We start from the raw sequence: 115343 nt of genomic DNA, 5'->3' as shown, positions 1-115343 counted from the left end.
CAGAATCAGGAACGGGACCGCCGAGAGCACCTGGCCGAGCTGGCCGAGCAGACCGGTCAGCTGCGAGACGATCGGCACTCGCCGCGGCGTGAACCACACCGGCACCAACCGCAGCACCGAGATGAAGGTGAGAGCATCGCCCACGCCGACGAACGCGCGGGCGACCACCGCGACCGGAAGCGACTCCGTCAACGCCAGCGTGATCTGTGCCGACGCCATGATCAGCGCGCCTGCGGCGATCATCTTGCGCGAACCGATGCGATCCAACAGCACCCCAGCCGGGATCTGCATCCCCGCGTAGACGATCACCTGCAGCACCACGAACGACGACAGCAGCGACGGCGACACCGAGAATCGATCCGCCGCACTCAGCCCGGCGACGCCGAACGACGTTCGATGCAGCACTCCGACGATGTAGGCGAAGACGCCGACGCCCCACACCACCCAGACTGCCTTGCCAGTACTCACCGGACGATTGTGTCAACCACGCTGTGGAATAGTCGTAGCCGGTAGTACTCGGAGCGGGCAGTAGTACCCGAAGCAAGAAATGGAGCGACGTCGTGGCCAAGCAGCTGTTGGTGCTCAACGGTCCGAATCTGAACATGCTCGGCACCAGGCAGCCGGAGGTGTACGGCCACGCCACCCTCGCCGACGTCGTCGCCCTGTGCGAGAAGACCGCCGCCGAGCACGGACTCACCGTCAAGGCAGAGCAGTCCAACCACGAGGGCCAACTCATCGACTGGATCCACGAGGCCCGCGGGGTGGCGTCGGGCATCGTCATCAACCCGGGCGGACTGACGCACACCTCGGTGGCGCTGCGCGACGCTCTCGTCATCCCCGAGGTGCCGATCATCGAGGTGCACATCTCCAACGTGCACGCCCGTGAGGAGTTCCGGCACCACTCCTTCGTCTCCCCCATCGCCAGCGGCGTCATCGCCGGACTCGGGATCGACGGATACCGCTTCGCCATCGAAAGACTGGCTGCGCTTATCTGACACAGCTCTCGTTCAACCCAGCTCTCATCTGACACTCAGGTTGTCCTGCATAAACTGGTCGCCGTGAACACGAGCAAGAACGTCTCGAAAGACATCAAGGCCATGCAGAACGGCGACAAGAATCGTCGGACTCTGATCCAGATCGTCGTCGCAGTCGTTCTGATCGCGCTCGTGGCGGCGATTGCCCTCTTCATCGTCAACAAGGATTCGACGTCTGGGGATGCATCTTCCGCCGCAGGCTCCGGCGAATCGACCGGGGCCCAGCTCACTCCCACGTCGGTGACGGAAGACGGTGCCATCCGCTTCGGCAACCCCGATGCCACCACCGTCGTCAGCGTCGTCGAGGACTTCCAGTGCCCGGCGTGCAAGAATTTCGAGGCCATCAGCGGATCGACGTTGCAGCAGCTGGCCGACGCGGGCAATGTCGCCGTCGACTACCGCCCCATCTCCATTCTCGACCGGTTCTCGAACGGAACCATGTACTCCACCCGCGCGGCAAGCGCCGCGATCTGCGTCGCCGAGAACGACCGCGACAACTGGATGTACTGGCACACCGCCATGTTCGAGCAGCAGCCGGCCGAGGGCGGAACCGGACTGACGAACGACGAGCTCGTCGCGATCGCCGCCTCTGCAGGGGCCGACTCCCCCGCCGTCGCGTCGTGCATCACCGACGGCAGCTACACCGATTGGGTCACCACCCAGACACAGTCGGTCCTCGGCGAAGGCATCAACGGAACGCCGAACGTGCGCGTCAACGGCACCGACATCTCCAACCCGACGCCGGAGAACATCCTCGCCGCCGCTGCCGGTAACTGAGCGGCAACCGGTCGCCATGAGGACACGCGCAGGCGCAGTTGTATTCACCGTCTTCAGCGCGCTCGGGTTACTCGCCGCGATGACGCTGACGATCGAGCGATTCAAACTACTCGAGGACGCGTCGTACGTCCCGTCGTGCAGCCTGAACCCGGTACTCTCGTGCGGCTCGGTGATGGTGACGAAACAGGCTGCGCTGTTCGGTTTTCCGAACCCCATCCTCGGCATCGTCGCCTTCTCCATTGCCCTCGTCGCCGGGGTGCTCTGGCTCGGCCGCGTCGAACTACCGCACTGGTTCTGGCTCGGACTGAGTGCAGGCCTGCTGCTCGGCGAGATCTTCGTGCACTGGCTGATCTTCGAGAGCCTGTACGTGATCAACGCCCTGTGCCCCTACTGCATGGTGGTGTGGGCGGTGACGATGCCGTTGTTCGTGCTGGCTCTGAGCCGATTGGTCGGCTCCGGCCCGAACAGCGGCGGTACCGTCGGCCGACTCTTCCTGGAATGGCGCTGGACGCTGCTCGCCGTGTGGTATGCAATCGTCGTCGCGCTCATCGGAATCCGGTTCTCGGACTACTGGGCAACTTTGGTTTGAAAATACTGCTCCGACAACCCTGCATTTCCTTTTGCGAATCTCATGAGTCGAACGTCTGCACCGTGCATGATGGGTGCAGCACCCGAGTGAGACTGATCACAGCTCCTGGCTCGGGGAAGATCGTTCGAGTAGCAGGAGTCGATACATGGCAGGCGATCCATTCGCAGTCATCGTTGCCGTCATCGTGTCCGCCGCCGGTGTAGTCGCCGGAACCGACGCCCCGGCTCCGATTCCCGATCAGGCGGTGCAGGACCAGGCGGCAGACATTGCCGCCAACGCCGAAGATCAGGCGAAGACGATGAGCGATCAGTGGACCGAACTACTGGGCACCATGCCCGAACCGGCCGCCGACATCGCCGACCGCACCCTCTCGGACGCCGCCGAGGGCCTGCACACCGCCGCCGAACCGATGCTCCCCGATCTGCCGACGGTGGAAGACATCGAAGCAGTGGACACAGAAGCAGCAGATACCGCTGACCCTGCCGGTGTCAGTGCCAGTGCCACCGATCCAGCTGCGGCAGCGACAGATGTTGTTGCCGCCGCTCCTGCCGCTCTCGCTGCGGCGGTACCCAGCGCGCCACTGCCGTTCAGTGTGTTCTCCTCGGGCGCTGGGTCGTCGAATGCGGTGTCCACCACCGCAGCCGCGCTCGGTGCCGGTGCCGTTCAATTCGCCGGCCGTACGTACACCGCCGCCGATATCGCCACCCAGACCGCGTTCATGGCGTCGGCCGAGGCCATCAGGCGTGCGCTGTTTCCCGGTCAACCCGCCACGTTCACCGGCATCAACGTGGGCGCGATCGGCTTGGGTGCCGTGGGAGCGATCACCGCCTTCGTGCCGTGGCTGCAGAAGGCGGGCAACATCTGCGGCGGCGTCAAAGCGACCACGATCGCGGCACTGTATGCCGCCGAGAACGGTTTTCGGCACGGCCCCACTGCTCCGGTCTCGAGCACCGGCGCGCAGGGGCCAGGGCAGTTCATGCCAGGAACCTGGGCGACCTACGGCAAGGACTACGACGGCAACGGTGTCACCGACGTCAACAGCATCGGTGATTCGGTGATGGCGTCGGGCACACTGCTGTGCGATATCTACGGGCAGGTCGACGGATGGAAGCGCGAGGGCAAGGTATCCGGTGACACCTTGGATCTGACCCTGGCCGGATACAACGCCGGCGCGGGAGCGGTGCTGCGATCGGGCGGTATGCCCTCTGGCACATTCGATTACGAGACGCAGACCAAGCCGTACGTCTCTCGCATCCGGGCGACCGAAACGCAGTTCGCCGCCATCCTGACCCCGTTCGCCGGACTCGACCTCACCGGAATCGGCGGCCGATCGGTGCAGTTGGCGATGGACTATCTAGGACTTCCGTACGTGTGGGGCGGCGGCAACATCAACGGACCGTCCGGCGGCGGATTCGACTGCTCGGGTCTGACGTCGTATGCCCTCTACAAGGCCTCGGGCGGAAAGGTGACACTGCCCCGAACCTCGGAAACTCAGTGGAACGTGGGCACCGAGATTCCGATGGAAATGGCGCAACCGGGCGATCTGCTGTTCGGTAACTTCGGGCCGGCCGGGCCGGGCCACGTGGCGATCTACATGGGCAACGGCCAGATGGTGCACGCTCCCACCACCGGCGACGTCGTGCGCGTGGCACCGGTGTTCGACGGTATGCGCGCCCGTCACATCGTGTAGGTGCGCGCGTACAGTGCGGACGTGACCAATGCACGTGTGGAACCGGCAGGATTCGACGACGAACTGGCACCGGAGCCGCCGCCCGGTGAGGGTTTCGAGACCGACTGGCCGGTGCGGACCGGCGACATCGATCCGAACAACCGACTACGGTTCGACGGCGTTGCCCGCTACCTGCAGGACATCGGTACGGACAACCTCGACGCCACTCCCCTGGGCAAGACGGATCCCATGTGGATCGTGCGGCGCACCGTCATCGACGTCTTCGAGCCGATCCATTTCCCGGACCGAGTACACATGCGGCGTTGGTGTTCGTCGATGTCGACGCGGTGGTCGAACATGCGCGTGGCACTGACGACACCGAAGGGTGGGCGCATCGAGACCGAGGGCTTCTGGATCAACATCAGCAAGGACACCGGGATGCCGACCCGCATCAGCGACGGTGCCCTGGAAATGCTGGCGCGAACCACCGATCAACACCGGTTGCGATGGAAGGCATGGCTGACCGAGCCGGTGCCGGCCGAATCGACCACGGATGTGCAGTTCCCCTTGCGCGCAACCGATATCGATCCGTTCGACCACCTCAACAATGCGGTCTACTGGCACGCGATCGAGGAGTTGCTGGTCGACGTGCCCGAGCTGGCCGCGTCGCCGCACCGCGCCGTCATCGAATACCTGAGCCCGGTGCTGGCGGGTGAACGCGTCACTCTGCGCCATCGCTACGAGGGCGGCGCGTTGACCGTCTGGTTCGTCGTCACCGGAGCATCGGGCGGGCCCACGGTCCGCACCGTGGCCAAGGTTGCCGCCAGAGCCTGACGGTCGAGCTTGCCGCGCGGCGTACGCGGAAGAGCGTCCACGACGGCGATCAGCACGGGCAGGCTGGGGCCCGGAAGCACGGTGCGCAGGTGGCGGCGAATCCGAGCTACGGATATCGAATCGGTCTGCGCCACAACGACTCCGGCAGCAGGTTCCTCACCGGTTCTGTCGTTGGGCAACCCGACCACGCCGGCCTCGAGCACACCGGGAACTGCGAGCAGGGCCGCCTCGATCGGGGTCAACTCCACCGTGAGCCCGGCCCGGACGATCGTCTCGCTGCCGCGGCCGTGCAAGGTCAGTCGGCCCTCTTCGACACTGCCGCGATCGCCGACGGTCATCCACCCGTCGACCGGCCCGTTCGTCAGGGTGGTGTGGCCTCCCACTCGGCTCAGGTAGCCGTCGAACAGCATGTCACTGCGGACGTGGAGCAGATCGTCCCTGATCTCGACCTCGACCCCGTCGAACAGCTGACCGCTGACCTCCGCGCCGTTGCTTTCGCTTCGGTCGTAGGAAACGAAACTGAGCTCCGACGCCCCGTAGAAATGTGTCAGCGCCGCATTCGGAAGTACCGCCGCCAGAGCGGCCCTCCCCGGCTCCGCCCACCGCGCCGCGGACGAGAGCACTTCACGGACACTGTTCGATCGCACTCCTGAGCGAGCGACGTCCCAGGCGATGGTCGGGACCGAATACAGATGTGTCGCAGCATCTTCGAGAGCTGCCGTGGGCTCCCGTAGGTCGACTGTCGCCCCGCGGGTGAGCCCGTGCAGTGCGCCGTAGAGAAAGTGCGTGTGATCGAGAGTGCCCGGTGCGGACACCCGATCTCCCGGACCGAGATCGAACAAGGCATCGGAGCGATCCAGCGTCGCCGCCCACGACGCCTGGTTGCGCACGAACAGCTTGGGCGGACCGGTGGTTCCCGAGGTGACGCCCACGAGCAACTCGGAATCCGGTGTGGGGGTGGGGACGGCGGTTGTCTTGGCAGCCATGTCCTCGGGTGCGAACACGTCCACCGCACCCCAACCGTGCACTCTCGCATGCTGACGCGGATGCGCGGCAATCAGCGAGGGCTCGCACACCGTTACGACATCGACGAATTCCTGAGCCAACAAATGCCGATGCAGCAGAACGACACTCACCCCGGCATGCATCGCCGCGACGACGACCACCAACGACCCGATGTCCGACGTCGGCAGTACCGCGATGCGACGCATCCCTGCCACTGCGGTCGCCGTGCGTGTCACCCGGTCCCAGAATTCGCGGTAGGTGACCTCCCCGGTCGCGTCGACCACGGCTGCCTCGGAGCGGTCGAAATGCCGCGCTATCCGGGCGGCGAGGAGTTCACTCGTCATCGTCACCGTCAAAATCGACACCGTCGTCATCTACGCCGCGCGCGACGAGGGCGTCTCCCATGGCGTCGGCGGTGCGGAGGGCCCGCACCAGGACCGGCGTTGCCAGCGCCGTCATCGACCACTGCAGTCCGCGTGCTTTGCGAGCCTGCGACACCTCTTGGACGATGGAGGCGAGTAGAGGGATGCAGCGGATGGCCAGTGCCAGGAGCAATCCGATGCGATCCGGGTCGACGCCGAAGCGGCGGACGGGGCCGAGCGCTCGGGTGACGGTATCGAGCATGTCGGTCACCCGGGTGGTGAGGGTGACGAGAGCTGCCAGCGCAACGGAGATCACCAGCACCCCACACACCACGACGGCGCGCTGCCAGGTGGTGATGATCACCTGGAAGACACCGATGATCAGCAGCATCCACAGCACTGGACGCAGTTGCGCCAGTGCGACTTTCGCTGGAATGCGAGCCACCGCGAACAATGCCGCGACCAGTACCGCTACCGCTGCGACCTCGAGCGGAGTGCGCGCGAAGATCACCGTCCCCAGGATCGCGAAGATCAGCGCCAGCAGCTTCGATCCCGGGCTCATCCGGTGCAGCAGCGAGGTACCGGGCCGGTAGAGACCGATCATCCGATCAGCTCCCGGTAGGCCGGGACCGCGGCGGCGGGGGTGCCGTCGAACGCGATGCGGCCGTCGTCGATGACGATGACGCGCTCGAAGCTGTCCAGCAGGGCCAGTTGGTGGGTCACGACGATGACTTGCTGGTCCATCGAATCCAGAGCCTGCGCGACGACGCGTCCGTTCCGCAGATCCAGCAGCGTGGTGGGTTCGTCCGCAACGACCACCTCCGGTCGTCGGATGAGGACGGCACCGATCGCCAGCAGTTGTTTCTGTCCTCCGGAGAGCAGGTGCGCCGGATGGTCGCGGTGCTGATCGAGACGGAAGCGGACGAGAATCTCCTCCACCCGCTCGGCCACCTGCTGCTTGTTCAGCCCGGACCTGCGCAGCGAGAACGCGAGATCCTCGGCGACAGTGGGCATCACGATCTGCGAGTCCGGGTCGGTGAACACGAAGCCGACCTTCTTGCGTACCTGCGCGCCCTTCTTGGCGGCGTCGATACCGTCGACCGTGACGCGGCCCGTATCGGGTTTGATCAGACCGTTGATCATCCGCGCGAGCGTCGACTTGCCGGAACCGTTGGAGCCGATGATGCCGATCCGGCGCTCGTCGAACTCGAGGTCGATGCTGTGCAGCACCTGCCGTTCTCCGAACGAGTGCGAAATGTTCTCGAACTTGATTGTGCTCATATGACCCTGCTCATGTCGCTCGTTCCACCAGCATCGCTATTCCCTGCCCGCCGCCGATGGCGCAGGCCGCCAGGCCCAGTGCCGGACCCCCGGGCTGCAGCATTCGAGAGACCAACCGTACCAGCAGAATTGCGCCCGAAGCTCCCCACGGATGCCCCATCGCGATGGCTCCACCTTCCGGGCAGATGCGGTCCTCGTCGAGGCCCAATTCATCCGAGACCGCGAGCACGACCGACGCGAAAGCCTCGGTGATTTCGATGGTGTCGAGGTCGGAGAGGCTCACCCCGGTGCGGGCGAGCAGCTTGTCGATCGCCGGCACCGGACCCAGCCCGGGAAGAGCCGGGTCGGACCCTGCGACCGCGCTGCCGAGGATGCGCAACGCCGGCATCCCGGCCGCCCGCTCGGCGGTGGTGATGGCCAGAACCGCTGCGCCGTCGGATATTCCGCACGAGTTGCCCGCGGTCACCGTGCCGGCTGGGGTGAACGTGCCGGCTGGGGTGAATGCGGGGCGCAGCCTGCCGAGCCGCTGGGCGGTCATGTTGGGGCGGATGCGCTCGTCGGTTGCGACATCGTTCACCGTGACGATCTCGGCCGAGAAGTCGCAAGCCGCCGCGCGCGCGAACGACCGTGCAGCGTAGGCATCTTGGCGTTCGCGCCCGATACCGCGGATTCGCGCGAGGTCGTCCGCTGCCACACCCATGTCCGGGTCCTCGAAGCCGGGCGGAGCGAACGGCGCTCGGGTGTAGCGGACGGGTTCTTCGCCGTCGACCGGTGGCCAGAACCGCCACGGACTGGTGCTGGCAGATTCGACGCCACCGGCCAGTATCAACGTCTCGTCGCCGCTGCGGATGCGCGACGCGGCCTGCGCGACGGCGTCGAGCCCGGATCCGCACTGCCGATCGACGGTGACTCCGGGAACTCCGACACCGAGGCCCGCGAGCAGCGACGAGACCCGTGCGACATCACCGCCGGGACCGAGGCAATTACCGAGAATCACGTCGTCGATCGGAATGTCGAGTGAGCTGATTTCTGCTGCAACAGCTTTCAGCACCGGCGCGGCAAGGTTCGGGGCGGTGACATCGGCGAAGCCGTGCCCGGCGATACCGATTGCCGAACGTTTGGCCGCAACGATGACGGGGATGTTCGAAGCAGACACATTCACAGCAGGGCCCTTCGGGCGATCTTGCCGCTCGCGGTGCGGGGCAACTGCTGCACCACCGTCCAGCGTCGCGGCAGCGCCTCCTTGGCCATGATTGCGCGAGCGTCGGCGCGCACCAGGTCGAGGTCGCGGGTTCCGTCGAGTTCGATGACGGCTGAGACCGTTTCGCCGAGAACCGCGTGCGGTGTACCGATCGCTGCCGCAGCTCGGACGCCGTCGAGCCCGGTCAGGATGTTTTCCACGTCCTCGGCGATGACGGTGGTTCCGCCCACGTTGATCGCTGCATCTCCGCGGCCGTGGACGAGGAGTTCTGAGCCGTTCAGTTCGGCCAGATCACCGACGCCGAACCAATCGCGCGCACCCAGCGCGGCGTACGGCGATCGAACGAACAGGTACCCGTCCTCGGTGCGTGCTTCGACATCGCGGAGCAGCCTCAGCGACGATTGTTCGCCCACCACCCTCGCCGCCACCAGCGACAACTCCGCCGAGCCGTAGTATTCGACCAGCCTGACGCCTTGCGCCGAGATCGTCTGCGCAGCAACATCATCGAGCCCGGCTCCGGCAGCGACGGCAATCCGCGCATGAGGCATCCGGCGGACGACGTCACGGAGTACCGCAGGCACCGCGTGGACAGCAGTGGCCTGCGCAGCGTCGTCGGTGACGCATGCCCCCAACCACAGTGCGTGCACCGCGGCGAACAGGTGCATCGTGGCGTGCAGCGGTCCGGTGATGAGCACGGTGTCGGTCGGTCGGATACCGGAGATGTCGGTGAACTCGGGGAAGCTGTCTACCCACGACGCGGCCGTGCGAGCGAGCGGTTTCGGCCGGCCGGTGGAGCCCGAGGTTGCCACCAGCAGGAACGCGTCGGGATCGATGTGCGCAGGGCGCTCGGGACGGGCGGCCGGGTCCTCCACTCGGACCGCACTGCCCTGCCTGGCCGCCGCGAAGACGCAGATCAAGGCCTCCGGCAGCTCGAGCGCTGACGCGTCGTGGGATCGAGCGCTGTGGGATTGAGCGTCGTGCACCGGGAGGTGAGGCCACCGCCCGACGGCTGCGTCGAGTTCGGCGTAGGTGAGTGTGCGACCCGCCCAGGAGATGGCGGTGTCGTTGTCGCGGCCTCGACCTCCCAGCGTGAGAGTCACGCCTTGATCAGGCCCGGGTACGCGCGATGGACGCTCTTGGCGACGACGGTGGCGACGACGACCTTCGCGATGTCGCCGGGAAGGAACGGTCCGTTGGAGGTGACGGCGGCCCAGAGTCCGACGTCGGTGCGCAGAACGAGTCCGATGATGCCGAATGCGTAGACGATCACGATTCCGCCGACGGCGTTGATCAGCAGGCCGAGCACGATCGAGTACTTGGGCAGGATGCGCGCTGTGAGCAGGCCGATCAGGAAAGCGGCTGGAATCCAGCCGATGAGGTACCCGACGGTGGGCCCGGCCATGGCGGCGAGACCGGTACGCCCGCCCGCCAGCAGCGGCAGGCCGATCATCGTCAGGGCGAGGAACACCAGAACCGAGGCCGTGCCCTTGCGGGGTCCGAGGATCGCGCCCGACAGGATGATGCCGAGGGTCTGCAGGGTGATGGGGACGCCCGAGAACCCGACCGTGATCGATCCCGGCAGGCCGAGCGCGGCGATGAGTGCTGCGAACACTGCGATCTGCGCCATGTCGCGGGCGGAGACGTTCATTCGGCTGACCTTACGGCTCGGCTGGCGGGTACTGCTGTCGACATCTGACACGGTGGCTCCTCGTGGAGTGGGGCGGTGACCTGCCCCAGAAACTTGAACGGCGTTCAAGGTAGCAGGCCAGCGGCCTGTGCCACACCGGCACGGGTGTGGTTCAGAAGGGCGGAGGGTCGTATCGGGTGCGGTCGTATCGGACGCGTGCATGGACGACGCGACAGTGTTCCAGGTAGGCCCGCCGCTTCTCCGCCAACTTCTTTCGGTCGATACCCGTTGTCGCAGAACGACAGTCGTCCAGAGTCGGCGATGCACACCCGCTGTATTCGAGCTCCCAGCGGGTCGGTTCGAGCAGGCTCGATCCCGGCCTGGACGAGACCCTTCGCCGTCGGCGGGATGAGCGGGGAGTCGCGACCGACAACTCCGGCAACGTGACTCTGCGCAGACCGAGCGAGTTCGACCACAGAATCGCGCCGCCTGCGAGCATCACCGCCGACCACGCCCCCGAGGTCTTGGCCTGATGATGGAACACGCACACCGGCTGAAGGTTGGTCACGATCGTCCAGCCGCCCCGCTCGGGATCGTCGTGATCGAACGGAACCAGATGATCGATCTGACACCGGGCCGCCGGCACATCGCAGTTCGGGAAAGTGCACGTGCGATAGGCAGCCCGAACGAACGCCGCGACGCGGGCACTGGGCCGATACGTCACCGCAGACCGCGACGGAGCGGACTCGCCGCCATGACCGTCGGGAAAGATGCCGCGAGCACGCTCGGGCCGTTCGGCAATCCATGCAAGCCACCGTGCGACGAGCCCATCGCGGACAGACTCCTCCCCCAGTAGCGGGACTGCAGGTGGGAGGCAGTGGGCATCCCCGAGACGCGCGGACGGAAGCTGGGCGGCACCTCGTACCCGACCAATGCCGACCACCCGACGCAACAACGACGGCACCGCCGTAGAGAACGGTCCGAACGAACTCGACTGCATACCCAACCCATCGCCGCTGCGGAAGCCGGTTTGGTCAGGGCCGGAGTGCGAGCGACTGCCGGGGCGTTCCGATGCCGGGCCGTCAGGGGTGCCCGTGGTGCCGCCGCTGCCGCCGTTGGGAGAACCGCGGCCGCCCGAACCACCGCCATCGGGGCCAATGTCGTCTGGACCACCGCTATCCGGGCCATCGCCATCCGGGCCGCCCCCGTCAGGACCGCCGTCGTCAGGGCCATCGCCATCCGGGCCGCCGCCGTCAGGACCGCCGTCGTCAGGGCCATCGCCATCCGGGCCGCCGCCGTCAGGACCGCAGTCGTCAGGGCCGCCGTCGTCAGGACCGCCATCGTCAGGGCCGCCTTCGGGGCCACCGGCCAGCCCATCGGTATCAGGGCTGTCACCGTTACGGCCGTCATCGTTCGATCCGTCGTCGCCCGTGTTTCCCTGTTCCGGCTTCAGCATCTCGACCAGCTCGGTCAGCAGTGCCTGCCACTTGGCATCCGTGGCAACGATGCGCGCCACTTCGGGGTCGATGGGCGTCCCGTCGGGGAGGGTCGCAGGCTCCGAGGACAGTCCCAGCAGCGTCTCCACAGCCACCACGATCTGGAGGAGATGCCCGCGCCGAGGAGGAATGTCGTCGACAGCGCCTGCCACCGGGCAGTCGTCGCCGCGATCGCACTGGCACGCCAGTGAATGCTCGCCGTGCAGCAACGCCATCAGACCCGCGGCCCGCAGTGTCCCCGTCGATCGTGGGTCGCGCTTGCAGACCGTCCCGACGATCTCGGTGATGAGCGCATCCGCCTCTGCCGCTTCGAGATCGGTGATCTTCGCAATGAGCGACGCGATCCCACCCGGACCGGTGCGGTCGATCCGCACGCCGACCTCCTCGGACTTCGCCGTCTCGCGGGCAGCTGCGGCACCGACCGGATCGGCCTTCATCCACAGCCGCCACATCCGATTGCGTAGCGCCTGCGGACGCATCCGGCCACCCGCCGCACACACCTCGTATTCGATCTTCGCGATCGTCTCGTCGCTGGCACGATGCAGCACCGAGGTGATCGTCACCACCGTCGACCAGTCGAAGCTGCCGGTGACGAAACGCAAGGCAGTCAACGGCATTCGATGCAGACGCTCCGCGACGTCGTGCACCACGGACGCATCGCGGCGCGTTCCTGTCATCGTCACGGCCAGATCGCACAGGGCACCGCGGACTGTCTCGCCCGGATCTCCACCGGCAGCTTCGGCTGCCTCGAGGCGCATCTCGAGCACGTCGCAGTAGGCGAGCACGGTCGCTGCCCGAGCGAGATTCTCGTTGACACGGTTGAGTGCGATGACGTCGAGAAACCCCGCGATACAGTCATCGACCGGCGGCGTCTCCGCCGCTCCCCACCCCCCGGTATCGAACATGAATTCGATGATACGAGAGGGGTACGACAAGAAAATCCGAGAACAATTCGAGTCGTATCGGTATAACTGCAACGGTGGCCAGCTACACGATCCGCGACATCCGCCCGGGCGACGAGGAACAACTGGGCGCAGCGCACGTGGCGATCTGGAAGGCGACGTACGCGGGAATGATGAACAGCGCCAAGCTCGATGCGATACGCCCTCGCGATCGCATCGAACGCTGGGAGCAGATCATCGCCCGCCTCGACGAGCAGTCGAGGCGCGGTGTGCGCACCCGATGCGCCGTCGACACCAGCGATTCACGCATCGTCGGTTTCGCCACCGGCGGCCCACCACGCGACGACAATCCGCCGGCACCGACCGAACTGTGGTCACTGAACGTTGTGCCCGAGCACCACGGCACGGGCGTCGCAACAGAACTAATGACCACCGTGATCGACCGGGAGGCATCCACATATCTGTGGGTGGCAGCGGCCAACCATCGTGCGGTGGCGTTCTACCGCAAGCATCGGTTCGAGCTGGACGGCACCGAGAAGTTCGACCCGCTCTGGGAGTGCCACGAAGCCCGGATGGTCAGGGCTTGACCGGCGGTTCTCGTCTGGACTCGTCGGGATCGAGTTTCTCGGGGTTCAGTACCACCTCGGCCACCATCGGAGTCGTCTCGACGGTCGAATCGCCGTACCGAACGGCCACCGTGTTCGGCAGGAAAGCTTCCAGCGCACGCGGAGTGATCCACCACAGCAGCGCCGAGAACAGGATCAGAATGTTGACCCACTGCAGAACTGTCGCCGCATTCTCGGACGGAATCACGCGATCGAACACCTGAATGTTCATCACCAATCCGTGGATGGCGATCAACACCCACAGCCGCCGGTAGCGGTAGAACACCCAGACCGCCGCGGCACCCCAGCACAGAGCCCACAGAAAACCGCCTCCGCCGAAGTACATGTAGAGGAGGCCCCGCATCGTGCCCGACAACGCCATGATCGCCCAGATCGGGACCCGGCCGACGAGCAGCAACACCGGCAACGCCACCAGGATCGGCTCCTCCCGTAGACCCACGACGAGAGCGGAAACCACTGCGAGCCAATCGGACTCGACCGAGGCCGGGATCGAGAAGCTGAATCGGACGATGTCCAACCGCGACAACACGAGCAGCGAAGCAGAAGCGGCACCGATCGCGGCACACCAGGTGAGCGCAGCCTCGAACGCGGTCCCACTGCGGGCCGGCCACACCGTAGGCAGCTTCCGACGCCGAACGAACCAGACGATGGCGATCGCGACGGCACCCACCAACACCTGCGCCGCGCCGACAGCGAGATCGGCCCACTGATCCCCTATCGACAGAATCGGGGCCGGCGCGTCGGGCTCACGGAAACGCCACAGCGCACCCATCAGGCCGACCAAGTAGACGACGACCCAACCGGCCACCAAACCCAGGACGATGACGGCGGTACCGGCAGCGGTCAGACCACGCCGAGGCGAGCGCTCGGCAAGCCCCGCGTCGACACCGGTCGTCACCAGGCCACCACCATTCCGCTCGATACAGCACCGCCGAACAGCTTGTCTATCACGCCCGGGCCGAGAATTCAGTACCGTCCTGGCGATACGAGCCGGCAGAGCCACTCACGGCCGAGGGTCACGCTCGGGTGTGTCGCCTGAATCCGCACCGCCGACGATGTCGTCTCGCAGTTCCGCAAGCAATCCCTTCCTCGGGATGCCGCGGCGCGATTCCCATACGTCGACCATCGCGAGTACCACCAGAACACAGCCGATCGGGCCGCCCTGGAACCAGAAGAACCGAAGGTCCCAGAAGAACAGCGCCAGCACAGCTCCGACGACAATCACGACGATGCTGCGCACATTCCTTGCTTTCATCGTTTCCCTTTCATCGATTCGGACCGCAATCGGGTCAGACCAGGTTCAGTTCGAGTGCCGCATCCGCGGCCAGTAGCGCGCCCACCACGAGCAACACCGTCGCCGACACGTCCCCACTCCAGTGATCCAGGCGCCGGAGCAGAGTTGGCGTGAGCGACGAAACATATTCCTGCGCAAACACTCTGGCGATGAGCAGGACGAGAGCGGGTGAGAGCGTCACGAGCACGTACCCCGCGAGCAGTAGCACCGAGAACCCCCACCCCAGGCCGGACTCGACGACCGCATCGATCGCCGCGAAGTAGGGCAGCATCGTCGCCACTTCCACCGCGCCCACAGCGACGGCGAGCAGGACCACACCGCGAACGCTTCTCGGGGGCCGCGCCCACCACGCACTGCTCGGGACTCGCCGCCGACGGTCACAGACCAGGCCCATGACGAGAACCACAAGACCCACCGCTAATCGAGTCCACGCGTCACCAGGAATCGCGACGCTCAGGCCATCGGTGGCCGCCCACAAGGCGACACCGACCCCGAAGTAGACCAGCCCCAACACACCCAGATGCAGCAGAACGACACGCACCCGAAACGACGGCCGCAGCATCATCCACAGCGGAACCGCAAGAGTCCCGACGCCGATGCTGTCCACCAGCGCGAGCCCGATCAGCTGAATTGACACAGCTGTACCGTAACAGGATTTCAGCACAGTTGTATCAACAAATCTGCACGTGCTAGAACAGACCGATGCCGAAGATCGTCGACCACGACGCACGCCGGGCGGAGATCGTCGCCGCCGTGTGGCGCGTCATCGAACGAGCAGGAATGGACGGGGCGACGGTACGCAGCGTCGCCGCCGAAGCCGGCGTCTCCCCCGGATCACTTCGGTACTACTTCTCCGACCAAGGAGAACTGGTGCTGTTCGCGGCCGAGACCATGACGCAACGCGTCGTACATCGGTTGGAGGCGCACCCGACCGATGGTGGCGGACCGACGCGAGCGATCCGCGTCCTCGAGGAGCTGCTACCCCTCGACGAGGATCGCCGCGCCGAGGCGTCGGTGTGGTTGGAAGCGATCGTGCGTGCCAGATTCGACGAGCAACTTGCCGCCCTCAAGACGGCCGGGTGGTTCGGCAGTCGGTACCTGTGCCGGCTCGCGTGGGCGCACCTGCACGATCTCGACCGCCCGAACTCTCCCGCATTCACATTCGACCGCGCAGAGGACGAACACGCAGCGGCCGAACTGCATACCTACATCGACGGCCTGACGCTGCAGGCGGTGACGTACCCCGAGCAACTCGCGACCGAGGAGGTACGTCGGTTGTTGCGCACTTATCTGGAGCCGCGGTCCTGAGTCGAGTCGACAGGAAATCTGCGGCCGTAGTACCACCCGATCACCGCGACGACGACGCCCGCCGCGGCAATGGCACCCAACACCGATCCGAAGCCCGACGCATCCACGACGCGACCGACGGCCAAGGGCGCCACGAGAAATCCGATCCGAGAGACCAGCGACACGATCGAAATAGCCGCTGCCGAGGACACACCGGGAAGCCGCCCGGCCAGGCTGAAGACGATGGGAAACAGTGGGCTCGCGCCCAGGCCCGCAACCGCGAACGCCCCGATGACCAGGACCGGTAGATCCGCGGTCAGAACCGACAGGCCCAGGATGACGAGAAACGCCACGGCCACCAGTGACGCGCCTCCGCTCAGCACCGTCGACGGGCCGAACCGGTCGACGACCCGGTCTCCGACCAACCGACCGATCAGCATCGCGGCCGAGAACGCAACGAACGCCATACCGGCCGAACCCGGGCCCGCGCCCTCTTCGGTCGTCATGTAGACCGCGCTCCACGACTGCGGAAAGTCCTCCATCAGCCCGGCGAGCAGCACCACGGCCCCCAGCAGGGCCAGTGCTGCGGTCGGGCGTACGAGAACGGGGCCGGATGCCGGGTCCTCGTGATCGTCGAGTGCCACCGATTCTGGACCCACCAGACCCCGTCCGACGGCAGCAAGAACGAGCACCAGCACTACCGCGACCAGACCGAAGTGCGCCGCCACCGGCATCCGGACGCCGGCCGCGGCCGCGCCGGTCACTCCCCCGACGACGGCACCGACGCTCCAGGCGGCATGGAAGCCGCTCAGCAGCGACTTCCCCGCTCGTTCCTCGACAAGGACGCCCTGCGCATTCATCGAAATGTCCATCACCGCATCGGCTCCGCCGAGCAGTACCAGCGCCGCCAGCAGCGTCCACCACGACACTGCAACCGCGGGCAGGACGAAGGCCGCGCACAACAGCAACCCCGAGGCGAGAATGGTCCATCGACTGCCGAACCGTCGGACCGAAGCAGCGGCGACGGGGGCTGCCGCCAGACCGCCGAGCCCGACACCGGTCAAGGCGAGGCCGAGCGTTGCGACGTCGATCGACAGTGAGTTCTGAATCTCCGGAATGCGGGGAGCCCAGTTCGCGAACACCGCGCCGTTGACGAAGAAGACGACGAGAACGGACAGCCTGGCACCAGTCATATCGATGCGAGCCTATCGTTCGTCGTCCGGCCGGATCCGTTACTCGAGGTAACGTCGATGGGATGCATGTGTCCGACCGCCTCACCGACCGCGTTCCCGAGCGCTGGCTCGAGCCCCTCGTCAAGCACGCCGAGGCCCTCAAGTTCCTCATCGTCGGAGCAATCACCTTCGTCGTCACCGTCGTACTGTTCTTCGGCCTGAAGTGGACGATCCTGCAGGACAAGCCGGTGACAGCGAACGTTCTGGCCGTGCTGATCGCGACGATCGTGTCGTACATCCTCAACCGGGAATGGTCGTTCACAGCGCGAGGCGGGCGACGTCGTCACCACGAGGCAGCGCTGTTCTTCGCCGTCGCCGGAACCGGCCTGGCAATCAACCAGCTACCGCTCTGGGTGTCGAGTTACATGCTGGATCTGCGGTCGCCGAACGTGTCCTTCCTCACCGAGAACATCGCCGACTTCGTCAGCGGCTCCATCATCGGCACGTTGCTGGCAACCGCATTCCGATGGTGGGCGATGCGCAAGTTCGTCTTCCCGGAACCGGTGAACGTTCTGGCCGACCCCGCCGCCCTGACCGTTTACGGTGGACGGCATGGCGACCACTAGGACCCTCGTGCTCATGCGGCACGGAAAATCTGGCTACCCCGACGGAGTGCCGGATCACGAACGACCCTTGGCGCCGCGCGGCCAACGCGAGGCGGCACTCGCCGGAGCCTGGATCACCGAACACGTCGGCCGCGTCGATGCAGTGCTCTGCTCGACGGCCCTGCGCACCCGCGAAACGCTGGCCGCTACCGGCCTGGGCGACGCTCCCACCCGATTCGAGCGAGACATCTACGGCGGATCCGCCGACGAGATCATCGACGAGATCCGCCTTGCGGACACGTACTTCGACGACGTGACCGTCTCGACACTGCTGGTCGTCGGACACGAACCCGGAATTCCCTGGACCGCACTCGAATTGGCGGCAGACGACGACACCGACGTGGCCCGCGAGGTTCGTCACCGCTTCCCCACCTCGGCGATCGCCGTGCTCACCACGGAGAAGTCGTGGGCAGAGGTCGCAGCAAGCTCGGCCACGATCACCGAGTTCTGCATCCCGCGCGCCGATCAGTGATCAGCGGTTCCTGAGGTACAGGTAGCCGGCACCGCCTGCTGCGATCAACAGGATCAGCGCTGCGGGAAACCCGAGCAGCCACCACACCAGCGCCAGTACCACCAACGCGGGCGCAGCGGCGATCAACGCGATGCCGGGATTCTCTCGAACCGTCTCCAGCGCGGACTGTGCATGCACTCTGTCGATCTTCTTGCCTGCCATGGCGGACTCCCTGTTTCGTATGTCCTGTATGCGTACTTCCACAGTAGCGCGATCAGCTACGACTTTCGGTGGAGCGCAGCGTCGTACCTTCGGCCGAACCACCAGCTACGACGCCTCCGCGGGGGTATCGGGTGCACGTCGACTGCGGTGAGATCGGGTCCATGGACAATCCGATTCTGCTCACCATCGCGATCTGCGAGATCGGCTTCTGGGCTCTGGTGATCGGCGGCCTGTGCCTTCGCTACCTGGCACTCATGCGACGCGCCAGCACCATCACGCTCGCCCTGCTCCCGGCCCTCGACCTCGTGTTGATTGGGGCGGTGGCGCTCGATCTGCACCGCGGCGGAGACGTCGAATTCGCTCACCGCCTCGCCGGCATCTACCTCGGCTGGACCGTCGTGTTCGCGCACTCCACTGTCGCCTGGCTCGACGTACGCTTCGCACACCGATTCGCCGGTGGACCCGCACCGGTCAAGGCCCCGAAGACCGGTCCGCAGGCCTACCGCAACGAGATCCGCGGATTCGTGAAGTGGTTGGTCGCCGCCACTATCGCACTGGTGATCACGTATGGCCTCGCGTACACCGTGGCAGACTCGGAGCAGGCAGCGGCACTGAAGACCGTGATCCAGCCACTCGGCGTCATCACGTTCTTCTGGTTCGTCACCGGACCGCTGTGGGTGGCCGGCAAGCACAACTCGAGCTCGAAAGATGCGGCAGGAGAACGGAGTCGACTCTGATGGTGGCTGGTTCCAGGACACTGCGCAGGTTTCGACCCGCATGGCGACCGCGAAATCCCGTGGTGCTGCCGCTCGAAATGCTCCTGGCCACGCTCGTCTACGCCGGATTCCAACTCTCCACCGGCATGGTCGGAGACACCAGAGACGAACTCGTCCGCAGCCCGACCCTGATCGCAGTGGGTATCGTCGCTCTGCTGGCGATGACCGCCGCGACGTGTGTGCGCCGATCGTTTCCCGTCGTGTCGTACCTGTCGGTGGTCGCGATCAGCGTCGCGCTGATTCTGGTTCTGCCGGACCGCACTCTCGGATTCACCCCGCTGTACTGGTTTGCGATCGCCGCCTTGGCAATTCGAGTGACCGGGCCACGCCTGTTCGCTCCCCTCGCCGTCGGCCTCATCCTCGAGATCGTCGTCAGCGTCGACACCCGGCTGTCCTTTCCCGATGCCGCAGCCGGACCCGGTGGCACGATCGGGGTGGTGGCCGAGCAGGTCGTGAACCTCGCCATCAACTACACGGTGCTCATCGCTCTGGGTAAGTACATCGCACGGAACAGAGCCCAGGAGCTCGAGAGCGAGGCCGCCCTCCGCCGAGCCGAGATCGAACACCGCCAGCAGCTCGACGCGGCGCTGGACAACGAGAGAAAAGCCATGGCACGCGAACTCCACGACGTCGCGGCTCACCACCTGACCGGCATGCTCATCCAAGCCAAAGCATCGAAGACCCTCATCCCGAGCAACCCCGAGCAGGCACGCGAACTACTCACCGGCGCAATCGGACACGGCCAGCGCACCCTCGACAGCCTGCGCCAGATCGTCGGCATCCTGCGACCGAGCGACACGGCCTACAGCTTCGACACCGACCTCAGCTTCGACACCGCCACTGCACCGCAACCGATGATCTCCGACATCGCCGAGCTGATCGAACAGTCTCGAATCTCGTTCGGGCGCGTCCAGACGAGCATCGTGGCAGACAGTGACGATACCGACAGCGCCGTGCAACTGACGTGCTACCGCGTCGTTCAGGAAGCGTTGTCCAATGCCCGAGTCCATGCGCCGAACTGCGTTGTGCGCGTGCAGGTGACCGTGGGTTCGTCGGCCGTCGAGGTAACCGTCACCAACACGATGCCGTCGGACGGGACACAGCGCGAGTCCACAGGACAGGGATTCGGTATTCCGGGAATGCGGGAGCGGGCCGCTCTACTCGGCGGGACCCTCGACGCCGGATTTTCCGACGACCGAACGACGTGGACCGTGCACGCTCGATTGCCCGTCGGCGGAAAGATCTCTCGGGCGCAGGAGGTGCCGGCATGATCACCGTTCTGATCGCGGACGATCAGCCCGTGGTTCGACAGGGGTTCGAGCTGTTCCTGGCGGGCCACCCCGACATCGAGGTTCTCGGGCACGCGCACTCGGGAAGACATGCTGTACAACAGGTATCGACCCTGAAACCGGACGTCGTACTGATGGACATCAGAATGCCGAACGGTGACGGACTGACCGCAACGCGAGAGATACTGGCGCAGTTCGACAGCGTTCGCGTCATCGTCGTCACCACGTTCGACCTCGACGAGTACGTGTTCGCCGCCCTCGACGCCGGGGCGTCGGGCTTCCTGCTCAAGGACACCGATCCCGACGAACTCGCCGACGCGGTGGTCACCGTCGCCGGCGGCGGGGCGGTACTCTCTCCTCGCCTGACCCCGCGCCTGATGACCGAGTTCGCCCGCCGCGGCGCGCCGAGTCGGCCCAACTCCGTTCCGCCGCAACACGACCTGAGTCTGCGAGAAATGGAAGTGGTGCAACTACTGGCGCAGGGCCTGGGCAACAACGAGATCGCGCGGGAACTGCAACTCGAACAGAGCACGGTGAAGACCCACATCGGTAACATCTGCCGCAAACTCGACGTCAACACCCGAGTGCACGTGGTGATCTGGGCCTACCGCAACGGCCTCGTGAGCAGCCGGTAGAGCTAAGCTGCCTTTCGCTCCTCGTCATCGGCAGTCTCATCGGCGCGCTCGACCAGCGAGGCAGAGTGGTCGGTGTATTGGAAGTGCGGTCGCTTGTCGCCGATGTACGACGTCATCCACGACACCACCGCGACGTAGCGGTTTCGGAAGCCGACCAGGTACATCAGGTGCACCGCGAGCCACATGAGCCAGGCGATCGGGCCCGACATGTCGACCTTGCCGAACAGTCGCGCCACCGCACTGAACCGGCCGACGATCGACATGCTGCCCTTGTCGGTGTACTCGAACGGCGTTCCCGCGTCGACCTTTCCGATGATCATCTTCGCCACGTGCCTGCCCTGCTGCATCGCCACCGGCGACTGTCCGGGGAGCTTGTGCAGCGACGTCACGTCGCCGATCGCGTAGATGTCCTTCGCCGAGCCGACCGTCAGATCGTCGTGCACGAGAAGGCGTCCGGCACGGTCGGTCTCGCACCCGGTGCGCTCGGCGATCGTGGCCGCGAGATCGCTGGCCTGAACACCGGCCGACCAGATAACAGTCTTGGCCGGGTAGGTACGCGAGGTCTTGGTGTCGACATCCTGCACCGTGACGACGTCGTCGGCGATGTCGGTGACCATGGCTCCGGCGACGACGTCGACGCCGGACTTCTCGAGCTTCGTGCGGGCATACGCGCTGAGCTTGCCGCCGAACGCGGGCAGAACTTCCTTGACCCCGTCGACGAGAGTGACCGTGACGTCGCTCGGGTCGATGTCGGGGAACGAGCTGGCGAAATAGCGGTGCGCGAGATCCCTGATCTGGCCGGCCAATTCGACACCCGTCGCGCCTGCACCGACAACGACGAAGCTCAGCAATTCCTTGCGAGCAGCCGAATCGGTTGTCAGGTGCGCAGTTTCGTAGCAACTCAGGATCTGCTCACGCAGAGCGATCGCGTCGTCGACGGTCTTGAGCGCGAACGTGCGGTCCTTGAACTCGTCGCGCCCGAAGTACGCCTGCGTGGCACCCGTGGCGACGATCAATCGACCGAAGCCGATGGTGTGGCTCTGTCCGGCACCGATGTAGGTGACCTGGTGATTCTCGGGATCGACATCGACGACGCGCCCGAGACGCACGTCCGCCGAGTCGTACTGCGCGAGGATGCGCCTGACCGGAGGGGCGATCTCACCCGTCGAGAGCATTCCGGTGGCGGCCTGGTAGAGCAGCGGCTGAAAGAGGTGTTCGGTGGTGCTGGAGATCAGCGAGAACGTCACACCGGCCTTGCCCAGAGACTTGGCGGCAGCCAATGCTCCGAATCCCGATCCCACGATGACGACGTCGTACGTTTGCACAGCACTTTCCTTTTCGGCTCGAGTCTTTTCCTCTACGAAGAACTACCTCCATGAAACTCCGACCGCGATGCTCTATCAACGCGGAAGTTGAAATAGCATCTATGAGCAGAACTCATGATTGGATGGCTACATGGAACTGCGGCAGCTGAAGTACTTCCTCGCGGTCGGCGAGGAACTGAACTTCTCGCGCGCTGCCGAACGCTGCTACGTCTCGCAATCGGCGATCAGTCTGCAGATCTCCAAGCTGGAACGAGAAATCGGTGAACCGCTGTTCGAGCGGACCTCTCGTACCGTTCGATTGACCGTTGTCGGAGCACAATTGGTCTCCATCGCCCGGCACATGGTGGAGCTCGAGCAGGCCGCGCTGGCGCTGACGACGCGCAAGCGGAATCAGCTGCGCCTGACCGGAAACATGACGTTCGCGGCCAACGCAATCTCCGCCATCGTCGCGGTCCGTGAGCGTCATCCCGACGCCGAGATCGACTTCGTCCTGAAACGATTCGCAGAACAGATCGAAGCGGTGACGTCCGGCGACTGCCAGGTGGCGCTGATCCGCGGCAGCGTCGAACGCTCCGGTCTCCATGTGACCGAACTGTGGACCGAGGACCTCGTCGTCGTTCTTCCCGAGGGTCATCCTCTGGCGGGTGAGGACAACCCGAGCCTGAGCCAGCTCGCCGGCTACCCCCTGCTACTTCCCAAACGGAGCGAGCAGATCCTGTTGCACCGGGTGATCGAACGCGAGATGAAGCGCAGCGGACTTCCGTTGAGCTTCGGCCCACCCGTGGCGTCGGATCACACCGCCAGCGCCGAACTCCTCAAGAACCCGCAGTGCTGGTCCATCCTGTATGCCAGCACCGCCGACAGCACCCCCAAGACCGGCCTGGTCTTCCGCACCGAGGCCGACCGCAGGCTGCGGCTCCCGGTCTCGGCCGTCGTCGACGCGACCGTGCCCGCCACCGACATTCAGCGCGACCTCGTGGCGGCCCTGGCTGCGACAGCACCTGTTCAGCCCGCCACCCCTGCGAGCTGAGCGAACGCGGCATCGGCGTCGAACAATTCGGCGCGATCGTACGTGGACGTCGAGGCCATGATCTCGTTCGCGCCGGTGCGCTCGATCACCTCCTCGAGCCTCGGGCGGACCTGCCCGGTCGTGCCGAGGATGCTCGACGCCAACGACGCCTCGATTCTGTCGCGCGTCTGCGGCGTCCACTGCGATTGATCGATCGCAGACGCTCGTTCCAGTGCCGGGAACTCGCCCTCACGCCTGGACCTGGCCATCGCCCACGCCTCCGGCACGGCCAACCTACGCGCGTCCTCGGCATCGGCTGCGATGGTCACATCGAGCGAGATGATCACGTACGGTTCGGGATTCGAGGGCGTGGGCCTAAAGTGCTTGCGATACAACGCCAACGGATCGTCCTTCTGCAGCACCGGTCCACCGACGACCACCGGAAGCCCGGCGCGAGCGGCCACCTCGAGACCGGCTCCGGTGGCGAGGACGAACACCGGTGGAGCAGCGGTGACAGGGCGCGCCGTCACCGCGGCCGAACCGTCCAGATACGAACGCAATTCGGCGATGTCGGACTCGAACGTGTCGGGCGCGTCACGGTCTCGGCGCAATGCTGCGCGGACCGGTTCGGTGAAACCGAGGGAGCGGCCGACACCGAGGTCGATTCGGTCGGGAAAGAGGGACTCCAACATCAGGAATTGCTCGGCCACGACCAGGGGCTGATGATTGGGCAGCATCACCCCGCCGGATCCGACGCGAATGCGCGAGGTGCGCGACGCCACCGCCGCAGCAAGTACCGCGGGCGCGCCCGACGCGATACCGGGAACACCGTGATGCTCGGCCACCCAGAAACGGTGCAGCCCGATCTTCTCCGCATGTACCGCTCGTTCGACGGTATGCCGCAGCGAGGAGGCGTCGTCCATTCCGGATCGAGTGCGGGATCTGTCGAGCAGTGAGAAGAACACGGATATGTCAACCGACGAGGCGTCGGGCATATTTCTCGAAGTGTTCGTTCATAGCGGACCGAATGTGTCCGCAAAGGCGCTCAGCATTGCTCCATGAACCTCACCATGAAGATCGAACTCGTCACCCTCGCCGTGACCGATGTGGACCGCGCCAAGGACTTCTACACCTCGATCGGCTTCGAGGCCGACCACGACGCCCGCCCCTGGGACGGCATCCGGTACGTCCAGCTCACTCCCCCGGGTTCGGCGTGCTCCATCGCGATCGGTGAGGGCATCACCGACGCCGAGCCGGGCAAGGGAGCCGGGATTCTGATGGTCGTGGACAACATCCAGGAGGCCTACGAGCACCTCACCTCGTCGGGTCTGACCATCGATCCGCCCAAGGACGAGGGCTGGGGCACGTTCGTGTACTTCGCCGACCCCGACCGAAACAAGTGGTCGGTGCAGCAGTTGCCCGCACAGCCCTAGTGGGGACCGAAGGCAAGCCGAGCCAGGATGCCGCGGTGGTCGGAACCGGTGATCGTCACCGCCTCGACCGATCGAACCGCCATGTCCGCCACCAGAACATGGTCGATGGCGATGACGGGTGGGTACCAGGTGTGCGCCGGATACGTCCTGAGCATCCCGGCCCCGGTGGCCACCGCGGCATCGACGAACCGGCCGTCCTGTAGATCTCGGTACCGCCGATGATCCTGCGTCGCGTTGAAGTCGCCGGCCACCACCACGGGACCGTCGTCGACGGGGATCTTGGCCAGCAGTTGACGCAGCAGCGCGAGCTCGCGAACCCATTCGGACGGCTCCCGCGGCCACGGCGGCACCGGGTGAACCGCGAACACCAGAGGCCGACCCGGCATCTCCACCCGTGCAGAGAGCAATTCGGTCACAAAACCGTCGTGCCGCTGCTCGTCGACGAGCGGGAAGCGGCTGTAGATGCCGGTACCTTCGCCGCCGGGGGCGGCGCTGACATACGCGTGCGGCAACGAGCCGGACAGTCTCGGGCGAAGACGGGCCTCTGCCTCGGGCGTCAGTTCTACGAGGGTGAGCACGTCCGGGCGGTGTTGCTCGACCAGCGCAACCAACGCGTCGAGATCGGCCTGTCCCAGCCAGATGTTGGCGTGCAGGACCGTCAGAGTCGGTGCCTCGGTCGTCGTCCGGGAGCGGTGCCTGTGTAGTGGACGGTGCCTCTGCAGCGGCAGCTGCGTTGCGATGGCACCCGTCAGTACAGCCGCCCCCGCAGCCAGCCCCCACCACCCGAACGCCACGGCCGCGAGTGCAGCGCCGGGCACCGCGGCGAGCATGAGGACATGTGCCAAAGACGCGGCAACGAGCATCGCCTGCCCCCGCGCGTCGACGAGGTGCGCCACGATGCCGAGTACCGCTGCGAAGAGCAGTAACAGGGCCAGCGATGCCGAAACCATGAGCGGAAGTCTTACAGGCAAACCTGAGGCCGAGCTGGGAAGCATCCTCGAGACCGACCGAACTGTTCGCTTTCTCGCCGCAAACACGACAGAATCGACAACGCTGTCCGTGAGTCAAGTAGGGGGACTTTCCGTGAACCGAAGGCAACTGCTGCGGTTGGCCGCTGCCGGAATGCTCGGCGCTGCCGCCGCTCCGGTCCTGAACTCGGCCGGAATGCCGGGCTCCGCCACAGCGGGCGCGCTGCCGATCGGTGCCGAACGCATCCGAGCACTGGTTCCCGAGCTGTTCGCCGCCCCCCCGCGCCCACCGGACCACTCACCCGTGATCGTCATCGGCTCCGGCTTCGGTGCCAGCGCCGCCGCCCTCCGCATGGCGCAGGCCGGCACCCAGGTCACAGTCCTCGAACGCGGACTGCGCTGGCCACGTGATCCGTGGCGCGAGATCTTCACCGCCGACATGACCGCCGACGGACGCGGACTGTGGCAGCAGAGCTCCTTCACCAACATCACCGGCATGCCCGTCGGGCCGGTCGACCTGTTCGGCGGCGTCCTCGACACCACCCGCTACGAGAACCTCTCCGTCTGGCGCGGCGCTGCCGTCGGCGGCGGCTCGATCGTCTACACCGGTGTCACCATCGCCCCGGACAAGAAGTTCTTCGACCTCTCCTTCGGCGGACGACTGAACTACGACGAGATGGCCGCCACCTGGTACCCCAAGGCGCGCTCGATGCTCCGGCCGTCGGCGATGCCCGAGGACGTCTACAACAGCCCGAACTTCGCACACTCACGCACCTGGGACGACCACGCCCGGCGGGCCGGCTTCACCCCGCAGGCAGTGGACGGCAACTGGAACTGGAATGTCGTCCGCGACGAGATCGGCGGCCGCTCGAGGCCGTCCGCGACCGTCGGCGCGAGCACCTTCGGCAACTCCAACGGTGCCAAGCACGACCTGACCCAGAACTACATCCCCCAGGCCGAGGCCACCGGCAACGCGACGGTATGTCACAGCCATCGCGTCGCGGCGATCGGCACCGAATCCGGCGGCCGCTACCGCGTCGAGATCGAACGCCTCGACCCGTTCGGCAACGTACTCGAGACACGCACACTCACCTGCGACACCCTCGTCCTCGGAGCGGGGTCCATCGGCACCACCGAGCTGCTGATGCGCGCCCGCAGCACCGGTGCGCTGGCGAACCTCAACGAATTCGTCGGCACCGGATGGGGCACCAACGGCGACGCGTCGATGACGCGGTCACTGGGGCCGATGTCGGCCGGACCGCAGGGTGCGCCGTGCGCGTCCCGCATCGTCGACGACTCAGGACTGCCACTGACCGTCGAGAACTGGTACGTGCCGGGCGTTCCGGTGAATCTCGGTTTCATCGGCTCCCTCGGTATGACCATCGATCCCCTGCGTGGAAACTTCGGATTCGATTCCGCCACAGACACGTTGACCCTGAACTGGCCGAAGGGTGGCAGCCGCGACACCGTGGAAGCCCTACGCGCAGTGCAGAATCGGATGGCTCAGGCCGGCGGTACCGTCGTCGCAGCCGAACCGTTCACCCGCGACGTCGACGACACCTTCACCGCCCACCCACTCGGCGGCGCGGTACTGGGCGACGCCACCGACAGCTACGGGCGGGTGAAGGGTCACCCCGGGCTCTACGTCGTCGACGGTGCCCTGATCCCCGGTAGCACCGGAGCCGCCAACCCGTCGCTCACCATCACCGCGTTGGCCGAACGCAACGTCGCGCAGATCATCGCCGACGGTCGCTGACCGTCCGAAGTGGGTAGACCCGCGCCGAACGGGTAGCCCACAGGTATGCCCGTCAACGACCCGACCGAACGCACCATCGCCGACCGCGACGTCGAAAAGCGCTGGAACGACCCCGGTGCCCTTCGTAAGGCTGCGGGATACTGCGCAGGTGTGGTGGCGGTGGCTGCCGCCCTGACCGCGGTGTTCCTGCTCGTCGACCGCTCCAGTCCTGTGTTGGCCGCGTCGGTGCCTGCGGTGTGCTTCCTCGGCGGGATCGGAGCTCTGACGTTGGGATACAAGTCGTACCGAGCCGGTGGCACGTGGCCGATCTGGCAGGGCGCGGCATGGTTCCTGTTCACCGTGATGCTGCTCGGCCTGGCGATGCCGATGTTCGCCATCCGTCAGTGACCGTCGGCGTCAACCCAGCTGAATCTCGGGGCGGCCTTCGGGGACGGTGACGGTTGCGGCGGTGCGCACCGGCTTGCCCGGCGTCGACACCGCATCGAGAACCCTCACTTCCGAATGCCATTCGGTGTTCGTCAGCGTGCTGCGGAGATAGCCGCGACGAGCATTGCCGTACCTGACGTGCGGTGAGGCCTCGGCGATAGCCGCCCCGGCGGCGTCGACATCGGCACCGTCCTTGCCCGACGCGATCGACGTGGCCGCGATCTCCACACCTTGGATCGGCGACACCTGATCCTGGTAGTCGCGTCGCAATTCCGACACGATCGTGCGATGAATGTCGCCGACGATCGACGCGACGTTCTTCGTGCCACGATCCCTGGCCCCGTCCAGAATTCGGTGCCGCGACGCCTCGTATCCGCTCCACGGATCCATCCCGACCTTGCGATCGCCGCCGAGCCCACGAGCCAAGTCCGAGATGACCGTCTGATGCGCCAGGAAGTTCCACGACGACGGCGATGCGAACCCGTCGAGAATCCACTTCTCCTGCGCTGCACCGGTTATGGTGCGCGACGGATCGGCCGTCTCCGCGTCCTGCGCATGCTCGCCGTCCCCGTGCGCCTGATCGCTGCGGTACTGCCGTGTGTCCAGCACCGAGAAGTCCACCAGATCGCCGAACGAGAACCGACGATAGACCGTCATGTCCGGTCCGACGGGCTTCAGATTCGCCCGAACCGGGGTGTTCTCCCACCACGCCTTGAACGCATCGGCTCTGCGCAACAGGAACTCTCGCGGATCGTCGTCGTCCTGACTGATCTGCGAGGCCCAGTTGTTGTCCACCTCGTGATCGTCGAACGTCGAGACGAACGGTGCCGACGCATGGGCCGCGGCGAGGTTCTCGTCCGCCTTGTACAAGGCATACCGGTCTCGATAGTCGCTGAGCACCATGGTTTCTCGGGCAGCCGACTCGGTACGCGGCTCACCCTTCCGAGCACCCTCGTCCTTGATCGCGTACTCGTAGATGTAGTCGCCCAGAAAGAACACCACATCGAGATTCGACGCCGCCAGGTCCTGGTATGCGCCGAAGTAGCCGTCCTCCCATTTCTGGCACGACGCCCAGGCGAAATCGAGCCTGCTCAACGGTTGGCCCAGCGCCGGTGCGGTTTTGGTGCGGCCGACCGAGCTGGAGTGCGGTCCGACGAGAAAGCGATAGAAGTATTCGCGAGCAGGCTCCAGCCCTCGGACGTCGACGTGAATCGACCAGCCGTCGAACTCGGTGGCAAGCTCGACACCCTCGCGGGTGATGTTCGCGAATCTCTCGTCCGCGGCGATCTGCCACCGCACCGGCACAACGCCAGGAGTCATTCCGCCCAGTGGCGCAAAGGGATCGGTGGCGAGTCTGGTCCACAACACCACCGAATCGGGCAGTGGATCGCCGGATGCCACGCCGAGGCGGAACGGGTAATCGGGCGTCACCACGGACTGGGCCTGCGCCGTGGTCCCTGCGAGTCCCGGAGTGAACGCCAACGCCCCCACCAGCGCACTCCACGTCAGAAACTGTCGACGTGTGGCGCCCGCTCGCATGGAGATGTCCTGACCGAACCGTATCTCGTTACCCCGTCTCACCATCCTTCGAGGCTGTCGCGCCCGAACGAACTGTGCGCGTCGTCGATCGAAAGGGCACATGAACACGAAATTTCCATTCGATTCAGGACCTGAGTCGTCCGCAATCACGGCAAAACTCGAACGCATGACGAACACCGACCGCACAGGCTCCCAAATCGACCACCTCAACATCGGCGTCGCCGATCTTGCCGCCAGCGCCGAGTTCTACGGTGCTGTACTGAAACCGCTGGGGATCAGCGAAATCATGCGGGTACCGCACACCCCCGAGGCCAACCAACTCGCCATGATCGCGTTCGGTTGGGCGCAGTTGAAGCCCTTCTTCTGGATCGTCGACGCACCGGGTTCGGCCATCGGACCGCACACCCATCTCGCCTTCAGCGCCCCGGATCGCGCCACCGTCGATGCCTTCCACGCGGCAGCACTCTCGGCAGGAGCGATCGAGCTCAGGGCTCCAGGGCTGCAGTCGGAATACCACGCCACGTACTACGGATCATTCGTCCGCGATCTCAACGGCATCGACCTCGAGGCCGTCTGCCATCACGGATGATTCGACGAACGCCTTCTCAGTCGGTCAGCTACTGCCGAACATCGGCGGCAGGGCGGGAATCGGCGAGACAGGATATGCAGCAACGTTCATGACGACAGTGCCGTCGCAGTATCCGCCGAAGATCGTGGTGGTCCACACGCCCTCGAAGCTGCCATCGGGCTGCGGGGTGTAGTAGGCCACCGAGTGCGCGTCGTTGTATTCCTTGGGATTTCCTTCACCCTTCCAGCAGTCCCACACCCAGTCGTAGGTGTGCACCCAACTCGTTCCGTCCCAGACGTAGTCGATCGGGCGGTTCTGGAGGGACTCGTTCGCCGGGGGTGGACCGGCGACGACGGAGGCAACACAGTCTCCGTCGACGCAATCGGTGGCAAAGGTGTAGACGTCGGAGAAATCCGGTTCTCGTTGCGACGCCGCCGCGCTGGTGCCGGTCTTGCTCGCCGCGAACCGCATCAGCGAATAATCACCCGACCACGAAGGATCGTCACCGGGTGCCGCTCCGGCCGGCAGCGCTCCCGCGAGAATCCACGCCATGACCATCACAAGCACAAGCACAGTCTTTCGCATAGGAGGACGGTAGCGGCTGAGACCCCGCAACGAGCCCGAGACGGCGAAAGTCCGCCCGCCCGGTGGGCCATTCAGGCCTGAACAACCCACACCAGATTGCCGTCGGGATCACGCAGCACGAACATCGGCGGCGCACCGTCCTCCGTCCCGGACAATGCGTCCATGTCGACACCGCCGATCGCGGCCAGTCGCGCGTGTTCCGCCTCGACGTCGGGAGTTTCGACACCGATCGACGACCCGCCGGGCGAGTCACCCATCGGCGGATTCAGGGCCAGGCGTGCCGTCGAACCGGGCGGTGCCACCTCGACCCACCGATACTCGCCCTCGGGGCCGAAACGCGTATCGTCGCGCAGCTCGAAACCGAGAACGCGTGAATAGAACTCGAGCGCGGCGTCCTGGTCTGCGACGGTGAACATGGCCACGCCGATGTTCACGATGGTGCTGGATGATTGATCGGTCATGCCGGTACCGACTCGAGGCGCATCGAAAACTCACCGCGCACCCCAGATATACAACAAAGCCCCGCACCGACCGAAGTCGATGCGGGGCTTTGTCTGCTGGCTCTGTCGTCGTGAGCGGAAACTCGTAGTGGGCTACGAGTTTCTGCTCACATGCGACGAAGTCGCTCTAGCGGTATTCGTTGGAGAAACCGTAGTCGTCGAGCGGCACTGCAGCGCCGGTTCCCTGGCCGAAGCCGTCCGGGCTGTAGTACTGATCGTCGTACGACGGCACCGCGTATGCGGCGGCACGCGCCTCTTCGGTCGGCTGCACCGTGATGTTCCGGTACCGGTTGATGCCGGTACCAGCCGGGATGAGCTTACCGATGATGACGTTCTCCTTGAGACCTATGAGCTTGTCGCTACGGCAGTTGATCGCCGCATCGGTGAGCACACGAGTGGTCTCCTGGAAGGACGCTGCCGACAGCCACGAGTCGGTGGCCAGCGACGCCTTGGTGATACCCATCAGGACCGGACGTCCGGCTGCGGGCTCGCCACCCTCGGAGACGACGCGACGGTTGCTCGACTCGAATTCGCTGCGCTCGGTGAGTGAACCGGGCAGGAACTCGGTGGAGCCGCTGTCGATGATCGTCACGCGACGGAGCATCTGGCGAACGATCGTCTCGATGTGCTTGTCGTGAATCGACACACCCTGCGACCGGTACACCTCCTGGACCTCGTTGACGAGGTGGATCTGCACCTGACGGGGACCCATCACACGCAGGACCTCGTGCGGATCGGCAGCACCTTCCATGAGCTGCTGGCCGACCTCGACGTGGTCACCGTCCGCCAAGAGGCGCTCGGTGCCGTCGTCGTGCTTGAAGACGCGCAGACGCTGACGCTTGGAGAGCTTGTCGTAGACAACCTCTTCGCCGCCGTCGTCCGGAACGATGGTGATCTTGTAGAAACGATCGCCGTCCTCGAGCTGGATGCGTCCCGACACGTCCGCGATCGGAGCCTTGCCCTTCGGCACACGTGCCTCGAACAGCTCCTGCACGCGAGGCAGACCACCGGTGATGTCATCTCCGGCGACACCACCCTGGTGGAAGGTACGCATGGTCAGCTGGGTTCCGGGCTCACCGATGGACTGTGCGGCAACGATACCGACGGCCTCACCGATGTCGACCAGCTTGCCGGTGGCCATCGAGCGGCCGTAGCAGGTGGCGCAGACGCCGGTTCCGGTGGTGCAGGTGAGCACCGAGCGAACCTTGACCGACGTGATGCCCGCAGCGAGCAGCGCGTCGATGGCCGGGTCACCGAGATCGTGTCCGCGAGCGACGATGACCGTGCCGTTCTCGTCGACAGCGTCGTTCGCCAACGTGCGGGCGTACGTGCTGGTCTCGACGTGAGCGTCGCGGATCATCTTGCCGTCGGCCGTCTTCTCGGCGATCGTCGTGACGATGCCGCGCTCGGTGCCACAGTCGGTTTCCCGAACGATGACATCCTGCGAGACGTCGACCAGACGACGCGTCAGGTAGCCCGAGTCGGCGGTACGAAGCGCCGTGTCGGCCAGACCCTTACGAGCACCGTGCGTGTTGATGAAGTACTCGAGAACCGTCAGGCCTTCCTTGAAGGAAGACTTGATCGGACGCGGGATGAACTCACCCTTCGGGTTCGTCACCAAGCCCTTCATGCCGGCGAGCGAGCGAACCTGAGTCATGTTTCCGGCTGCGCCGGACTTCACGATCATCGGGATCGGGTTGTCGTCGGGGAAGTGCGCCTCCATGGCCTTACCGACCTGCTCGGTCGCGTCCTGCCAGATCTTGACCAGTGCGGAGTTGCGCTCGACCTTGTCGAGTGCGCCACGCTGGTACTTCTTCTCGATCTGATCGGCCTGAGCCTCGAAGGTCTCCATGATCTGCGGCTTCTCCGGCGGCACGAGGACGTCGGAGATCGAGATGGTGACACCCGAACGCGTGGCCCAGTAGAAGCCTGCGTCCTTGAGCTTGTCGACGGTCTGCGCGACGACGATCATCGGGTAACGCTCGGCGAGATCGTTGATGATGGTCGACTGACGCTTCTTCGGCATCTGCTCGTTGACGAACGGGTAGTCCGCCGGAAGCAGCTCGTTGAAGAGCACGCGTCCCAGAGTGGTCTGCGCGGTCCATGCCTCGCCACGGTTCCAGCCGTTCGGGAACAGCTCGTTCTCGATGTCACGCGGCGGGCGCTGCGTGGTGAGACGAACCCGAATCTGCGACTGCACCGTGAGCGATCCACGATCGACGGCCATCTGAGCCTCGGCCGGGGAGGAGTACGCCCCGAACTCGGCCGTGTCGGTCTTGGCGTCGGCGCGCTCGCCGACAGCACCGGCATCGAGACGCGTCAGGTGGTACAGACCCGTCACCATGTCCAGACGCGGCATGGCGAGCGGACGGCCCGATGCCGGCGAGAGGATGTTGTTCGACGACAGCATCAGCACGCGTGCCTCGGCCTGAGCCTCGGCGGACAGCGGGAGGTGGACAGCCATCTGGTCACCGTCGAAGTCGGCGTTGAACGCCTCACACACGAGCGGGTGCAGCTGGATGGCCTTGCCCTCGACGAGCTGCGGCTCGAACGCCTGGATGCCCAACCGGTGCAGGGTGGGTGCACGGTTCAGCAGCACGGGGTGCTCTGCGATGACCTCTTCGAGAACGTCCCACACCTGCGGACGCTGACGCTCGACCATGCGCTTGGCCGACTTGATGTTCTGCGCGTGGTTCAGATCCACCAGACGCTTCATCACGAACGGCTTGAACAGCTCGAGAGCCATCAGCTTCGGCAGACCACACTGGTGCAGCTTGAGCTGCGGGCCGACGACGATGACCGAACGGCCCGAGTAGTCGACGCGCTTGCCGAGGAGGTTCTGACGGAAACGACCCTGCTTGCCCTTGAGCAAGTCGGACAGCGACTTGAGCGGACGGTTACCCGGTCCGGTGACCGGACGTCCACGACGGCCGTTGTCGAACAGGGCGTCGACCGACTCCTGCAGCATCCGCTTCTCGTTGTTGACGATGATCTCGGGAGCACCGAGATCGATCAGACGCTTGAGGCGGTTGTTGCGGTTGATGACGCGGCGGTACAGATCGTTGAGGTCGGACGTCGCGAAACGTCCACCGTCGAGCTGGACCATCGGACGAAGCTCCGGCGGGATGACCGGGACAGCGTCCAGGACCATGCCCATCGGGGAGTTACGGCCGGCCTGGAACGCAGCGACGACCTTCAGACGCTTGAGCGCACGCAGCTTCTTCTGACCCTTGCCACTGCGGATGGTCTCGCGAAGAGATTCCGCCTCGGCGTCGATGTCGAAGGTCTGCATGAGCTTCTGGATCGACTCGGCACCCATGGCACCGGTGAAGTACTCGCCGTACCGGTCGATGAGCTCGCGGTAGATGAGCTCGTCGACGATGAGCTGCTTGGGAGCGAGCTTGGTGAACGTGGTCCAGATCTCTTCGAGACGATCGAGCTCGCGCTGCGCGCGGTCACGGAGCTGACGCATCTCGCGCTCGCCGCCGTCCTTGACCTTGCGGCGCACGTCGGACTTGGCACCCTCGGCTTCGAGCTCGGCGATGTCGGCTTCGAGCTTCTGCGCACGAGCCTCGAGATCGGCGTCGCGCTGATCTGCGACGGCCTTCTTCTCGACCTCCATCTCGGCCTCGAGCGTCGAGAGCTCGTTGTGACGGAGCTCGTCGTCGACCGTGGTGATGACGTAGGCAGCGAAGTAGATGATCTTCTCGAGATCCTTCGGAGCCAGGTCGAGCAGGTAGCCCAGACGCGACGGCACACCCTTGAAGTACCAGATGTGCGTGACCGGAGCAGCCAGTTCGATGTGGCCCATGCGCTCACGACGCACCTTGGCGCGAGTGACCTCGACGCCACAACGCTCACAGATGATGCCCTTGAAGCGGACGCGCTTGTACTTGCCGCAGTAGCACTCCCAGTCCCGAGTGGGGCCGAAGATCTTCTCGCAGAAGAGGCCGTCCTTCTCGGGCTTGAGCGTGCGGTAGTTGATGGTCTCCGGCTTCTTGACCTCGCCGTAGGACCACTGACGGATGTCGTCCGCAGTGGCAAGGCCAATGCGAAGTTCATCGAAGAAGTTGACGTCGAGCACGTAACTTCCTTTCCCCGTTATGGGTGTTGTGCTGGAAGAGCAAATGAGAGAAACGCCTGCCGGATCCGCACTGGGCGGATCCGGCAGACCACAGAACTACTGAGCGAGGTCGTCGACCGTGGCAGCTTCGTTGCGGGAGAGGTTGATTCCCAGGTTGGCTGCGGCACGCTCGAGGTCTTCGTCGTCACCATCGGCCATCGTGATGGCAGCGCCGTCCGAGGACAGCACCTCCACGTTGAGGCACAGCGACTGGAGCTCCTTGAGGAGCACCTTGAAGGACTCGGGGATACCGGGCTCGGGAATGTTCTCGCCCTTGACGATCGCCTCGTACACCTTCACGCGGCCGACAACGTCGTCCGACTTGATGGTGAGAAGCTCCTGCAGCGTGTACGCAGCACCATAGGCCTGCATGGCCCAGCACTCCATCTCACCGAAGCGCTGTCCACCGAACTGGGCCTTACCACCGAGGGGCTGCTGCGTGATCATCGAGTACGGCCCGGTCGAACGAGCGTGGATCTTGTCGTCGACCAAGTGGTGCAGCTTGATGATGTACATGTAGCCCACCGACACCGGGTACGGGAACGGCTCGCCGGAGCGGCCGTCGAACAACGTGGCCTTTCCGTCGGATCCGACCATCTGCTCGCCGTCGCGGTTGGGAATCGTGCTCTCCAGCAGGCCGGCGAGCTGATTCTCCTTGGCACCGTCGAACACCGGGGTGGCGATGTTGCTGTCGGCCGGAGCCGCCAACATCTCCTCGGGCAGACGCTCGGCCCAATCGGGCTTCGTGCCGTCCGCGGCGATCTGAACGTTCCAACCGGTCTTGCCGATCCAACCCAGGTGGGTTTCGAGGACCTGACCGATGTTCATACGACGCGGCACACCGTGGGTGTTGAGGATGATGTCGATCGGGGTGCCGTCGGGCAGGAACGGCATGTCCTCCTGCGGGAGGATCTTGCCGATGACGCCCTTGTTGCCGTGACGGCCGGCGAGCTTGTCGCCGTCCTGGATCTTGCGCTTCTGAGCCACGTAGACGCGGACCAGCTCGTTGACGCCGGGAGGCAGATCGTCGTCGTCGTCGCGCGAGAAGACGCGGATGCCGATGACCTTTCCGTTCTCGCCGTGCGGAACCTTGAGCGAGGTGTCGCGAACTTCGCGGGCCTTCTCACCGAAGATGGCGCGCAGCAGGCGCTCTTCGGGGGTCAGCTCGGTCTCGCCCTTCGGCGTGACCTTTCCGACCAACACGTCGCCGTCACGAACCTCGGCACCGATACGGATGATGCCGCGCTCGTCGAGGTCTGCGAGGACCTCGTCGGAGACGTTCGGGATGTCGCGAGTGATCTCCTCGGCACCGAGCTTGGTGTCGCGAGCATCGATCTCGTGCTCCTCGATGTGGATCGAGGTGAGAACGTCCTCTTCCACGAGGCGCTGCGACAGGATGATCGCGTCCTCGTAGTTGTGGCCCTCCCACGGCATGATCGCCAGCAGCAGGTTCTTGCCGAGTGCCATCTCACCGTTCTCGGTGCAGGGGCCGTCGGCGAGGACCTGGCCGGTCTCGACGCGCTGTCCCTCGTCCACGATCGGACGCTGGTTGGCGCAGGTGCCCTGGTTGGAGCGCGCGAACTTACGCATCCGGTAGGTCTTGCGGGTTCCGTCGTCGGCCATGACCGTGACGTAGTCGGCGGAGACCTCTTCGACGACACCGGTCTTCTCGGTGATGACGACGTCACCGGCGTCGACAGCTGCACGCAGCTCCATGCCGGTTCCGACGATCGGCGACTCGCTGCGAACCAGCGGGACGGCCTGACGCTGCATGTTCGCGCCCATCAGGGCACGGTTGGCATCGTCGTGCTCGAGGAACGGGATCATCGCGGTTGCGACGGACACCATCTGGCGCGGCGAGACGTCCATGTAGTCGATGTCGTCGGACGAGACGAACTCGACCTCTCCACCCTTACGACGGACGAGAATCTTGTCCTCGATGAAGTGACCCGAGTCGTCGACCGGAGAGTTCGCCTGCGCGAGCGTGTGGCGATCCTCCTCGTCGGCGGTCAGGTAATCGACATCGTCGGTGACCTTGCCGTCGACGACCTTGCGGTACGGGGTCTCGATGAAGCCGAACGGGTTGACGCGTGCGTACACCGAGAGCGATCCGATCAGGCCGATGTTCGGGCCTTCCGGGGTCTCGATGGGGCACATGCGGCCGTAGTGCGAGGGGTGCACGTCGCGGACCTCTAGGCCGGCGCGCTCACGAGAGAGACCGCCGGGTCCCAGTGCCGACAGGCGACGCTTGTGCGTCAGACCCGACAGCGGGTTGTTCTGGTCCATGAACTGCGAGAGCTGGGACGTTCCGAAGAACTCCTTGATCGCAGCGACGACGGGACGGATGTTGATCAGGGTCTGCGGCGTGATCGCCTCGACGTCCTGAGTCGTCATACGTTCGCGCACGACGCGCTCCATGCGGGACAGGCCCACGCGGATCTGGTTCTGGATGAGCTCGCCGACGGTACGCAGACGACGGTTGCCGAAGTGGTCGATGTCGTCGACCTCGACCGGAACCTCGACGCCGTCGGGTGCGGTCATCGAGGTCTCACCTGCGTGCAGACGCACCAGGTACTCGATGGTCGCGACGATGTCTTCCTCGGTGAGGGTCGACGCCACGATGGGCTGACCCGAGTTGAGGCCGAGCTTCTTGTTGATCTTGTAGCGACCCACGCGAGCGAGGTCGTAGCGCTTGTCCTTGAAGAACAGGTTCTCCAGCAGGGTCTGCGCCGACTCCTTGGTCGGCGGCTCGCCCGGACGCAGCTTGCGGTAGATGTCGAGGAGTGCCTCGTCGGTACCGGCGGTGTTGTCCTTCTCCAGCGTGGCCATGAGGATCTCGGAGAAGCCGAAGCGCTCCGTGATCTGCTCGGTGGACCAGCCGAGAGCCTTCAGCAGCACCGTGACGGGCTGGCGACGCTTGCGGTCGATGCGGACACCGACGGTGTCGCGCTTGTCGACGTCGAACTCGAGCCATGCGCCGCGACCGGGGATCACCTTGACGCTGTGCAGGTCCTTCTCGGTGGTCTTGTCGATCGAGTGATCGAAGTAGACGCCCGGCGAACGCACCAGCTGCGACACGACGACACGCTCGGTGCCGTTGATGATGAAGGTGCCCTTGTCGGTCATCATCGGGAAATCACCCATGAAGACCGTCTGGCTCTTGATCTCACCGGTGTTGTTGTTGATGAACTCGGCCGTGACGAACAGCGGAGCCGCGTACGTCATGTCCTTGTCCTTGCACTCATCGGTCGAGGCCTTGACCTCGTCGAATCGTGGGTCGGAGAAGGAGAGAGACATCGAACCCGAGAAGTCCTCGATAGGAGAGAGCTCGGTCAGGATGTCCTCGAGTCCACCGGCGACACTGCTGTCTCCGCGGGCGGCGGCACGGTCACGCCAACTCTGCGCACCTACCAGCCATTCGAACGAATCCGTCTGTACATCGAGGAGACCGGGTACCTCCAACGGCTCGCGAATGTTCGCGAACGAAACCCTCCTCGGGGCTCCCGGTGTTCCGACAACTGCCTTGGTCTGGCTAGAGACTGCCAAGATGCGTCCTTCCAGCACCTCACGCGGGTCGCTCGTGCAGTGCGACCGCCGCTGTATCTGTTTGCTATATGTGGGGCGAATTTCGGCTGGTGCAACCAGACCGAATCCCCATCACAGCGGCCCGAAAACGTGCTTTCGGGTAACAGCGATCGAGAGGTGGACAGGAGGCAGCCAGCGCAACGTCCAAAGGTACCCCAAATGTGCGCACAGCGCAACGGGGGCATCAAAAGTAGCACCCGGGGTCCATTCACGCGCCGACTCGACGAAAGCGTGTCGCCTGCCGAACGCCCAGAACCACTGCGCTCATCGAACCACTGCGCTTCAGAAACCACTGGGGGTGCTCCTGACGACAAGAGTGAACCGTGCCGCCCCCTTCGTCAAGAGGTTCGGCCCGATCCGTTTTCCGAGAGACTGCTCTCGAACCGGCCGCGTCAATGAACCACTGCACCGCCGAGACGTGTGCAACGGTCCATTGACGCAGTCGAGGGCGGGCCACCCGGCGTGGACACCGACGCACCCGCCCCTGCCGACTACCGGTCGACCTTGCGCCACCGGGTGGCCTCGGCGAGCGCGAACCCGTGGACATCCGCCAACTCACCCAACCGCTCGACACTGTCGCCGTCGAGGGTGGTGCCGATGCTCCGCAGTCCGAACTCGCCCGACAACGCGATCAGCATCGTCTCGGCCATGCAGGCATACGTCAGACCCGGAGCCAACCCGTAGGTCAACCCGAAATCCGAACCCGACGGCACCCGCACGATGCCGCCGTCGAACACCGTCACGTCGGGCCGCTCACTGCGCACGTCCCGGCCGATGTTCGGCGGCTGCGCAACATCGCAGACGATGGCACCCTCCATCAGATCCGTCGGATCGATCAGCGCATGCGGGGCCGACGTCGCGGCGATGACTATCAACGAATCCCTCACCGCAGCAACAGGATCGGTGAAGAACTCGACATGTCGCGACCTGATCAGATCGTCCAGATCACCGTCGACCGCGTGCGCGGCACCGGCCAGATCTCCCGAACCCGTCCCGGCCCGAGCGCTCGCCACCATCTCCTGCGCGGCCGCCCACAGCTTGGGTGCGACGACCGAACTCTCCCCCTTCCTGCCGACCAACACGACGGCGCCGACCTCGCCGGCCAACTGCATGCCGATCGTTCGCCCGATCGCCCCGGCGGCACCGAGAATCGTCACCCGAGCCCGCGCGACATCGATACCGCGTTCACGGCACACGCGTCGAACAGCCCGAAGACTCGCCGCAGCGGTGAACGTGTTGCCGGTGGTGATCGGTCGCGTCGTCGCGCCGAGGCCCAACCCGTTCCCGGTGATCACCGACGAATAACCGCCCAACCCGACCACCGTCGCACCGCGTGAGATCGCCAGGTCGACGGCACTGCCGACCACCCGCAGAGCTTGCTCGATCGGCAGACGCAGCAACTGCTCGGAGGTGTACGGCAGCCCGATCAGATCGCCGTGCGCCGTCGCCTCCTCACCCCCGACGACTCGGCCGCTGCCGATGACGAACGACGCAGGTTCGAGCTCGGACGTCGATGCCGCGAACCGCTCGAGCAGGTCCTGCCGCTCGCCGTGGTCGAACACCTCCAGCGCCGGATCGAACGCAGCGAAGAATCCGAGATCGAGAGGATGCGCGATGAACGCGAAGCGCCGATCGGCCGGTCGCACAGGGATATCCGGCGTCCGACCCGGGCGCAACGCCTCGAGTGCGGGCGGAGTGGCGACGGTCGGTCGGCCCAGCAGATGCCCGAACAATCCGTCCAGGTCCCCCACCGCCGCATACCCCAATGCGCGATCCAATGCTGCGACCAGCCGCGAGCACTGCACCGCCGACACCGTCAACGGTGGTTCGATCCGAATCACCCTGTTACCGAACAGAGTCGGAGCCACACGTATCCCTTCGACATCGAGCAGGTACGAGCAGATCACCACGGCCAGATTGTGTTGATCGGCAATCGATCCCAGCAACGACTGTCGCCCGACGAAGTTCACGTCCGCGGTGAGTTCCAGGCCCAGCAACAGTCCGCGACCGCGCACTGCGGTGACCACCGATGGATACTTCTCGGTCAGCACGGCGAGATCGTTCTTCAGCTGCCGCCCGAGAACGGCCACGTTCTGCACCAGAGCGCAGTCGTCTCGAGTCAGCTCGTCGAGAACTGCGATACCGACCCGCGCGGCCAACGCGTTCCCCGCGAAGGTAGACGTGTGACGGAGCGCGAAACTTTCGTCCACCAACCTCGGCGCACACAACACCGCACCCACCGGCACGATCCCTCCCCCGAGCGCCTTGGCCACGGTGAGAATGTCCGGCACCACACCCTCGTGCTCGGCGGCGAACATCCTGCCGGTCCGGCCGAGCCCGGTCTGCACCTCGTCGAGAGCCATCAGCACCCCGTGCCGATCACAGATCTCCCGCACGCGGCGTAGGTACCCGTCGGGTGGACACACCACCCCGCCCTCACCCTGAATCGGCTCCACCAGAAACACCGCATAGTGCCCGGGTGCCGCCGCCAGGGCCGCGTCGAGCGCGTCCGAATCACCGAACTCGATGTGATCGAATCCCTCGACCGGTGCACCGAAACCGCTCTGGTACTTGATGTTTCCCGTCGCAGACAAAGCGCCGAGAGTCTTGCCGTGAAAACCGTTCCCGGTGGTCAGTACACCCAGCCGACCGGTGTGCGCTCGCGCGATCTTGAGCGCCACCTCGGTGGCCTCGGTACCACTGTTGACGAACGTCGTCCGCGTCAATCCGTCGGGTGCGATGCGCCCCAACCGATCTGCCAATTCGCCCGCTGCCGTCAGCACCGACGGCTGCACGAAGATCGCCTCCCCGCTGCAGCGAACATCGTTGATCGCCTGCCAGATCGGAGTGGGGCCGTGACCGAAGGGCAACGCCCCATATGCGCCCGCGAAGTCCAGATAGCGACGACCCGCGGCGTCGAACAGAACCGTCCCGTCGCCCCGCACGTACTCGCGATCCAAGTTCAGCGCAGACAACAGCCGGTACAGTTCGGGATTGACGTGCTCGGCAAAGCCCGAACGACCGGACCTGGATTCCAGCACGGAATAATCGATGGTTGTGTCAGTCATGACCAGCATGCTCCGTTTTCATCGGATCCACCCCTGGCTGTCGAGCGTCTATTGGTTGTCTCGAACAACCAGGGCTCGCCCCAAGCCAGGACGCAATCGCGATGGTAACTCGGTGGCCAGCCAGTGACAGACCGCCTAAGAGCGCACGAAAAAGCCCCGTCCGAGCAGGAATTCTGCGTCGAACGGGGCCGGATCGAGTGCTGTTGTGGCGCGCCTACTGATCGTCGATTGCCGACAGCTTCCAGGTGCCGTCGACCTTCTCCATGTTCACCGTCAACGGGCCCTCGGCACTGCCCGATGCGACACCGTTCTGCGTGGCACTGATGTTCACGTTGGCGATCAGTTCCGCCATGCCGTCCTCCAGCCGCGAGACGCCGATATCGGTGACCATGGCTTCGGTGCCCGTATCCGTCTGCACCACAGCAGATTTGGTGGTTTCGGCGGTGGAGTTGAACTCGTCGAGCATCGACTGATTGAGCACCGCACGAGCGGCATCGAAATCGGCGTCGATCGTGGCGGCCTTGTACGTGTACAGGGTTTGCAGCGCGTCGGTCGCGGCCGAAGTGACTTCCTGCGTCGCCGCGGAATCCACCCAGGCTGCGTTGTCGATCCTGGCGAACGGCTTGAACGCGGCAACGGCAGCGAACGCACCGAGCACAACGGCGATGACCGCAACGACGATGACGTGCTTGTAGCCGATCCCCGACGCCGACGCGGCGGCAGAGTCGGTCGACGCGGAATCGGCTGCGGGCTCAGCGGTTGCCGGCTTGTCGAGCACAGGCTTATCGGTTGCCGGCTTGTCGAGCACAGACTTGTCGGCAGCGGGCTTATCGGTCACCGGCTTCTCGACAGCAGGCTTGTCGAGCGCGGGCTTGTCGGCTGTGGGCTTGTCCGATACGGGCTCGGTGGGCGGTGTCGTGGTGATCGCCGAAGTCTCGGTCTCAGCGGACGTCTCGGCACCGGTCGAGTCCGTGGCGGAGTTGGCAGCAGTCGGCTTCCCGGTCCCGGCCACCTTCCGGCGAACTTTGCTGGTGGTGGTGGGTGGAACGATCTTGCGACGCTGGGGAGGCACTACAGAACTCCTTCGAAACTCACTTCGGTACAGACGGAAAACACCAATGCCGGGTCTCAGTTGCCGCCGGCGTCGGGCTGGGGAGCCGGCGTCGCTTCCGCATTGGGGTCGGCCGCATTCGGATCGACCGCATTCGGGTCGGCGGGGCCGCCCGGTTCGGTCGGAACAACGGGATTGGTGTTCGGGTTGTCGAGCGAGATCCGTGAACCGATGGGGTCGACCTTGTTGGTCTTCCACACCCCGTCGACCTCTTCCATGGCCAGACGCATTGTCAGCTTGCTGCGCTCGACGCGATCGGGCCAGGTGGTGGTCGTCGCTATGACCACGAGGGCGGTAGCGGTGTTCTCGTCCGTGCTCAGCTCGGTGAGCGTGCCGTGCAACACCTCGGCCTCGCTCTTGGCACCGGATTGGCGAACCTGATCGGTGATGCCCGAGCGAGTCTGCTCGAGGTCGTTGAGCATCAGGTCGCCGGTGATCGACGACTTCATATTGTCGAACGACTGATCGATGGCTGCTGCGTCGACCGTGTTCAGGTTGACGGCGGCCTGCTGAGCTCCGGTCAGCGCCGCGTCCCTGGTGTCCGCGGTGGGCTTCTGGCTCAGTAACGCATTGCCCCAGCCGTACCCGAAGAACACTGCCGCCGCGAGAGCGGCAACGGCGATCACCGTGACGACGGCCAACAGGATTTTCGCGGTCTTGGTGCGCCCTGGAGTCGCTGGGGACTCCAGGGCTTCGGTGCTCGAGTTCACACTTTCCACCCTACTACTCGGTAATATCCGGCCGAACCACTCTCGGCCCGACGATAGTGCTGAGCAGCAGTTCCACCGATTTCACTACTTCGGCGTGACGCCGATCAGCGGTGCCAACTGGGTGGCGATGGGGTTGAGGTTCAACTTCTCGGGATCGACCTTGGGCTTGAGGTCCCACGGCTGCGGCACATCCGGATCGGCGAACACGATGCGGTTCGCGCTACGCACACCCGTCACGCTGCCCTGCGGGGTAGCGCAGTTCGCGTCGAGGTTCAGGGGGTAGTTCTCCCGAGTCGGATCGAAGTTCGGATTCTTCCGCTTCTCCTCGTCGAGGATCGCCTGGGTTCCCTCGTAGCCCACGGTGCACGGGGGCGGGTTGTTCGTCTCGAGCAACAGGCCCTGATAGATCGTGCCGTCGTTCGGGACGACGGTGGAAATACCGGCACCGAGGGCGGGCAGGAACGTCAGGAACGGACGAAGCGCGACGTACCGCGGTTGGGCCTGAGCGGCAACCAGCGCGAGGTTGTTGATGTCGGTGGTCAGAGCCGGGCCGGCATCGGTGATGAGACCACCGAGTTGATCTCCCGCCGCGGTACCGGTATCGATCAGGCGGCGGATGTCGGGATCGCTGGACTTCAACTGAGCCGTCACCTGATCCAAGCTGGTGCTGAACTCACGAATCAGATTCGACTGTTCGGACTGCGTGTTGAGCACCGGCACCGCGTCACGTACCAGCGCGAGCGTCTCCGGCAGCGCCTCGTTGCCTGCCTCGGAGATGTTTCCGAGCGAATCGACGAGAGACGCAAGATCTGCGCCCTTACCGTCGAATGCCACGCCGAGCTCGTTGACGACGCGCGTCAGTGTGTCCAGAGGTACCGACCGGACCAACGTGTTCGTGTTGGCGAGGACGTCCTCCACCGGCACGGGCGTGGTGGTGTCGGCCTGCGCGATCTGCGAACCGTCGACCAGGAACGGGCCCTGATCGGTGTCGGGCTGCAAGTCGACGTACTGCTCACCGATCGCAGACCGGTTGGCCACGACGGCCTTCGTGTCGGCCGGGATGTCGGGGCCACCGTTGTCGAGCATGAGCGCGACTCGGATGCCGTCCTCGGTCAGTTCCAGATCTCCGACGGTTCCCACCGGGACACCTCGGTAGGTGACCTCGGCGTTGGAGAAGATGCCACCGGAATCGGCGAGGTTCAGATCGACCTGGTACTGCCCGAAACCGAGCATGTTGTCCAGGCGCACGTACTTGGCACCGACATAGACCAACCCCACTACGGCGACCACGACGAAGAGGACCAATTGAATGCGAACCAGTCTCGATCTCACTGTCCAACTCCGAATCGCTCGAGCAGATCGTTCAACGGTGCGAACGGATCGGCCGGTGCGGGCGCGGCGGCGGCCGCTGCCTGCTCGTTCGCGGGTGCACCAGGGCCGGGAACCGGTGACGGGATGATCGGCGGCAACGGCAGCAGCGAGATCGTCGGCCAACCCGGGCGCGGTCCGTTGCCGTTGTAGTACGGATTCGACGGGTCGACGACGGGCAGCGTGTTGCCGTACTTGGGCTGGACGTACACCGGATCGCCTTCGCCGACGCCGAAGTTGCGCAGCGCAGTTCCGATCGACAGGTCGAGCGAGAGGAACAGGTTGGCCGAGTTGCCCTCGATGATCTTCTCGGTACCGTCCGCGAACGGCAGCGTGGGAATGACCGCCAGCGAGCTCACCACGTCGTCCGCCGAATCGGCCAGCGCCTGGAGCGTCGGGCGCAGTGCCCGCAGGTCTGCGATCAGATCGTCCTTGGAACGGTCGATCACGTCGGTGCCGACGGCTCCGAGACGATCGAGAGCTCCGAGCATCTCGGTCAGCTGCGGACGCTGCTGCTCGAGCACCTCGGTGGCGATCGGTAGATCCTTCAGCACGGCGTCGATCTTGTCGGTCTGCGTGTTGACGCGGCCGCTGAGAGTGTCGAGACCATCGATGGCGCGGGTGATGTCGTCACGCTGCTGGTTGAGGCCGTCGATCAGCGTGTTCGCCTGCTGCAGAAGCTCTTTGGTCCTGCCTTCGCGACCGTCGAATGCCGTGCTCAGTTCCTTGACGATCGGCGAGAGCTGCCCCACGCCGCCACCGTTGAGCAGCAGCGAGAGCGCACCGAGTACCTGCTCGATGTCGGTCGCGTGGCGGGTTCGATCCAGCGGGATGGTGTCGCCGTCCTGCAGCCGCGCTGCGGACTCGTCCGCAGGAGGTGCCGAGAGCTGCACGAACTTCTCACCGAGCAGGTTGGTCTGTTGAACCGAGGCAATCGCGTTGGCCGGCAGATCGACGTCGGAGTTGAGGATGACGTCGACATCGGCCGTCCAGCCCTCGTTCGGAACGGTGATCGTGTCGACACGACCGACGGCAACACCGTCGACCTTGACCGTCGACTGAGGGACGAGGTCGAGAACGTCGTCGAACTGCACCGTCAGATTGAACGGATTGTCACCGACGTCGGCACCGCCGGGCAGCGGGATGGCGTAGATGCCGGCCGACGAGCACGCTCCGGCGGACAACGCCACCACACACATGCCTGCTCCGACGACCAAAGAACGCTTCACTCGAGCTCGATTCCGTTTCACAGAGGTTCTCACTGTCCCCCACCTCCGATGTACGACTGCTCGAGTCCGGGCATCGAGCTGTTTCCGAGCCTGGGCGAGACGACGCCAGGCACGGTGCCCGGCACGGATACGTTCTGCTCGATGTCGTTGGTGAGAACACCGAACGGCAGCACGATCCGATTCTGGTCGGCGATCGGGGCCTGAATCATGGTGGTGATATTGGCGCACTGATCGATGATCGGCTGAATCTGCGCACCGAGGGCTTCGAAGCGCGGATCGCCGGGAACGAGCGCGCCGAGATCGAGGAGCTTGCACACGGTGCCGAGCGGATCCTGCGTCTCGTTCTGGAGATTGGCGCGTGTGGCGAGCGTGCCGGACTCGGCGTCGTAGGCGTTGACCAAATTGCTGATGGCCAGCGGCAGCAACGTGAGCGTTTGCACCAGCTGCTCACGATTGTCGGCCAGCGTCTGCGTCGGAACCACGAGACCGTTTGCGGCATCGGTCAGTTCGGTCCGATTGTCCGCGACGAACGTCGCCACGTCGCCGAGCGAAACCGACAGCTGCTGGAGCGCAGCTCCCAGATCCTCTCGCTGACCCGACAGGAAACCGGTCAGGTCGGCCAACTGGGTGTTGAAGTTGCGGACCTGCTGATCGTTGACGGCCAGAGCACTGACGAACGTCTGCAGATTCTTGATCGTGTCGAAGACGTCGGTGCGCGAGTCGCTCAGAGTGCGGCCGGCGGCAGACAGCTGGGTGATGCTGTCGCCCAGGGCTTCACCGTTGCCGTCGAGGTTCGCGGCACCGGTGTTGACGAGGTCGGTGAAAGCGCCGTCCTTGTTCGCACCGTCGGGACCGAGCGCGGTCGACAGGTCGTTGATGGACTTGTACAGCTCGTCGACCTCGACGGGTGTGGCGGTGCGATCGCGACCGATCGTCGTGCCGTCCGCCATGGTGTCTCCGCCGGTGTAAACCGGTGAGAGCTGGACGTAGCGATCGGCGACGAGCGACGGACTGACCTGCACGGCCTTGGCGTCGGCCGGGATGTCGACACCGCGGTCGACGCGAAGGACGACCTCGACGTCGTCACCGAGTGGCGTGACGGAGTCGACCGTGCCGACCTTGACGCCCAACACTCGTACCTCGGAGCCGGAGTAGATGCCGATCGACTTGTCGAAGTACGCGGTGATCTTGGTCGTGCCGGCCCTGGTGAACAACCACCAACCGGCCACGGCCACGATCAGCGCAACGATCACGACGACGGCGATCAGCGCGAGCTTGTTCTTGTTTCTCGGTGCTGTCTGCGTGTCTGTCATCATTCCCCCGGCAACTTGTCGAGTGAGGGCTGGCGGTAGCCAGGTATCAACGGAACTCCGGGAGGTGTGAGGTTGGCCAGCGTGATGTCGAGCCATCGACCGTTGCCGGTCACGTTCGTGTACAGCCGGATGAACGGTTCGTACAGCTTCAGCGCACGGTCGAGGTTGTCGTTGTTGCGCTGCAGGATTTCGATGACGCCGTTGAGCTGCTGCAGCATCGGGTTGATGGTCGCCTCGTTGTCGCGGACCAGGCCGGTCAGCTCTTGCGAGACACGCTGAGTGCCGGTGAGCAGCTGCGAAATGGCCTGCTGGCGGTTGTTCAGCTCTTCGAGAAGCGGACCTGCGTCGGTGATCAGCTTGTTGAACTGCTCGTTGCGGTCGGCCAACACCTTCGACGTCTCACCGGTGGCCTCGAACAGCTTTTTGAGCTCCTCGTCGCGGCTGGCCACGGTCTGCGACAACCGGGTGACGCCGTCGAGCGAGGCGCGGATGTTCGCAGGCGTCTCCGAGAACGCCTCGGACAGGGTCCGCATACTCGTCGCGAGCTGATCGGTGTCGATGTCGTTGATGGTCGACGCCGCATCGGAGAACGCGTCGATGACGTCGTACGGGGACGTGGTGCGCTCGAGCGGGATCGGGTCCTTGGGGCTCAGCGTCTCCGGGCCACTCGGGTCGAGCGCCAGATACTTCTGTCCCAACAGCGTCTTGATCGCGATGGCGGCACGTGACTCGCTGCCGACCCAGGCGTCCTGCACCGTGAAGTCCACGAGTACCCGGTCGCCTTCGAGACGCACGTCGGTCACCTTGCCGACCTTCACTCCGGCGATACGAACCTCGTTGGAGGCCTTGAGACCTGCGGCCTCGCTGAACTCGGCGGTGTACACCGAGCCGGCACCGATGATCGGAAGACGGTCGAGAAAGAAGACCGACATCGTGGCGAGCAGGATGATGGCAATGCCCAGAGCACCGATGGTGGCCGGACTACGACGAGATTTCATTGTTGGATCCCCCCAGCTTTGCAACGCTCTGCCGAGTTCGTGTACAGCGGCTGGTTGACGGTCGGAAGCCCGGTGGGCAGATTCAGGTTCGGCGAGCTACCCGGTCCGGCGACGATGTCGATGCCGCAGAGGTAGAACGTGAACCAAGATCCCTGCTGGGCCGTACGAATGAGCTTGTCGAGTTTGTTCGGCAGGATCCCGAGAACCGTGTCCACGTCGTCACTGCGTCGATTGACGGTCTCCGACAGGGTGTTCAGCGCGGTCACCGATCCCTGGATGGACGGCCTCGTCGGTTCGAGCAGGTCTGCCGTCGCGTTGGTCAGTCCGGCCAGGGAGGTGACGGCCGAACCCACGACATCACGATCGGCGGACAACCCGGAGACCAACTGCTGAGTGTTGACGATGAGACTGTCGAGCTGACCGTCGTTCTGGTTGACCGTGGCCAGGACATTGTTGAGATTGGTGATGACCTGGCCGATGACCTGGTCCTTGTCGGCGACCGTGTTCGTCAGACTCGCAGTGTTGGTCACCAGATCGTTGATGGTGCCCGCCTCGCCCTGGAACACCTGGATGATCTGGAACGACAGCTTGTTCACATCGTCGGAACTGAGCGTGGTGAACAGCGGCCGGAAGCCGTCGAACAGCGTGGTCAGGTTCACCGCAGGCTTGGTCCGATCCAACGGGATGGTGGCACCTTCGGTGATCTTGCGGCCCTGGTCACCCGAGCCCTGCTCGATGGCGATGTAGCGCTGGCCCACCAGGTTCCTGAACCGGATGGTTGCCGTCGAACTTGCCGGCAGCCAATCACGACTGCTCAGGGTGAAGTCCACTTTCGCTTCGCGCTCGTTGGCGATCTCGATGCTGTCGACCTGGCCGACACGAACTCCGGCGATCCGGATTTCGTCGCCCTCGTTGAGAGACGTGACGTCGGTGAACACAGCCGAGAACTTGGTGCCGCCGCCGCCGCTCGAATTGGCGATGGTGAAGGCAAGGGTGGCCGTAGCGATGATCGTGATCACGGCGAACACGATCAACTTGATGATCGGCGCGAGAAGGCCTCTCATGGCACGGTCACCTCCGCTCCTCTCAGTGCCGGTGCGCCGATTGCGGCCGCCCACGACGGAATAGTGTCCGGTGCAACGCCACTCGCCTGCCCGTAGATCACGGAGAGAGTGTCGCGCTCGAAGTCCGAGCCCTCGTAGCTCGCAGGCTCCGCGGATGCAGCGATGGCCGGAACGATCGAACTCTGAGCCGACCTGGGTGGCCCCTGCCCCTCGATCACCTGAGGGCCGGGGTTACGAGTCGGCACCTGGTAGGAACCGTCGTTGATCGAACCTCCCGGGTACTGCGGGAAGAACTCTCCCGGTGCCGCGGGCTCGAAGCAGGTGGCTCCGCGATCATCGAACAAGCGCGGCTCGTCCTGGTTCGGCAAGTAACGACCCTTCGGGTTGACGAACGATGCGGACACGTTGATGCCGGGGTACTCGTCGCCCTCGCCGAGCACGATCTTGCCGCGCCTGGCTCCTTCGGCGAACTGGGTGAACGTGCAACCGAACGTCGGCGAGAACTCGGCCAGCAGTTCGAGGGCCTCACGGGAATTGGCCGCCAAACTGATCAGATTCTCGGAGTTCGTCTGCAGGAAGTCCGCGGTGACGTTGGACGCCGACGTGAGAGATCCGTACAGCGTTTCGAGACCGGACTGCCGCTCCACGACCGTGTTGCCCGTAGTCCGCAGATTGTCCAGCGCCGAGATCAGCTCCGGGGCAGCGTCTGCGTAGGTCTCGGAGAAGTCGGCGAGCCCCACGAGAGTCTGCTGGATGTTCGGCAGCTCCGTGTTCAGACCCGACACGACGTTCGTCAGATTCTCGATGGTCTGCCCCAGCTGCTCGCCACGGCCACTGAGGCCCTGCGCCAGCGAGCCGAGGGTACTGGCCAGGTCCTGCGGCGGAATCGCCTGCAGCAGTGGAAGCAAACCGTCGAGCAGTTGACCGACCTCGATGGCGTTTCCGCTGGTGTCCTGCCGAAGAACCGTGCCGTCGGTGATCGGCGACGCCGTGTCGTTCTCGGGCACGATCAGCGAGACGTAGCGCTCGCCGAACAGCGTCTTCGGAAGAAGTCGCGCCGTCGAATTCGACGGAATCAGCGGAGCCTTGTCCGGATCGATGGCCAGCTCCGACGTGACGACTCCATCGACGGTGGATGCGGACCGCACTTCTCCGACGATCATGCCGCGCACCTTGACGTCCGCGTTCATCGGCAGCGCGTTACCGACCGAATCGGTTTCGAGGCTGACGTTCACGACGGATTTGAACGTCTTGTTGTACGACGTGATGCTCCATCCGAGGAACAGGATGAGCACGAGGAAGAATGCAAGTCCGAGCAGTACTCGCTGCAGTCTCGACGGCGAGTCGATCATCCGGCAACCCTCACTGTGGTGGTCGTGCCCCAGATCGCGAGGCTGAGGAAGAAGTCCAGCACTGCGATCGTGACGATCGCCGTACGCACTGCGCGGCCCACTGCGACGCCGACGCCAGCCGGTCCGCCGGAGGCGTGATAGCCGTAGTAGCAGTGGATCATGATCAGCACGAACGCGAAGATGAGCACCTTGAGGAAGGAATACAGCACATCTTCCGGTGGCAAGAACAGATTGAAGTAGTGGTCGTACGACCCCGACGACTGCCCGTTGAAGAACACGCTGATCCCTCTGGACGCGGCGTAGGACGCGAGCAGACCGACTATGTAGAGCGGGATGACCGCAACGAAGCCGGCAATCATGCGGGTGGTGACGAGGAACGGCACGCTGGGCACGGCCATGACCTCGAGCGCGTCGATCTCCTCGGAGATACGCATGGCCCCGAGCTGGGCGGTGAAGCCACAGCCGACGGTGGCGGACAGAGCCAGTCCGGCGACGATCGGTGCGATCTCACGAGTGTTGACGTACGCGGACAGGAAGCCCGTCAGAACCGAGCTGCCGAGCTGCTCCAGTGCCGCGTAACCCTGCAGACCCACGACGATTCCGGTGAACCCCGACATCATCACGATCACGCCGATGGTGCCGCCGATGACGGCGAGCGCACCGCTACCGAAGGTGACCTCCGCCAACAGGCGAAGTACTTCCTTCTTGTAGTGCACCACAGTCTTGGGAATCCACCCGATGGCCCGCAGGTAGAACGACATCTGCTCGCCCGCGCGGTCGAGCACGTTGAGCGGGGCATTACCGACACGCTTGACGCGCATCAGCGTGCGGTCACCGCGACCTCTTGCGATCGTCATCGCGGTTACGCTCCCTTCGCTGGGACGACCTGGAGGTACACCAGGGTGAGAATGAGGTTGGCGAAGAAGAGCAGCAGGAACGTGATGACCACGGTCTGGTTCACTGCCTCGCCGACACCCTTGGGTCCGGGGTTGGGGTTGAGTCCCTTGTACGAGGCGATGATGCCTGCGATGAGCCCGAAGATCGCCGCTTTCGCCTCTGCGACATACAGATCCGGCAGCTGGGCCAGGGCCGAGAACGACGCCAGATAGGCACCGGGAGTTCCGCCCTGCAGGATCACGTTGAAGAAGTAGCCGCCCGCGATGCCGACGACCGAGACCAACCCGTTGAGCAGCAGAGCGATGAGGATCATCGCCAGTACGCGCGGGACGATCAGGCGGTGCACCGGGTCGATACCCAGGACGCGCATCGCATCGATCTCCTCGCGAATGGTTCGCGATCCCAAGTCGGCGGTGACCGCGGATCCAGCGGCACCGGCAACGAGCAGAGCTGTCACCAGAGGTGAACCCTGCTGGATGACCGCCAACACGCTGGCTGCGCCGGTGAACGATTCGGCACCGAGCTGCTTGATGAGCGATCCGGTCTGCAGCGACACGACTGCACCGAACGGAATTGCGACCAACGCCGTCGGCAGAATCGTCACGCTGGCGATGAACCAGGCCTGCTCGATGAACTCACGGAACTGGAACGGTCTGCGAAAGGTGTTCCGAACGACATCGACCAGTAGTTCGACGATATTGCCGGCCTGTGTCAGAGCGGCGTTCGCCGGAGCGAACGCGGACTTCTTCGATCCCCCCATGTCTGCTATTGACCCCGACCTTGAGTAGGAGCTTGGTAGCCCTGTTGATCATGACCGGAATAGCCCTGCTGGCCATAGCCTTGCTGGTCGTAACCTTGCTGGTCGTAACCCTGCTGGTCGTACTCCTGCTGGCCTGCGTAGGCGGGGTACTGCTGACCGGGGTCGGTGGTGTCGAGACTCTCCTGGATCGCGACCTGCGCGCTGTGCGGCAGCGTGTGCATGATTTCGCGGACTCGCTCCTGCCTGCGTCCGACGGCTTGGCGCACCGGAGTACCCGGGGTTGCCTTCATCTGCGGCACGATGCCTTCGACGTCGTCGACGCCACCGGCGTGGTGACCGGCGTCGACCATGGCCTGCTCCTGCGCCATCTGAGCCTCGTCCTTCTCCTCCGACATGCCGATCGGACCGATCATCGTTCCGTTGAGGAACTGCTTCACCACCGGCTCGTCACTCGTCAGCAGGACCTCACGCGGCCCGAACATGACCAGCTGGCGACGGAAGAGCATGCCGATGTTGTCGGGCACCGTCCGAGCGAGGTTGATGTTGTGCGAGACGATCAAGATCGTGGCGTCGATCTCGGCGTTGATGTCGATCAGGGTCTGCGAGATGTAGGTCGTACGAACGGGATCGAGGCCGGAGTCCGGCTCGTCGACGAGAATGATCTCTGGATCGAGCACCAGGGCGCGGGCGAGTCCGGCGCGCTTGCGCATACCTCCGGAAATCTCACCCGGAAGCTTGTCCTCCGCGCCGAGCAGACCGGTCAGTTCGAGCTTCTCCATGACGATCTTGCGGATGTCGGACTCGGACTTCTTGGTGTGCTCACGCAGCGGGAAGGCGACATTGTCGTAGAGGTTCATCGAGCCGAACAGCGCGCCGTCCTGGAACAGCACCCCGAAGAGCTTGCGGATCTCGTAGAGCTCGCGGGAGGAGCACTGCAGGATGTCGGTTCCGTCGATGAAGATCTCGCCCTGTTCCGGACGCAGGAGACCGATCAGAGACTTCAGAAAGACCGACTTGCCGGTACCGGACGGACCGAGCAGGGCACTCACTTCGCCCTTCGGCAGGGTCAACGTCACGTCCTGCCAAATCTTCTGTACACCGAAAGACTTGGTCAATCCTTCGACCGAAACCTCGACTCCCACGCTGACCTCCACAATTCGTACACATCCACCCTGATGTGGGTTGCGTCACTGTAACCCATGCACGTGTCCGCTCCGACACGGAGCTTACCGCCCAGTAAGAACTTCCCCGAGTCAGGCTGTAGAGCTTGCATCAGTGTGGCTCATCTCACGCGACATGGCCGCCGACTCGCCAGAACTGTGACAAGTCCCTGCGGTGAAAATCTGTGAGAAGCCACAAACAGTGACGGCCCAGTCCCTTCGACACGCTTCGGACTTCGGCGAAACCGAGCAAACAGGGGCACGAGCCGGCTGGCACGCGATTCGGTGGAGTCAGTGATCGGTCACAACGGCGAGCCCCGTGCGGCACCCGAGGAACAGAAAAGGGCCGTCCCCACCGAGGTGGGAACGGCCCTTCTTGCGCTCGTGCTGTCAGAGCACGAAGTACGACTGCAACGAAGCGGTATTACTTGACGGAGATCTTCGCGCCGGCAGCTTCCAGCTTCTCCTTGGCGGCGTCGGCTGCGTCCTTGGCCACCTTCTCCAGGATTGCCTTCGGAGCGCTCTCGACGAGATCCTTGGCTTCCTTCAGGCCCAGGCCGGAAACGACCTCACGGACGACCTTGATGACCTGGATCTTCTTGTCGCCGGCCGACTCGAGGACGACGTCGAACTCGTCCTGCTCTTCAGCAGCCTCGGCGGGGGCTGCGCCGCCGCCTGCAGCAGCAACGGCGACGGGGGCAGCTGCGGTGACCTCGAAGGTCTCCTCGAATGCCTTCACGAACTCGCTGAGCTCGAGGAGGGTGAGCTCCTTGAACTGGTCGAGCAATTCTTCGGTGCTGAGCTTCGCCATGGTGGCGGGTCCTTCCTGTAAGTACCTAACCGCTGATCCGCGGCATGGTGTTGATGGTGTGGAGCTGAGCTGTACGCCAATACCAGCGGATCAGCTTTCGGCGGGAGCTTCCGCCGGTGCTTCTGCTTCTGCAGGTGCCTCGGCTGCGGCGGGTTCGCCGGCAGCCTTCTTCTCCTGCAACGCGAACGCCAGACGCGCGAACTGCGATGCGGGAGCGTTGAACAGGCCTGCAGCCTTCGACAAGTTGCCCTTCATGGCGCCGGCGAGCTTGGCCAACAGGATTTCGCGCGACTCGAGGTCCGCGATCTTGTTGATCTCTTCCACGGACAGCGTTGCGCCGTCCATGTAGCCGCCCTTGACGATCAAGGCCTTGTTGTCCTTCGCGAAGGCCTTGATGGCCTTCGCTGCGTCGACCGGCTCGCCCTTGATGAATGCAATGGCGGTCGGTCCGACGAACAACTCGTCGAGGCCGGTAATGCCTGCCTCGGCCGCTGCGCGCTTGACCAGGGTGTTCTTGGCGACGGAGTACGTGGCACCTTCGCCGAGCGCACGCCGGAGCTGAGTCAGACCGGACACCGACAGGCCACGGTATTCCGTGACGACGGCAGCCGTCGAACCCTTGAACTGTTCGGTGATCTCCGATACTGCTGAGACCTTTTCGGGCTTTGCCATACTTCGCCTCCTCTCGTGGGAAGTTGTGTCGATCGCGAGAGGGCCGGAAAACGACGAACGCCCCGGCGCAAGAAGCACACGGGGCGTGAACGAGCGGGCAGCCACCAGGGCTGCATACAGGTTCCCTACCTCGTTCTCCTGCGTGGGCCGTCCGAAGCGATCTCGGACCTTCAACCGCGCAACTCCCGGAAGCGAATCCTTCGAGAAGGCGGTGACCAACGGTCTTGGGTAGAACTTGATTGGGCGGTCAGGGCACGAGTGCGAGCATTCGTGATCCGAACCGTCGACCAGGCTACAACACGTTCGGTGTCAACTCCAAAACGATCGGCGTTGCACTGTCAGCGGCGTTGCACTGTCATATGCGCACCCCGTAGAGAACGAGGTTGCGCTCGTAGCTGCCCACGGCTGCATCGAAGTCACCCGAACAGGTGATGAGCCGGATCTCGTCGGCAGGCACAGCCCCGAAGACCGACGCCGTCGGGAACTCGGCTTTGCCGTAATCACCGATCTCGTCGATGCGGTACTCGGCTCGGCCACCCGCCTCGTCGTCCACCGCAACGACATCGCCGACTCCGAGTTCCGACAGGCGATCGAACACGGCGGGACCGGTCGTCGAGTCGACGTGCCCGGCTATCACCGTCGGGCTACCGATCGCGCCGGGTCGGCCACCTCCGGTGAACCACCCGACGTCGTCGTAGTCGGTGGGCACCTGCATCTCACCCGATTCGGTGAGACCCAGGCCGATCAACGGCTCGTCGAGCGCGATGTCCGCGGCACTCACCCTCGTCGGGGCCGGTCTCACCGAATCCACTGCGGGCACTGACACGGCGGGCACTGGCACGGCGGGCGCAGGCACGGCGGTGCTCGACGACGGCTGCGAGGACACCGGCGTGGTCGCCGCCGGCGGCGGTGAGGGTGGCGAGGAACAGCCCACCACCACCGCCGCGGCAGCGACCGCGATCAGAACCGGATATCTCAGCTCCGCACCTCGCGTCGCGCAGCGACTGTCACGCCCGCGACGACCATCGCGCCCAGGGCGACCGCACCGACGACCGGCAGCACCGAACTCGACGCCGAATCGGACGCCGCGAGCGCCGACCCGCCGCCACCGGTCGCGACGGACCCGACCGGAATCTGGCTGAGCTGGCCACGCACCGCTCCGGCCGAGAAGTCGACGGTGTGGGTGTCGGCGGCGAAGGCGGCCGGGTCGGCTTCGATCTGGTCCAGGGTGAATCCGGTCCCGCTGTCCGCGTCGGCACCGGCAGGCGTGAGGCCGGTGGTGAACGGTCCCTGCATGCAGCCGCTGCTGGTGCGCGGGCCGTCGCCGATCGGGGTGGGGTTCGGGAATGCCAGACGCGGAGGACCTGCTGCGCCCGCCGCTGCCTGGTGGATGTGCGTGGCGGTCTTGGCCGGGCTCATGTAGTCGCCGGTCACGCCTTCGAGCGCGATGTCGTAGCAGATGATGTCGAGGTCGGAGTTGATGCGCAGAGTGAAGGTACCCATCGCACCGGGCTGACCCGGAGTGGCGACGCCCTCTCCGTTGAGCACCTGGTCGGGAGTGGCCATGGCCGTGAATGCACTGGTGAAGGAATCCGGTTCGGCGACAGGCGTATCGGCACCGGCCGGGGCGGCGGCGAACAGCATCATCGCCGCAGCGGTGGCGGTACCACCGACGAGCGCTGTGGCGGTGGATCGGATCGACGTTGCCGGGCGTGGGATCGAGCGTCTGGTCATCTCGTGTGCCTTCCGTGGGAGTATCGGGCAGGCGAGCCCGTGCAAGGTGTACGAGCGCCGATGCCAAAATGTTCAAAGCTCGGTAAAGAAATGTTTTCCGCCCTCGCCATGAACGTCCGAGGGTCCACCGACGTATCCACTGTCATGAGCATCGGGAGCGTGATCGAACTGCACTTCGACGTCGCTGCCGCGTACGACGAGCACGCGTCGGCCATGCTCGGGTTCGCCGTCAACGCTCTCCGCGACAGAACTCTGGCCGAGGATTGTGTTCAGGAGACCTTCCTGCGGGCTTGGCGAGCGCGGTCCCGATTCGAGCCCGGGCGCGGGTCCCTGCGAACGTGGCTGTTCGCCATCGAACGCAACGTGATCGTCGATGCTCAGCGGTCGCTGACGAGGATGCCGATGCCGGCCTCGGACCGGATCGACGACGTCGGGCGGGAGTCGGGCAGTGTCACGCGTGACACCAGCCCCGATATCGACGAGCGGCTCCGCATCATCGCCGCGCTCGCCCTGCTCTCCCCCGAGCATCGGCAGGTCGTCGTCGCAGTGCACCTGGGCGGCAGCTCCTACGCGGAGCTGTCGAGATCGACCGGGGTCGCCGTGCGAACACTGCGCACCCGCACCTTCTACGCACTGCGAGCCCTACGACAACATCTCGACGGAAAGGAGGAGACATGAGCGCAGCACCCGATCGCCGAGCCGAGTTGATCGCCGCTGCCGTCGGTGACGATCTCGACGACGCCGAAGCCGCCGAACTGCGTCGGCTCGCTGCATCCGATCCCACGATCGACGACGAGATCGCCGAATTGCGCTCGCTGACCATGACTCTCGGGAGCCGCGGCCCTACCGACGCGTGGCTCGAATCTTCGACGTCACCCGACCTCCGCGAGCGAATCCTCGGTGCGACAGGCAGCTCCGAGTGGTCGCCGCAGCAAAATCGGCGAACACAGCAGTTCGGAGGGCAGCGGTTCGGAGGGCAGCGGTTGGGAAGGCAGCGCAGATCGGCAGGACTGGCCGTTGCGGCCGCAATAGTAGGGGTGGTGGTCGGCAGTGGGGTGGTGCTCGGAGTCGACGCCTACCGCCAGGACACCACGAATCCACCCGCCGCGATCACCGGTCCACCCGGAACCCTCGGCGCGTACGAGCAGGTCGCCTTCACCACCGAGGTGCCGAGTGTGGACATAGAAGGAGGTCTGGTCGCCCACACGTGGGGCACCGAGACCGTCCTGGAGATGGACGGCATCTCCGATCGTGGCCCGTACGAGGTGGTTCTCGTCGACCGATCGGGTGTCGAACGTCCGTCCGGCACGTTCCTCGGTAGTGACATCACCATCGAGTGCCGAATGAACGCCGCGGTGCTGCGCCAGGACGTGACCGACATCGAGATCCGCACGTCCGGCGGTGCCGTCCTGGCGCGTGCTCAGCTGCCGACGGCCTCGTAGCGTTTCGAGCCGGGCCACCAGTTGCGCTCGCCGAAGAGCTTCATCATCGCCGGCACCATCATCATGCGCACCAGCACCGCGTCGAACAGCACGGCGATGGCGAGAGCGAAGCCGAACTGTTTGAGCTCGAGCACGTCGGCGGTGAGGAAGCTGGCGAACACGGCGATCATGATCGCGGCGGCGGCCGTGATGGGCCTGGCGGTGTGCTCGATGCCGTCGACCACGGCCACGTCGTTGCTCGCTCCCCGCACGAACACCTCACGCATGCGGCCGATGAGGAACACCTCGTAGTCCATCGACAGGCCGAAGACCACGGCGAACACCGTCACCGGTAGGTACACCTGGATATAGCCCGGGCTCTCGAAGCCGAGAATTCTCGACCCCCAACCCCATTGGAAGACGGCGACCGTCGCACCCAACGCTGCGCCGGTGACAAGCAGGTTCATGGCGACGGCCTTCAGCGGAATCACCACGCTGCGGAAGACGACGGCCAGGTAGAAGAGGGAGAAGGCCAGGACCGCGGCCACGACCCAGGCGAATTTGCCGGAGATCTCGTCGGAGGCGTCGACCACCAGTGCGGTGGTGCCACCGACGGAGACGCTCGTGCCGTCCGTGTCGCCGGCGGCAACCGCCTGCGCCCGCAGGGATCCCACCAGATCGGCGGCCTCGGTCGAGTCGATCGGCACCGACGGAACCACGATCAGCAACGACCGCCCGCCCTCCGGCTGAGCCAGCGCGTAGGCGACGCGATCGTCGTCGCGCACGGAGGCAGCGAACGCGTCGACGGTGGCCAGCTGCTGCGGTCCCAGCGGATTGTCGTCCTCACCTGTGAACACGATGGTGATGGGCGAGATGGTCCCGGGCGCGAACTTCTCGGTCAGTACCGTGTTGGCCCGTCCGGACGGTTCCGCGCTCAGCGCCTCGGCCCCGAGGTCGACACCGTACGAGATGGAACCGATGGGAATCAGGCACACGACGAGCACCGCGGCCGACGCGACCGTGTAGCGCCACGGTCGTTCGATGACATGCTGCGCCCACCGTGACCACCACGTGGGTACTGCGGCCTCGTGCTCGTCGACCGACGGAGGTTGGAATCTGTGAGGCAGCGACCACGCGCCGATTCGCGTTCCCAGTACCGCGAGAATCGCAGGCAGCAGGGTCCACGCGACCACGACGACCGTCGCGATGGTCAGCGCGACGACCAACGAAATACTGCGGACGGCAGGAACATCGACGATGGCGAGGGCTCCGAGTGCGATCAACACGACCAGACCGGAGATGACGATGGTGTGCCCGGCCGTACCCATGGCCGCCCCCACCGCGCGCTCGGTCCGGTGCGGATCGTCGGGTGGTCCGGCCCGCCCGATCTCTTCCCGGAATCGACTGACGATGAACAGTGCGTAGTCGATTCCAAGACCCAGGCCGAACATCGCCGCCACGGTGGTGACGAGAACGTCGAACGTCATGAAGTTGGACAACAGCGCGAACATTCCGAACGCCGCCAGCACACCGATTCCGGTGGAGACCAACGGCACGATTCCCGCGACCACGGACCCCAGCGCGAGAACCAGCACCACGAAGGCGATGGGCAGACCGATGCTCTCGGCCCGCACGGCGTCCTCGGATTCGACGCGGGTGAGATCGACCGTCATCGGGGAATACCCCGTCACCGCCACCTCGACGCCGTCGCCGGACGCCGCGCCGATCATCTCCTGCACGCGTTCGGCCACCGCGATCCGATCGCTGGCCTCTCCGCCGATACCGACGAACGCGAGCGCCGACGTGCCGTCCTGCGAGATCGTCGGGACGAAGCCCGCGGTCTCGTAGGGGTCGACGACCCGCAGCACATCCGGGGACTGCCGCAGCTGACCGACCACCTCCCCCACTCGCTCACGGAACGCCGGGTCCGACGTGTTCACCGACTCGGAGGTGAACGTGACGACGAGTTGTTCGGAGCCGAACGACTCGAAGTGACGCTCGATCAGGTCGTCGGCGCGGCTCGATTCGGTACCCGGTACCGAGAAGTTGGCTCCGACCAGCGAATTCTGCAGCGCCGGATACAGAATCGCCGATCCGACCGCGAGCAGCGTCCAGATCGCCAGCACCACCCAGCGCCGACGCGCGACGAGGCGGCCCCACCGGTCGCCGATGTTTCCACTGGTCACCTGCGGGTCGATGCGCGAAATCGTATCGGTCATCTACGTCAACTCCCGGCTGAAGATGCGGTACGTGCGGTGCGGAGCGAGTTTCGTCCTGGACAGGACCGACCCCTTCATCCACGGACTGTCGTCGAGAACGGGAGCGGCTTCGACGCGCGTGAACCCGAGGTCGCGCATGCGCACCGACATCTCCATGATCAGCAGGGAGGACACGGCCCGGTCGGGGCAATCGGGATCGACGAACAGCATGTCCACCCGCACGCCGTCGATGATCTCCGTCCGACCCGGACGCTTGACGTGCCACAGCGTCACCAGGTCTCGCGCCCACCGCGACTTCAGGTGCGACGCCTTGGCGGCGGCCTGATTGACGTCCGGGATGCCCATCAGGAAGCCGACGGGCTTGCCGTCGAGTTCGGCCAGCAGCGTGAGCCTGCGGTCGATGACCGGGAGCATCATCTTCAGCAGCTCGAACAGCTCCGTGTAGGACAGCGGCGAGAAGCCCCAGAAGTTGACGAACGTCTTGTTGTAGAGGTCTCGCACGATGCGCGCGTCACGGCGTAGCGTCCGATACTTCATCGACCGGAACGTCACCTCCGACCGCGCCTTGATCTTCTCGAAGATCTGCATGTGCCGCGCGTATTTGGGGTCGTTGTAGATGATGCACGGGTCGTCGAAGAGGTAACTGTAGAAGTCCTTGACCGCCATCAGACCCCACTTCTCGAAGTGGGCCGCGTAGTAGAGCGGATTGTGTGGCATCCCCACCAGCGGCAGCGCCGGGATCTCGTCGACTACGATGCCGGCGCTGTAGAACATCGACGGTCCGAACGGCCCGGATATCGTTGCGAGCCCGCGCGCCGAAAGCCATTGCGCCGCAGCGTCGAGCAACGCTGTCGCGACGTCGTGATCGTCGACGGCCTCGTAGAAGCCGAAGAAGCCGATCGACTCCCCCGTGAACTCGGTGAACGACAGATCGTGGATCGCCACGACGCGACCGACGGCAATTCCGTTCTCGCGGGCCAGGAATGCCTTGGTGATACGGGTGGCGGCGACCGCGGACGGCGGTGCGATGAGCACTCGACGCAGGTCCATCGACTCGTCGGGAAGGCGGTACGGATCGCCCTGGTAGACCAGGTCCGAGACGGCCTCGAACTCGCGCCAGCCTGCTTTGCCGTCGACCTCTTCGATCGTGATCATCGTTCCTCTTCGCTCCGTTGACTGCCGTCGACGAGGATGGGCGAACGGGCCACCGTCGTCTCCCCGGCGAACACGTAATTTCCTGGCCGAACGGTGATCTCGTCGACGAGTGCGTCCGGCACGAACACGTCGCACTGAGAACCGAAGCGGATCATCCCGTACTGCTCCCCGCGTTCGACGGTGTCGCCGACGGCGACGTGCGCGACGATGCGGTCCACCCAGAGATCGGCGATCTGCGTCACCGTCACCACGGCTCCGGACTCGTGCTCGATCGAGATGGTGAGCCGCTCGTTGGTGAGCAGGTAGTCGCAGCCCTCGTCGTAGGGAGTGCGTCGGGTCAACAGATTCGCGCCCACCCTGGCCATCGACTTGTTGAACGGTGCCGCGGACCGGTGGCGACGCATACCGACGGTGCCCGAGACGGGAATTCGATTGCGGTGCACCGAGTATTCGGACATGTAGATCCCGATCAGGTAGCCGCTGTCGGTGGACGCGACTCCGGCGATCTCGTCGAGGACGATCGTCCGTCCCTTCTTCACGGCGAACGCGGTACTGCCGGCCTCCACCCGTTTGACGTACGTGACGAAGCCGTCGGCCGGCGCGAGCACCGCCCGCGGATCGGCCGGCGGTTCGCGATGCGGATCACGGAAGAAGAACCGGGTCCGCCAGTACACGAACAGAGCGAACGGAGCTGCCAGCACCACACCGAGGACGAGTACCCCTCGAACCCACCACATCAGCTGTGCCGCTGTTCGTCGACGCTCTCCGACCAGGTCACGAAGGCATCGGCTGCCCGATTCCGCAGCGAGCCGGGCAGCAACCCGATCACCCCACACACCACGTAGAAGCCCAGCGAGAGAACGCCGTTGGTCACCTCGCGGCCGATCGGTACGTCCCGCAGGCGCACCGAGGTGGGTTCGAATCCGTCCGACACGTCAGTTGACGGCGGCGGGCGTGAGCGTCTTGAGCTGTGCTTTCTCGAAGTAGAGCTCGAAGAGTCGGCGGTGATCGCACCAGGAGATGTCGTGGTCGACGGGCAGGATCGCCTCGGGCTTGTGCACCAGCCGCATGAGCTGATCGATGTTGTCGGCCAGCATCGTCTCGGCGAACCGCGGCGAGATGCGCGCACTGACGCGCTCCTTGAACTCCTCCCAGCTCACCAGATCGAGCCCGAGGAGATCGGCGTACAGATCGTGACCGTAGCCGGTGGGATTGCTCGGCAACAGCCTCGTCAACGGATGGCTGCGCAACGAGTTGCTCGCCATGACGTCGCACATCACGTCGACAGGGACGTAGTTCATGCCCGGTCCGTCCCAGATGGCACCGGCCGCGATGGCCAGTTCGATGATGCGCCAGAAGCTGTAGACCCGGCCCGGATCACGCCCGAGTTCGGTGCTACCGAGGATGTAGGGCGCCTCGCACAGGGTGACGGAGTAGGTGTCCGACATCGACAGCCATCCGAGAAGCGTCGCGTTGACCCACTTCATCTGCGCGTACCCGGAGTACCACCACGAATCGGGACGACGGAAATCCTCGGGCTTCTGATAGAGGTGGGCACCGATACTGCCCACGTACGTCAGGTGCTTGCGAGTGGAGGTGATGCTGAATTCGAGGATGCGCAGGACGCTGACGAACCAGTCGTCGCGCAGCTCGGCGTAGCTCTCGGTGTAATCGGTGGAGCTGGCGCAGTTGAAGATCTGCCCCACTCCGGCAGCCAGGTCGTAGTAGGCGGCCTTGTCGAGACCGAACCGGAATTTCGTCGGAGTGCCCTCCACGATGCGGATCTTGTCTGCGTCCACCGCGATCTCGTACTGGTCGAACGTGCGCTGCAGGCGCTCGAGAGCCGTTTGCTCCTCGGTGGGACGAACCATCGCGTAGACGACCTCGACGGCGGCATCACGAGTGAGACGGCCGATCAGGTGAGCACCGAGAAAGCCGTTGGCCCCGAACACCAGCGCGGTGTCGGTACGCGGTGCTGCCATACCTGCCACGCGGCGGCGAGTGTCCTCGTCGATGAACGGGCGCAGCGCCGTCGGATCACCGTTGCTCAGCGCGACGACGTCGGCATACTTCCCGGCGAAACGAAGCCCCGGGCATTCGTTGGTGATCAGTGCATCTGCGTGCGGCCAGATCGGACGCAACGATCCGTCTCCGAACAGTGCTTCTACGTGCATTCGCGCTCCCCTGCAACGGTCGGTGTCCCACATCACTCGGACGGGCAGACGTTAGCAATGACGCGGGCTCATAACCGGGTGACCGGGAAAGTCTGGGAACCCCCACAGCGGCACTCAACCGGCGTTGAGAGTGTTCCCAATCGAAGTCGGCAAATCGCCCTGTGCCGGTCGGTGAAATCACCGGTGATGTGCGTTCCACGAGACAAACGAGGCCCTTCGACGGTCTAATCGTTTCCCATGACGGCAGTACACCCCCACCCCCTCCTGCAACCCGCACGCGACCCCAGCGGCGGCGACGCAGCGGCGGCATGGGCGGCAATCGTGCGTGCGGAACCGCGGTACCCACGAGTGTCCATCACGGCAAACGTGCGCATTCCGATGAGCGACGGAACTGCGCTGCGCGCATACGTCTTTCGCCCCGCGGACGCGTCGGGACGGGCAATCGACGACACGTTTCCTACCGTCCTGAACCTCACGCCCTACAACAAGCTGCTGATCAAAGGCATCGACACCATCCTCGAGACCCCGGTTCTGGGCCGTGCGATCAGAGCCTTCTCGTCCGCGTTCGACCTCACCGGAACCCGTTTCGACGGCATCACCGAAATCACCCGAGTGGTCGCCGGCGGAGCTGCGGACCTGCTGTCGGTCAACCGTCACCTCGTCCGCAGCGGCTACGTCCAGATGATCGTCGACGTCCGAGGGACCGGCAGCTCCTCGGGCACCTGGGACGTGCTGGGCCCGCGCGAACAGCTCGACTCGCTCGAAGTGATCGAGTGGGCGCGACGCCAGTACTGGTGCAACGGCAGGATCGGGATGGCCGGCATCTCGTACTCGGCGATCAACGCGCTGCAGGCCGCAGCCAAACGACCCGCCGGGCTCGACGCGATCTTCGCCGTCGAAGGCTCGGTGGACATCGTGCGTGAGATATTCGCTACCGGCGGGGCCACCTCGGCGTTCATCCCACTGTGGCTCACGGCCGTCAACGGGCTCAAATGGGCGCCCGCGGTCGGCGGAATCGACACGTTCGCCTGGCTTCGTGATCGCACTCGAACCCCCGCCACCAACCTGCTCGATCTCGCCAAAGGCTTTGTCACAGGCAATGATCCGCGCATCTACGACGACCCGTACTACGACACCATCGATGCCGTCATCGAAGACATCGCGGCACCGACATTCCTGTACGGCTGCTGGCACGACATCTTCGGCGGCTCCGCACCGGACATCTACAACCGGCTGCCCCTCGAACGCGGATTCAAGCAACTGCTCGTCGGCGACGGCTACCACGGCAACCCGGGAATCGGCTTCGGCGAACCAGGATTTCCGCCTCGGCTCGACGTACTGGAGCGCGCCTGGTTCGACAAATGGCTGCGCGACGTGGACAACGGAATCGAGAACTACGGCCCCGTCACCCTTCGTCAGCAGGGCGGCAATTGGACTGCGCACGGACGCTTTCCGGCTCCCCGGGCACAACCACGCAGGCTGTACCTGTCGGCAGCGGCGTCCGGCACCGCCCCTCATGCCGTCGCCGACGGCCGCCTCACCGGCGAGCCGGCCGCCGAATCCGACGTCCTGACCGTTCGCCCGTCACTGCGAGCCGTCGTATCTCGTGACACCACACAGGTTCTCGCCGGCGTGACGGCAGTCCTGGGCGGCGGCTTCACCTACGACAATCGATTCGCCGAGGGGGCCGCAGTCACCTTCACCACCGCACCCGCCGAGTCGGACACCGTGCTGTCCGGCCCCATGAACCTGCACCTGCGCGTCGTCTGCCATGCACCGGAAGCGATGTGGGCCATCATGATCTGCGACGTCGCCCCGAGCGGTCGATCGATCGTCCTGAGCAACGGAGCCCTGCTCGCCTCCCGCCGAGCCGTCGACGACGAGCGATCACTGTTCGCCCCGAACGGCGATTACACCCGCCCGTACCATCCACTCACCGAAGCAGCGCTGCTCCCGGTCCCCATGGGCGAACCCATCGCTCTCGACATCGACATCCTCACCACCGAGGCCGTCATCGCATCCGGCCATTGCCTGCGCGTGAGCGTATTCGCCACCGACACACCGCGGTTCATCCCGATCCTGCCGGATCTGGTGCGTACGCGACTGCGCAGACAGGACATCGACATCGATCCGCAGAATCCGAGTTACCTGGTGGTTCCGGTACTCGGTGAGCCCGGCTGGTAGGAACGAGAACATGAGAATCGAACAAGGTGTCGCGCCGACGAACTCCGTCGAGATCGCGTACGAGGACATGGGGTCGATCGACGACCCCGCAGTGTTGCTCATCATGGGCCTGTCCGCGCAATTGACGTTGTGGCCCATGGACTTCTGCACCCGTCTCGTCGACGCCGGCTACCGGGTCATCCGAATCGACAATCGCGATATCGGGTTGTCCACCAAGATGACCGGGCAGAAAGTGCGAGGGTCCCAGATTCTTCGCCTGATCCGGCACGAGTTCGGGATGTCCTCGGACGTGCCCTACACGATCACGGACATGGCGGCCGACGCCGTCGGAGTGCTCGACCACCTCGACATCGACTCGGTGCACGTCGTCGGTGCCTCCATGGGCGGAATGATCACCCAGGTCTTCGCCGGACGCTATCCCGAACGAACGAAGTCGGTCGGCATCCTCTTCTCGAGCACCAACGAACCGTTCCTGCCACCGCCCGATCCACGCGCGCTGCTGCCGCTCATCGGTGGCGTCGGGAAGGACGCCACCAAGGACGAGATCATCGCGCACTCGGCGAAGACGCTCGCCGCGATCGGTTCCCCCGGTTACCGCACTCCGCCCGAGGAGCAACTGGAGATCGCGCAGGTGATGTACGAGCGGAACTACAACCCGTCCGGTGTCGTCCGGCAGATGGCCGCCATCACCGGCACCGGCAGTCTGCGGCCCTACGCGAAGAAGATCACCGCTCCCACCACGGTCATCCACGGCACCGCCGACAAACTGGTCCGGCCGTCGGGTGGGAAGGCCATCGCCCGCGCTGTCCCCGACGCCGAACTGACGCTGATCGACGGTATGGCCCACGACCTGCCCGCCGCACTGATCGACCGCATCGCGGGCATCATCCTGGCGAACTTCGCTCGGACGCGGGCTGCGTAGGCACCTCCACGAACGACGAAGGCCGGCACCCGATCTATCGGGGCCGGCCTTCGTGGTAGTGCTGAGCTGACTTACGCGTTCGCGTCGTCCTCGAGGAGGTTGCGCGTGCGGTTCGGATCGACCTGGACGCCGGGTCCGGTGGTGGTCGAGACGGTGACCTTCTTGACGTAACGGCCCTTGGCCGACGACGGCTTCGCACGCAGGATCTCGTCCAGTGCTGCGCCGTAGTTCTCCACCAGCTTGGTCTCGTCGAACGAGGCCTTGCCGATGACGAAGTGCAGGTTGGCCTGCTTGTCGACGCGGAAGTTGATCTTGCCGCCCTTGATGTCGTTGACGGCCTTGGTCACGTCGTTGGTGACCGTGCCCGTCTTCGGGTTCGGCATCAGGCCACGCGGTCCGAGGACACGGGCGATACGGCCGACCTTGGCCATCTGATCCGGGGTGGCGATCGCGGCGTCGAAGTCCAGGAATCCGCCCTGGATGCGCTCGATCAGATCTTCTGCACCGACGACGTCGGCTCCTGCTGCCTCGGCCTCTGCAGCCTTCTCACCAGCGGCGAAAACAATAACCCGAGCGGTCTTGCCGGTGCCGTGGGGAAGGTTGACGGTGCCGCGCACCATCTGGTCGGCCTTGCGGGGATCCACGCCGAGTCGCACTGCGACCTCGACGGTGGGGTCGAACTTGCTCGACGCGGTCTCCTTGGCCAGCTTCGCGGCTTCGAGAGGCGAGTAGAGGTTGTCCTGGTCGATCTTCGCGGCCTGCTCGAGGTAGGCCTTGCTGCGCTTTGCCATGTCTTACTGTCCTTCGTTCGAGTTCAGTGTGGTTGACGAGCCTGGCCGGCTCTCCCACGTTCTGTGTCTTTGGTCGCTCCGCAGGCTCCGCTCCTACTGGAACGGTCGCTCTGCAGGCTCCGCTCCTGCTGGGCGGGTAAATCAGCCTTCGACGGTGATGCCCATCGAGCGAGCAGTGCCGGCGATGATCTTCGCGGCCTGATCGATGTCGTTGGCGTTGAGGTCTTCCTGCTTGGTCTTGGCGATCTCGCGCACCTGATCCATGGTCACCTTGGCGACCTTGGTCTTGTGCGGCTCGCCGGAGCCCTTCGCCACGCCTGCGGCCTTGAGCAGCAGCTTGGCAGCGGGAGGAGTCTTCAGCTTGAAGTCGAACGTACGGTCTTCGTAGACCGAGATCTCGACCGGCACGACGTTGCCGCGCTGCGACTCGGTCGCGGCGTTGTACGCCTTGCAGAACTCCATGATGTTGACGCCGTGCTGGCCCAGTGCGGGGCCGACGGGCGGTGCCGGGTTGGCGGCACCGGCCTGGATCTGAAGCTTGATGATCCCGGCTAGCTTCTTCTTCTTCGGGGGCATTTCTTTTTCCTTGTATTCGCTCGGGTTTCTTGCGGTTGCTACTGCAAGTCTGTGGTCGGCTTCTAGATCTTGGAGACCTGAGTGAAGCCGAGCTCGACCGGTGTTTCACGGCCGAAGATCGATACCAACACCTTGAGCTTCTGCTGCTCTGCGTTGACCTCGCTGATGCTGGCGGGAAGCGTGGCGAACGGGCCGTCCATGACGGTGACCGACTCGCCGACCTCGAAGTCGACCTCGATGGTCGGCTTCGACGTGGTGTCGCCGCCCTGCTCGGCTGCGCCTGCGGTCGCTTTCGCGTCCTTCTTGGCACCTTCCTGCGGCATGAGGAACTTGACGACCTCGTTGATGGTCAGCGGTGACGGCCGCGAGGTGGCACCGACGAAACCGGTGACGCCGGGAGTGTTGCGAACCGCTCCCCATGACTCGTCGTTGAGTTCCATGCGCACGAGGATGTAACCGGGCAGAACCTTGCGGTTGACCTGCTTGCGCTGGCCGTTCTTGATCTCGGTTACCTCTTCGGTGGGAACTTCCACCTGGAAGATGTAGTCGCCGACGTCGAGGTTCTGCACGCGAGTCTCTAGGTTGGCCTTGACCTTGTTCTCGTAGCCGGCGTACGAGTGAATGACGTACCAGTCACCGGGAGCGCGGCGCAGAGCCGCCTTCATCTCGGCGACGGGATCCTCGGGCTCGGCTGTCACGTCGGCGTCGGCTGCCTCGCCGTCTTCGGCGGGAACGTCCTCACCGGCGGCAGCGGCAACGTCGGCCTTGATGGCTTCGTCGGTTTCGCGGTCCTGAGCGGCCTGCTCCGCTTCGAGGCCCTGCTTGGTCGCCTCGACATCGGCGTCGAATGCGGCCACTTCGGTGGCGTCGTTGTGCGGCGTGCTCACGTCAGCACCCTTTCTCTAGTTTCCTGCTCGGTTCGATCGTCGATAAGTCACGCAGCTGCGATCGGTCAGCCGAACAGCCAGCCGACGCCCTGGATGAAGAGCAGGTCGAGGCCACTGATGTACGCGACCATGAACGTCAGGAAGACGAGCACGACGCTGGTGTAGGTGACCATCTGCTTCTTGTTCGGCCAGATGACCTTGCGAAGCTCGGCGACGACCTCACGGAAGAACTGCAGCAGACGCATGAACACGTTCGGCCGCTTGTCGGCTTTGACCTTGCCCGATCGAGTCCTGCCGGTCTTGGTCTTGGCCGGCGCGGTGGATGCGGCCGGAGCCTTGGACATCGACACGCCCGAAGCGCTACCGCGGGACCTGCTGGTGGATCGCTTGCCGGTGGGTACCACGGCGTCTGCAGCGGATTCACCGGCAGTGGTGTCAGCATCGGAAGGACGGCCCTCGGAGCCAGGTGCGACGTCGCCCGAAGCCGAGGAGTTCTCGAACTCCTCCTCCGATCGACCGTCGCGCTTACCGCGCTCCTCGCTCACGTCGTTCCTCTCAGTTGCTGACACCTTGGGCAGGGGCGACAGGACTTGAACCTGCAACCTACGGTTTTGGAGACCGTTGCTCTACCAATTGAGCTACGCCCCTTCGGCCGAAACTTCTCGGCCGCTCTGGTGTCCATCCGGCACTACACGGCCCACGCAACCTCCGGAGGAGGACGCGGGCAGCGCGGAGCGCCGAATTACCCCAGAAATCTCAGTGTACTGCACACCCTTCGGAACAGATAAATCCCGTCGTCCCGGCGGTGAACGACCTCCGCCGGATCGACCATGCTCAGGCCAAGCGCACCGTTGCGGTCGCTCGCCCGAAAATCTTCTTGCCCGCGGACTTCGCGACGATGGCGACGATCGCGGTTCGCTCGTCGGCGTCCACGGACTTGATCTTGCCGGTGAATTCCACCGACGCCGGGGCATCGGCCGGGACCAACACCGCACTGGTGAAGCGCACGTTGTACTCGGTGACCGCACCCGGGTCGCCGAGCCACGACGTGACGAAACCGGCACCGAGGCCCATCGTGAGCATCCCGTGCGCGATGACGTCGTCCAATCCGGCCAGCGCGACGACCTCGTCACTCCAGTGGATCGGGTTGGGATCGCCGGACACGCCTGCGTAGTTGACCAGGTCGCCGCGGGTCAGGGACACCACTCGCTCAGGCAGTTCGTCCCCGACCGATACGTCGTCGAAGTTACGAAGCGCCATGCCTGATCACTTCCTTCACCGCATGGGCGATGTTCTCGTCGATCTCCCCGCCGGTTCGCGCGACGATCGTCGTCCACGTGGTTTGCACGAGGTCGCCGTTCTGATCGGTGATGATGTTCTTGGTGGTCATGATGTCGCTGCCACCCATCTGCCGGAACGACTCGAGATACACGTCGCAGAAAATTCGATCGCCGACCTGGATCGGGCGATGGAACTCCAGTTTTTGATCGGTCTGCAGGATCTGACTCGGGTCGTAACCCGTGATGACCTCTTGCAACATCCGGGTCTGCGACATGATCCCGAGCAGGGAAACGAAGGTCAAGGGCGCGAGGAGACCGTCGTAACCGAGGCCCTTCGCTGCGTCCTCGTCGTGGTGCGCGGGATGAAAATCCTGGACGGCACGCGCATACTCACGAACCTTCTCGCGGCCGACCTCGTAGAAGTCGTCGACGCGGAAATGACAACCGACCATGGACGCCGCGTGAGCGGATGCATCCATGGCCGGTACGTCATGTGGAGCTTGTGACACGGTGGAGACCTTTTCTACCCTGGACGCAAGAGCCGTTAGGGAAGAAAATGCGACCTAACGCCGGGCGCCGACGAAAAATCGGAACTGCGAACCAGCGAGCCGAGCAGACTAGCGAGATTCGCGGTGCGCCCGATGCGTTCCGCAGTTGGAGCAGAACTTCTTCAGCTCGATGCGGTCGGGGTCGTTCCGACGGTTCTTCTTGGTGATGTAGTTGCGGTGCTTGCAAACCTCGCAGGCCAAGGTGATCTTGGGCCGCACATCGGTGGAGGAGGCCACTGGACGCCTACTTTCGGGTAAATCTGATCAGGGTCAATCAGGACTGTTCATGAGTGCTACTGGTCGTGCTTGCCTACTGTGTAGCGGTGACCGGACTTGAACCGGCGACGCAACGATTATGAGTCGTTTGCTCTACCAACTGAGCTACACCGCCTCAGGTGCTCACCGTCCACCATCCCACGCGGGGAACGCGACGTCGAGCCATCCAATCCAGCGAGCCCCCTAACGGAATCGAACCGTTGACCTTTTCCTTACCATGGAAACGCTCTACCGACTGAGCTAAGGGGGCGGGATCAGAACACATCGAGCCGTGCGCTGAAGCCTTCAAGAGGTTACACATTCGGAGCGCCGACTACCAAATTGCGTGGTCAGCGAGCCGTTCCTGTCCCTCTTCACATGGAAACCCCAGCGAGAAAAATCCTCGCCGGGGTTCCAGGTGTGGCAGATGTAGGATTCGAACCTACGTAGGCATAAGCCGACGGATTTACAGTCCGCTCCCATTGGCCGCTCGGGCAATCTGCCGTGATGCGATCGAAGCCCGTACTGCTCTTCGGCGCGGTGAGAAGAATACAACGAACGTCCCCCCGGAACGCAAACCGGGTGGATACGGTCGGTAGCGGGCCGATAAAGTCCCTGCGGGATGTGGACCGACACCACCGCCAAATCAAATTTTCGATTCGACTGGAGAGTGTGAGAAGTGGCTGATTCGTCCTTCGACGTAGTGAGCAAGGTCGACCGACAGGAAGTGGACAACGCCGTCGGACAGGCCGCGAAGGAGCTGGCGACCCGCTTCGACTTCCGCGGATCCGACACCAGCATCGAATGGTCCGGTAGCGGCGAGTCGGAGACGATCGTCATCACCTCCGAATCCGAGGAGAAGGTCAAGGCCGCCCTCGACGTGTTCAAGGAAAAGCTGATCCGACGGGACGTCTCTCTCAAGGCCTTCGAGACCAACGATCCGGCCGCGTCCGGCAAGGTCTACAAGGTCACCGGCAAGCTGGTGCAGGGCATCACGACCGAGAACGCCAAGAAGATCTCCAAGAAGATCCGCGACGACGGCCCCAAGGGCGTCAAGGCGCAGATCCAGGGCGACGAACTGCGCGTGAGCAGCAAGAAGCGCGACGATCTGCAGGCCATCCAGCAGTTGCTCAAGAACGAGGACTTCGGCATCGCGCTGCAGTTCGTCAACTACCGGTAGAGCGGCTTCTCACCTGGGTCGTTCCGCAGGCTCCACTCCTGCGCCGCACGTGAACGAAACCTCGTAGTGGGCTACGAGTTTCTGCTCACATGCGGCGCAGCCGCTCAGTACGGCCGGTGGCCGGCCATCCGCTCGAGTCGCTCGATGCGGTCGGCCATCGGCGGGTGGGTGGCGAACAGCTGTCCGGCCTTGTCGCCCATGCGGAACGGGTTCGCGATCATCAGATGCGACTCGGCCGCCAACCGCGGCTCGGGCGGCAGCGGTGCCAGCTGCACTCCCTGCTCGAGCTTGCGGAGCGCCGACGCCAGCGCCAACGGGTCACCGGTCAGCTCGGCCCCGGACTGGTCGGCCTGGTACTCACGCGACCGAGAGACCGCGAGGCGAACCAGGCTGGCCGCAACGGGCCCCAGCATCGACACCAGCAGCAACGCGAGCGGGTTCGGGCCCCCGTTGCCACGTCCGCCGAAAATGTTGGCGAAGAAGGCCAGGTTCGCCAGACCCGAGATGACCGACGCCATCGCACCGGCCACCGACGAGATCAGGATGTCGCGGTTGTAGACGTGCGAGAGCTCGTGCCCGAGCACCGCGCGCAGTTCCCGCTCGTCCAGGATCCGCAGAATGCCCTCGGTGCAGCACACCGCAGCGTTGCGGGGGTTGCGGCCGGTGGCGAACGCGTTGGGGTTGTTGGTGGGACTGACGTACAGCGCAGGCATCGGCTGATGAGCGGCCGTCGCCAACTCGCGCACGATGCGATACATCGCCGGCTGCTCGAGCTCGGTCACCGGGACCGCATGCATCGACCGCAGGGCCATCTTCGCGCTGTTGAAGTACGCATAGCCGTTGACGCCGACTGCCAACACGATGGAGCCGATGAGAATGGTTGCGTTACCGAACAGCGAACCGATGAACACGATGAGCGCCGACATCCCGACCAACAGGCCGAAAGTCTTCGCACCGTTCGCGTAACCGTTCATGACTGAAGATGCCTCCTCGTACCGGGTCTTCCTACCCGATTCAACGAAAACACCTGGACCGGCAGTTCCCGGCCCGAAGTCCGAGCCGACTACCCGACGCGCTCGACGGTGTAGTTCACCAGGCGGCCGAGGGCATCGTTGGCCGGCCCCTGCGGCAACAGGGCGAGTTCTGCGTGTGCCCGCGCGGCATATTCACCGAGTGTCTTCTTTGCCGAGACCATGCCGGGTGAGCGCTGCAGCAGCTCCAGAGCCTCGGTCACCAGCGCATCTTCGGTGACCGGACCGGCGAGGATCTCGCGCAGCCGATCGCCGTCGGCACCTTCCTCGCGCAGCGCGAAGAGCACCGGCAGAGTGTGTACACCCTCCCGCAGGTCGGTGCCGGGAGTCTTTCCGGACTGCTCGGTTGCCGAGGAGATGTCGATGATGTCGTCGGAGATCTGGAAGGCGGTACCGACGGCGTCACCGAGGCGCTCGAGGCGTCCCACATGTTCGGCGTCGCCGCCACTGAACGTTCCGCCGAAGCGTCCGCAGGAGGCGATGAGCGATCCGGTCTTCTCCCACACGACCTTCAGGTAGTGCGCGACGGGATCGTCGGTGCTCTTGGCCCCGATGGTTTCGCGCATCTGACCGGTGACGAGTTCTGCGAAGGTCTCGGCGATGATGCGGACGGCGTCGGGTCCGAGGGTGGACACCAGACGAGACGCATGCGCGAACAAGTAGTCGCCTGCGAGGATCGCCACACTGTTGCCCCAGCGTGAGTTCGCGCTCTCGGCACCTCGACGCATCGACGCCTCGTCCATGACGTCGTCGTGATAGAGCGTCGCCAGATGAACCAGCTCGACGACCGTGGCCGCGGTGACGATCGCCGGATCGGTCGGCGACGGTCCCAGCTGACCGGTCAGCACGGTGAACAGGGGTCGGAAGCGCTTTCCGCCGGCCTTGGCCAGGTGCAGAGCGGCCTCGGTGAGGAACTCCTCACCGTCGGAGAGCTCGCTGATCATCAGTTCTTCGACGCGTGCGAGGCCGTCGGCGACGGTTCGCGCGAGCTCCGGGTCACCCAGGTCGACTCCGGCAACGACCGTTGCTACGGCAGCGTCGTCTGTACTCACGATGTTGGTCCCTGTCCTGTCGTCGACATGCCGGCGGCAGCGGCGAAGCGCCACTGCTCGCCTTCTACCGTAGTGAACCTAGCGTGCACACCGGTGGGACGGTGTCACCGACCACAGGTGACGCTTCACACGGCGTCGACCGAAGGCCCTCGACGCACCCGTTCGTAGAAATCGGGATACTGGAACACGTGACCTCTTCCCACCCGGCCCCACCCACCGCGACCGACGTTCTGGTCGTGGGCGCGGGCCCCGCAGGATCGTCCGCTGCGGCATGGGCCGCGCGATCCGGCCGCGACGTCGTCCTGGCCGACGCGGCAGTGTTCCCCCGCGACAAGACGTGCGGCGACGGGTTGACTCCACGTGCCGTCGCCGAGCTCGATCAGCTGGGTCTGGGCGAGTGGGTGCGCGGCAAAGCACGCAACCGAGGACTGCGACTGAGCGGATTCGGGCAGGAACTGGAACTCGAATGGCCGAGCAAATCCCTTCCCACCGTCGGAAGTGCCGTTCCCCGAACCGAATTGGACGACAGGATTCGCGTCGCCGCAGTCGACTCCGGAGCCGTGATGGCCGAGGGAGCGAAGGCTGTCGCCGTCACCCGCGACGGCAATTCGGTCCGCTCGGTAACCCTGCAGACCGCCGCCGGCGCACACGAGATCTCCTGCCGCACAGTGATCGTCGCCGACGGTGTCCGCTCGAGCCTGGGCAAGCAACTCGGGCGGCAATGGCATCGCGACACCGCATTCGGCGTCGCTGCCCGCGCCTACATCGACTCGGGCCGCAGCGACGACGAATGGATCAGCTCGCACCTCGAATTACGCGACGCCGCAGGCACTCTGCAACCCGGCTACGGCTGGGTCTTCCCGCTGGGCGACGGAACCATCAACATCGGCGTCGGCACCTTGGCCACCGCCAAGAGGCCGGCACCCGGAGCGCTGCGGCCACTGCTCGACCTCTACACCCACCAGCGCCGCGGCGAATGGGACCTCGGCGGGGAGTTGCGCTCGGTGGCGTCGGCATTGCTGCCGATGGGCGGCGCGGTCTCGGGAATCGCAGGCACCAACTGGGCCATCATCGGCGACGCCGCAGCCTGCGTGAACCCACTCAACGGCGAGGGCATCGACTACGGACTCGAAGGCGGTCGCATGGTCGTCGACCTGCTCGATCACCCCGATCTCACCGACGCCTGGCCGACCCTGCTCCGCGAGCACTACGGGCAGTCCTTCTCCATCGCTCGACGCCTCGCCGGACTGTTGACGGTGCCTCGATTCCTGCCCGCAGCGGGACCGGTGGGCATGCGCTCGCGGGCACTGATGAAAGTCGCCGTCCGGTGCATGGGCAACCTCATCACCGAAGCCGACAGCGACCTCGTCGCCCGCACCTGGCGGGCATCGGGAAGCGGATCACTGAAAATCGATTCCCGACCGCCTTTTACCTGAATCGCGTCAGGGCCGAGTTGCCTTGTGCAGAGCCACAATTCCACCGGTGAGGTTGCGCCACTGCACGTCGGTCCAACCGGCGTCGGCGATGCGTTGCGCCAACTGCTCCTGCGTCGGCCACGCGCGGATGGACTCGGCCAGGTAGACGTAGGCGTCGGGGTTACTGCTCACGGCGCGAGCGACTTTCGGTAACGCCTTCATCAGGTATTCCATGTACACCGTGCGGAACGGTCCGAACACCGGCGTGGAGAACTCCGAGACGACGAGCCTGCCGCCGGGCTTGGTGACGCGGGCGATCTCGCGCAGACCTGCGTCGAAATCGGAGACGTTGCGGAGGCCGAAGGAGATGGTGGCGGCATCGAAGCTGGCGTCGGCGTAGGGCAGCGCCATTGCGTCGCCTGCGACCATCGGAACGCCTCGCTGCAGTCCTGCCTGCAGCATGCCCTTGGAGAAATCGGTGGCCACACACCAGGCTCCGCTGAGCCCGAGTTCGACGGTCGAGACGCCGGTGCCTGCGGCGAGGTCGAGTACCCGCTCGCCAGGTTTGAGATCGAGGGCGCGCCGAGTCAGTTTGCGCCAACTCCGGTCCTGTCCGAACGACAGAACCGTGTTGGTGATGTCGTATCGACGGGCGACGCCGTCGAACATCGACGCCACCTCGTGGGGCTCTTTTGCCAGGGTTGCACGTGATGTCTGGGCCACGAAGTCCAGACTACTCAAGCGATCTTCTGCACCCGCGACGCTGTGATGCCTTGCACGTCGTAGTAGTGCGAGATCAGCTCGTCGCAGATGGCAGGCCAGGTGCGGTGCAGTACCGATTTGCGGGCCGCGTCGCCGAAGCGGGCGCGGGTGGTGGGTTCGGCGAGCGCTCCGACGGCACTGGGCAGCAGTTCGGTGAACTTGTCGACCGGCAGCAGGTATCCGTTGCGGCAGTGCGAGACCAGATCGCGCGGGCCTCCCGCGTCCGGTCCGATGACGGGGACGCCGCTGGCAAGTGCCTCCTGCACTGCCTGGCAGAAGGTTTCGTGTTCGCCTGGATGCACGAAGATGTCGAAGCTGGCGTACGCCCGAGCGAGTTCGTCGCCGCCGAGTTGGCCGGTGAACACGGCGTTCGGCATCAGGGCCTGCAGTGTTGCTGTGTCGGGTCCGCCGCCGACGATCACCAGTTGGATCGACGGGTCTGCGGCCAGTACGGCGAGCCGCTCGACGTGTTTCTCCGGGGCGAGCCTGCCGACGAAGCCGACGATCAGCTTCTCGCCTGCTCCCCACTGATTTCTGAGCGTCTGCGATGCGGCCGAGGGTGCGAAGCGACCGGCGTCGACTCCCCTGGCCCACCGGTGCACGCGCGGAATGCCGTGTAACTCCAACGCGTCGACGGCCGAGGTGGACGGGGCCAGAGTGCGGGCCGCGCCTCTGTGCAGTCTCCTGGTCCAGCGCCACGCGGCCTTCGAGGTGAGGCCGAGGCCGTAGCTGGCGGCGAAACCGGCGACGTCGGTCTGATAAACGGCGACCGCGGGGACGTCCAGCCGGTTGGCTGCGGCCAGACCGCCCGCTCCGAGCAGGAACGGTGACGCCAGATGTACGACGTCGGGGGCGAAGGCGCGCATCGCCGAGACCATGCCGAGCCCGGGGACGCCGACGGGCAGCGAGCTCACTTTGGGGACCATGACGGACGGCACCCGGTGCACCGGAACGTTGTCGTGCCACGTCGCGGCTCTGGGACCGGACGGATTGTCCGGAGCGATGACGATGGCGTCGTGCCCCGTCTTGTCGAGGTGTTCGAGGACACGGATCACCGAGTGGGTGACGCCGTTCATGTTGGGCAAGAACGATTCCGCAACGATGGCTACTCGCACGATCCTCAGTGTGGGCGGCCCCGCCGTCGGCCAGGTATGGACAACGTTACGTGTGGGCCAACGTCACACGAATTGCGCGAGCACCCACGACGGATCCGGGTTGGTGCGATGTTCGGATCCCGCGAACACCGTGGGAACCGTCTCGTTGCCGTCGTTCACCGATCGCACTCGCGCGGCCGCAGCGGGGTCCTGGCGGATGCTCGCCCACACGGCTTTCTTTCCGCGCAGCAGCAGCGCCACCCGCAACCGCAAGCAGAAGATGCATCCCGGACGCCAGTAGATCAACGGCACCGATTTCTCCGTTGCCTGATTGCGCGACGCGTCGTCGGACAGAGATCGCGGATACAGCACCGGCGTCGTCAGGACCAGAACGAACACCACGGCGAGCACCATCACCACGATCGAGGACGCAATGTTTCCGAAGTTCACCAGCGCGAACCCGGCGACCGAACCGAGGGCAGCGAGGACGAAATGCTTTGCGTTACGCATTCTCGGCCTCCTTGCGACGTAACCAGAACAGCGCCGGACCGGCGATCAGCCACGTGACGACGATGACGGATCCGGCCGGAACGATCGCGACGGTGGCGTCGCGGCCCGCGACGCGAACCAACTCGACGTCCGGGTCGGCCTTGTAGTACTCGACCTCGATGCGCTGGCCCGCGACGAGATTGGTGGGGTACAGCACGCCGAGAGGGGGGTTGTGCGTCACACCGTCGGGGGTGATGAAGCTGACGGCCGAGCGCAACTTGCCCGCGGACAGCACCTCGGCGGTGGCGGTGCCCTTGTCGGAGTCGATGGTGACGTCGTTGCGCCAGGCCCCGATGACGAGAAGCACGGCGAGGACAGAAATCGCGACGGCGACCACCAGCACGACCAGCCGGGCCCTGTGCAGCGTTCGGCTGCCTCTGTCGGTATCGGTCACAGCGATCAGGTTACTTCGCAGCCGACGCGACTCGGCTCGGGTAGCGTCTGGACTCATGTCGCGCAGCTTCGAGTTCACCGTCGAATCGTCCAATCCCCCCGCTGACGTGCACGCAGCACTCACCAGCGAGGACCAGTGGATGGCGCGCTTCGCCAAAGCGAAGAAGACCGACGGGTACGAGCTGACCAAGCACGACGACGGTGGCCTGACCGTCGACATCTCCGAAGAGGTCGGCACGTCCGAACTCCCCGGCTTCGTCACGAAGGTGATCAAGGGAAAGCTGATCGTCTCGCGCACCGATCACTGGGGGCCACTCGAGGGCGACCGCGCCGAGGGGACGCTGATCGGCGGCACCACCGGTTTGCCCGCGAAGGTGAACGGCACCCTGTCGTTGCGCCCCAACGGCACCGGCGCGAAACTGATCGTCAAGGGTGACTCGACCGTGAAGATCCCCATCGTGGGCGGCAAGATCGAGGACCTGATCAACAAGATGATCAAGGACATGATCGACCAGGAAACCGGCCAGACCCTCGAATGGGTTGCAGCGCAGGAGAACTAGAGACGCGCCCGAATCGCCGCGTGTAGATCGCGCAGTCCCGATCGCTCCGTGGTCACTTCCAGCACCCTGATTCCCGTGGCATGCCCGGTGAGTTCGGTTGCCAGATCGGCCAAGTCGACCAGTCGATGCTCCACGCGGTAGGCACCGCACAGCGCGCCGAGGTCCATGCCGTGCGGCGTACCGAACACTCTCTCGAACACCCCCGCGTACTGCGGATCGCCCTGTTCGAGGAGCTCGAAGATGCCGCCGCCGTCGTCGTTGGCTACGACGATCGTCAGGTCTTCGGGACGCGGTTCTCCGGTGCCGATCAGCAAGCCTGCTGCGTCGTGCAGAAATGTCAGATCACCGAGAAGTGCCACGGTGCGCCGCTTTCCGGCCATCGCGGCACCGATGGCCGTCGAGACGGTGCCGTCGATACCGGCCACGCCGCGGTTGGAGAGAACCTTCACGTCCGGGTTCGGAGTCGCCACCAGGGCCGCGTCGCGCACGGGGTTGGACGCTCCGAGCACCAGTTGATCTCCGGACCGCAGCGCAGACATGACCACGTCCGCCACGTGCAGTCCCGTCGGCTTGGGGTGCTCTCGAAGTTGTTCGTGCACAGCCAGTTCGGCCCTCTCGGAGAGCGCGGCGCAGCGGGCGATCCAGGCGGGGTCGGGCGCACCGGTGGTGACTGCTCGGGTACCGGTGGCCAGCACGTTGCCCGAGACGTCGGGCCAGCGCGGACCGGTGGTGAGCGCAATGACGTCCACGGCCGGATCGGCCAGCAGCGCCGAGACCTGCCTGTGCAGCGTCGGCCGCCCGGTGATGACGGCCTGGCGCGGCTTCAACTGCGCAAGAGCCAAGGGATGCAACGGGATTCCGTGCAGGGGTGCGGTCGGCTCGGCGACGGTCGGCAACCCGGCCAGCTCCGGACGCACGGCACCGCCGTGACCGGAGACGACCACGGTGTCGATTGTCAGATCCAGTTCGACGGGGACGTCCAATGTCGCCTGCGTGGTCGAGGTCCACGGCAACCCGTCGGGCCGACCCTCCGGACGCGCGCCGGGGTCGCCGATCGCAGGCACCAGAGGCTCACGCAACGGGATGTCGAAGTGCACCGGACCGGCGTTGCCGGAGCGTGCGCCGCGCGCCGCGGCTATGACGCGGGAGACGGCGCTGCGCCACTGACTGTTCTGCTTGGGTCCTTCCTCGGCGAGTCCGAGGCTGATCGTCGCGCGTACCTGAGATCCGAACAGACCGAGCTGCTCGATGGTCTGGTTCGCGCCGGTGCCGAGCATCTCGTACGGGCGGTTGGCGCTGATGACGATCAGCGGGATGCGCGCGTAGTTCGCTTCGAGAACCGCAGGCCCCAGATTGGCGACCGCGGTTCCCGACGTCATGACCACGGGGACGGGCTGACCACTGCCCAGGCTCAGGCCGATGGCCAGAAAGCCCGCGGTTCGCTCGTCGATCCGCATGTGCAACCGCAGGCGGCCGGCGACATCCGCCTCCTGCAACGCGAACGCCAGCGGGGCGTTCCGCGAGCCGGGGCACAACACGACGTCTCGGATCCCGCTGCGCGCCAGTTCGTCGACGACTGCGGTGGCCTGTGCGGTGGACGGATTCACAGAATCCAGAGTGTCAGATGCGTCGGTCAGCCGCCGCAACCGGGCTTTGACAGTATTGACGTGTGCGTACAGTCTTCCGGCCCGATGAGGTCTCCCCCCGCCGCTTCTACCAGCTCCTGACCGCGTCGGTGGTCCCCAGGCCGATCGCATGGATCTCCACCGTCTCGGCCGACGGTGTGGCGAACCTCGCGCCGTACAGCTTCTTCACGGTGTCCTCGGTGGAACCACCGGTCGTGCAGTTCACCTCGGTGAGCCGCAAGGACAGTCTGCGCAACATCGAGGCCACCGGCGAGTTCGTCGTCAATCTGGCGACGGCTCCGTTGGTGGATCAGGTCAACGGCAGCTCGGCGAGCTTCGATCACGGCGTCAGCGAATTCGAGGAGCTCGGTATCGAGAGCGAACCCAGCACCGTCGTCACACCACCGCGCGTGGCAGCCGCTCCGATCGCCATCGAGGCGAGACTGCATCGCGTCGTCGAGGTGGGCAACTGCTTCGTCGTCATGGGCACCGTCGTTGCCCTGTCGGTGCGTCCCGAATATCTGGCCGAGGACGGACTGCCCGAGTTCGACGCCATCGCCCCGCTCAGCCGCCTCGGCCGTACCGAGTGGGGGTTGCCGCCCGAGGTTCGTGAGATCGAGCGCCCTTCTTGATTCGCTGGTCGCTGCTGATTCTCGTCACGGTCGGCCTGACCGTCGGCGCGGATGCTCTGGGGATTCCGTCGGCAGCACTGTTCGTTGCGCTGCTGGTGGCGGTGATCTTCGCGCTCGCCGGCTGGGCACCGACCACCGGAACCGAGCGCGCCCCGCTGCCGCGCCGACTCGGCATGGTGGCTCAGGCGGTGCTGGGTGTCGAGATCGGAACGCTGGTGCAGCGAGACACCCTCAGCTCACTGGGCGACGCCTGGTTGCCGGTGCTGCTGGCATGCGTCGGAACGCTCGTGTTGTCCATCGCTGCGGGCGCGCTGCTGGGACTGCGCAAGGACATCGATTCGCTGACCGGTGCGCTGGCACTGGTCGCGGGCGGCGCGTCGGGGCTGGTGGCCATTGCCCAGGAACTCGGCGGCGACGAACGCGTCGTGGCGGTGGTGCAGTACCTGCGGGTCGTTCTCGTCACCACCACCCTGCCGCTGGTGGCGACACTGGTGTTCCGCGCACAACCCGGTCAGTCGACGATGCTCGCCGATTCCGGCGCTCCGCTGTACGTGGACCTGGCCTTCGTTCTGGTCTGCGGCGGGGTGGGAGTCCTGCTCGCACTGGCACTCCGATTTCCCGCTCCGGCGCTGCTGGGCCCGCTGATCGTCGCCACGTGCGCCGACGTTCTCGGGTTCTCGTTCGACGCCAGTGTTCCCACGTTGCTGCTGTGGGCGGCGTACATCGTGATCGGGTGGCAAGCCGGTCTGCGATTCACCGTCGCGAGCCTGAAATCCATCTCGCGGGTGCTGCCGTCCGCGTTGCTGCTCATCATCGCCGTCACCGTCGGGTGCGCGATGTTGGGGCTGTGGTTGGCCTCGGCGACGGGCACCAGCGGATACGAGGGCTACCTCGCCACCACCCCGGGTGGGGTGTACGCAGTGTTGGCCATCGCGGCATCGACCGGTGCGAACGTGACGTTCGTCGTGGCCGCCCAGGTGATCCGAGTGTTCATGATGCTGTTCGCGGTGCCGATGGGAGCGAAGGTCGTCCAGCACTATCGGCGAGGGCGGCCCGAGTGAATCGACGCGACCCCATACGCACTCAGGTCCACCGATGTCGTCGGCACGGCCGAGGACCTCGAACCCGAGTTCGGTGAAGCCACCGGACAGCACTGGATTAGTGTCATCTCACATGTCCGGCTTGGGAAAAGGTCACACGGTCGTCACCGACTCGGTAGATGTCGACAGCGCATCGTTCGCCTCGCTGCGCGCCCGGCCTCTCCCCCGCGCCGAACGCTACGAACTGGGTCGACGCCTCCGCGAGAAGGTACCGGTCGCCTCCCTGGGTGACTGGACCCCACCGGCGGATCGACCCGACCCGGTCAAGCAGATCGAATACTCGCACCAGGGCCGCATCGAATGGCTGATACCGACGCGCCTGGAGCGGATGGTCGAATCCCCCTACGGATTCCTGCGCGGCACGGCCATCGTCATGGCCCGGGACGTGGCGATGTTGCCGTCGACCGGCATCAACCCGGTCATCAGCGGCGACGCCCACCTGGGCAACTTCGGGTTCTACGCCTCCCCCGAACGCGACCTCGTCATCGACCTCAACGACTTCGACGAGGCCCACCCGGGAGCCTGGGAATGGGATCTACGACGCCTCGCCGCAAGCATCTGGGTGGCCGGGCGGCAGAACGGCCGCACCGAGGACCAGTGCCGCGACGCCGTCACCGCCTGCGTGTCCGCGTACCGAATCGAGGTGGCCAGACTTGCCGACGAACCACTGATGTCGCGATCGTTCCAGCGCCTGACGGCCGAGAAACTGCAGCGCGACGCCACCGAGGGGTCGCTGCGCAAGGAGATCAAACGCGCCACCAAGAAGGCGCGTCGACGCACCAGTGACCGCGTTCTGCCGCGCTTCACCGAAAAGCACGAGGGCAAGCGCAGAATCGTCGAGGAGCCGCCGATCACCACCCGCATCTCGGCGCGGGACGAGGAACTTCTCGCCGTCGGATTGGACGAGTACCTGCTCACCCTCACCCCGCACTGGCGTCGAGTGCTCGGTGGATACACGTTGATCGACGTGGCGCACCGCGTCGTCGGCGTCGGCAGCGTCGGACTGCGGGCGTACGTGGCTCTGCTCGAGGGCACCAGCGAGGACGACGTGGTGTTTCTGCAGCTCAAGCAGGCCAGACGCTCGGTGCTCGCGCCGTACGTGCACGGCGAATCGGCCTGGCACGATCATCAGGGCCAGCGGGTCGTGGAGTATCAGCAGGATCTGCAGACCGTCAGCGATCCGCTGCTGGGCTGGACGACCATCGCCGGACGGCAGTACTACGTGCGCCAGTTCCGCAACATGAAGGGAACGATCGACCTGTCGTCGATCGACGCACCCGCTCTGGTCGACTACGCACGGGTGGTGGGCCGACTGCTGGCCAAAGGACATGCGCGCACCAGTGGCGCGTCGATGATCTCGGGTTACACCGGCGATTCCGACGCCCTCGAGGTGGCGCTGTGCCGCTTCGCGCAGCTGTACGCGGATCAGACGGAAGCCGACTGGGAGCGGTTGAGCGCTACGCGCATGTGAACGGAAACTCGTAGCCTGCTACGAGGTGGGAGTGGAGCCCGCGGAACGACCCGAGGGCTCCACACTCACATGCGGCGAAGCCGCTCAGGCGTGCTTGGCGACCAGGTCACCCACCCGAGGCAGTGCCTCGGTGACGTTCTTCTTCGCCGAACCACGCAGGCTGCCGTAGAACTTCTTCACGACGGACTTGTCGGTTTCCTCGATGCGGGCATCGGTGACCGAGAGCAGTGCGTCGGATGCGGCGTCGCCGTTGGCGGCCAGGTACTGACCGAACGTGCCCTGCGGGGCAGCGTTGTACGACTGCCAGAACGGGTCGAGCTTGTCGACGAAATCGGGCCACAGAGCCGAGACCGCGTTGTCGATGTACGACGGCCCGACCTTCTTCACCGCGCCGTATCCCCCCTTGACCGCGAGCCCGCTCGCACCCTTCTTGTCTGCGACCTCGGCGTCGATCAGTGCCAGGACATCGACGCGCAGCGCGTCGGCCTTGGACTCGTCGAGCAGTGAATCCTTTAGTGCAGCAACCACTTCGAAGTTCCTCCCAGATGTGTCAGCGGCCCCACGCGGACCGGGCGCAAGACTACCGCAGAAGGGCGTGGCAGCGCCGAACTCGATCGATCCACCACTGCGTGCGATCGGCGTCCGCATCGAGCTCGATCAGGGCCTCGGCGTCGGGTTCGAGGCTGCCGACCGGATACGTTCCGTCGATCACCTCGGGCGCGGGTGCGACGTCTCGAACGAACAGTGCGCCTGTCCCCAGACCGCAGGCGAATTCGAGATGCGGCAGCGCAGCAGCTGCGGCCAACCCGGCCGAGATACCGACGGCCGAATCGAGCGCACTCGACACCACCACCGGCACGCCGTACTCCCCCAGTTCACCTGCGAGCTCGAGCAGCGCCCGCATTCCACCGAGCGGAGCGACCTTGAGCACCGCGACGTCGGCTCCGCCTGCACGGACTACCTTCATCGGATCCTCCGCCCGGCGAATGCTCTCGTCGGCAGCGATCCGCACCCCGCGCACCCGACGCCTCACTTCGACCAACTCCGGCACGGACGCGCACGGTTGCTCGGCGTACTCGAGTGGACCGTCGGCGGTCAGGGCGGCCAGAGCCGCAACAGCCTCGTCGACGCTCCAACCCCCGTTGGCGTCGACCCGTACCCGCGGAACCAACTCGCGTACCGCGCGCACCCGGGCGACGTCGTCGGCGAGGGTCTGCCCCTTCTCGGCCACCTTGACCTTCGCCGTCTCGGCCCCGGGGAACCGGCTCAGCACCGACGCCACGTCCGAAGCCGCTACCGCCGGAACCGTCGCGTTCACCGGGATGCGTCGGCGCAGCGGACTCGGCGGGCCGTCCCACGCGGCTTCGATCGCCGACGCCAACCACGGGGCCGATTCCGCGTCGTCGTACTCGGGAAACGGTGAGAATTCACCCCAACCGGCGGGCCCGCGCATCAACATCACCTCACGGGTGGTGATGCCACGGAACTTGGTGCGCATCGGCAGCGAGAGCACGTGTGCACCGTCGAGCACATCGTCGATCGGGGGAATCATTGCTGCCCCGGGAGCAGCTGCACCATCAACGCCTCGCAGTCGGCCAACAGGTTGCCGTCCAGATCGGTCAGCCGGGCGTTGATGAACGTTTTGCGTCCCTCGACCCGATCCACCGCACCCTCCACGACCAGCTCGGTATCGAGCGGCGTCACCTTGCGGTAGTTGATGTGCAGGTACGCCGTCCGGCTGATGGGCCTGCCGTACGCGTGCTGGATGAGGCCGAAGAGGTCGTCGAACAGCAGCGGCAGCGTGCCGCCGTGCGCGGCGGAGTTTCCCCCGAGATGGAAACGACGGAACATGCCCCGACTACGGACACCGTCGGCGTCGATCTTCTCGATGATCCACGGCATCAACAGCAGCGAACCTCGACCCGGCAGACGCGGAACGCGCCCAGCGGTCTGGCGGCCCTCGGCCACCACGTGCGGGGTCAACAGCTCGATCAGTTCCCGGGCTTTGTCGGCCGCCGCCTGGGTGACCTCGGCCGGCAACGAAGTCGATACCGCGAGGTCCTGTACCGTGCGCAGCGCCTCGAGCAGCTGCCCGTACTCCGGCCCCACCTTCGCAGGCACGAAACGCGGGAAGCCCCCATGGTGGTCGTAATCGCGGTCCAGTTCGATCGGGTCGGTCATGACTGCACGCTAGCTGCACCGACCGGTCGGCACGGACCCAGCCCTGATCCGGCGTCGGCCCGCACTAAGCTGACGCCCGTGACCTTCACCCCAGCACTGTGGCGTCCCGTTCCCGGCTTCGAGGACCTGACCGACATCACGTATCACCGGCACGTGTCCGACGCGACCGTCCGGGTTGCGTTCGATCGTCCCGAGATTCGCAACGCGTTTCGGCCGCACACCGTCGACGAGCTCTACCGAGCGCTCGAACATGCTCGGGTGAGCTCCGATGTGGGGACCGTGCTGCTCACCGGCAACGGGCCGAGCAGCAAGGACGGCGGGTGGGCCTTCTGCTCCGGCGGTGACCAGCGTATTCGCGGGCGCAGCGGCTATCAGTATGCAGACGGAGAGACCGCCGACACCGTCGACAAGGCCCGCGCCGGGCGCCTGCACATCCTCGAGGTGCAGCGCCTCATTCGCTTCATGCCCAAGGTGGTCATCTGCTTGGTCAACGGCTGGGCAGCGGGCGGCGGCCACAGCCTGCACGTGGTGTGCGATCTGACCCTCGCGAGCCGCGAGCATGCCCGGTTCAAGCAGACCGACGCGGACGTCGGCAGCTTCGACGGTGGTTACGGCAGTGCGTATTTGGCCAAGATGGTCGGTCAGAAGTTCGCCCGGGAGATATTCTTTCTCGGCGAGACGTACTCGGCCGAGGAGATGCACCGTATGGGCGCAGTGAACAAGGTTGTCGATCACGCAGAGCTCGAGAACACGGCAATCGAGTGGGCTGCGAAGATCAACGCGAAATCACCTCAGGCACAACGAATGCTGAAGTACGCCTTCAACCTGCAGGACGACGGCCTGGTGGGTCAGCAACTGTTCGCCGGTGAAGCGACACGCCTGGCCTACATGACCGACGAGGCGGTGGAGGGTCGCGACGCCTTCCTCGACAAGCGCGAGCCCGACTGGTCTCCCTTCCCCCGATACTTCTGACCCACTGGTGATTTCGACGTCGCACCGCCGAAACCACCACAGTGCTGTGGGCGCTGTACGCGCCTGGTTCACCCAGCCCTACGACTACCGCTGGATGGCGGACTTCCAGAACTCCCGGCCCGCCGGAAAGATCGTCCGGTGGGTGATGGCATTCCTGACGCTCAACTTCGGCGTGCTGGCGGTGGTGTCGCTGTTCTCGGAGGACACCTCACGCAGCCCGGTCGCCGTCGCCTGGAAAGCATGTCTGGCAGTCATGGTCGTGGCCGTCAGCGCGGCGTGGATCACCAGACCGTTTCCCGGCCGACTCGGGGTGGTGGCGTTCGCAGTCTTCGCCGACCTCGGAACGGCGTCGGCGATAGCGATCAACCCACTCGCGGACGCGCTCATGACCTGCACGCTGTTCGCGGTGATCGGGACGTTCTGCACGTTCTGCCTCAGTCCACGCTGGCTGCTCGCGCACCTGGTGTTCGCGGTGGCGTGCACGCTCGTCGCCGCGGCGGCCACGCACTCCGGTGGGGAGATCGACACCGCCTCACTGATCTTCCGGACGCACGTCGTACTGCTCGCGATCGCCGGCGTTCCGCTGGTGTCGCATCTGCTCATCACCATGTTGACCGACGATGCCCGCAATTCGTTGCTCGATCCGCTCACCGGTCTGCGCAATCGTCGTGGTCTCGACGCGGCCATCGACGAGGTGTGGCCACTCGGCCGAGAGAAGGATCAGTGCTCGGCGGCGGTGATGATCGACATCGACCGCTTCAAATCCGTCAACGACATGTACGGCCACGAGGAAGGCGACGCGGTCATCGTGCGGGTCGCCGAGCGTCTGCGAGCACACCTGGGCGACTACGGCGTCATCGCGCGCACCGGCGGCGAGGAGTATCTCGCCGTCGTGTCGACGTCACGACTCCACATCGATGCTCTGGTCCACGGAGTACGCCGAGCGCTTCGCGATCCCGAGGATCCCATCGCGGTGACGGTCAGTGTTGGGGCCGCGATTCTGCACGCGGATTCGCCCGTGTGGGACCAGAACCTCGACATCGTGACGCGGGCAACGCGGGTCGCGGACTCGATGATGTACGAGGCGAAGGCCGCGGGCGGCAACCGAATCGCGACGACCGAACTGTGAGAGAGACAGGAGTGGAGCCTGCGGAAGGACCATCTGTGATCGTGGTATCCATGCGGGGTGGACATACTCGCTTCTCGGACAATTCTTCGGCCGGTCGACTACGAGAGGACTCTCGAGTTCTACCGTGACGGTCTCTCGTTGGCGGTGTGTCGCGAATACCCCGGTGGGACGGTGTTCTTCGCGGGGCAGGGCCTGATCGAGGTCGCAGCGCACCATCGCGGTGACGAATCGGGGTCGTTCTCCGGTGCCCTGTGGCTTCAGGTACGCGATATCGGTTCTGCTACAGAGGAATTGACCGCAGCCGGCATCGAGATCGTCCGTGAGGCGCGAACCGAGCCGTGGGGTCTGATCGAGCTGTGGATCGAGGATCCGGACGGGATTCCCATCGTGCTGGTGCAGATTCCACAGGATCACCCGTTGCGAAAGGACAACCGCTAACGGTCTTTCGCGCCGTCGGCGATCGTGCGAAGCACTGCCGTTGCCGACTGGGGCCGCGACCACAGATATCCCTGCGCCAGCGTGCAACCGAGTTCGAGGGCCGCGTCGGCTTGTTCACGACTTTCGATGCCTTCGACGATCATCGTCAGATCGAGATCCTTCGCCACTCCGGCCAACGACCTGATCATGGCTCGTCCGGCCACGGTGTCGACGAACCTCGTCAGGTGCCCGTCGATCTTGATGCCGTCGGGCTGCAGCGTCACCAGTCGTTCGAGCGAAGACCAGCCCGAGCCGAAATCGTCGAGCAACACCCGGAAGCCGAGCCGGTGCACGTCGTCGATATGCCTGCGCAGCAGCGGCCCCGGCGTCACGGCAGTGGTCTCGGTGAGCTCGAGCGAGATCGACGACGGCGACACCCCGGAGGACGCGATGGCACGCTGCAGCTGACTGACGCCGTCGGGATGGGCGAGGTGGCGTCCGGAAATGTTGACGGTCAGTCGCAGGTCCGGACGATGGACGTGCCACTTCTTCATTTCGGCAGCGGCCTGGGTGAGCACGCTGAGGTCGACGTCGATAATCAGTTCGCTGGCCTCGGCGAACGGTACGAAATCCGCCGGCACCACCATCCCCCTGGTGGGGTGGTGCCAACGCGCCAATGCCTCGAAGCCGACGATCTCCTCGGTGCGCAAGTCCACGATCGATTGGAACCAGGGGACGATGTGACCGTCGGCGATGGAGTCGGCGATGTCGTTGTCGCTGCCCAGCCGAATGACGCCGGATCCGACGCGGCGATGCAGATCGAGCTGCTCCTCGAGCACCGACGCGAACTGTTCGAGTTCCTGCATCTGCTCACCGGAGAGCGGACGGGGCGTGCGATCGAGCAGGCAGAGGGTGCCGATGACCAGGCCCTCTCGCCCACGCAGCGGAACCGACGCGTACGACGCGATGCCGTTCTCGTCGAGGATGGCGCGCTGCCGAGTGGTGGCGTGCACGCGACCGTGCGCCACGACTGCAGGTTCGCCGGAACGCACCACGTCGTCGCACAGGGTGTCGGCTCGCACGACGGTGGACACCGGCGGTCCACCGATGTTGACCAGCGTGTACTGAGTGTCTTCGTCGAGCACATTGAGCTGTGCGATGGCGAATCCGACGCTGCGTGCGGCGAATTCGACCGTCGATCGCAGAGCAGGCGTCGTCGCCTCGAAATCGAGGTAGCGACGGGCGGAGTCGCTCTGCCGGCGAGACTGGGAGCGCGCGGGGTCCGCGACCTCACCGTCCACCGGCATCACCTCGCAACGACCAGCCGGGCCCGTTCTGGAACCGGATCCAGGCGAGTTTAACCGTGCCGGATCTGCAGTTTCGACCGATAGCCCAACCTGGAGCGGTCACAACGACGGATAGCGCGTGTGCAGCAGCCGATGCCGCAGCACGGCTGCGGCGAGTCGCTTGCCTTCCTCGGTCGCCACCGAACCGGACGGCTCCGGTTCCGAAACACCCGGTCCCGACGCGCCCGGTTCCGTCGGCTCGAACGCTCCGAGGGCACCCAGTTCGGCAATCAGATTCCGCGCCAACGGCTCGGCGTGCTCGGCAGCGGGCTCCTCGCCGGAATGGGTCCACCCTTCGGCGCGCAGCAGACGCGCGAGGTCGTCTGCTGTCGCGTCCACGTCGGTGACCTCGTGACCGACGATCATCCGTGCCAGAACCACCTCGGCGGCAATCGTGTCCGGGTGATATTCGGTGCCGACGATGCCTGCGGTGAGCACGCGCCAGAGCCCGTCGGAGCTGAGCTGCCGTGTACGTGCCGTCGGTACCAACCGCCCGGCGGAACGACGCAGCAGACGCACCCTCATCAGGAGTCGTCGGACGATCAGTACTTTCTCGGTGTCGAGTTCGCGGCCGATGTGCAGGGGACGTTCGGCCGGAGGAAACACCGTGGTCGCAATGCTCGCCACCAGCTCGTCCGGCAGATACCCGGCGTCGGTCAATCCGACACCGTCGCCGATGCATCCGATGAAGCTCTCCAGCCTGCGCACGCAGCCGTACACGGGCTGGGCGGCCTCGTGCAGCGTCTCGCGCAGCCCCAGATAGAGCTCGGCCCGCGGTGCGCTGTAGTTGCTCCACAGGTCGATGCGGTGGTCGAGAAGCTGCTCGAGCAGGACGGCCTCGGAGTCGTCCTTACCTCGATCGGACGTCAGCACAGCATCGGTGACGCCGCGTCGGCGCATGGCCTGCGCGTTGGTGCCGAGCGGTCGCCCACCGGGCTTGGACGGCTCGAACTCACCGGCGATGGTCGCGACTTCCAACGTCTCGCCGATCTTCTCGACGATGGCCCGCTCGACGCCGGTCGGAGCGTCCTGCCAGGTGACGAGATCGGTATCGACGGCACCGATACCCGATTGTTCGGTGGCGGCGCGATAGTGCTGCAACCACACGGCATCGTCGGCGATTCGCACGAGCTCCTCGGTGACGGTGCTCCGAGCGATCTCCGCGTATCCGACGCGTCCGAGGCGGTCGAGTAGATCGCCGAGCGCTCGGGCGATATCGACCGCACGATCGGGCCCCTCGGCCGCGTGGCGCAGATACATCCACAGGTAGGTCTGCACGGAATGCTGCGTCGGGCCCGCGGGCGGAGACACCTCGACCAGACCGTCCCACCCCAGGCGCGCATCGGCGGCGAGCGCGGGATCGACAGAATCGAAGTACGACAGAGCTGCCCACACCGCGTCGTCCATGCCCGATCCCTTCACGATGTTCCACTGTTCCACAGCGACTCGACGTCGGGTGACAACCGCCGGGCCGACAGGTGCGCCCGTCCTGGTTCGAGCCCAGCGACTAACCTCGAGTCCGTGCTCGAGAGCGTATCCATTCCGTCGGGACCGGCAGCGGCGAACATCATGCCGCGGCTGAGCCGCATGCTCGCCGGCCACGGCCCGGCCCTGCTTCCCGTGCCGGCCGACGATCCGCGTGAGACCGAGCGCCTGCACGACGCCTTGGCACCGGGAACACCCATCGACGACGGCGTCGCGCTGGTCGTCGCGACCTCCGGAACGACGGGCATTCCCAAGGGAGCGATGCTGTCGGCCGCTGCGCTGGTGGCGTCGGCAACGGCCACCGAGGAGCGACTCGGCGGACCCGGGTCGTGGCTGCTGGCGTTGCCCGCGCACCACATCGCCGGAATGCAGGTGCTGCTACGCAGTGTGCTCGCCGGAACCTCGCCCGTCATCATGGACGTGTCGAGAGGTTTCGATCCCACCGCTCTGATCGACGCGATCGGCCGGATGTCGGGGCCCCTGCGCTACACGTCGCTGGTGCCCGGGCAGTTGGTGAAGGCATTCGAGATCCCCGAGGCCGTGGCTGCGTTGGCCTCGCTCGATGCTGTGTTGTTGGGCGGGGCGGCAACACCGGTTCCGTTGCGACAGAAGGCACACGACGCGGGAATCCGATTGGTGCGGACCTACGGAATGAGTGAAACGGCCGGCGGCTGCGTGTACGACGGAGTTCCCCTGCGCAACACGGTGGTTCGCATCGACGACGGCAGGGTCGTGTTGGGTGGAAAGACCTTGGCCTCGGGATACCGCGGACTGCCCGACCACCCGGCCTTCGCCGAACCGGGATGGTTCCGCACCGACGACGCCGGAACCATCGTCGACGGAGTTCTGAGCATCTCGGGGCGACTCGACGAGGCAATCTCGACCGGCGGACTGACCGTCGTGCCGCAGGTCGTCGAGGCTGCACTGGCCACCCACCCCGCCGTGCTGGAATGCGCCGTCGTCGGATTGCCCGACGAGCGCCTGGGCCAGAAAGTGGTGGTCGCAGTCGTCGCCTCCGCTCCGGTGACACTGGCGGACTTGCGCTCCCACGTCGCCGCTTCGCTGGACATCACCGCGGCACCCCGAGAATTGTTCATACTCGACTCACTGCCGACACGAGGGCCGGGAAAACTGAATCGGGCGAAACTGCGAACGGTGCTGGAAAAACGCTGAGTGACTCGGGAGTTCCGACCGAGCGCAGCGGTCTCGAGTTGAGCACTGCGGTTCCGGTTAGACCGCAAATGCGCGCGCGTTTGTCAGGTGCGCGCGGACTGGTCAGCGAACAGGTGGCGACACTGCGCGCGTTCAGCAAACGCGCACGCATTTGCCCCGGAGCGCTCACTCGAGCGGCGTGCCTTGATGGTGCACCAATTCCCAACCGGTGTTCGTGCGTCGCCACAGCGAGGTTCTGCGAGCTCGCGCATCGGGTGTTCTCGAAATCCACTGCAGCAGAACACAATCTGCACCGATTACCCGTCCGATCGGTTCGATCACCTCGATCTCGACGGAGCTTTCGCTACCGAGCAAGTCGAGTATCGACGACTTGTCCCACACCGTTCCCGAGGCTCCGACTTCGGTGAAGTCGTCGGCGAGCAGGAGGGCAAGCCTCTCGCGATCGCGTCGACACTCCGCAGTCTGCAGCTCTCGTTCCAGCGCGAGAACTGTAGACAAGTCGTTGTCAGCGTTGGGTCGACCGGCAGAGACAGACGGCATGGCTGCACTGTCTCACGCACGAACGCCTCACGCACGCACGCCTCACGCACGAATGCACGCACGCCTCACGCACGAATGCGCGCACGTTCGTCAGGTGCACGCGAAGTCGTCGGCCGGCAGGTAGCGAACCTGCGCGCGTTCGGCAAACGCGCGCGCATTTGCGCCGGTGGTGGGTGGGCGAACGACCGAGCAGCCGACGCCTCAGCCCGCCATTTTCTCGTACAACCGCTCGACGTCGGACTCGGACCAGTTGGCAGGCTCGAGGATGTCGGCCCACATGTTCACCGCGTCGGCTCCGTAGCTGTGGCCGTGGCCGTCGTCGACGTTCGTGGAGAAGACCTGATCGAACGTCAACTGCCAGAAGGTCACGAACGGGAACCACTGCACTCCTGGGTCGACGTCCGCGCCGCGGGGTTCGCGTAGCCAGTCGGGCCGGTTCAGGATCAGATCCGGCGACCACCACACGATGGGGTCGGATGCGTGCTGCCAGTACACGATTCGGGGCTCTTCCCATTGCCCGCCGATGTCGAGGTCACCGGACGAGCTGGCGAAACGAACGTGCTCGCCACCGTCGATGACAGGCAGGATCTCGCGGGATCCGGCGTCGCGCCCACCGGTGATGCGGGCCCATTGCGGGGTGAAGTTCGGGTTGCCCACCCACAGGGCACCGTCGATGCGCGCAATCATGTCCTGCGCGCCGCTGAACGCATCCTGTCCGCCGTAGGCACCGAGGCTCTCGCCGAACAACACCAGCTTCGGTCGCGAATCCTCGGGGAGTTCGCTCCACACCTCGTATACCGCCTCGAAAAGGGCCCGTCCGGCATCCTGGGGAGTCTGGCGGTCGGCCAGAAATGCCATCGGGCTCGGCAGGAACGAGTACTGCATCGACGCGATCGCCGAGTTACCGTCGTACAGGTATTCCAGAGGGCGAGCGACGCTCTCGTTCACCCACCCGCGCCCGGTGGTCGTCGCGACACCGAGCACGGCGCGAGAAAATGCGCCGGTACGGTCGAGCTCTGCCACCACCCGCTGGGCCACACCTTCGACGGTGTCCGCGGACTCCACGCCCGCGTAGGCGCGGATCGGTTGCACCGCAGGCCTTCCGGTGAACTCACTGATCTCGTCCGGCGATACCCCGGACACGACGAAGCGTCGACCCTCCTGCCCCAGGGAATCCCACTCCTCGTTCGAGGCGTCCGAACCCGACAGTTCGGCCGCCGTGGGCTTCTCGACGCCCTCGTGGTTGCCGCGGTCCGCAGTGGAGGCCGACCTCTCCGCGACCGCCACGATGCCGCGAATCAGCGCGCCGTTGACGGCGAACACCACCAACAGGGCTACGACGATCACGCTCGCGATCCTCGCGACCGGCCTCGGCACGTACTGCTTGCCCCATCGCGTCAACGCACGGGTGGCTCGCCGCAGCAGACGACCCAAGGCGAGCACTCCCACGGCAACCACCAGCGAGACCACCAGCACCGCGATGTACAGCGGCCTCCCGGGATCCTCCACACCGACGAGCTTGCGGACGATCTGCTGCCACCACGATCCCAGGATCAGGAACAGCGGAATCACCACCACCGCGGCCACGGCCAGCGCCCACCACCCGCGTCGACGCCACTGCTCCGACCAGTCGGGTGACACTCCACAGATCCGCACCACCCACGCGATCAGGCAACCCACGCCGTATCCGATCGCGACGCTGATTCCGGTGGCCACCGCCTGCAGATACCAGGCCCTGGGCAGCAGCGACGGAGTCATGGACAGCGCGAAGAACACCAGAGCGAAGAAAATCCCGACGGGATGCAGTGCGCGGCAGTACCGATCCGCTCGTGAGTCCTGCCAATACGAACGAATCGCGGCCGACCGCTGTGTGGTCATCCGCAGATCGTATTTGCCCGCCGACTGGGCCGCACCCTCTTCGACATGCAAGCATTCACCGCATGAGTGTTCTGGTCTGCTTCCACGCGCATCCCGACGACGAAGTATTCGGCACCGGCGGAGTCATGCGGCTCGCCGCCGATGCCGGCCACCGCGTCGTCCTGGTCACCGCGACCGACGGTGCCCTCGGTGAGTTTCCAGACGGAATCCTCACCGACGGCGAGACACTGGCCGAGCGCAGACGCGTCGAGCTGGATCGTTCGGCAGCCGTTCTCGGAGTCTCCCGCATCGTGCGGCTGCACTACGCCGACTCCGGAATGGCCGGTACTCCGGAGAATGCGAACCCGGAAGCCTTCTGCAACGTCGACGTCGACACCGCAGCGCAACGGTTGGCCGACGTATTGCTCGAAGAGCAGGCGGACGTCGTGACGATCTACGACCCGAACGGTGGTTACGGGCACCCCGACCACATCCAGGTTCACGTCGTCGGCAAGCGCGCCACCGAGATCGCCGACACTCGATTCGTCTACGAGACCACCACCAACCGCGACCACATGCGCCGACTGATGGAGGCCAATCCGCACTGGGGTGAGGAGGCGTCACCGCCGGACATGGACACGTTCGGTCTGCCGGAAACCGAGATCACGACGGTGGTCGACGTCTCCAGCGTCATGAACGCGAAACGGGGTGCAATGGAAGCCCACGAAACACAGGTCGGTGACTTCGGACCGTTTCTGCAGATGTCCGTCGAGGACCTCGCCTCCACCTTCGGCACCGAATGGTTCCGAAAGCTGCGCGGCACGGGCGGCGTCGGCCTGACGGAGACCTCACTCCCGCTCTGACCTGGCCGAACAGCGGACGCGAGCGCGACGGCCACCAGATCGTAGATCGATGATGCAACTCCATAGAGCTGACCTTCGGATTGTTTCGAGCCTCTAACCAAACCGCGAGACGGTACAGTGTCCACGTCGCCTGTCATGAGGGCGAGTTCTTCAGACCCGAACACCGTCATCGAAATGGAGAGGCCGGAGAAGCGATGCGTTCGTCAGTGGGTGTGTCCCTGGGCACGTGCGGCATTCGCACGGCGCGGACCACCGAAGACGGTGCATGGACCGACGGCACCCCATTCGACGACTGGCAGTTCTCCCCCACGGCATCCGACGTCGCGCGCGTCGTCCGCGGCATCGTCGACAGTCCGGACGCGCCCCAATCTCTCGGCGTCGCCTATCGCACCCCCGAAGAACGCACCCAGATCGCCGACGCACTGGCCGAGGAGTACGTCTCCGACGTCCACCTCATCGACAAGACCGGCGCGGCAATGGAGTACCTGCGCCCGGGGCTCCCCTCCCACCACCGGACGATCGCGCTGTTCGACGCGGGCGAGACCGGTGTCGACGTCGACATCGTGGACGTCGAATCCGGCCGCTCCTACGGTTCCGCGCGGACCACCGCCATGAGCGGTGCCTCCTTCGACGCGGTGGTCCGGGAACACATACTCGGACTCGGCATAGTGCGTGCGCCCCAATCTCCGGACGAGGACAGTGCGCTGACGGCTTTCTGCCGCGGAATCAAGGAAGCGCTGTCCTCGCACCTGACCACCAGCACCCCCGATGGCGAGCACATCCTCCTCGAGCGGCACATCTTCGAGTTGTCCATCGCACGCTCCACCGAGCAGGCCGCCGAGACGGTTCGCCGACTCGGCCGCGAGGCAGAGTTCTACCCCGACGCCGTCGTCGCGATCGGCGGCACGTCCAACATTCCGCTGGTCCGGGCCACCCTCGAACGCTTCCTGCAGCTACCGGTCGTGGTCCCGGACCGGCCCGAGCTCGTTGTCGCCGGCGGTGCCGCGGTGCACGCCGCCCACGTCGACGCCACCCACGTGCCGCCCCTCGTCTCGCACCGTCCAGCCCTGGCGCGACTGGGCATGATCGCACTTCCGATCGCCGGCGTCATTGCCGCCATCGGACTGTTCACGGCACTCGGACCCAGCGACGAGGGTCAACCGCTGAGCACCCCGTCGAGCGTCGGTGAATCAGTGTCGCAAACCACCAGGCCGTCGAGTACCAGCACGACGACGACCACGCCGGCACCGCTTCCCGACATCCCTCCTCCCCCACCGACAACCACCGCACCTGCGCCGGCCGCCGCAAATTCCGCGCCCTACGTGCAGTACCAGCAGCCGCACTACTACCCGCCGGCACCTCCGCCCGCACCCACGGTGCCCCTGCCACAGATTCCCGGTGTCCAGATGCCCGTCATCCCGTTGCCGGTATTGCCACGCCTGCCGTTCTGACCGGCCGCGTTCTCACCCGTCGGACAGATACGGAAAGATCGTCGCTCATGGCCACCACAGCGCAATGGATCGAAGGTGCGCGACCGCGCACGCTCCCGAATGCGATCGCCCCCGTCCTCGTCGGCACCGGCGCGGCCCTGTCGCTGGACGGAGGAGTGTGGTGGAAGGCGCTGCTGGCGTTGGTCGTCTCGTTGGCTCTGATCGTCGGCGTCAACTTCGCCAACGATTACTCCGACGGAATCCGGGGCACCGACGACGAACGAGTCGGGCCACTGAGACTGGTCGGCTCGAAGGCTGCGTCCGCCGGTGCCGTCAAGAAGGCCGCCATCGGTTGCTTCACAGTCGGCGCCGTGGCCGGATTGGTTCTGGCAGCGACCAGCGCCTGGTGGCTGGTCATCGTCGGACTCGTCTGCATCGCCGGTGCCTGGTACTACACCGGCGGCTCGAAGCCGTACGGATACAGCGGTTTCGGCGAGATAGCCGTGTTCGTGTTCTTCGGTCTCGTTGCGGTACTGGGCACCCAGTTCGTACAGGCCGAGCAGATCGATTGGGCCGGCGTGTTGGCTGCAGTGGCCGTCGGGTCGTTCTCCAGCGCAGTACTCGTCGCCAACAACCTCCGCGACATCCCCACCGATACCGAATCCGGAAAGCTCACGCTGGCAGTGCGATTGGGTGACATGCGCACTCGCTACCTACATCTCGCGCTACTGGTGGTGCCGTTCGCGATGACGGTGGCACTGATTGCCCGCACTCCATGGGCGCTGGTGGGCCTGCTCGCGCTCCCCTTCGCCGCACGCGCCAACTCCCCGGTACGCAAGGGCGCTCACGGATTCGAACTGATTCCGGCACTGCGCGATTCGGGCCTGGCGATGCTCGTCTGGGGCGCAAGCACAGGAGTGGCGCTGGCCTTCGCCTAGCGCTTGTCGGGAACGAACGCGCCCAGCAAAAAGTTCACGATCGAAATGATGATCGCGCCCCAGAACGCCGCGGCGAACCCGACAATCTCGAGGCCGTAGCCGGTCTGCGACGACAGCCAGCCCGTCAACAACAGCATCAACGCGTTGATCACGAGAGTGAACAACCCGAGAGTCAGAATCAGCAGCGGCAGCGACATGAGCTGCACCAGCGGCTTGATGAACGCATTGACGACCGTCAACACGGCAGCGATACCGAGCAGCACCACGATGTCCCACCCGTCGCCGCGCCCCGAGCTGGTGACAGTGATGCCATCCACGAATTCCTTGGCAACCCAGATGGCAACGGCATTGATCACGAGCCGAATCAAAAAGTTCATGGCGTCATCGTAGGGTTCGTCAACGCCCGACGGCTACGACGTACTCAGCGCTCCAAGTCGATGTCGACAGTTACTCGCCCACGATCGTCGCGAGTCGCCACGGCAAGGCCGGAATGATGGACGCCGCCGAGGTCGACATCGACCCGTCCGCCGTCGTTCTCGAAATTTCGCCACCAGTTCTTCTTGTCCGGAACGGCCACCGCAACCTTCACGTGATTGCCTGTTCGCTTGTATGCCACCGGCAGTGAGAACTTCTTGCCGGACTTGCGGCCGGTGTAGGTCAGAATCCCCATCGACCGTCCGAGAACCCTGTCGAGCACCGGTGCCCTCATGACGACCACAAAAATCTTGTTGAACGCTGCTGCCGACTTCTGAAAGGTATTCATTGCGCCGCCTCCGGGCTTGCCCTGCACGTGATGACGAGCGTAGCGGCGTTGCATGCAAATGAAGTTGTCACTGCGAATAGACGCCGTCCTGCATCGGCGCCAAAACTTGTCGGTGCCCGGTTCTACACTTCTCGGCAACGGGTCGAATACGTGTTCGGCCCTTCGTCGCTGGGGGGTGACATGGGGCTACGTGAGTCGACGTGGATGGCGGACGATCACTCTGCGCTCGCCGACGTCCTCGGTGCGCGCCGGACGATAAACGCCGCTGCCGCATCGGAACTGGCGCTCATGGACCACTACGTTCGCGGCCGAACGGCATGCGCCTCGCCGTGGGACACAGGAGTGACCGAAAAGGATCTGTACAGCTCGGCGATCTGCGAACTGGCTGCGGCATTGTCGTCCACCTTCGCCGCCATTCACAACAAGCTTCAGATGTGGCGCCAGCTGCGTCCCCTCGTACGGAGCAGTTTCATCAACGGATCACTCGACAAAGAGCGAGTCAAAACGATCCACGACCATCTGCTTCATGCGCGTCCGGAGACAGTCGTCGCCATCGAAGCCGAGGTTCTCAAAGCTGCCGGAGAGATGGCACCGGGCCCCCTGGGTCGCGAGATCGACCGACTGCTCGTCGAGGCCGATGCCGAGTGGGACCGCGCAGTACGCACACGTGCCGCGCGAACCGAGAAGCGCGTCCGGGTTCGGCGACGGGCACGAGGGCTGTCGAGCCTCACCACGGTGATGACCGATGGCGAAGCCGACGAACAGCTTTCGCGTATCGACGCCGAAGTCTCCCGTTTGCACCCCGAGGATCCACGTTCGGACGATCAACGACGGGGCGACGCACAGACCGCGCTGATGCGCGGCGAGACACTGCTGTGCGGGTGCTCGACGTGCCTGACCTCTCGGGGTGACGTAGCGGATGCCGAAACTCCCGAACACGGTGAGCCGGTGACAGTAATGCCCGACCGTTCGGATGCGAATGCCGACGCCACCGGTGAAACAGCCACCGAGGGTTCGGGTTCCGCACGGCCGGGGTCCGAGCGCCCCACAAGGGAGCCCCTGGGCAGGGCACTGACGGGCCCGCTGCCACCCGACACACCACCACCCGTCTCACCAGCACCCGACGCACCAAGACCCGACGCACCGCCACCCGATACAGCGACTCGATCGAGACCGGGCGGAGGGACGTTGATCGAACGCTGGCGTGCCATCGTCGAGAACAACCCTCGCGGCGTCCACGCCCTACACCCCGACGGCCACGGAGGCATGGCGATTCCGCCTCCGGGGGCACTGACCTATGCGCCGAGCAGAGCCCTTGCCGCGCAGGTTCGCGCCGAACATCCGTACTGCCTGCATCCTGGCTGCAACGTGCCTTCGGAGCGATGCGACCTCGACCACATCGTCGAGTTCGATCGACAGAATCCGGAGCGAGGGGGTTGGACGATCCGGACGAACATCGGCCCGCGCTGTCGGCTCCACCACAACCTCAAAACACGGAAACTCTGGCGCACCGAATTACTCCCGGAAGGAGTCCTGCATATCGTCGACCCTCTCGGAAACCACTACTTCACCGCGCCGACCCTGTGAAAACCGATCGCCTAGGGTTGGTTCGGTGAGCACCGCGAATCTGACCCGGACCGAAACTCGCAGGCGATCGCGCCACATCGGCGGGGTGAAGTACCGCGTTCACCTCGATCTCCTGCGCGCAGAGGACGCAGACCTCGACACCTTCGAGACCGTGACGACCATCGAATTCGACGCGACCACCGCTGCGACCTGGGTGGACTTCATCGGTGCGGCAGTAGACCAAGTGACCGTCAACGGTATCGACACGCCGGTCGACTACGACGGCTCACGGATTCAACTGGTCGGGCTCACCGAGCACAATATCGTGCGGATTCGCGCGCGCGGACGATACAGCCGGTCGGGTGAAGGACTCCATCGGTTCGTCGATCCCGTCGACGACAACGTCTATCTCTACACGCAGTACGAGCCGGCCGATGCACGCCGAGTGTTCGCGAACTTCGAGCAACCGGATCTGAAAGCCACCTTCACTCTCACTGTCACGGCTCCGCCGACGTGGACCGTACTGTCGAACCGCGAGGGAGTCACGGCCGACACGGTCACCACCTTCGCGCCGACCCTGCCGATCTCGACCTACATCACCGCAGTTGCGGCCGGCCCGTATCACCGCGTCCGATCATCCTGGACGCAAGGCGAACTCACTGTCCCCCTCGGTGCCTATTGCCGGGCGTCTCTCGCCGAGTACTTCGATGCCGAGGACATCTTCGACATCACGAAACGGGGCCTCGACTTCTTTCACGACAAGTTCGACTACCCGTATCCCTTCGGAAAGTACGACCAGATCTTCGTCCCCGAGTACAACCTCGGCGCCATGGAGAATCCCGGCCTCGTCACGTTCACCGAGTCGTACGTATTCCGTTCTGCGGCAACCGAAGCCCAGTACGAGGCCCGCGCGAACACGATCCTGCACGAGATGGCGCATATGTGGTTCGGCGACCTCGTCACGATGCAGTGGTGGGACGACCTGTGGCTCAAGGAATCCTTTGCCGACTTCATGGGTGCATTTGCATCGGCCGAAGCGACCCGATTCACCGACGCCTGGGTCAGCTTCGCCAACCGACGAAAAGCGTGGGCGTACCTGCAGGACCAACTTCCGACCACCCACCCGATCGTCGCCGACATCACCGATCTCGAGGCCGCGAAGCTCAACTTCGACGGCATCACCTACGCCAAGGGTGCGAGCGTCCTCAAGCAACTCGGGGCGTTCGTGGGCGCAGATGCCTTCTTCGCCGCCTCCCGCAACTACTTTCGCGCGCACGCCTTCGGAAACACGACTCTGACGGACCTGCTGAGCGAGATGTCGACCGCCAGCGGACGCGACCTCGACACCTGGGCTGCAGCATGGCTGCAGACCACCGGCGTCTCCACGCTCAGCTACACCGGCGATGCCATCGAGCAGACGGACCCGCGGCCTCACCGAATTGCCGTCGGGCTCTACGACCTCGACGAAGCCGGAAATCTGACGAGAACCCACCGACGAGAACTCGACATCGCCGAGGAACGAACGCCGGTCGACCTTCCCGAGGCCGCGCTGGTGCTGCTCAACGACGACGACCTGACATACGCCAAGATCCGATTCGACGAGCGCTCCAGTACCACCGTGCGAAACCACCTCGATCGCATCGTCGACCCTCTCGCCCGGGGCCTGGTGTGGTCAGCGTTGTGGAACTCCACCCGCGACGCCGAGCTGTCTGCACTCGAATACATCGACATCGCAACCAGATTCGCACCGAATGAGCCCAAGATCGGTCTGTTGTCCGCAGTCACGGCCAATGTGGCGTACGCCCTCGAGCATTACCTCCCGGAGGACCGACGGCGCGAACCCCTTCGGCAGTGGCTCGAGGCGTCGTGGACGCAGCTGCATGCGAGTGAGCCAGGGAGCGATACCCAGTTGGTGTGGGCGCGAGCCACCGCGGCCGCGGCCCAACTCGACGGCTCCCGCGCAGCCGACCTACGCGCACTTCTCGACGGCACGTCGACCGTGCCAGGTCTGCGCCTGGATCCCGACCAGCGCTGGTCGTTGTGGCTGGCTCTGGCCGCGACCGGAAACGCGACCTCGGCCGAGCTCGATGCAGAGCTGGCCTCCGACAACACGTCGTCTGGACGCACCTCACACACGGCGGCGTCGACGGCGATACCCGACGCCGAGGTCAAGGCAAGGGCGTGGGCTGCCATCACCGAGCGCGACGATGCGTCCAACGATGTTCTCGACGCCTTCATCACCGGCTTCGGGGCCGGGCACCGGCCGGACCTGACGCAGGCATACAACGACCGCTACTTCGAAGCCATCGCGTCGTTGTGGACCTCGCGCAGCATCGAAATCGCACGGCGAATCGTCGTCCGCCTGTTCCCTCAGCAGTCGTCGACGGCGGCCGCGGACTGCTGGCTTGCCGAGCACGAGTGGGCACCGGCTGCCCTGCGGCGCTTGGTAATCGAGCAACGAGACCACCTGGCGAGGAGCCTGCGGGTGCAGGCGCGGCTAGGGTGATGATCATGGCCACCAACGACACTCGACGCTCGATCGCCACGTCCGCACTCGCTGCCGGTGGATTGCTCGGCGGCTTCGCCGTCGCCCGGCAGTCGCACAACCGTCAGCTCGGCGGAGCCGTACTGGCCGCTGCGGGTGTGGCATGCACGACCCGGTGGCAGAAATCCTCGGGCTCGGCCCGCGCCGGTGTGCTGCTCGGGACCTATCTCGTCGCGTTCGGTGCCTCGCACCCGCTGGCCAAGAAGATCGGTGCCTGGCCGGCGGTCGTCACCGTCGCCGCTGCAACTGCCGCGGCGTCGATGGCGGTGAGCAAGTAGATCTCCTCAGAACACCCCGGTACGAACGAACTTTTCGAGGGCTGCGGTCGGTTCGTCGAGATCCATACCCTGGCTCGAAACCCAGGCGTCGTCGAAGTAGGTCTGCGTGTACCTGTCTCCGCCGTCGCACAGCAGAGTCACCACGCTCCCGCTGCGGCCTGCTGCGATCATTTCCGCGATCAATCCGAAGGCACCCCAGATGTTGGTGCCCGTCGATCCGCCCACTCGTTTACCGAGTGCGTCCGAGGTGAATCGTGCGGCGGCCACGGAGGCTGCGTCGGGCACTGCGATCATTCGATCGATCACCTGGCCTACGAACGAGGGTTCGACGCGCGGTCGGCCGATGCCCTCGATGCGGGAGGACAACCCTGTCTCGTAGCACGCGTCTCCGGACTCGTAGCCGCCGATGAACGCCGAATTCTCGGGGTCCACAACCGCCAATTGCGTTGCATGCCTGCGATATCGGATGTACCGGCCGATGGTGGCGCTGGTCCCTCCGGTCCCCGCACCGACGACCACCCAGTCTGGAATGGGGCATTCCTCTAGCCGAAGTTGGTCGAAGATCGACTCGGCGATGTTGTTGTTTCCGCGCCAGTCGGTGGCTCGTTCGGCGTGCGTGAACTGGTCCATGTAGTGGCTGTCCGGCTCGGCCGCGAGTCGATGCGCCTCGGTGTACATCTCGCCGGGCTGATCGACGAAATGACATCTCCCGCCATGGGACTCGATGAGTGCGATCTTTGCCGGGCTGGTGCTCCGAGGCATCACGGCGACGAATTGCAGTCCGAGCAGTCCGGCGAAATAGGCCTCACTGACGGCAGTGGAGCCCGACGAGGCTTCGATCACCGTGGTGCGTTCGGTGACCCATCCGTTGCAGATTGCGTACAGAAAGAGCGACCGAGCCAGTCGATGCTTCAGGCTGCCGGTGATGTGCGTCGACTCGTCCTTGAGGTACAGCGAGATTCCCCAGGCCGAGGGAAGGGGGTATCGCAACAGGTGTGTGTCGGCGCTCCGCTGGGAATCGGCCTCGATCAACCGGACTGCATTGTCGACCCATGCCCGTGACCCCGAGTGATCGACCGTCCTGGTCATTTCTTGCCGTCTTCACCGCGCAGCTTCGACTGCAGATCAGCACGCGCGGTGCGCCTGTCCTCGTCGACTGCTGCGATGGACTCGTTGACGCGGATGCGCATGTTCTTGAACAGGAGCAGCGACAGCGGTAGCGAGATCAGCACGGCGAAAATCGCGGCGACGAGTACCGGAACCTCGACGCCGAACAGTAAACCGATGCCGACGATGAGTGCGCCGATCACGATGACGAGCGCTAGGCGGGCGAAGGTGTAGACACCCAGGTTCACGGCGAGAGACTTCTTCGCCGACCTACCTTTCGCGCCGTTTCCGCTGGTAGGTTCGCTGCTGTCGGCGTTCGTCGCGTCACTCACGGGTCCCAGGTTACCGGGCTCGGCAAGCACCTCGACCCACCCCCGGCGTGACCGATTTGTCCATTACCTCCCCTTTACCAACCTTGTATCAGTCGAGTACCTAGGGGTTCGAGTGCAACCATGGGGTTCGAACGCAGCAGACCGATATCTCCGGTTCGACGCATATGCACCGAACCGAATCGTAGGAGGACACGACAGATGAGCGCACCCACATTTCACAAGGCTCAGGACTCACTTCTCACGCCGGGTCAGGTAGCCGCGCTTTTTCACGTCGACCCCAAGACAGTGACACGCTGGGCACACGCCGGTCGCCTCGGATCGCTCCGCACTCCGGGCGGGCACCGTCGATTCCGCGAGACCGAGGTCATGCAGTTGCTGACCTCTCTGACCACCGAAGCCGGCGCACACCACTGATTCGGACGTCCTGACGTACGAAATACCCTCGATCTCCGCACCCGCTCGAACTCATCGAACATTCTCAGGAATCTTCGACGCTCGACGGGTGCGGAGGGTGTTGCATCGCGGCTACCCTCGTAGTAGGAGGTGCGTCGTGATCTATCTATTGGCGTTGATCGGCTTGGTGGCAGTCATCATGCTGTTCTGGAAGGCATTCGGACCCAGCACACAGGCTCCACCCACCCGCACTGTCGGACCCGATGACGATCCCGATTTTCTGTGGCGAATCAACCGTGAAGCTCGCCGCGGAGGGAAAGACGGGACCGAGGCAGGCACCGAACCCAGTGAATAGGGTTCGGTAGTTCTCAGTTGCGGTGGGCAGCGGTGGGCGCGTCGGGGAAACCTGCCGCTACCGCCGCCGCGACTTCCAACAGTGCCTTCCGCGTGCGCCCGCGAAGACGATCCAGTTCGATTTCCGCCCCCTCCTCGAGATGTGGGTCGAACGGAATCGTTCTCACTCGAGCGCACCGCTGCTCGAAATGCTCGACAACTTTGTGCAGGTCCACTTTTCCAGCTCTCGGCCGAACGCCGTTGACCACGGCGACCGATGTGGCGACCAATTCGCGGTAGCCGTGCGCATCGAGCCAATCCAATGTCGCCGACGCGCTCCGCACGCCGTCCACCGAGCCCGAACTGACCACCACCAGTGTGTCGGCTCCCTCGAGAATGCTTTCCATGGCCGAGTGCATCAGACCGGTGCCGCAGTCCGTGATGACGATGCTGTAGAACTTCTCCAACAGCGACACGGCGCGATCGTAATCCTCACCGCTGAATGCCTCCGAAGCCGCCGGATCCGAATCGGACGCCAACACCTCCAGTCGATGCACGTTCTGCGACGTGTAAGCCCTGACGTCGCTGTAACGGTCCAGAGACTCGATGTCGCGCAACAGATTACGGACGGTGGCGGTCGTCTCGGCCGGCACCTTCTGCCCCAGCGTTCCCCGATCGGGGTTCGCGTCGATGGCGATCACCCGATCACCCCTGATCTCGGCGAACGTCGAGCCGAGTGTGGCCGTCGTCGTGGTCTTGCCCACGCCCCCTTTCAGCGACAGCACCGCGACGCGATGACACCCGACGAGAGGCCGATCCACCTCCGCGGTCAGAACCAGGCGTCGCTGCTGAGCGGCACTGTTGCCCACATTCAGACGACCACGCGACATCAGATACAGCGCCCGACGCCACCCTGCCACCGGCGGCGCATTCCCTGATCGGACGAGCAACGAACTGCCGAGATCGAGCGAGGGCACCGGCTGCTCATCCGACCGACTCGGGCCGACGGTCGGTACCGCTCCCGGGGCGGCGATCAACGCGTCACCCGGGCCTTGCCGAACCTGCTGAGGCTGACCCCGATACTGCTGATTTTGATGCTGCTGATTTTGATGCGCCGGCCCAGGCCACTGGCCGGGCTGAGGCCCCCATTGATTCTGACCGTTCCACTGATTCTGGGGATTCCAGTGACCCTCCGACGGCCATTGCCCATGCGGGCCGCCCTGGTTCTGCGGTGCCCAATAGCTCTGCGGCCCACCTTGATTCTGCGGAGCCCAATAGTTTTGTGGCCCACCTTGGTTCTGCGGCATCGGATTCTGCAGCACCGGATTCTGGGACGGCGGCGGCCCTGATGCGACGGGCGGCGCATGTGAAGGAATCGGTTTCACGGTCGGTGCCACGGGAGTCGTCGGCGGTTCCACGGGCTTAGGTGGTGCGACGACGGTCTTGTCGATCCCGGCAGGTGGCACCGCGACCGACGCCGCCTCACCACCTGCGCCACCGTGGGCTTCACCGTCCCGCGACCCGGGAAGCGGCGGCGATGCGTGGGCGGCCTCGGGCTGCGGCACGGGCGAATTGCCTATGCTTTCGGGCGGCATCGTGATGGGGGTCGATCTGAAGGGTTCCCGCGGCGGTGCGAGTGTGGCCTCCGCCGCCCCTACGACACCGACCGGCTCGGATTCAGTGGGGCGAGCTACGTGTTCTTCGGGAACGTCGTCGTCCAATGGCCGGACGGGTTGCCAGTTGTTCTCGTGCCGATCGGCCATGACCGATTCCCCCCAGTTCGCGTCCCACATCGAAGATCCGAGCTCGGATGTGTCCCCCATCGAGCCGGATCGGACGCTACCAGCTGACAGTCTCGCGCGGAGGCTGCTAGCGGCCGAGAACTAGTTCAGTCCCGCGTAGCTGTGCAGTCCCGAGACCACCATGTTGATGATGAAGAGGTTGAAGAGCATGGCGGTGAATCCGGCGATGTTGATCCAGGCGGCGCGGGTGTTGCGCCATCCGGAGGTGGCGCGGGCGTGCAGGTAGGCGGCGTAGATGATCCAGGTGATGAACGACATCGTCTCTTTGGGGTCCCAGCCCCAGAAGCGGCCCCATGCGGCTTCGGCCCAGATTGCACCGAGGATGACGCCGGCTCCGAAGAGCGGGAAAGCGACGATGGTCGTCTTGTAGGCGAGTCGGTCGAGGGCCTGGGCGTCGGGCAGCTTGGATGCGAACTTGCCCCAGAACCCAACGCTTTCCTCGCCGATGGGCTGCTTGATGCGCAGCAGGAACAGCAGGGAGGCGACGCCGGAGACCAGGAGGATGCCGCTGCCGACGCTGACGATGGTGACGTGGATGGGCAGCCAGTAGGAGCGCAGCGCGGGGACGACGGGTGCGGCGTCGGCGTAGAGCTTGGTGGCGGCGAAGAACATCAGCACGATGATCGGTGCGAGAACGAACACGAGCATCGGGCGCATGGTCTTCTTGCGCAGCACGATCACGGAGGTGAGGGCGGCGGCTGCGGTGGCCATGGTGACGAACTCGTACATGTTGCCGAGCGGGAAGCGGTGGGTGGCGAACCCGCGGAGCACCACCGAGGCGATGTGCAGCGCGAGAGCCGGGGCGAGCAGGGCGAAGCCCATGCCTGCGAGTCGCTCGGACAGCGGTCGTTTCGGGGCTTCGACAACCAGTCCCGGTCGCGACTGGGCCACCGGCGCACCGGCACCGACGAGTTCCTTCGCCTGAGCGGCCGTGGCCTTGGCGGAGGCGTACTGGGCGATGAGCAGGACGAATGCGAGCACGTAGATGGTGAACGCTGATTCGAAGGACCAGTCGCTGTACTGCGAGAGGGTCTCGTTGATCGGCATCGGTCAGTTCTCCTGTTTCGAGGTGTCGCCGAGCAGGCGGGTGCACAGGCGGTCGAACTCTTCGCCCCACCCCGCCTGATCGGTGCGTGCAAGTCCGCCGAGGTCTACTACAGTACGTCGTGCTTGGGCGTCGGCGGTGAGTCGGACCCAGATTCTGCGACGCTTGATCACCAGTGAGACGAGCAGTCCGCCCATCATCGTGAGTGCGAAGACGAGCACCCAGGTCTGGGCCGGGTCGTGTGAGACCTGAAGGTTGACGAATTCTTTCGCTCCGTCGAAGGTGACGACCGTTCCGTCGCTCAGCGTCGCCGATTCTCCTGGCATCAGGTTGACGCGGTCCTGCTTCACGAGCCTGCCCTGGGCGATCATTTCCTGATCGAGCGAGAAGATCGACTGCGGCAGTCCGGTGTCGAGGCCGGTGTCGCCCTTGTAGATGTCGATGGCGACTGCGGGGTCGTTCATGGCGGGGAAGCTCGACGACAGCAGGCTGCCGTGGAACGACGCCGTCGGCGCGAACAGTCCTTCGATGGCGATTTGGTTCTTTCGCCGGTCCAGGGGGTCGGTGTACAAGCCGCCGGGCGGGTCGACGCGGAGCACTCCGCTGGAGAGGAAAGTCGTGGCGTCCGTCGGTTGCCATTGGATGGTGTCGGTGCGGGTTTCGCCGTTCGGGAACGTCACGGTGAAGGTGGGTGCGTAGCCGTGGCCCTGAAGGTAGACGCGGTCTCCTGCGACGCGCAACGGGTGGTTGACCTGCAGTTGGTCGTCGCGCCAGACGTTGTTCGTCAGGTCCTGCCCTGCCTGGTATTCGATGTTGGAGGTGAACATCTCGGCCTGGCCGGTGTCGAGGTAGTCGGCTCTGAAGTCCTTGACGCGCACGCACAGTGGTTCGAGGTCGGTGCCGTCGACGAGGTTGCCTGCGCGGAACGAGTCGTAGTTGGCCGGGGTCGAGGTGCAGAAGCCTGGGCCGTCGTCGGCGATGACGATGCGGTTGCCCTCGTACCCGAGCAGCTTGCCCATGGCGATTGCGGCGAGCAGTCCGACGAGAGAGAGGTGGAAGACGAGGTTTCCGAGTTCACGGACGTAGCCCTTCTCCGCCGACAGCGTCACTGCTCCGCCGTCCTCGGTTCGTTGGGCGACGCGCCAACCGCGCAACTGGGTGCGTACCTGCGCGGCGATCTCTTCCGGTGTTCCGTCGACGTCGTAGCGGCTGTGGTGCGGCAGTCGGGAGAGGTTGCGGGGCGCGCGAACGGGTTTGGTGCGCAATTGCTTCGCGTGCTCGATGCAGCGCGGCAGGATGCAGCCGATCAGCGAGATGAACAGCAGCGCGTAGATCGCGGTGAACCAGAAGCTGCCGAAGACGTCGAACAGTTCGAGCTTGTCCATGATCGGGCCGAGGGTCGGGCGGTCGGCGATGTACTCGTCGACTTTGCCGGCGTTGAGGCTGCGCTGCGGCACCAGGGCACCGGGTACCGCGGCGAAGGCCAGCAGGAACAGCAGCACCAGCGCGGTTCGCATACTGGTCAGGCCGCGCCAGGTGTTACGGACCAGCGCCGCTCCCCTGCCCAGCACGGATTGCTTGCGCGGCGGCGATGCCTCGGTGCGCTCTTCGATGTCGGTGGTCATATCGGCAACACCACATCGGAGACGAAGGCGTCGCGAACCCAGCCGACGAATTGATCCCAGGCACCGGTGACCAGTGCAATTCCTACCGCTATCAACATGATTCCGCCGAACACCTGTATCTGTCGTGCATGTGTACGTAGCCAGCCGACGCCACGCAGCGCGCTGACCGAACCGAACGCGAGGATCACGAACGGTAAGCCGAGACCGAGGCAGTACGCCACGATCAGAACGACGCCCCGCGCTGCCGTCGTGCCGTCGGTCCCTGCGGCGAGTGAGATGACGCCCGCGAGTGTCGGCCCCAGGCACGGTGTCCATCCGAGCGCGAACACGCCACCGAGCAGTGGCGCTCCGGCCAGTGAGCCGATCTGCTTCGGCTCGAAGCGCACGTCGCGCTGCAGCGCGGGGATCAGTCCCACGAACACCAGGCCCATCGCGATGGTGACGACGCCGCCGATCCTCATGAGCAGTTCGCGGTTGATCGCCAGGACGGAGATCGCTCCGAACACCGATGCGGTGGCGAGAACGAACACCACCGTGAATCCGAGGACGAACAGACCCGCCGCTCCGGCCACGCGCAACCGCCCGCTGCGCACCTTCGTCTTCACGGCTGCCTCGTCGGCGCTGACGGCCGGGGCGTCGGCTCCGACGACTCCGGCGAGGTACGAGAGGTATCCGGGCACCAGGGGTACCACGCACGGCGACGCGAACGAGACGAGCCCGGCCAGGACGCAGGCTCCGAGGGCCAGGACGAGCGGCCCGGAGGCCGCAGCTTCCTGGAAACTCGCGCCTATCCCGGCGAGGTACATCGTCTCGGTCACGGCTGCACTGGCTCCTCGGCTGCGACGCGTTCGACGACGGGCCGTAGGTCATCGGCGAGCAGTTCGCGCAGGAACACTGCCGCGACGCGATGCTGCCGGTCGAGCACGACGGTCGTCGGGATGACGGAGGTGGGGACGCCGCCGAGCGCGGTCAGGGTGCGCATGGGCGGGTCGTAGATCGAGGAGTAGCTGACGTTGTTGCTGACGACGAAGTCCTGCGCGGCGGTCTGCGACTCGTCGCGCACGTTGATCCCGAGGAATTCGACGCCCAAGGACTTGGTGGCCTCGTAGACGTCTTCGAGGTCGTCGGCTTCACCGCGGCACGGTCCGCACCACTGGCCCCAGACGTTGAGGACGACGACGTCACCGTCGTAGTCCGACAGGGAGGTCGTCTTGCCCTCGGTCATCAGGTCGGGCCCGGACAGCTCGCCGATGGTGCCGCGCTCGTCGGGCTCGTAGAAGATGTCGGTCTGTCCGCCCGGTGAGACGAACTGGAAGGTTCCGCCCTGCGCCACCGCGTCGGTGCCGGTGGAGCAACCCGCGACGAGGGCCGCTGCTGCCACACCCAGCAGAAACCTACGCACCGGAAATCCTTGGGTCGGATGCTCCCGCGGGCTCGGAGTAGACGAGGTCGACCAGCTGGTCCCCCTCGTAGACCAACGAGGTGAGCGACGCGAGACCGCATTGACGGTTTCGCGGGTCGTGCCAGAGCCGGTCGCCCTGCAGGAAGCGGCGCAGTGTCCACACCGGGAGTTGGTGGCTGACGCAGACGGCTTCGTGCCCGACGGCTTCGACGCGGGCCGCGTTGACCGCGGCGAGCATGCGGTGTGCGATCTGCAGGTACGGCTCGCCCCAGGACGGGGTGAACGGGTCGCGCAGCTTCCACCAGTGCCGGGGCCTACGCAGTGCACCGTCGCCCACGGCCACGCGCAGTCCCTCGAACTCGTTGCCTGCTTCGATGAGGTTCTCGTCCTCGGCGATGGTCAGGCCGTGCGCTGCGGCGATGGGTCCGGCGGTTTCCTGTGCGCGCAGCAACGGCGATGCCACGACGTGGGTGATGTCGTGGCCGGCGAGCGCATCCGCGACCGACCTGGCCTGAGCCTGGCCCGTCACCGACAGCTTGAAGCCCGGCAACCGCCCGTAGAGGATGCCCTTGGGGTTGTGCACCTCGCCGTGCCGGAGGACGTGCACGATGGTGCGCGTCGTCGAGTGCGGATGTGTTGCGGGGGCCTCGGTCACGTCGGGGTCCTGTTTCTCGCTAGTCGGGTGGGCAATCAGTTCGGTGCAGACGTCACTGAGGAGCGGTGGCGGCGGCCGCTGCTTTCGCAGCGGCCGGGGCCGCGTCGGCGATGATCTCGAAGGCTCGATCGTCGAGAGCAGCCGAGACGAACCAAGCCTCGAACGCGCTCGGCGGCGGGTACACGCCGCGAGAGAGGAAGGCGTGGAAGAACGCCGGGTATCGCCACGTCTGCGCGGCCTTGGCCTGCGCGTAATCGGTGACGGGTCCATCGGCGAAGAACACACTCACCATAGTGCCCGCGAACTGCACCTGATGGGTGACGCCTTCGGCCGTGAGGGCGTCGCCGAGCAGTGTTCCGAGTCGCTGCGAGTTGGTCTGCAGCTTCTCGTAGACGGCTGCGTCGGCCAGTTGCAGGCTGGTCAATCCGGCAGCGACGGCGACGGGGTTACCGCTGAGCGTCCCTGCCTGGTACACCGGTCCGGCGGGCGCGAGGTAGGCCATCACGTCTGCTCGACCGCCGAATGCGGCGGCAGGCAATCCGCCGGACATGACTTTGCCGAAGGTGTAGAGGTCACCGGCAACTCCGTCGATGCCGTACCAACCGGAGGCACTGACGCGGAATCCCGTCATCACCTCGTCCATGATCAGCAGTGCGCCGTGCTCGGTCGCGAGGTGGCGCAGTCCCTCGTTGAAGCCGGTGACCGGCGGGATTGCTCCCATGTTGCCTGCGGCTGCCTCGGTGATGATGCACGCGATCTGGCCGGGGTTGGCCTCGAAGGCCGCGGTGACGGCGGCGAGGTCGTTGTAGGGAACGACGATGGTGTCCGACGCCTGTGCGCCGGTGACTCCCGGGGAGGTCGGCAGCCCGAAGGTGGCCAGTCCCGAGCCGGCGTCGGCCAGGAGGGCGTCGACGTGGCCGTGGTAGCAGCCGGAGAATTTCAGGATCTTGGTTCGGCCGGTGAATCCACGGGCCAGGCGCACGGCGCTCATGGTGGCCTCTGTGCCCGAATTCACAAGGCGAACCTGGTCGACGGGGCCGACGCGACGCACGATTTCCTCGGCGAGTTCGATTTCGCGCTCGGTGGGTGCACCGAAAGACAGGCCTGTTGCGGCTGCCTTCTGGACGGCCTCGACGATGGCCGGGTGGGCGTGTCCGTGGATCATCGGACCCCAGGACGAGATGAGGTCCACGTAGGACTTCCCGTCGGCGTCGGTCATCGTGTATCCGCTGGCCTGCGTGATGAAGCGAGGCGTGCCGCCGACAGATGCGAATGCCCGCACCGGCGAGTTGACGCCACCGGGAATCACCGCGCTCGCGCGGGCGAACAGTTGGGCAGATACGGGGGCGTCGTCGCCGGGAGAAACAGTCACGACTTCCAGTGTCCCAGGTTCGGCGAAATCGCCAACTACAGGGCGTAATAATCCATCGGCTACGCGTTGCGTCAGTCGTCGTGCTTGTCCTCGGGCATGAATGCCATCGCGATGAGAATGACACCCCAGATGCCCAGTGGCCACAGCGGCCAGTAATTGTTCGGCTCTCCGTCGGAGATCCATTGCACGGCCCAGATACCGTTCATGACGATTGCGCCACCGAGCCACCAGCGCCATTCGTCGAGGTACTCGCGCCACTCGCTCCGGGAACGGTCGACGTCCTTCGTTCCCGGCAGTTCGACGCCCGGCAGGTCGTGCATCACTTCGGCCAGATCGCCGCGGGTGGTCGACGCCCACACCGCGTCCAGCCGCTGCTCGTACTCGACCAGGGTCAAGCGCCCTTCGCTCATGGCTACGCCGAGCGTGGTTGCGGCATCCTCACGCTCGCCGTTGCTCACGCGGAGATCCGGTCGATCGTTCCTGTCGAGATTTTTCGCCATCCGCAGGCTCCTCACCACGAAGTCCGTTCTGCCAGTTCATAGGTTGGGCAGAGAGAACACCGGGTAGTCGGTTTGGATGAGAAATACAGACAACGGCGCTGATGGCGTATCCAAAGTCGCCGAATTGATGTCCGAAGCCGGACTGTGCATGTTCACCACCGTCGGCCGAGACGGCCACCTGATTTCGCGCCCGATGGCGCTGCAGGAAGCCGAGTTCGACGGCGACCTGTGGTTCTTCGCCGCCCACGACTCCCGCAAGGTGGCCGATATCGCGGCTAACCCGACGGTCAACGTCTCGTTCCAGTCCGGTGAGGGCTGGGTGTCGCTGTCCGGCACGGCCGCGGTGGTCGAGAACACCACCAAGGCCGAGGAGCTGTGGAACACCCGGGCGGCGGCATGGTTCGAGAAGAACCCCGATTCGCGCGAGGTCGCTCTGATCCATGTGGCCGCCGAGGGAGCCGAGTACTGGTCCACGCCCGGCTCGAAGGTGTCGAACCTGCTGGCCTACGCCAAGGCGAAGATCACCAACGAGCGCCCGAACCTGGGCGAGCACGATGTCGTCGAGCTCGAACTACCGCACAACTCGACCGACTAGTTCCGCTTGTGCCGGGGTGCCGTCGGGGGCACGTCCGGATCGCCCAGCACGTTCCGATCGCCGGCGATGTTCCGGTCATCCGCCACATTCGGGTCGCCGACGACGTTCTTGTCACCGACAATGTTCCGGTCGTCTGCCACGGTCCGGTCATGTGCAACAGTGCGG

At 65.1% G+C, this 115343-nt stretch carries 115 protein-coding genes and 4 tRNA genes (1 of these 119 cut by a window edge); 40 read left to right on the top strand and 79 right to left on the bottom strand.

Annotation, left to right across the window (positions count from 1 at the left end; genetic code table 11):
- On the bottom strand, positions 1-468 hold the 5' end (the start) of the coding sequence (locus R4P47_RS09450; protein WP_317784627.1) for an MFS transporter. Its footprint begins 822 nt before the window's first position; the window shows 468 of its 1290 coding nt (coding positions 1-468); it begins with the start codon at positions 466-468; the stop codon falls past the left edge of the window.
- A 92-nt stretch (positions 469-560) separates the two neighbouring features.
- On the opposite strand from R4P47_RS09450, the gene aroQ reads away from it, so the two are divergent.
- The 5 genes from aroQ to R4P47_RS09425 all read left to right on the top strand — a co-directional run bounded on the left by aroQ (position 561) and on the right by R4P47_RS09425 (position 4903).
- A complete protein-coding gene (gene aroQ, locus R4P47_RS09445; protein ID WP_082899543.1) occupies positions 561-995 on the top strand; it encodes a type II 3-dehydroquinate dehydratase in 435 nt (144 codons plus the stop codon).
- Between the two features lie 63 nt (positions 996-1058).
- Positions 1059-1811, top strand: a complete 753-nt coding sequence (locus R4P47_RS09440) for a DsbA family protein (RefSeq protein ID WP_317784626.1) — start codon at positions 1059-1061, stop codon at positions 1809-1811.
- A 16-nt stretch (positions 1812-1827) separates the two neighbouring features.
- On the top strand, positions 1828-2400 hold the full coding sequence (locus R4P47_RS09435) for a vitamin K epoxide reductase family protein (RefSeq protein WP_317784625.1): 573 nt from the start codon (positions 1828-1830) through the stop codon (positions 2398-2400).
- A gap of 145 nt (positions 2401-2545) precedes the next feature.
- On the top strand, positions 2546-4090 hold the full coding sequence (locus R4P47_RS09430) for an NlpC/P60 family protein (RefSeq protein WP_317784624.1): 1545 nt from the start codon (positions 2546-2548) through the stop codon (positions 4088-4090).
- A gap of 21 nt (positions 4091-4111) precedes the next feature.
- Positions 4112-4903, top strand: a complete 792-nt coding sequence (locus tag R4P47_RS09425) for an acyl-[acyl-carrier-protein] thioesterase (protein WP_411567314.1) — start codon at positions 4112-4114, stop codon at positions 4901-4903.
- Here R4P47_RS09425 and R4P47_RS09420 read toward each other — a convergent pair.
- From R4P47_RS09420 to R4P47_RS09390, 7 genes are all read right to left on the bottom strand, one after another.
- On the bottom strand, positions 4807-6252 hold the full coding sequence (locus R4P47_RS09420; protein WP_317784623.1) for an AMP-binding protein: 1446 nt from the start codon (positions 6250-6252) through the stop codon (positions 4807-4809). The two genes, R4P47_RS09425 and R4P47_RS09420, sit on opposite strands and share 97 nt — an antisense overlap.
- Positions 6242-6874, bottom strand: a complete 633-nt coding sequence (locus R4P47_RS09415; RefSeq protein WP_317784622.1) for an energy-coupling factor transporter transmembrane protein EcfT — start codon at positions 6872-6874, stop codon at positions 6242-6244. The genes R4P47_RS09420 and R4P47_RS09415 overlap by 11 nt, the downstream gene beginning before the upstream one ends.
- Positions 6871-7551, bottom strand: a complete 681-nt coding sequence (locus R4P47_RS09410) for an energy-coupling factor ABC transporter ATP-binding protein (protein ID WP_300524665.1) — start codon at positions 7549-7551, stop codon at positions 6871-6873. The genes R4P47_RS09415 and R4P47_RS09410 overlap by 4 nt, the downstream gene beginning before the upstream one ends.
- Before the next feature lie 10 nt (positions 7552-7561).
- Positions 7562-8713, bottom strand: a complete 1152-nt coding sequence (locus R4P47_RS09405; protein ID WP_317784621.1) for a thiolase family protein — start codon at positions 8711-8713, stop codon at positions 7562-7564.
- Positions 8710-9852, bottom strand: a complete 1143-nt coding sequence (locus R4P47_RS09400) for an AMP-binding protein (RefSeq protein ID WP_317784620.1) — start codon at positions 9850-9852, stop codon at positions 8710-8712. The genes R4P47_RS09405 and R4P47_RS09400 overlap by 4 nt, the downstream gene beginning before the upstream one ends.
- Complete coding sequence (locus R4P47_RS09395) at positions 9849-10400, bottom strand: biotin transporter BioY (RefSeq protein ID WP_317784619.1); 552 nt, start codon at positions 10398-10400, stop codon at positions 9849-9851. The genes R4P47_RS09400 and R4P47_RS09395 overlap by 4 nt, the downstream gene beginning before the upstream one ends.
- Positions 10401-10551: 151 nt before the next feature.
- Positions 10552-12780 carry a hypothetical protein gene (locus R4P47_RS09390; protein WP_317784618.1) on the bottom strand — a complete coding sequence of 743 codons (2229 nt, stop codon included), beginning with the start codon at positions 12778-12780 and terminating at the stop codon, positions 10552-10554.
- Between the two features lie 74 nt (positions 12781-12854).
- On the opposite strand from R4P47_RS09390, the gene R4P47_RS09385 reads away from it, so the two are divergent.
- A complete protein-coding gene (locus R4P47_RS09385; protein WP_317784617.1) occupies positions 12855-13364 on the top strand; it encodes a GNAT family N-acetyltransferase in 510 nt (169 codons plus the stop codon).
- Here R4P47_RS09385 and R4P47_RS09380 read toward each other — a convergent pair.
- The 3 genes from R4P47_RS09380 to R4P47_RS09370 form a co-directional block, all read right to left on the bottom strand.
- A complete protein-coding gene (locus R4P47_RS09380; protein ID WP_269595351.1) occupies positions 13354-14301 on the bottom strand; it encodes a CPBP family intramembrane glutamic endopeptidase in 948 nt (315 codons plus the stop codon). The two genes, R4P47_RS09385 and R4P47_RS09380, sit on opposite strands and share 11 nt — an antisense overlap.
- Positions 14302-14406: 105 nt before the next feature.
- Entirely contained in the window at positions 14407-14658 is a 252-nt protein-coding gene (locus R4P47_RS09375) for a hypothetical protein (protein WP_317784616.1), read from the bottom strand.
- A gap of 34 nt (positions 14659-14692) precedes the next feature.
- Positions 14693-15334, bottom strand: coding sequence for a GAP family protein (locus tag R4P47_RS09370; protein ID WP_317784615.1), 642 nt, complete (start codon positions 15332-15334; stop codon positions 14693-14695).
- Between the two features lie 65 nt (positions 15335-15399).
- On the opposite strand from R4P47_RS09370, the gene R4P47_RS09365 reads away from it, so the two are divergent.
- The gene (locus R4P47_RS09365) at positions 15400-16005 is read left to right on the top strand and encodes a TetR/AcrR family transcriptional regulator (protein ID WP_317784614.1); all 606 of its coding nucleotides are present in this window, start codon (positions 15400-15402) and stop codon (positions 16003-16005) included.
- Here R4P47_RS09365 and R4P47_RS09360 read toward each other — a convergent pair.
- Positions 15984-17177 carry an MFS transporter gene (locus tag R4P47_RS09360; RefSeq protein WP_317784613.1) on the bottom strand — a complete coding sequence of 398 codons (1194 nt, stop codon included), beginning with the start codon at positions 17175-17177 and terminating at the stop codon, positions 15984-15986. The two genes, R4P47_RS09365 and R4P47_RS09360, sit on opposite strands and share 22 nt — an antisense overlap.
- Positions 17178-17239: 62 nt before the next feature.
- Here R4P47_RS09360 and R4P47_RS09355 point away from each other — a divergent pair, with 62 nt between their 5' ends.
- Positions 17240-17782 (top strand): GtrA family protein, encoded by a 543-nt coding sequence (locus R4P47_RS09355; RefSeq protein ID WP_094668723.1) that lies wholly within the window; start codon positions 17240-17242, stop codon positions 17780-17782.
- Positions 17769-18293, top strand: coding sequence for a histidine phosphatase family protein (locus R4P47_RS09350; protein ID WP_317784612.1), 525 nt, complete (start codon positions 17769-17771; stop codon positions 18291-18293). The genes R4P47_RS09355 and R4P47_RS09350 overlap by 14 nt, the downstream gene beginning before the upstream one ends.
- Here the strand turns inward: R4P47_RS09350 and R4P47_RS09345 are convergent, their stop codons facing one another.
- A complete protein-coding gene (locus R4P47_RS09345) occupies positions 18294-18494 on the bottom strand; it encodes a hypothetical protein (RefSeq protein WP_068053408.1) in 201 nt (66 codons plus the stop codon).
- A 161-nt stretch (positions 18495-18655) separates the two neighbouring features.
- On the opposite strand from R4P47_RS09345, the gene R4P47_RS09340 reads away from it, so the two are divergent.
- The 3 genes from R4P47_RS09340 (at position 18656) to R4P47_RS09330 (ending at position 21194) form a co-directional block, all read left to right on the top strand.
- Positions 18656-19231 carry a hypothetical protein gene (locus R4P47_RS09340; protein ID WP_317784611.1) on the top strand — a complete coding sequence of 192 codons (576 nt, stop codon included), beginning with the start codon at positions 18656-18658 and terminating at the stop codon, positions 19229-19231.
- Between the two features lie 62 nt (positions 19232-19293).
- Positions 19294-20541, top strand: coding sequence for a sensor histidine kinase (locus R4P47_RS09335; protein ID WP_317784610.1), 1248 nt, complete (start codon positions 19294-19296; stop codon positions 20539-20541).
- Positions 20538-21194, top strand: a complete 657-nt coding sequence (locus R4P47_RS09330) for a response regulator transcription factor (RefSeq protein WP_317784609.1) — start codon at positions 20538-20540, stop codon at positions 21192-21194. Before R4P47_RS09335 ends, R4P47_RS09330 begins: the two co-directional genes overlap by 4 nt.
- Before the next feature lie 2 nt (positions 21195-21196).
- Here the strand turns inward: R4P47_RS09330 and R4P47_RS09325 are convergent, their stop codons facing one another.
- Positions 21197-22519 carry an NAD(P)/FAD-dependent oxidoreductase gene (locus R4P47_RS09325; RefSeq protein WP_317784608.1) on the bottom strand — a complete coding sequence of 441 codons (1323 nt, stop codon included), beginning with the start codon at positions 22517-22519 and terminating at the stop codon, positions 21197-21199.
- Positions 22520-22649: 130 nt separating this feature from the next.
- Between R4P47_RS09325 and R4P47_RS09320 the strand changes: the two genes are divergently transcribed.
- The gene (locus R4P47_RS09320) at positions 22650-23549 is read left to right on the top strand and encodes a LysR family transcriptional regulator (protein ID WP_068053390.1); all 900 of its coding nucleotides are present in this window, start codon (positions 22650-22652) and stop codon (positions 23547-23549) included.
- Here the strand turns inward: R4P47_RS09320 and R4P47_RS09315 are convergent.
- On the bottom strand, positions 23525-24493 hold the full coding sequence (locus R4P47_RS09315) for an MsnO8 family LLM class oxidoreductase (protein ID WP_317784607.1): 969 nt from the start codon (positions 24491-24493) through the stop codon (positions 23525-23527). The genes R4P47_RS09320 and R4P47_RS09315 overlap by 25 nt on opposite strands.
- A 93-nt stretch (positions 24494-24586) precedes the next feature.
- Between R4P47_RS09315 and R4P47_RS09310 the strand changes: the two genes are divergently transcribed.
- Entirely contained in the window at positions 24587-24961 is a 375-nt protein-coding gene (locus R4P47_RS09310; RefSeq protein WP_317784606.1) for a VOC family protein, read from the top strand.
- On the opposite strand, the gene R4P47_RS09305 is transcribed toward R4P47_RS09310, so the two are convergent.
- Positions 24958-25911 (bottom strand): endonuclease/exonuclease/phosphatase family protein, encoded by a 954-nt coding sequence (locus tag R4P47_RS09305; protein ID WP_317784605.1) that lies wholly within the window; start codon positions 25909-25911, stop codon positions 24958-24960. The genes R4P47_RS09310 and R4P47_RS09305 overlap by 4 nt on opposite strands.
- Positions 25912-26044: 133 nt before the next feature.
- Between R4P47_RS09305 and R4P47_RS09300 the strand changes: the two genes are divergently transcribed.
- The gene (locus R4P47_RS09300; protein WP_317784604.1) at positions 26045-27685 is read left to right on the top strand and encodes a GMC oxidoreductase; all 1641 of its coding nucleotides are present in this window, start codon (positions 26045-26047) and stop codon (positions 27683-27685) included.
- 45 nt (positions 27686-27730) lie between these two features.
- The gene (locus tag R4P47_RS09295; RefSeq protein WP_317784603.1) at positions 27731-28072 is read left to right on the top strand and encodes a hypothetical protein; all 342 of its coding nucleotides are present in this window, start codon (positions 27731-27733) and stop codon (positions 28070-28072) included.
- Positions 28073-28081: 9 nt separating this feature from the next.
- On the opposite strand, the gene R4P47_RS09290 is transcribed toward R4P47_RS09295, so the two are convergent.
- Positions 28082-29650 (bottom strand): alkaline phosphatase D family protein, encoded by a 1569-nt coding sequence (locus R4P47_RS09290; protein WP_411567313.1) that lies wholly within the window; start codon positions 29648-29650, stop codon positions 28082-28084.
- Positions 29651-29816: 166 nt separating this feature from the next.
- Between R4P47_RS09290 and R4P47_RS09285 the strand changes: the two genes are divergently transcribed.
- A complete protein-coding gene (locus R4P47_RS09285; RefSeq protein ID WP_317784601.1) occupies positions 29817-30239 on the top strand; it encodes a VOC family protein in 423 nt (140 codons plus the stop codon).
- Positions 30240-30263: 24 nt separating this feature from the next.
- On the opposite strand, the gene R4P47_RS09280 is transcribed toward R4P47_RS09285, so the two are convergent.
- From R4P47_RS09280 to R4P47_RS09185, 20 genes are all read right to left on the bottom strand, one after another.
- On the bottom strand, positions 30264-30803 hold the full coding sequence (locus R4P47_RS09280; RefSeq protein ID WP_317784600.1) for a hypothetical protein: 540 nt from the start codon (positions 30801-30803) through the stop codon (positions 30264-30266).
- A gap of 71 nt (positions 30804-30874) precedes the next feature.
- A complete protein-coding gene (locus R4P47_RS09275) occupies positions 30875-31264 on the bottom strand; it encodes a VOC family protein (protein WP_317784599.1) in 390 nt (129 codons plus the stop codon).
- 166 nt (positions 31265-31430) lie between these two features.
- The gene (locus tag R4P47_RS09270; RefSeq protein WP_269595372.1) at positions 31431-35387 is read right to left on the bottom strand and encodes a DNA-directed RNA polymerase subunit beta'; all 3957 of its coding nucleotides are present in this window, start codon (positions 35385-35387) and stop codon (positions 31431-31433) included.
- A gap of 96 nt (positions 35388-35483) precedes the next feature.
- Positions 35484-38990: a DNA-directed RNA polymerase subunit beta gene (gene rpoB / locus R4P47_RS09265; RefSeq protein ID WP_094687957.1), complete on the bottom strand. Its 3507-nt coding sequence runs from the start codon at positions 38988-38990 to the stop codon at positions 35484-35486.
- 512 nt (positions 38991-39502) lie between these two features.
- Entirely contained in the window at positions 39503-42079 is a 2577-nt protein-coding gene (locus R4P47_RS09260) for an aminotransferase class III-fold pyridoxal phosphate-dependent enzyme (RefSeq protein WP_317784598.1), read from the bottom strand.
- Between the two features lie 214 nt (positions 42080-42293).
- The gene (locus tag R4P47_RS09255; RefSeq protein ID WP_317784597.1) at positions 42294-43151 is read right to left on the bottom strand and encodes a hypothetical protein; all 858 of its coding nucleotides are present in this window, start codon (positions 43149-43151) and stop codon (positions 42294-42296) included.
- Positions 43152-43207: 56 nt separating this feature from the next.
- On the bottom strand, positions 43208-43900 hold the full coding sequence (locus R4P47_RS09250) for a hypothetical protein (protein ID WP_317784596.1): 693 nt from the start codon (positions 43898-43900) through the stop codon (positions 43208-43210).
- 84 nt (positions 43901-43984) lie between these two features.
- Positions 43985-45232, bottom strand: a complete 1248-nt coding sequence (locus R4P47_RS09245; protein ID WP_317784595.1) for an MCE family protein — start codon at positions 45230-45232, stop codon at positions 43985-43987.
- Positions 45229-46497: an MCE family protein gene (locus tag R4P47_RS09240; protein ID WP_317784594.1), complete on the bottom strand. Its 1269-nt coding sequence runs from the start codon at positions 46495-46497 to the stop codon at positions 45229-45231. Before R4P47_RS09240 ends, R4P47_RS09245 begins: the two co-directional genes overlap by 4 nt.
- A 29-nt stretch (positions 46498-46526) precedes the next feature.
- Positions 46527-47810, bottom strand: coding sequence for an MCE family protein (locus tag R4P47_RS09235; protein ID WP_317784593.1), 1284 nt, complete (start codon positions 47808-47810; stop codon positions 46527-46529).
- The gene (locus tag R4P47_RS09230) at positions 47810-48808 is read right to left on the bottom strand and encodes an MCE family protein (RefSeq protein WP_094668709.1); all 999 of its coding nucleotides are present in this window, start codon (positions 48806-48808) and stop codon (positions 47810-47812) included. The genes R4P47_RS09235 and R4P47_RS09230 overlap by 1 nt, the downstream gene beginning before the upstream one ends.
- Positions 48805-49872 (bottom strand): MlaD family protein, encoded by a 1068-nt coding sequence (locus R4P47_RS09225; protein WP_317784592.1) that lies wholly within the window; start codon positions 49870-49872, stop codon positions 48805-48807. The genes R4P47_RS09230 and R4P47_RS09225 overlap by 4 nt, the downstream gene beginning before the upstream one ends.
- Complete coding sequence (locus R4P47_RS09220; RefSeq protein WP_317784591.1) at positions 49869-51224, bottom strand: MCE family protein; 1356 nt, start codon at positions 51222-51224, stop codon at positions 49869-49871. The genes R4P47_RS09225 and R4P47_RS09220 overlap by 4 nt, the downstream gene beginning before the upstream one ends.
- On the bottom strand, positions 51221-52081 hold the full coding sequence (locus R4P47_RS09215; protein WP_317784590.1) for an ABC transporter permease: 861 nt from the start codon (positions 52079-52081) through the stop codon (positions 51221-51223). Before R4P47_RS09215 ends, R4P47_RS09220 begins: the two co-directional genes overlap by 4 nt.
- Before the next feature lie 5 nt (positions 52082-52086).
- Complete coding sequence (locus R4P47_RS09210; protein ID WP_317784589.1) at positions 52087-52881, bottom strand: ABC transporter permease; 795 nt, start codon at positions 52879-52881, stop codon at positions 52087-52089.
- A 5-nt stretch (positions 52882-52886) separates the two neighbouring features.
- Positions 52887-54023, bottom strand: a complete 1137-nt coding sequence (locus R4P47_RS09205) for an ABC transporter ATP-binding protein (RefSeq protein ID WP_317784588.1) — start codon at positions 54021-54023, stop codon at positions 52887-52889.
- A gap of 442 nt (positions 54024-54465) precedes the next feature.
- On the bottom strand, positions 54466-54852 hold the full coding sequence (rplL, locus tag R4P47_RS09200; RefSeq protein ID WP_008713856.1) for a 50S ribosomal protein L7/L12: 387 nt from the start codon (positions 54850-54852) through the stop codon (positions 54466-54468).
- Positions 54853-54942: 90 nt separating this feature from the next.
- The gene (gene rplJ, locus R4P47_RS09195; protein WP_317784587.1) at positions 54943-55524 is read right to left on the bottom strand and encodes a 50S ribosomal protein L10; all 582 of its coding nucleotides are present in this window, start codon (positions 55522-55524) and stop codon (positions 54943-54945) included.
- 355 nt (positions 55525-55879) lie between these two features.
- Entirely contained in the window at positions 55880-56350 is a 471-nt protein-coding gene (locus R4P47_RS09190) for a class F sortase (protein WP_317784586.1), read from the bottom strand.
- Positions 56351-56499: 149 nt separating this feature from the next.
- Complete coding sequence (locus R4P47_RS09185) at positions 56500-57258, bottom strand: CHRD domain-containing protein (RefSeq protein WP_094641119.1); 759 nt, start codon at positions 57256-57258, stop codon at positions 56500-56502.
- 144 nt (positions 57259-57402) lie between these two features.
- On the opposite strand from R4P47_RS09185, the gene R4P47_RS09180 reads away from it, so the two are divergent.
- Entirely contained in the window at positions 57403-57936 is a 534-nt protein-coding gene (locus R4P47_RS09180; protein ID WP_317784585.1) for an RNA polymerase sigma factor, read from the top strand.
- A complete protein-coding gene (locus R4P47_RS09175) occupies positions 57933-58700 on the top strand; it encodes a hypothetical protein (RefSeq protein WP_317784584.1) in 768 nt (255 codons plus the stop codon). Before R4P47_RS09180 ends, R4P47_RS09175 begins: the two co-directional genes overlap by 4 nt.
- Here R4P47_RS09175 and R4P47_RS09170 read toward each other — a convergent pair.
- Genes R4P47_RS09170 through R4P47_RS09150 form a run of 5 tightly spaced genes read right to left on the bottom strand, consistent with a single transcriptional unit; the run spans position 58679 to position 64227 of the window.
- Complete coding sequence (locus R4P47_RS09170; protein WP_317784583.1) at positions 58679-60898, bottom strand: MMPL family transporter; 2220 nt, start codon at positions 60896-60898, stop codon at positions 58679-58681. The two genes, R4P47_RS09175 and R4P47_RS09170, sit on opposite strands and share 22 nt — an antisense overlap.
- Positions 60899-62053: a hypothetical protein gene (locus tag R4P47_RS09165; RefSeq protein ID WP_317784582.1), complete on the bottom strand. Its 1155-nt coding sequence runs from the start codon at positions 62051-62053 to the stop codon at positions 60899-60901.
- Entirely contained in the window at positions 62050-62790 is a 741-nt protein-coding gene (locus R4P47_RS09160; RefSeq protein ID WP_269595387.1) for a phosphatidylserine decarboxylase, read from the bottom strand. The genes R4P47_RS09165 and R4P47_RS09160 overlap by 4 nt, the downstream gene beginning before the upstream one ends.
- Positions 62790-62987, bottom strand: coding sequence for a serine/threonine protein phosphatase (locus R4P47_RS09155; RefSeq protein WP_317784581.1), 198 nt, complete (start codon positions 62985-62987; stop codon positions 62790-62792). The genes R4P47_RS09160 and R4P47_RS09155 overlap by 1 nt, the downstream gene beginning before the upstream one ends.
- A gap of 1 nt (position 62988) precedes the next feature.
- Entirely contained in the window at positions 62989-64227 is a 1239-nt protein-coding gene (locus R4P47_RS09150; protein WP_317784580.1) for an SDR family oxidoreductase, read from the bottom strand.
- Between the two features lie 237 nt (positions 64228-64464).
- Here R4P47_RS09150 and R4P47_RS09145 point away from each other — a divergent pair, with 237 nt between their 5' ends.
- Both R4P47_RS09145 and R4P47_RS09140 read left to right on the top strand, forming a co-directional pair.
- Positions 64465-66411: a CocE/NonD family hydrolase gene (locus R4P47_RS09145; protein WP_317784579.1), complete on the top strand. Its 1947-nt coding sequence runs from the start codon at positions 64465-64467 to the stop codon at positions 66409-66411.
- A gap of 10 nt (positions 66412-66421) precedes the next feature.
- Entirely contained in the window at positions 66422-67333 is a 912-nt protein-coding gene (locus R4P47_RS09140; RefSeq protein ID WP_317784578.1) for an alpha/beta hydrolase, read from the top strand.
- 71 nt (positions 67334-67404) lie between these two features.
- Here R4P47_RS09140 and rplA read toward each other — a convergent pair whose 3' ends face one another.
- From rplA to R4P47_RS09085, 11 genes are all read right to left on the bottom strand, one after another.
- Positions 67405-68124: a 50S ribosomal protein L1 gene (gene rplA, locus R4P47_RS09135; protein WP_027498276.1), complete on the bottom strand. Its 720-nt coding sequence runs from the start codon at positions 68122-68124 to the stop codon at positions 67405-67407.
- Between the two features lie 141 nt (positions 68125-68265).
- Positions 68266-68700 carry a 50S ribosomal protein L11 gene (gene rplK, locus R4P47_RS09130; RefSeq protein ID WP_008713829.1) on the bottom strand — a complete coding sequence of 145 codons (435 nt, stop codon included), beginning with the start codon at positions 68698-68700 and terminating at the stop codon, positions 68266-68268.
- Positions 68701-68762: 62 nt separating this feature from the next.
- Positions 68763-69587 (bottom strand): transcription termination/antitermination protein NusG, encoded by an 825-nt coding sequence (gene nusG, locus R4P47_RS09125; protein ID WP_094641109.1) that lies wholly within the window; start codon positions 69585-69587, stop codon positions 68763-68765.
- A 65-nt stretch (positions 69588-69652) separates the two neighbouring features.
- Positions 69653-70132: a preprotein translocase subunit SecE gene (secE, locus tag R4P47_RS09120; protein WP_094641108.1), complete on the bottom strand. Its 480-nt coding sequence runs from the start codon at positions 70130-70132 to the stop codon at positions 69653-69655.
- Between the two features lie 30 nt (positions 70133-70162).
- Positions 70163-70235, bottom strand: a tRNA-Trp gene (locus R4P47_RS09115).
- Positions 70236-70421: 186 nt separating this feature from the next.
- The gene (gene hadB / locus R4P47_RS09110; RefSeq protein WP_317784577.1) at positions 70422-70847 is read right to left on the bottom strand and encodes a (3R)-hydroxyacyl-ACP dehydratase subunit HadB; all 426 of its coding nucleotides are present in this window, start codon (positions 70845-70847) and stop codon (positions 70422-70424) included.
- Positions 70834-71346: a (3R)-hydroxyacyl-ACP dehydratase subunit HadA gene (gene hadA, locus R4P47_RS09105; protein ID WP_068046265.1), complete on the bottom strand. Its 513-nt coding sequence runs from the start codon at positions 71344-71346 to the stop codon at positions 70834-70836. Before hadA ends, hadB begins: the two co-directional genes overlap by 14 nt.
- A gap of 138 nt (positions 71347-71484) precedes the next feature.
- A complete protein-coding gene (gene rpmG / locus R4P47_RS09100; protein WP_027498281.1) occupies positions 71485-71652 on the bottom strand; it encodes a 50S ribosomal protein L33 in 168 nt (55 codons plus the stop codon).
- A gap of 81 nt (positions 71653-71733) precedes the next feature.
- Positions 71734-71806 (bottom strand) — tRNA-Met (locus R4P47_RS09095).
- Between the two features lie 62 nt (positions 71807-71868).
- Positions 71869-71941: transfer RNA gene (locus tag R4P47_RS09090), tRNA-Thr, on the bottom strand.
- Positions 71942-72091: 150 nt separating this feature from the next.
- Positions 72092-72174, bottom strand: a tRNA-Tyr gene (locus R4P47_RS09085).
- Positions 72175-72349: 175 nt separating this feature from the next.
- Here R4P47_RS09085 and R4P47_RS09080 point away from each other — a divergent pair.
- A complete protein-coding gene (locus tag R4P47_RS09080) occupies positions 72350-72850 on the top strand; it encodes a YajQ family cyclic di-GMP-binding protein (RefSeq protein ID WP_008713817.1) in 501 nt (166 codons plus the stop codon).
- Between the two features lie 104 nt (positions 72851-72954).
- Here R4P47_RS09080 and htpX read toward each other — a convergent pair whose 3' ends face one another.
- Positions 72955-73824 (bottom strand): zinc metalloprotease HtpX, encoded by an 870-nt coding sequence (gene htpX, locus R4P47_RS09075; protein ID WP_068046268.1) that lies wholly within the window; start codon positions 73822-73824, stop codon positions 72955-72957.
- Positions 73825-73913: 89 nt separating this feature from the next.
- Positions 73914-74933, bottom strand: coding sequence for a polyprenyl synthetase family protein (locus tag R4P47_RS09070; RefSeq protein WP_094641106.1), 1020 nt, complete (start codon positions 74931-74933; stop codon positions 73914-73916).
- 188 nt (positions 74934-75121) lie between these two features.
- Here R4P47_RS09070 and R4P47_RS09065 point away from each other — a divergent pair, with 188 nt between their 5' ends.
- Positions 75122-76369 carry a geranylgeranyl reductase family protein gene (locus R4P47_RS09065; RefSeq protein WP_317784576.1) on the top strand — a complete coding sequence of 416 codons (1248 nt, stop codon included), beginning with the start codon at positions 75122-75124 and terminating at the stop codon, positions 76367-76369.
- Positions 76370-76375: 6 nt separating this feature from the next.
- On the opposite strand, the gene R4P47_RS09060 is transcribed toward R4P47_RS09065, so the two are convergent.
- The 4 genes from R4P47_RS09060 to R4P47_RS09045 all read right to left on the bottom strand — a co-directional run bounded on the left by R4P47_RS09060 (position 76376) and on the right by R4P47_RS09045 (position 79147).
- A complete protein-coding gene (locus tag R4P47_RS09060; protein ID WP_068046274.1) occupies positions 76376-77071 on the bottom strand; it encodes a demethylmenaquinone methyltransferase in 696 nt (231 codons plus the stop codon).
- Between the two features lie 14 nt (positions 77072-77085).
- Positions 77086-78225, bottom strand: coding sequence for a glycosyltransferase family 1 protein (locus tag R4P47_RS09055; RefSeq protein WP_317784575.1), 1140 nt, complete (start codon positions 78223-78225; stop codon positions 77086-77088).
- A 63-nt stretch (positions 78226-78288) separates the two neighbouring features.
- Complete coding sequence (locus tag R4P47_RS09050) at positions 78289-78714, bottom strand: glutaredoxin domain-containing protein (RefSeq protein ID WP_149406690.1); 426 nt, start codon at positions 78712-78714, stop codon at positions 78289-78291.
- Entirely contained in the window at positions 78707-79147 is a 441-nt protein-coding gene (locus tag R4P47_RS09045; protein ID WP_068282362.1) for a DUF3592 domain-containing protein, read from the bottom strand. The genes R4P47_RS09050 and R4P47_RS09045 overlap by 8 nt, the downstream gene beginning before the upstream one ends.
- Before the next feature lie 55 nt (positions 79148-79202).
- Here R4P47_RS09045 and R4P47_RS09040 point away from each other — a divergent pair, with 55 nt between their 5' ends.
- Entirely contained in the window at positions 79203-79706 is a 504-nt protein-coding gene (locus R4P47_RS09040) for a DUF2505 domain-containing protein (RefSeq protein WP_068046280.1), read from the top strand.
- Here the strand turns inward: R4P47_RS09040 and menD are convergent.
- Entirely contained in the window at positions 79703-81313 is a 1611-nt protein-coding gene (menD, locus tag R4P47_RS09035; RefSeq protein WP_317548445.1) for a 2-succinyl-5-enolpyruvyl-6-hydroxy-3-cyclohexene-1-carboxylic-acid synthase, read from the bottom strand. The two genes, R4P47_RS09040 and menD, sit on opposite strands and share 4 nt — an antisense overlap.
- Positions 81314-81375: 62 nt before the next feature.
- Between menD and R4P47_RS09030 the strand changes: the two genes are divergently transcribed.
- From R4P47_RS09030 to R4P47_RS09020, 3 genes are all read left to right on the top strand, one after another.
- Entirely contained in the window at positions 81376-81963 is a 588-nt protein-coding gene (locus tag R4P47_RS09030) for a flavin reductase family protein (protein ID WP_094687941.1), read from the top strand.
- On the top strand, positions 81960-83024 hold the full coding sequence (locus tag R4P47_RS09025) for an AbrB family transcriptional regulator (RefSeq protein ID WP_317548443.1): 1065 nt from the start codon (positions 81960-81962) through the stop codon (positions 83022-83024). The genes R4P47_RS09030 and R4P47_RS09025 overlap by 4 nt, the downstream gene beginning before the upstream one ends.
- 112 nt (positions 83025-83136) lie before the next feature.
- Positions 83137-84534, top strand: a complete 1398-nt coding sequence (locus R4P47_RS09020) for a DUF2252 domain-containing protein (RefSeq protein WP_317784574.1) — start codon at positions 83137-83139, stop codon at positions 84532-84534.
- An 84-nt stretch (positions 84535-84618) separates the two neighbouring features.
- On the opposite strand, the gene R4P47_RS09015 is transcribed toward R4P47_RS09020, so the two are convergent.
- Genes R4P47_RS09015 through R4P47_RS09005 form a run of 3 tightly spaced genes read right to left on the bottom strand, consistent with a single transcriptional unit; the run spans position 84619 to position 86715 of the window.
- Complete coding sequence (locus tag R4P47_RS09015) at positions 84619-85062, bottom strand: DUF6918 family protein (RefSeq protein WP_037187084.1); 444 nt, start codon at positions 85060-85062, stop codon at positions 84619-84621.
- Between the two features lie 52 nt (positions 85063-85114).
- The gene (locus R4P47_RS09010) at positions 85115-86086 is read right to left on the bottom strand and encodes an o-succinylbenzoate synthase (protein ID WP_068046291.1); all 972 of its coding nucleotides are present in this window, start codon (positions 86084-86086) and stop codon (positions 85115-85117) included.
- Complete coding sequence (locus R4P47_RS09005; RefSeq protein WP_068046293.1) at positions 86083-86715, bottom strand: PaaI family thioesterase; 633 nt, start codon at positions 86713-86715, stop codon at positions 86083-86085. Before R4P47_RS09005 ends, R4P47_RS09010 begins: the two co-directional genes overlap by 4 nt.
- Positions 86716-86793: 78 nt before the next feature.
- Here R4P47_RS09005 and R4P47_RS09000 point away from each other — a divergent pair, with 78 nt between their 5' ends.
- From R4P47_RS09000 to R4P47_RS08990, 3 genes are read left to right on the top strand one after another with little or no spacing between them, the layout of a single operon-like run.
- The gene (locus tag R4P47_RS09000; protein WP_068046296.1) at positions 86794-87687 is read left to right on the top strand and encodes a 1,4-dihydroxy-2-naphthoyl-CoA synthase; all 894 of its coding nucleotides are present in this window, start codon (positions 86794-86796) and stop codon (positions 87685-87687) included.
- A gap of 46 nt (positions 87688-87733) precedes the next feature.
- On the top strand, positions 87734-88816 hold the full coding sequence (locus R4P47_RS08995) for a GGDEF domain-containing protein (protein WP_317784573.1): 1083 nt from the start codon (positions 87734-87736) through the stop codon (positions 88814-88816).
- A 57-nt stretch (positions 88817-88873) separates the two neighbouring features.
- Positions 88874-89254 (top strand): VOC family protein, encoded by a 381-nt coding sequence (locus R4P47_RS08990; RefSeq protein WP_068046300.1) that lies wholly within the window; start codon positions 88874-88876, stop codon positions 89252-89254.
- On the opposite strand, the gene R4P47_RS08985 is transcribed toward R4P47_RS08990, so the two are convergent.
- Complete coding sequence (locus R4P47_RS08985; protein ID WP_231893700.1) at positions 89251-90534, bottom strand: EAL domain-containing protein; 1284 nt, start codon at positions 90532-90534, stop codon at positions 89251-89253. The genes R4P47_RS08990 and R4P47_RS08985 overlap by 4 nt on opposite strands.
- A gap of 105 nt (positions 90535-90639) precedes the next feature.
- Positions 90640-92001, bottom strand: a complete 1362-nt coding sequence (locus R4P47_RS08980) for a hypothetical protein (protein ID WP_317784572.1) — start codon at positions 91999-92001, stop codon at positions 90640-90642.
- 147 nt (positions 92002-92148) lie between these two features.
- Between R4P47_RS08980 and menE the strand changes: the two genes are divergently transcribed.
- On the top strand, positions 92149-93237 hold the full coding sequence (menE, locus tag R4P47_RS08975; protein WP_317784659.1) for an o-succinylbenzoate--CoA ligase: 1089 nt from the start codon (positions 92149-92151) through the stop codon (positions 93235-93237).
- A 165-nt stretch (positions 93238-93402) separates the two neighbouring features.
- On the opposite strand, the gene R4P47_RS08970 is transcribed toward menE, so the two are convergent.
- A complete protein-coding gene (locus tag R4P47_RS08970; protein ID WP_317784571.1) occupies positions 93403-93777 on the bottom strand; it encodes a nuclear transport factor 2 family protein in 375 nt (124 codons plus the stop codon).
- A 201-nt stretch (positions 93778-93978) separates the two neighbouring features.
- Positions 93979-95655: an alpha/beta hydrolase gene (locus R4P47_RS08965; RefSeq protein ID WP_317784570.1), complete on the bottom strand. Its 1677-nt coding sequence runs from the start codon at positions 95653-95655 to the stop codon at positions 93979-93981.
- Positions 95656-95717: 62 nt separating this feature from the next.
- Here R4P47_RS08965 and R4P47_RS08960 point away from each other — a divergent pair, with 62 nt between their 5' ends.
- The 3 genes from R4P47_RS08960 to R4P47_RS08950 all read left to right on the top strand — a co-directional run bounded on the left by R4P47_RS08960 (position 95718) and on the right by R4P47_RS08950 (position 98865).
- A complete protein-coding gene (locus tag R4P47_RS08960; RefSeq protein ID WP_317784569.1) occupies positions 95718-96497 on the top strand; it encodes a PIG-L family deacetylase in 780 nt (259 codons plus the stop codon).
- A gap of 194 nt (positions 96498-96691) precedes the next feature.
- The gene (locus R4P47_RS08955; protein ID WP_317784568.1) at positions 96692-97948 is read left to right on the top strand and encodes an Hsp70 family protein; all 1257 of its coding nucleotides are present in this window, start codon (positions 96692-96694) and stop codon (positions 97946-97948) included.
- Positions 97949-97995: 47 nt separating this feature from the next.
- Entirely contained in the window at positions 97996-98865 is an 870-nt protein-coding gene (locus tag R4P47_RS08950) for a 1,4-dihydroxy-2-naphthoate polyprenyltransferase (RefSeq protein WP_317784567.1), read from the top strand.
- Here the strand turns inward: R4P47_RS08950 and R4P47_RS08945 are convergent.
- A complete protein-coding gene (locus tag R4P47_RS08945) occupies positions 98862-99242 on the bottom strand; it encodes a phage holin family protein (RefSeq protein ID WP_037187032.1) in 381 nt (126 codons plus the stop codon). The two genes, R4P47_RS08950 and R4P47_RS08945, sit on opposite strands and share 4 nt — an antisense overlap.
- A 44-nt stretch (positions 99243-99286) precedes the next feature.
- A complete protein-coding gene (locus tag R4P47_RS08940) occupies positions 99287-99682 on the bottom strand; it encodes a nitroreductase/quinone reductase family protein (RefSeq protein WP_317784566.1) in 396 nt (131 codons plus the stop codon).
- A gap of 150 nt (positions 99683-99832) precedes the next feature.
- Between R4P47_RS08940 and R4P47_RS08935 the strand changes: the two genes are divergently transcribed.
- From R4P47_RS08935 to R4P47_RS08925, 3 genes are read left to right on the top strand one after another with little or no spacing between them, the layout of a single operon-like run.
- Positions 99833-101215 (top strand): HNH endonuclease signature motif containing protein, encoded by a 1383-nt coding sequence (locus R4P47_RS08935; RefSeq protein WP_317784565.1) that lies wholly within the window; start codon positions 99833-99835, stop codon positions 101213-101215.
- 25 nt (positions 101216-101240) lie between these two features.
- Entirely contained in the window at positions 101241-103700 is a 2460-nt protein-coding gene (pepN, locus tag R4P47_RS08930; protein WP_317784564.1) for an aminopeptidase N, read from the top strand.
- 5 nt (positions 103701-103705) lie between these two features.
- Entirely contained in the window at positions 103706-104017 is a 312-nt protein-coding gene (locus R4P47_RS08925) for a hypothetical protein (RefSeq protein WP_317784563.1), read from the top strand.
- A 6-nt stretch (positions 104018-104023) separates the two neighbouring features.
- Here R4P47_RS08925 and R4P47_RS08920 read toward each other — a convergent pair whose 3' ends face one another.
- A complete protein-coding gene (locus tag R4P47_RS08920) occupies positions 104024-105106 on the bottom strand; it encodes a PLP-dependent cysteine synthase family protein (RefSeq protein WP_269595751.1) in 1083 nt (360 codons plus the stop codon).
- Positions 105103-105456: a DUF4229 domain-containing protein gene (locus R4P47_RS08915; protein WP_082899469.1), complete on the bottom strand. Its 354-nt coding sequence runs from the start codon at positions 105454-105456 to the stop codon at positions 105103-105105. Before R4P47_RS08915 ends, R4P47_RS08920 begins: the two co-directional genes overlap by 4 nt.
- A 198-nt stretch (positions 105457-105654) precedes the next feature.
- On the opposite strand from R4P47_RS08915, the gene R4P47_RS08910 reads away from it, so the two are divergent.
- Both R4P47_RS08910 and R4P47_RS08905 read left to right on the top strand, forming a co-directional pair.
- The gene (locus tag R4P47_RS08910; RefSeq protein WP_037187021.1) at positions 105655-105870 is read left to right on the top strand and encodes a BldC family transcriptional regulator; all 216 of its coding nucleotides are present in this window, start codon (positions 105655-105657) and stop codon (positions 105868-105870) included.
- 136 nt (positions 105871-106006) lie between these two features.
- Positions 106007-106204: a hypothetical protein gene (locus R4P47_RS08905; RefSeq protein ID WP_317784562.1), complete on the top strand. Its 198-nt coding sequence runs from the start codon at positions 106007-106009 to the stop codon at positions 106202-106204.
- Between the two features lie 13 nt (positions 106205-106217).
- Here R4P47_RS08905 and R4P47_RS08900 read toward each other — a convergent pair whose 3' ends face one another.
- The 8 genes from R4P47_RS08900 to R4P47_RS08865 all read right to left on the bottom strand — a co-directional run bounded on the left by R4P47_RS08900 (position 106218) and on the right by R4P47_RS08865 (position 114583).
- A complete protein-coding gene (locus R4P47_RS08900) occupies positions 106218-107489 on the bottom strand; it encodes an AAA family ATPase (RefSeq protein ID WP_411567315.1) in 1272 nt (423 codons plus the stop codon).
- Between the two features lie 576 nt (positions 107490-108065).
- Positions 108066-109031, bottom strand: a complete 966-nt coding sequence (gene ccsB / locus R4P47_RS08895; protein WP_094670925.1) for a c-type cytochrome biogenesis protein CcsB — start codon at positions 109029-109031, stop codon at positions 108066-108068.
- Positions 109032-109034: 3 nt separating this feature from the next.
- Entirely contained in the window at positions 109035-110654 is a 1620-nt protein-coding gene (locus R4P47_RS08890) for a cytochrome c biogenesis protein ResB (RefSeq protein ID WP_317784560.1), read from the bottom strand.
- Positions 110651-111460, bottom strand: coding sequence for a cytochrome c biogenesis CcdA family protein (locus R4P47_RS08885; RefSeq protein ID WP_068046420.1), 810 nt, complete (start codon positions 111458-111460; stop codon positions 110651-110653). Before R4P47_RS08885 ends, R4P47_RS08890 begins: the two co-directional genes overlap by 4 nt.
- Before the next feature lie 8 nt (positions 111461-111468).
- On the bottom strand, positions 111469-112056 hold the full coding sequence (locus tag R4P47_RS08880) for a TlpA disulfide reductase family protein (RefSeq protein WP_317533436.1): 588 nt from the start codon (positions 112054-112056) through the stop codon (positions 111469-111471).
- Positions 112049-112711, bottom strand: a complete 663-nt coding sequence (locus R4P47_RS08875; RefSeq protein WP_068046369.1) for a histidine phosphatase family protein — start codon at positions 112709-112711, stop codon at positions 112049-112051. Before R4P47_RS08875 ends, R4P47_RS08880 begins: the two co-directional genes overlap by 8 nt.
- A gap of 52 nt (positions 112712-112763) precedes the next feature.
- Positions 112764-114083, bottom strand: a complete 1320-nt coding sequence (gene hemL / locus R4P47_RS08870) for a glutamate-1-semialdehyde 2,1-aminomutase (RefSeq protein WP_317784559.1) — start codon at positions 114081-114083, stop codon at positions 112764-112766.
- Between the two features lie 71 nt (positions 114084-114154).
- The gene (locus R4P47_RS08865) at positions 114155-114583 is read right to left on the bottom strand and encodes a DUF1707 domain-containing protein (protein ID WP_300517509.1); all 429 of its coding nucleotides are present in this window, start codon (positions 114581-114583) and stop codon (positions 114155-114157) included.
- A gap of 76 nt (positions 114584-114659) precedes the next feature.
- On the opposite strand from R4P47_RS08865, the gene R4P47_RS08860 reads away from it, so the two are divergent.
- Positions 114660-115178: a pyridoxamine 5'-phosphate oxidase family protein gene (locus tag R4P47_RS08860; RefSeq protein ID WP_300517512.1), complete on the top strand. Its 519-nt coding sequence runs from the start codon at positions 114660-114662 to the stop codon at positions 115176-115178.
- The last annotated feature ends 165 nt before the right edge of the window (positions 115179-115343 follow it).

This window comes from Rhodococcus sp. IEGM 1370 (assembly GCF_033142325.1).
Classification (GTDB): domain Bacteria; phylum Actinomycetota; class Actinomycetes; order Mycobacteriales; family Mycobacteriaceae; genus Rhodococcoides.
This window is presented reverse-complemented; position numbering and strand designations above follow the sequence as displayed.

Excerpts from the sequence above, each read along its gene's own strand:
- R4P47_RS09435 (WP_317784625.1), top strand. The coding sequence starts at position 1,828 with ATGAGGACACGCGCAGGCGCAGTTGTATTCACCGTCTTCAGCGCGCTC.
- R4P47_RS09430 (WP_317784624.1), top strand. The coding sequence starts at position 2,546 with ATGGCAGGCGATCCATTCGCAGTCATCGTTGCCGTCATCGTGTCCGCC.
- R4P47_RS09420 (WP_317784623.1), bottom strand. The coding sequence starts at position 6,252 with ATGACGAGTGAACTCCTCGCCGCCCGGATAGCGCGGCATTTCGACCGC.
- R4P47_RS09415 (WP_317784622.1), bottom strand. The coding sequence starts at position 6,874 with ATGATCGGTCTCTACCGGCCCGGTACCTCGCTGCTGCACCGGATGAGC.
- R4P47_RS09410 (WP_300524665.1), bottom strand. The coding sequence starts at position 7,551 with ATGAGCACAATCAAGTTCGAGAACATTTCGCACTCGTTCGGAGAACGG.
- R4P47_RS09395 (WP_317784619.1), bottom strand. The coding sequence starts at position 10,400 with ATGAACGTCTCCGCCCGCGACATGGCGCAGATCGCAGTGTTCGCAGCA.
- R4P47_RS09390 (WP_317784618.1), bottom strand. The coding sequence starts at position 12,780 with ATGTTCGATACCGGGGGGTGGGGAGCGGCGGAGACGCCGCCGGTCGAT.
- R4P47_RS09375 (WP_317784616.1), bottom strand. The coding sequence starts at position 14,658 with ATGAAAGCAAGGAATGTGCGCAGCATCGTCGTGATTGTCGTCGGAGCT.
- R4P47_RS09365 (WP_317784614.1), top strand. The coding sequence starts at position 15,400 with ATGCCGAAGATCGTCGACCACGACGCACGCCGGGCGGAGATCGTCGCC.
- R4P47_RS09360 (WP_317784613.1), bottom strand. The coding sequence starts at position 17,177 with ATGACTGGTGCCAGGCTGTCCGTTCTCGTCGTCTTCTTCGTCAACGGC.
- R4P47_RS09355 (WP_094668723.1), top strand. The coding sequence starts at position 17,240 with ATGCATGTGTCCGACCGCCTCACCGACCGCGTTCCCGAGCGCTGGCTC.
- R4P47_RS09350 (WP_317784612.1), top strand. The coding sequence starts at position 17,769 with ATGGCGACCACTAGGACCCTCGTGCTCATGCGGCACGGAAAATCTGGC.
- R4P47_RS09345 (WP_068053408.1), bottom strand. The coding sequence starts at position 18,494 with ATGGCAGGCAAGAAGATCGACAGAGTGCATGCACAGTCCGCGCTGGAG.
- R4P47_RS09340 (WP_317784611.1), top strand. The coding sequence starts at position 18,656 with ATGGACAATCCGATTCTGCTCACCATCGCGATCTGCGAGATCGGCTTC.
- R4P47_RS09330 (WP_317784609.1), top strand. The coding sequence starts at position 20,538 with ATGATCACCGTTCTGATCGCGGACGATCAGCCCGTGGTTCGACAGGGG.
- R4P47_RS09320 (WP_068053390.1), top strand. The coding sequence starts at position 22,650 with ATGGAACTGCGGCAGCTGAAGTACTTCCTCGCGGTCGGCGAGGAACTG.
- R4P47_RS09310 (WP_317784606.1), top strand. The coding sequence starts at position 24,587 with ATGAACCTCACCATGAAGATCGAACTCGTCACCCTCGCCGTGACCGAT.
- R4P47_RS09305 (WP_317784605.1), bottom strand. The coding sequence starts at position 25,911 with ATGGTTTCGGCATCGCTGGCCCTGTTACTGCTCTTCGCAGCGGTACTC.
- R4P47_RS09295 (WP_317784603.1), top strand. The coding sequence starts at position 27,731 with ATGCCCGTCAACGACCCGACCGAACGCACCATCGCCGACCGCGACGTC.
- R4P47_RS09290 (WP_411567313.1), bottom strand. The coding sequence starts at position 29,650 with ATGCGAGCGGGCGCCACACGTCGACAGTTTCTGACGTGGAGTGCGCTG.
- R4P47_RS09285 (WP_317784601.1), top strand. The coding sequence starts at position 29,817 with ATGACGAACACCGACCGCACAGGCTCCCAAATCGACCACCTCAACATC.
- R4P47_RS09280 (WP_317784600.1), bottom strand. The coding sequence starts at position 30,803 with ATGCGAAAGACTGTGCTTGTGCTTGTGATGGTCATGGCGTGGATTCTC.
- R4P47_RS09275 (WP_317784599.1), bottom strand. The coding sequence starts at position 31,264 with ATGACCGATCAATCATCCAGCACCATCGTGAACATCGGCGTGGCCATG.
- R4P47_RS09260 (WP_317784598.1), bottom strand. The coding sequence starts at position 42,079 with ATGACTGACACAACCATCGATTATTCCGTGCTGGAATCCAGGTCCGGT.
- R4P47_RS09235 (WP_317784593.1), bottom strand. The coding sequence starts at position 47,810 with ATGACAGACACGCAGACAGCACCGAGAAACAAGAACAAGCTCGCGCTG.
- R4P47_RS09230 (WP_094668709.1), bottom strand. The coding sequence starts at position 48,808 with ATGAAATCTCGTCGTAGTCCGGCCACCATCGGTGCTCTGGGCATTGCC.
- R4P47_RS09225 (WP_317784592.1), bottom strand. The coding sequence starts at position 49,872 with ATGAGAGGCCTTCTCGCGCCGATCATCAAGTTGATCGTGTTCGCCGTG.
- R4P47_RS09220 (WP_317784591.1), bottom strand. The coding sequence starts at position 51,224 with ATGATCGACTCGCCGTCGAGACTGCAGCGAGTACTGCTCGGACTTGCA.
- R4P47_RS09215 (WP_317784590.1), bottom strand. The coding sequence starts at position 52,081 with ATGACGATCGCAAGAGGTCGCGGTGACCGCACGCTGATGCGCGTCAAG.
- R4P47_RS09210 (WP_317784589.1), bottom strand. The coding sequence starts at position 52,881 with ATGGGGGGATCGAAGAAGTCCGCGTTCGCTCCGGCGAACGCCGCTCTG.
- rplL (WP_008713856.1), bottom strand. The coding sequence starts at position 54,852 with ATGGCGAAGCTCAGCACCGAAGAATTGCTCGACCAGTTCAAGGAGCTC.
- rplJ (WP_317784587.1), bottom strand. The coding sequence starts at position 55,524 with ATGGCAAAGCCCGAAAAGGTCTCAGCAGTATCGGAGATCACCGAACAG.
- R4P47_RS09185 (WP_094641119.1), bottom strand. The coding sequence starts at position 57,258 with ATGACCAGACGCTCGATCCCACGCCCGGCAACGTCGATCCGATCCACC.
- R4P47_RS09180 (WP_317784585.1), top strand. The coding sequence starts at position 57,403 with ATGAGCATCGGGAGCGTGATCGAACTGCACTTCGACGTCGCTGCCGCG.
- R4P47_RS09175 (WP_317784584.1), top strand. The coding sequence starts at position 57,933 with ATGAGCGCAGCACCCGATCGCCGAGCCGAGTTGATCGCCGCTGCCGTC.
- R4P47_RS09170 (WP_317784583.1), bottom strand. The coding sequence starts at position 60,898 with ATGACCGATACGATTTCGCGCATCGACCCGCAGGTGACCAGTGGAAAC.
- R4P47_RS09165 (WP_317784582.1), bottom strand. The coding sequence starts at position 62,053 with ATGATCACGATCGAAGAGGTCGACGGCAAAGCAGGCTGGCGCGAGTTC.
- R4P47_RS09160 (WP_269595387.1), bottom strand. The coding sequence starts at position 62,790 with ATGTGGTGGGTTCGAGGGGTACTCGTCCTCGGTGTGGTGCTGGCAGCT.
- R4P47_RS09150 (WP_317784580.1), bottom strand. The coding sequence starts at position 64,227 with ATGCACGTAGAAGCACTGTTCGGAGACGGATCGTTGCGTCCGATCTGG.
- R4P47_RS09145 (WP_317784579.1), top strand. The coding sequence starts at position 64,465 with ATGACGGCAGTACACCCCCACCCCCTCCTGCAACCCGCACGCGACCCC.
- R4P47_RS09140 (WP_317784578.1), top strand. The coding sequence starts at position 66,422 with ATGAGAATCGAACAAGGTGTCGCGCCGACGAACTCCGTCGAGATCGCG.
- rplA (WP_027498276.1), bottom strand. The coding sequence starts at position 68,124 with ATGGCAAAGCGCAGCAAGGCCTACCTCGAGCAGGCCGCGAAGATCGAC.
- rplK (WP_008713829.1), bottom strand. The coding sequence starts at position 68,700 with ATGCCCCCGAAGAAGAAGAAGCTAGCCGGGATCATCAAGCTTCAGATC.
- hadB (WP_317784577.1), bottom strand. The coding sequence starts at position 70,847 with ATGGCGCTTCGTAACTTCGACGACGTATCGGTCGGGGACGAACTGCCT.
- hadA (WP_068046265.1), bottom strand. The coding sequence starts at position 71,346 with ATGGATGCATCCGCTCACGCGGCGTCCATGGTCGGTTGTCATTTCCGC.
- htpX (WP_068046268.1), bottom strand. The coding sequence starts at position 73,824 with ATGAACGGTTACGCGAACGGTGCGAAGACTTTCGGCCTGTTGGTCGGG.
- R4P47_RS09050 (WP_149406690.1), bottom strand. The coding sequence starts at position 78,714 with ATGCGTAACGCAAAGCATTTCGTCCTCGCTGCCCTCGGTTCGGTCGCC.
- R4P47_RS09040 (WP_068046280.1), top strand. The coding sequence starts at position 79,203 with ATGTCGCGCAGCTTCGAGTTCACCGTCGAATCGTCCAATCCCCCCGCT.
- R4P47_RS09020 (WP_317784574.1), top strand. The coding sequence starts at position 83,137 with ATGTCCGGCTTGGGAAAAGGTCACACGGTCGTCACCGACTCGGTAGAT.
- R4P47_RS09010 (WP_068046291.1), bottom strand. The coding sequence starts at position 86,086 with ATGATTCCCCCGATCGACGATGTGCTCGACGGTGCACACGTGCTCTCG.
- R4P47_RS09005 (WP_068046293.1), bottom strand. The coding sequence starts at position 86,715 with ATGACCGACCCGATCGAACTGGACCGCGATTACGACCACCATGGGGGC.
- menE (WP_317784659.1), top strand. The coding sequence starts at position 92,149 with ATGCCGCGGCTGAGCCGCATGCTCGCCGGCCACGGCCCGGCCCTGCTT.
- R4P47_RS08970 (WP_317784571.1), bottom strand. The coding sequence starts at position 93,777 with ATGCCGTCTGTCTCTGCCGGTCGACCCAACGCTGACAACGACTTGTCT.
- R4P47_RS08965 (WP_317784570.1), bottom strand. The coding sequence starts at position 95,655 with ATGACCACACAGCGGTCGGCCGCGATTCGTTCGTATTGGCAGGACTCA.
- R4P47_RS08960 (WP_317784569.1), top strand. The coding sequence starts at position 95,718 with ATGAGTGTTCTGGTCTGCTTCCACGCGCATCCCGACGACGAAGTATTC.
- R4P47_RS08955 (WP_317784568.1), top strand. The coding sequence starts at position 96,692 with ATGCGTTCGTCAGTGGGTGTGTCCCTGGGCACGTGCGGCATTCGCACG.
- R4P47_RS08950 (WP_317784567.1), top strand. The coding sequence starts at position 97,996 with ATGGCCACCACAGCGCAATGGATCGAAGGTGCGCGACCGCGCACGCTC.
- R4P47_RS08945 (WP_037187032.1), bottom strand. The coding sequence starts at position 99,242 with ATGAACTTTTTGATTCGGCTCGTGATCAATGCCGTTGCCATCTGGGTT.
- R4P47_RS08940 (WP_317784566.1), bottom strand. The coding sequence starts at position 99,682 with ATGCAACGCCGCTACGCTCGTCATCACGTGCAGGGCAAGCCCGGAGGC.
- R4P47_RS08935 (WP_317784565.1), top strand. The coding sequence starts at position 99,833 with ATGGCGGACGATCACTCTGCGCTCGCCGACGTCCTCGGTGCGCGCCGG.
- R4P47_RS08925 (WP_317784563.1), top strand. The coding sequence starts at position 103,706 with ATGGCCACCAACGACACTCGACGCTCGATCGCCACGTCCGCACTCGCT.
- R4P47_RS08920 (WP_269595751.1), bottom strand. The coding sequence starts at position 105,106 with ATGACCAGGACGGTCGATCACTCGGGGTCACGGGCATGGGTCGACAAT.
- R4P47_RS08910 (WP_037187021.1), top strand. The coding sequence starts at position 105,655 with ATGAGCGCACCCACATTTCACAAGGCTCAGGACTCACTTCTCACGCCG.
- R4P47_RS08900 (WP_411567315.1), bottom strand. The coding sequence starts at position 107,489 with ATGCCGCAGAACCAAGGTGGGCCACAAAACTATTGGGCTCCGCAGAAT.
- ccsB (WP_094670925.1), bottom strand. The coding sequence starts at position 109,031 with ATGCCGATCAACGAGACCCTCTCGCAGTACAGCGACTGGTCCTTCGAA.
- R4P47_RS08890 (WP_317784560.1), bottom strand. The coding sequence starts at position 110,654 with ATGACCACCGACATCGAAGAGCGCACCGAGGCATCGCCGCCGCGCAAG.
- R4P47_RS08885 (WP_068046420.1), bottom strand. The coding sequence starts at position 111,460 with ATGTACCTCGCCGGGATAGGCGCGAGTTTCCAGGAAGCTGCGGCCTCC.
- R4P47_RS08865 (WP_300517509.1), bottom strand. The coding sequence starts at position 114,583 with ATGGCGAAAAATCTCGACAGGAACGATCGACCGGATCTCCGCGTGAGC.
- R4P47_RS08860 (WP_300517512.1), top strand. The coding sequence starts at position 114,660 with ATGAGAAATACAGACAACGGCGCTGATGGCGTATCCAAAGTCGCCGAA.